The sequence below is a fragment of the Hymenobacter nitidus genome (assembly GCF_020447315.1).
GTDB classification, from domain to species: domain Bacteria; phylum Bacteroidota; class Bacteroidia; order Cytophagales; family Hymenobacteraceae; genus Hymenobacter; species Hymenobacter nitidus.
The window spans coordinates 113802-224658 of the sequence record NZ_JAJADQ010000010.1; the positions used below are offsets into that span (position 1 = coordinate 113802).

96 protein-coding genes and 2 tRNA genes (1 of these 98 running past the window's edge) are annotated in these 110857 nt (G+C 61.9%); 50 read left to right on the top strand and 48 right to left on the bottom strand.

Annotated features, from left to right (window positions below):
• From LGH70_RS18055 to LGH70_RS18075, 5 genes are all read left to right on the top strand, one after another.
• Positions 1-95, top strand: the final stretch of a protein-coding gene (locus tag LGH70_RS18055) for an LLM class flavin-dependent oxidoreductase (protein ID WP_226188503.1). 1072 nt of this gene lie to the left of the window's left edge; only the last 95 of its 1167 coding nucleotides appear in the window; the start codon falls outside the window, past its left edge; it ends in the stop codon at positions 93-95.
• A 50-nt stretch (positions 96-145) separates the two neighbouring features.
• Positions 146-580 carry a hypothetical protein gene (locus LGH70_RS18060; protein WP_226188505.1) on the top strand — a complete coding sequence of 145 codons (435 nt, stop codon included), beginning with the start codon at positions 146-148 and terminating at the stop codon, positions 578-580.
• Entirely contained in the window at positions 577-1263 is a 687-nt protein-coding gene (locus tag LGH70_RS18065) for an SCO family protein (protein ID WP_226188508.1), read from the top strand. The genes LGH70_RS18060 and LGH70_RS18065 overlap by 4 nt, the downstream gene beginning before the upstream one ends.
• Complete coding sequence (locus LGH70_RS18070) at positions 1260-1694, top strand: c-type cytochrome (RefSeq protein WP_226188510.1); 435 nt, start codon at positions 1260-1262, stop codon at positions 1692-1694. The genes LGH70_RS18065 and LGH70_RS18070 overlap by 4 nt, the downstream gene beginning before the upstream one ends.
• Before the next feature lie 117 nt (positions 1695-1811).
• The gene (locus LGH70_RS18075) at positions 1812-2771 is read left to right on the top strand and encodes an enhanced serine sensitivity protein SseB C-terminal domain-containing protein (protein WP_262905401.1); all 960 of its coding nucleotides are present in this window, start codon (positions 1812-1814) and stop codon (positions 2769-2771) included.
• Between the two features lie 70 nt (positions 2772-2841).
• On the opposite strand, the gene LGH70_RS18080 is transcribed toward LGH70_RS18075, so the two are convergent.
• Positions 2842-3363: a DUF2062 domain-containing protein gene (locus LGH70_RS18080; protein WP_226188512.1), complete on the bottom strand. Its 522-nt coding sequence runs from the start codon at positions 3361-3363 to the stop codon at positions 2842-2844.
• A gap of 101 nt (positions 3364-3464) precedes the next feature.
• Between LGH70_RS18080 and LGH70_RS18085 the strand changes: the two genes are divergently transcribed.
• From LGH70_RS18085 to LGH70_RS18125, 9 genes are all read left to right on the top strand, one after another.
• On the top strand, positions 3465-4430 hold the full coding sequence (locus tag LGH70_RS18085; protein ID WP_226188515.1) for a YihY/virulence factor BrkB family protein: 966 nt from the start codon (positions 3465-3467) through the stop codon (positions 4428-4430).
• Positions 4431-4572: 142 nt separating this feature from the next.
• A complete protein-coding gene (locus tag LGH70_RS18090) occupies positions 4573-5715 on the top strand; it encodes an acyltransferase family protein (protein ID WP_226188516.1) in 1143 nt (380 codons plus the stop codon).
• Between the two features lie 356 nt (positions 5716-6071).
• The gene (locus LGH70_RS18095) at positions 6072-7454 is read left to right on the top strand and encodes a DEAD/DEAH box helicase (protein ID WP_226188517.1); all 1383 of its coding nucleotides are present in this window, start codon (positions 6072-6074) and stop codon (positions 7452-7454) included.
• A complete protein-coding gene (locus tag LGH70_RS18100) occupies positions 7447-7806 on the top strand; it encodes a low molecular weight protein tyrosine phosphatase family protein (RefSeq protein WP_226188518.1) in 360 nt (119 codons plus the stop codon). Before LGH70_RS18095 ends, LGH70_RS18100 begins: the two co-directional genes overlap by 8 nt.
• Positions 7807-7826: 20 nt before the next feature.
• Positions 7827-9140 (top strand): hypothetical protein, encoded by a 1314-nt coding sequence (locus LGH70_RS18105; protein ID WP_226188520.1) that lies wholly within the window; start codon positions 7827-7829, stop codon positions 9138-9140.
• 101 nt (positions 9141-9241) lie between these two features.
• Positions 9242-10192 carry a M90 family metallopeptidase gene (locus LGH70_RS18110; protein ID WP_226188522.1) on the top strand — a complete coding sequence of 317 codons (951 nt, stop codon included), beginning with the start codon at positions 9242-9244 and terminating at the stop codon, positions 10190-10192.
• A 340-nt stretch (positions 10193-10532) separates the two neighbouring features.
• Positions 10533-12404 (top strand): M2 family metallopeptidase, encoded by a 1872-nt coding sequence (locus LGH70_RS18115; RefSeq protein ID WP_226188524.1) that lies wholly within the window; start codon positions 10533-10535, stop codon positions 12402-12404.
• Positions 12405-12421: 17 nt separating this feature from the next.
• The gene (locus LGH70_RS18120; protein WP_226188526.1) at positions 12422-12889 is read left to right on the top strand and encodes a hypothetical protein; all 468 of its coding nucleotides are present in this window, start codon (positions 12422-12424) and stop codon (positions 12887-12889) included.
• Positions 12890-12950: 61 nt separating this feature from the next.
• Positions 12951-13805: an alpha/beta hydrolase gene (locus LGH70_RS18125; RefSeq protein ID WP_226188528.1), complete on the top strand. Its 855-nt coding sequence runs from the start codon at positions 12951-12953 to the stop codon at positions 13803-13805.
• Between the two features lie 364 nt (positions 13806-14169).
• Here LGH70_RS18125 and LGH70_RS18130 read toward each other — a convergent pair whose 3' ends face one another.
• The 5 genes from LGH70_RS18130 to LGH70_RS18150 all read right to left on the bottom strand — a co-directional run bounded on the left by LGH70_RS18130 (position 14170) and on the right by LGH70_RS18150 (position 18524).
• On the bottom strand, positions 14170-14889 hold the full coding sequence (locus tag LGH70_RS18130) for a pirin family protein (RefSeq protein WP_226188531.1): 720 nt from the start codon (positions 14887-14889) through the stop codon (positions 14170-14172).
• 164 nt (positions 14890-15053) lie between these two features.
• A complete protein-coding gene (locus LGH70_RS18135; protein WP_226188533.1) occupies positions 15054-15863 on the bottom strand; it encodes a LexA family transcriptional regulator in 810 nt (269 codons plus the stop codon).
• A gap of 142 nt (positions 15864-16005) precedes the next feature.
• Entirely contained in the window at positions 16006-16854 is an 849-nt protein-coding gene (locus LGH70_RS18140; RefSeq protein ID WP_226188535.1) for a hypothetical protein, read from the bottom strand.
• A 52-nt stretch (positions 16855-16906) separates the two neighbouring features.
• On the bottom strand, positions 16907-17644 hold the full coding sequence (locus tag LGH70_RS18145) for a hypothetical protein (protein WP_226188537.1): 738 nt from the start codon (positions 17642-17644) through the stop codon (positions 16907-16909).
• 190 nt (positions 17645-17834) lie between these two features.
• Positions 17835-18524 (bottom strand): DUF2306 domain-containing protein, encoded by a 690-nt coding sequence (locus LGH70_RS18150; protein ID WP_226188539.1) that lies wholly within the window; start codon positions 18522-18524, stop codon positions 17835-17837.
• A 253-nt stretch (positions 18525-18777) separates the two neighbouring features.
• On the opposite strand from LGH70_RS18150, the gene LGH70_RS18155 reads away from it, so the two are divergent.
• Positions 18778-19152 (top strand): hypothetical protein, encoded by a 375-nt coding sequence (locus tag LGH70_RS18155; RefSeq protein ID WP_226188541.1) that lies wholly within the window; start codon positions 18778-18780, stop codon positions 19150-19152.
• Positions 19153-19292: 140 nt separating this feature from the next.
• On the opposite strand, the gene recQ is transcribed toward LGH70_RS18155, so the two are convergent.
• The gene (gene recQ, locus LGH70_RS18160; protein ID WP_226188543.1) at positions 19293-21527 is read right to left on the bottom strand and encodes a DNA helicase RecQ; all 2235 of its coding nucleotides are present in this window, start codon (positions 21525-21527) and stop codon (positions 19293-19295) included.
• Between the two features lie 156 nt (positions 21528-21683).
• Between recQ and LGH70_RS18165 the strand changes: the two genes are divergently transcribed.
• Positions 21684-22043, top strand: coding sequence for a four-helix bundle copper-binding protein (locus tag LGH70_RS18165; protein ID WP_226188545.1), 360 nt, complete (start codon positions 21684-21686; stop codon positions 22041-22043).
• A gap of 2 nt (positions 22044-22045) precedes the next feature.
• Here the strand turns inward: LGH70_RS18165 and LGH70_RS18170 are convergent, their stop codons facing one another.
• Entirely contained in the window at positions 22046-22663 is a 618-nt protein-coding gene (locus LGH70_RS18170) for a hypothetical protein (RefSeq protein ID WP_226188548.1), read from the bottom strand.
• A 253-nt stretch (positions 22664-22916) separates the two neighbouring features.
• Here LGH70_RS18170 and LGH70_RS18175 point away from each other — a divergent pair, with 253 nt between their 5' ends.
• A complete protein-coding gene (locus tag LGH70_RS18175; RefSeq protein ID WP_226188551.1) occupies positions 22917-23648 on the top strand; it encodes a hypothetical protein in 732 nt (243 codons plus the stop codon).
• A 94-nt stretch (positions 23649-23742) separates the two neighbouring features.
• Here LGH70_RS18175 and LGH70_RS18180 read toward each other — a convergent pair whose 3' ends face one another.
• Together LGH70_RS18180 and LGH70_RS18185 are read right to left on the bottom strand one after the other, a co-directional pair.
• A complete protein-coding gene (locus tag LGH70_RS18180; RefSeq protein ID WP_226188553.1) occupies positions 23743-25623 on the bottom strand; it encodes a glycoside hydrolase family 13 protein in 1881 nt (626 codons plus the stop codon).
• A gap of 197 nt (positions 25624-25820) precedes the next feature.
• Positions 25821-27008 (bottom strand): THUMP domain-containing class I SAM-dependent RNA methyltransferase, encoded by a 1188-nt coding sequence (locus tag LGH70_RS18185; protein ID WP_226188556.1) that lies wholly within the window; start codon positions 27006-27008, stop codon positions 25821-25823.
• Between the two features lie 141 nt (positions 27009-27149).
• Here LGH70_RS18185 and LGH70_RS18190 point away from each other — a divergent pair, with 141 nt between their 5' ends.
• The 5 genes from LGH70_RS18190 to LGH70_RS18210 all read left to right on the top strand — a co-directional run bounded on the left by LGH70_RS18190 (position 27150) and on the right by LGH70_RS18210 (position 33744).
• Positions 27150-28553, top strand: a complete 1404-nt coding sequence (locus tag LGH70_RS18190; RefSeq protein ID WP_226188559.1) for a sugar MFS transporter — start codon at positions 27150-27152, stop codon at positions 28551-28553.
• 79 nt (positions 28554-28632) lie between these two features.
• A complete protein-coding gene (locus LGH70_RS18195; RefSeq protein WP_226188561.1) occupies positions 28633-29016 on the top strand; it encodes a hypothetical protein in 384 nt (127 codons plus the stop codon).
• 139 nt (positions 29017-29155) lie between these two features.
• Positions 29156-30190, top strand: coding sequence for a UDP-N-acetylmuramate dehydrogenase (gene murB / locus LGH70_RS18200; protein WP_226188563.1), 1035 nt, complete (start codon positions 29156-29158; stop codon positions 30188-30190).
• Positions 30191-30336: 146 nt separating this feature from the next.
• The gene (locus LGH70_RS18205) at positions 30337-31323 is read left to right on the top strand and encodes a fibronectin type III domain-containing protein (protein WP_226188566.1); all 987 of its coding nucleotides are present in this window, start codon (positions 30337-30339) and stop codon (positions 31321-31323) included.
• 132 nt (positions 31324-31455) lie between these two features.
• Complete coding sequence (locus LGH70_RS18210; RefSeq protein ID WP_226188568.1) at positions 31456-33744, top strand: phospholipase D-like domain-containing protein; 2289 nt, start codon at positions 31456-31458, stop codon at positions 33742-33744.
• A gap of 57 nt (positions 33745-33801) precedes the next feature.
• On the opposite strand, the gene LGH70_RS18215 is transcribed toward LGH70_RS18210, so the two are convergent.
• From LGH70_RS18215 to LGH70_RS18240, 6 genes are all read right to left on the bottom strand, one after another.
• A complete protein-coding gene (locus tag LGH70_RS18215; protein ID WP_226188571.1) occupies positions 33802-34287 on the bottom strand; it encodes a hypothetical protein in 486 nt (161 codons plus the stop codon).
• A 3-nt stretch (positions 34288-34290) separates the two neighbouring features.
• The gene (locus LGH70_RS18220) at positions 34291-36714 is read right to left on the bottom strand and encodes an endonuclease MutS2 (protein ID WP_226188574.1); all 2424 of its coding nucleotides are present in this window, start codon (positions 36712-36714) and stop codon (positions 34291-34293) included.
• 111 nt (positions 36715-36825) lie between these two features.
• Complete coding sequence (locus LGH70_RS18225) at positions 36826-37449, bottom strand: hypothetical protein (RefSeq protein ID WP_226188577.1); 624 nt, start codon at positions 37447-37449, stop codon at positions 36826-36828.
• 60 nt (positions 37450-37509) lie between these two features.
• Complete coding sequence (locus LGH70_RS18230; RefSeq protein ID WP_226188580.1) at positions 37510-38181, bottom strand: hypothetical protein; 672 nt, start codon at positions 38179-38181, stop codon at positions 37510-37512.
• Between the two features lie 23 nt (positions 38182-38204).
• Positions 38205-38981, bottom strand: a complete 777-nt coding sequence (locus LGH70_RS18235; RefSeq protein ID WP_226188582.1) for a TIGR02757 family protein — start codon at positions 38979-38981, stop codon at positions 38205-38207.
• 99 nt (positions 38982-39080) lie between these two features.
• The gene (locus LGH70_RS18240; RefSeq protein ID WP_226188584.1) at positions 39081-40046 is read right to left on the bottom strand and encodes a septal ring lytic transglycosylase RlpA family protein; all 966 of its coding nucleotides are present in this window, start codon (positions 40044-40046) and stop codon (positions 39081-39083) included.
• A 261-nt stretch (positions 40047-40307) separates the two neighbouring features.
• Here LGH70_RS18240 and kdsB point away from each other — a divergent pair, with 261 nt between their 5' ends.
• Complete coding sequence (kdsB, locus tag LGH70_RS18245; protein ID WP_226188710.1) at positions 40308-41066, top strand: 3-deoxy-manno-octulosonate cytidylyltransferase; 759 nt, start codon at positions 40308-40310, stop codon at positions 41064-41066.
• An 11-nt stretch (positions 41067-41077) separates the two neighbouring features.
• Here kdsB and LGH70_RS18250 read toward each other — a convergent pair whose 3' ends face one another.
• From LGH70_RS18250 to gap, 4 genes are all read right to left on the bottom strand, one after another.
• Positions 41078-41497 carry a DUF1622 domain-containing protein gene (locus tag LGH70_RS18250; RefSeq protein ID WP_226188585.1) on the bottom strand — a complete coding sequence of 140 codons (420 nt, stop codon included), beginning with the start codon at positions 41495-41497 and terminating at the stop codon, positions 41078-41080.
• An 86-nt stretch (positions 41498-41583) separates the two neighbouring features.
• Positions 41584-41934: a translation initiation factor gene (locus LGH70_RS18255; RefSeq protein WP_226188586.1), complete on the bottom strand. Its 351-nt coding sequence runs from the start codon at positions 41932-41934 to the stop codon at positions 41584-41586.
• A gap of 120 nt (positions 41935-42054) precedes the next feature.
• Complete coding sequence (locus LGH70_RS18260; RefSeq protein ID WP_226188588.1) at positions 42055-42951, bottom strand: diacylglycerol/lipid kinase family protein; 897 nt, start codon at positions 42949-42951, stop codon at positions 42055-42057.
• A 92-nt stretch (positions 42952-43043) separates the two neighbouring features.
• On the bottom strand, positions 43044-44051 hold the full coding sequence (gap, locus tag LGH70_RS18265; protein ID WP_226188591.1) for a type I glyceraldehyde-3-phosphate dehydrogenase: 1008 nt from the start codon (positions 44049-44051) through the stop codon (positions 43044-43046).
• Positions 44052-44370: 319 nt separating this feature from the next.
• Between gap and LGH70_RS18270 the strand changes: the two genes are divergently transcribed.
• Positions 44371-44442: transfer RNA gene (locus LGH70_RS18270), tRNA-Glu, on the top strand.
• Positions 44443-44463: 21 nt separating this feature from the next.
• Positions 44464-44535: transfer RNA gene (locus tag LGH70_RS18275), tRNA-Glu, on the top strand.
• Positions 44536-44739: 204 nt separating this feature from the next.
• Here LGH70_RS18275 and LGH70_RS18280 read toward each other — a convergent pair.
• The 13 genes from LGH70_RS18280 to kduD all read right to left on the bottom strand — a co-directional run bounded on the left by LGH70_RS18280 (position 44740) and on the right by kduD (position 59261).
• Positions 44740-46284, bottom strand: a complete 1545-nt coding sequence (locus LGH70_RS18280; protein ID WP_226188594.1) for an aldehyde dehydrogenase family protein — start codon at positions 46282-46284, stop codon at positions 44740-44742.
• Positions 46285-46372: 88 nt separating this feature from the next.
• Positions 46373-47413: a class 1 fructose-bisphosphatase gene (gene fbp, locus LGH70_RS18285; protein WP_226188597.1), complete on the bottom strand. Its 1041-nt coding sequence runs from the start codon at positions 47411-47413 to the stop codon at positions 46373-46375.
• 95 nt (positions 47414-47508) lie between these two features.
• On the bottom strand, positions 47509-47985 hold the full coding sequence (locus LGH70_RS18290) for a nuclear transport factor 2 family protein (protein WP_226188600.1): 477 nt from the start codon (positions 47983-47985) through the stop codon (positions 47509-47511).
• Positions 47986-48000: 15 nt separating this feature from the next.
• Positions 48001-49356: an MFS transporter gene (locus tag LGH70_RS18295; RefSeq protein ID WP_431357430.1), complete on the bottom strand. Its 1356-nt coding sequence runs from the start codon at positions 49354-49356 to the stop codon at positions 48001-48003.
• Positions 49356-50012 (bottom strand): beta/alpha barrel domain-containing protein, encoded by a 657-nt coding sequence (locus tag LGH70_RS18300; RefSeq protein ID WP_226188603.1) that lies wholly within the window; start codon positions 50010-50012, stop codon positions 49356-49358. Before LGH70_RS18300 ends, LGH70_RS18295 begins: the two co-directional genes overlap by 1 nt.
• 93 nt (positions 50013-50105) lie before the next feature.
• Entirely contained in the window at positions 50106-51116 is a 1011-nt protein-coding gene (locus LGH70_RS18305) for a sugar kinase (RefSeq protein WP_226188605.1), read from the bottom strand.
• 69 nt (positions 51117-51185) lie between these two features.
• Complete coding sequence (uxaC, locus tag LGH70_RS18310) at positions 51186-52637, bottom strand: glucuronate isomerase (RefSeq protein WP_226188607.1); 1452 nt, start codon at positions 52635-52637, stop codon at positions 51186-51188.
• A gap of 139 nt (positions 52638-52776) precedes the next feature.
• Complete coding sequence (locus tag LGH70_RS18315) at positions 52777-54432, bottom strand: UxaA family hydrolase (protein ID WP_226188609.1); 1656 nt, start codon at positions 54430-54432, stop codon at positions 52777-52779.
• On the bottom strand, positions 54429-55955 hold the full coding sequence (locus LGH70_RS18320; protein ID WP_226188611.1) for a tagaturonate reductase: 1527 nt from the start codon (positions 55953-55955) through the stop codon (positions 54429-54431). Before LGH70_RS18320 ends, LGH70_RS18315 begins: the two co-directional genes overlap by 4 nt.
• 11 nt (positions 55956-55966) lie before the next feature.
• Complete coding sequence (gene pelA / locus LGH70_RS18325; RefSeq protein ID WP_226188613.1) at positions 55967-57109, bottom strand: pectate lyase; 1143 nt, start codon at positions 57107-57109, stop codon at positions 55967-55969.
• Positions 57110-57186: 77 nt separating this feature from the next.
• Positions 57187-57537 carry a cupin domain-containing protein gene (locus LGH70_RS18330; RefSeq protein WP_226188616.1) on the bottom strand — a complete coding sequence of 117 codons (351 nt, stop codon included), beginning with the start codon at positions 57535-57537 and terminating at the stop codon, positions 57187-57189.
• Between the two features lie 27 nt (positions 57538-57564).
• The gene (kduI, locus tag LGH70_RS18335; RefSeq protein WP_226188619.1) at positions 57565-58395 is read right to left on the bottom strand and encodes a 5-dehydro-4-deoxy-D-glucuronate isomerase; all 831 of its coding nucleotides are present in this window, start codon (positions 58393-58395) and stop codon (positions 57565-57567) included.
• A 95-nt stretch (positions 58396-58490) separates the two neighbouring features.
• Positions 58491-59261, bottom strand: a complete 771-nt coding sequence (gene kduD, locus LGH70_RS18340; protein ID WP_226188621.1) for a 2-dehydro-3-deoxy-D-gluconate 5-dehydrogenase KduD — start codon at positions 59259-59261, stop codon at positions 58491-58493.
• Positions 59262-59539: 278 nt separating this feature from the next.
• On the opposite strand from kduD, the gene LGH70_RS18345 reads away from it, so the two are divergent.
• A complete protein-coding gene (locus tag LGH70_RS18345; protein ID WP_226188623.1) occupies positions 59540-60562 on the top strand; it encodes a LacI family DNA-binding transcriptional regulator in 1023 nt (340 codons plus the stop codon).
• An 89-nt stretch (positions 60563-60651) separates the two neighbouring features.
• Here the strand turns inward: LGH70_RS18345 and LGH70_RS18350 are convergent, their stop codons facing one another.
• From LGH70_RS18350 to LGH70_RS18370, 5 genes are all read right to left on the bottom strand, one after another.
• The gene (locus tag LGH70_RS18350; RefSeq protein ID WP_226188625.1) at positions 60652-61845 is read right to left on the bottom strand and encodes an MFS transporter; all 1194 of its coding nucleotides are present in this window, start codon (positions 61843-61845) and stop codon (positions 60652-60654) included.
• Positions 61846-62004: 159 nt separating this feature from the next.
• On the bottom strand, positions 62005-63045 hold the full coding sequence (locus tag LGH70_RS18355) for a T9SS type A sorting domain-containing protein (RefSeq protein WP_226188627.1): 1041 nt from the start codon (positions 63043-63045) through the stop codon (positions 62005-62007).
• Between the two features lie 212 nt (positions 63046-63257).
• The gene (locus LGH70_RS18360) at positions 63258-64394 is read right to left on the bottom strand and encodes a pectate lyase family protein (protein ID WP_226188629.1); all 1137 of its coding nucleotides are present in this window, start codon (positions 64392-64394) and stop codon (positions 63258-63260) included.
• A 178-nt stretch (positions 64395-64572) separates the two neighbouring features.
• Positions 64573-66501, bottom strand: a complete 1929-nt coding sequence (locus LGH70_RS18365) for a glycoside hydrolase family 88 protein (protein WP_431357428.1) — start codon at positions 66499-66501, stop codon at positions 64573-64575.
• A gap of 5 nt (positions 66502-66506) precedes the next feature.
• Positions 66507-68171, bottom strand: coding sequence for a glycoside hydrolase family 28 protein (locus LGH70_RS18370; RefSeq protein ID WP_226188631.1), 1665 nt, complete (start codon positions 68169-68171; stop codon positions 66507-66509).
• Between the two features lie 529 nt (positions 68172-68700).
• On the opposite strand from LGH70_RS18370, the gene LGH70_RS18375 reads away from it, so the two are divergent.
• Together LGH70_RS18375 and LGH70_RS18380 are read left to right on the top strand one after the other, a co-directional pair.
• Complete coding sequence (locus LGH70_RS18375) at positions 68701-69024, top strand: hypothetical protein (protein ID WP_226188633.1); 324 nt, start codon at positions 68701-68703, stop codon at positions 69022-69024.
• Between the two features lie 200 nt (positions 69025-69224).
• Positions 69225-71405 (top strand): bifunctional alpha,alpha-trehalose-phosphate synthase (UDP-forming)/trehalose-phosphatase, encoded by a 2181-nt coding sequence (locus LGH70_RS18380; RefSeq protein WP_226188636.1) that lies wholly within the window; start codon positions 69225-69227, stop codon positions 71403-71405.
• Between the two features lie 94 nt (positions 71406-71499).
• Here the strand turns inward: LGH70_RS18380 and LGH70_RS18385 are convergent, their stop codons facing one another.
• Both LGH70_RS18385 and LGH70_RS18390 read right to left on the bottom strand, forming a co-directional pair.
• Entirely contained in the window at positions 71500-72156 is a 657-nt protein-coding gene (locus LGH70_RS18385; RefSeq protein ID WP_226188638.1) for a beta/alpha barrel domain-containing protein, read from the bottom strand.
• Positions 72157-72218: 62 nt separating this feature from the next.
• Positions 72219-74003, bottom strand: coding sequence for a glycoside hydrolase family 15 protein (locus tag LGH70_RS18390; RefSeq protein ID WP_226188640.1), 1785 nt, complete (start codon positions 74001-74003; stop codon positions 72219-72221).
• Between the two features lie 189 nt (positions 74004-74192).
• Here LGH70_RS18390 and LGH70_RS18395 point away from each other — a divergent pair, with 189 nt between their 5' ends.
• Both LGH70_RS18395 and LGH70_RS18400 read left to right on the top strand, forming a co-directional pair.
• Positions 74193-74933: a TVP38/TMEM64 family protein gene (locus LGH70_RS18395; RefSeq protein WP_226188642.1), complete on the top strand. Its 741-nt coding sequence runs from the start codon at positions 74193-74195 to the stop codon at positions 74931-74933.
• 146 nt (positions 74934-75079) lie between these two features.
• Positions 75080-77203, top strand: coding sequence for a hypothetical protein (locus LGH70_RS18400; protein WP_226188644.1), 2124 nt, complete (start codon positions 75080-75082; stop codon positions 77201-77203).
• A 270-nt stretch (positions 77204-77473) separates the two neighbouring features.
• Here LGH70_RS18400 and LGH70_RS18405 read toward each other — a convergent pair whose 3' ends face one another.
• Both LGH70_RS18405 and LGH70_RS18410 read right to left on the bottom strand, forming a co-directional pair.
• Complete coding sequence (locus LGH70_RS18405; protein WP_226188645.1) at positions 77474-79468, bottom strand: PAS domain S-box protein; 1995 nt, start codon at positions 79466-79468, stop codon at positions 77474-77476.
• Between the two features lie 74 nt (positions 79469-79542).
• Entirely contained in the window at positions 79543-82575 is a 3033-nt protein-coding gene (locus tag LGH70_RS18410; RefSeq protein WP_226188647.1) for a CheR family methyltransferase, read from the bottom strand.
• A gap of 259 nt (positions 82576-82834) precedes the next feature.
• On the opposite strand from LGH70_RS18410, the gene LGH70_RS18415 reads away from it, so the two are divergent.
• The 12 genes from LGH70_RS18415 (at position 82835) to LGH70_RS18470 (ending at position 95268) form a co-directional block, all read left to right on the top strand.
• Entirely contained in the window at positions 82835-83887 is a 1053-nt protein-coding gene (locus LGH70_RS18415; RefSeq protein WP_226188650.1) for a chemotaxis protein CheB, read from the top strand.
• 281 nt (positions 83888-84168) lie between these two features.
• Entirely contained in the window at positions 84169-84684 is a 516-nt protein-coding gene (locus LGH70_RS18420) for a hypothetical protein (RefSeq protein WP_226188653.1), read from the top strand.
• A 239-nt stretch (positions 84685-84923) separates the two neighbouring features.
• Entirely contained in the window at positions 84924-85301 is a 378-nt protein-coding gene (locus tag LGH70_RS18425; RefSeq protein WP_226188656.1) for an STAS domain-containing protein, read from the top strand.
• 186 nt (positions 85302-85487) lie between these two features.
• A complete protein-coding gene (locus LGH70_RS18430) occupies positions 85488-86255 on the top strand; it encodes an OBAP family protein (RefSeq protein ID WP_226188659.1) in 768 nt (255 codons plus the stop codon).
• A 60-nt stretch (positions 86256-86315) separates the two neighbouring features.
• Positions 86316-88010, top strand: coding sequence for an MFS transporter (locus tag LGH70_RS18435; RefSeq protein ID WP_226188662.1), 1695 nt, complete (start codon positions 86316-86318; stop codon positions 88008-88010).
• A gap of 478 nt (positions 88011-88488) precedes the next feature.
• Positions 88489-88716 (top strand): hypothetical protein, encoded by a 228-nt coding sequence (locus LGH70_RS18440; protein ID WP_226188663.1) that lies wholly within the window; start codon positions 88489-88491, stop codon positions 88714-88716.
• 90 nt (positions 88717-88806) lie between these two features.
• Entirely contained in the window at positions 88807-88974 is a 168-nt protein-coding gene (locus tag LGH70_RS18445) for a hypothetical protein (protein WP_226188664.1), read from the top strand.
• 353 nt (positions 88975-89327) lie between these two features.
• Complete coding sequence (locus LGH70_RS18450; protein ID WP_226188666.1) at positions 89328-91118, top strand: ABC transporter ATP-binding protein; 1791 nt, start codon at positions 89328-89330, stop codon at positions 91116-91118.
• A gap of 482 nt (positions 91119-91600) precedes the next feature.
• Positions 91601-92476, top strand: a complete 876-nt coding sequence (locus tag LGH70_RS18455) for a M48 family metalloprotease (RefSeq protein ID WP_226188668.1) — start codon at positions 91601-91603, stop codon at positions 92474-92476.
• A 128-nt stretch (positions 92477-92604) separates the two neighbouring features.
• Entirely contained in the window at positions 92605-93504 is a 900-nt protein-coding gene (locus LGH70_RS18460; RefSeq protein WP_226188670.1) for a PhzF family phenazine biosynthesis protein, read from the top strand.
• 123 nt (positions 93505-93627) lie between these two features.
• Complete coding sequence (mutM, locus tag LGH70_RS18465; RefSeq protein WP_226188672.1) at positions 93628-94458, top strand: DNA-formamidopyrimidine glycosylase; 831 nt, start codon at positions 93628-93630, stop codon at positions 94456-94458.
• A gap of 312 nt (positions 94459-94770) precedes the next feature.
• Positions 94771-95268 (top strand): hypothetical protein, encoded by a 498-nt coding sequence (locus LGH70_RS18470; protein ID WP_226188674.1) that lies wholly within the window; start codon positions 94771-94773, stop codon positions 95266-95268.
• 85 nt (positions 95269-95353) lie between these two features.
• Here the strand turns inward: LGH70_RS18470 and LGH70_RS18475 are convergent, their stop codons facing one another.
• Positions 95354-96391 (bottom strand): SDR family NAD(P)-dependent oxidoreductase, encoded by a 1038-nt coding sequence (locus LGH70_RS18475; RefSeq protein WP_226188677.1) that lies wholly within the window; start codon positions 96389-96391, stop codon positions 95354-95356.
• A 171-nt stretch (positions 96392-96562) separates the two neighbouring features.
• On the opposite strand from LGH70_RS18475, the gene LGH70_RS18480 reads away from it, so the two are divergent.
• A complete protein-coding gene (locus LGH70_RS18480; RefSeq protein ID WP_226188680.1) occupies positions 96563-97078 on the top strand; it encodes a DUF4890 domain-containing protein in 516 nt (171 codons plus the stop codon).
• Positions 97079-97284: 206 nt separating this feature from the next.
• Positions 97285-97914 carry an HAD family hydrolase gene (locus tag LGH70_RS18485; RefSeq protein ID WP_226188682.1) on the top strand — a complete coding sequence of 210 codons (630 nt, stop codon included), beginning with the start codon at positions 97285-97287 and terminating at the stop codon, positions 97912-97914.
• Positions 97915-97995: 81 nt separating this feature from the next.
• Here the strand turns inward: LGH70_RS18485 and LGH70_RS18490 are convergent, their stop codons facing one another.
• Positions 97996-98778: a sulfite exporter TauE/SafE family protein gene (locus LGH70_RS18490; protein ID WP_226188685.1), complete on the bottom strand. Its 783-nt coding sequence runs from the start codon at positions 98776-98778 to the stop codon at positions 97996-97998.
• 134 nt (positions 98779-98912) lie between these two features.
• Between LGH70_RS18490 and LGH70_RS18495 the strand changes: the two genes are divergently transcribed.
• The 5 genes from LGH70_RS18495 (at position 98913) to LGH70_RS18515 (ending at position 103888) form a co-directional block, all read left to right on the top strand.
• Complete coding sequence (locus LGH70_RS18495; RefSeq protein WP_226188688.1) at positions 98913-100511, top strand: MDR family MFS transporter; 1599 nt, start codon at positions 98913-98915, stop codon at positions 100509-100511.
• A 137-nt stretch (positions 100512-100648) separates the two neighbouring features.
• Positions 100649-101689, top strand: coding sequence for an LLM class flavin-dependent oxidoreductase (locus LGH70_RS18500; RefSeq protein ID WP_226188690.1), 1041 nt, complete (start codon positions 100649-100651; stop codon positions 101687-101689).
• Between the two features lie 106 nt (positions 101690-101795).
• Entirely contained in the window at positions 101796-102248 is a 453-nt protein-coding gene (locus LGH70_RS18505) for an ankyrin repeat domain-containing protein (protein WP_226188692.1), read from the top strand.
• 139 nt (positions 102249-102387) lie between these two features.
• Positions 102388-103449, top strand: a complete 1062-nt coding sequence (locus tag LGH70_RS18510; RefSeq protein ID WP_226188694.1) for a bile acid:sodium symporter family protein — start codon at positions 102388-102390, stop codon at positions 103447-103449.
• Positions 103450-103651: 202 nt separating this feature from the next.
• Positions 103652-103888, top strand: coding sequence for a hypothetical protein (locus LGH70_RS18515; protein ID WP_226188696.1), 237 nt, complete (start codon positions 103652-103654; stop codon positions 103886-103888).
• Between the two features lie 231 nt (positions 103889-104119).
• Here the strand turns inward: LGH70_RS18515 and LGH70_RS18520 are convergent, their stop codons facing one another.
• Both LGH70_RS18520 and LGH70_RS18525 read right to left on the bottom strand, forming a co-directional pair.
• Positions 104120-104824 carry a dienelactone hydrolase family protein gene (locus LGH70_RS18520; RefSeq protein WP_226188698.1) on the bottom strand — a complete coding sequence of 235 codons (705 nt, stop codon included), beginning with the start codon at positions 104822-104824 and terminating at the stop codon, positions 104120-104122.
• Between the two features lie 304 nt (positions 104825-105128).
• The gene (locus LGH70_RS18525) at positions 105129-107753 is read right to left on the bottom strand and encodes an MGH1-like glycoside hydrolase domain-containing protein (RefSeq protein ID WP_226188700.1); all 2625 of its coding nucleotides are present in this window, start codon (positions 107751-107753) and stop codon (positions 105129-105131) included.
• A gap of 217 nt (positions 107754-107970) precedes the next feature.
• Here LGH70_RS18525 and LGH70_RS18530 point away from each other — a divergent pair, with 217 nt between their 5' ends.
• Entirely contained in the window at positions 107971-108354 is a 384-nt protein-coding gene (locus tag LGH70_RS18530; RefSeq protein ID WP_226188702.1) for an FEKKY domain-containing protein, read from the top strand.
• Positions 108355-108500: 146 nt separating this feature from the next.
• Here the strand turns inward: LGH70_RS18530 and LGH70_RS18535 are convergent, their stop codons facing one another.
• Positions 108501-109283, bottom strand: a complete 783-nt coding sequence (locus tag LGH70_RS18535) for a S1/P1 nuclease (RefSeq protein ID WP_226188704.1) — start codon at positions 109281-109283, stop codon at positions 108501-108503.
• Positions 109284-109537: 254 nt separating this feature from the next.
• On the bottom strand, positions 109538-110857 hold a 1320-nt coding region (locus tag LGH70_RS18540), incomplete at its 5' end, for a TonB-dependent receptor domain-containing protein (RefSeq protein ID WP_226188706.1).

A 110857-nucleotide genomic window follows, 5' to 3' on the forward strand; every position in this document is an offset into this window, starting at 1 on the left:
TGCCGCGCCTGCCCAACGTGTCGATGCCCCACTTCCAGGGGCGGGTGCCGAGTGAAACACCCGTGACGCCGCTGACGACGGCCCCGCTGCGCTGAGGCCCCCACTCCACCATGCTAGTGCGGGCCGCGTGGCTTACCTTTGCCGCGTGTTTACTTTCCGTCCTTCTCTGCTGCTGGCCGCCGCGTCGGTAGCCCTGCTGGCCGCCTGCAGCCCCGGCCCCGATGAGCAGCAGCAAGTTGCCGCCGCCGAACAGGCCGTGCTGGCCAGCCACGACACGCTCATGGCCCGGATGGGCGAGCTGTACGACCTGCGCCAGAAGCTGCAAAAAGCCGCCCTGCCCGATACGGCCCTGGCCGGCCGGCAGCGCCGCAACCTGCTCACGGCCGACGCAGCCATGATGGGCTGGATGCACCAGTACCGCAAGCCGGCCGACTCGGTAGCCACCCCGACCCAGCTGGCCTACTTTGCCGCCCAGCAGCTGAAAATAGATTCGGTGGGCCGGCTGATGCGCCAGAACCTTGACTCGGCCAAGCTGGTTTTACAGCAGGCTGCTCCCTCTTCTAACACTCCCGCTCAATGATTTCTTCCTCGTTTCGCCATGCCCTGTCCGTTGCCTTGCTGACGGTGGCCGGCGCCCTGGCCTTTTCATCCTGCTCCGACAAACCCGATACGGCCCAGACCCTGCCCTTTATCGGGGAGCGGGACGTGCGGCCCCGCGCCGACGGCGGCCCGGCCGATACCATCTTCGCCGCCATTCCCAGCTTCACGCTAACCAACCAGGACGGGCAGACCATTACCAACCAGACCTTTGCCGGCAAGGTCTACGTGGCCGATTTCTTCTTCGCCACCTGCCCCAGCATCTGCCCCAAGATGCAAAGCGAGCTGCTGCGCGTGTATGAGCAGTTCAAGGGCAACCCGCAGGTGTCGTTTCTGTCGCACACCATCGACCCGGCCCACGACTCAATTCCGGTGCTGCGCGACTACGCCCAGCGCCTGGGCATTCAGGACGCCAGCCGCTGGCACTTCGCTACCGCCCCCCACGACACGATTTTCAGCCTGGCCAGCCGCTACATGACGGCCGCCCAGAAGGACAGCGGCGTGCCCGGCGGCTACGCCCACAGCGGTACCTTTGCCCTGATTGACTCCGACCGTCACATCCGCGGCGTGTACGACGGAATGGTGAAGGAGGAAGTGGACCGCCTGATCAAGGAACTGCCGATTCTGTTGCAGGAGGAGGCCGCCAAACAGAAAAAAGCCCAATGAAGCCGCTGAAGCAGCCCGTATGGTATCTGCGCGGCCTGGCGTTGCTGGGCGTGGCAGTCAGCGTGGGAAGCTGCTTTTCCAACCGGCAGAACGAGGGCGCCACGCTCTACGCCAGCCACTGCTCGAACTGTCACGGCGCCCAGGGCGAAGGCCTCAAGCGCCTGATTCCGCCCCTGGCCGGCGCCGATTACCTGACCAAGAACCGCAACGGGCTGGCCTGCCTGGTGCGCAAAGGCCTGCAAGGGCCCCTCATTGTGAACGGGGTGGACTACAACCAGGTGATGCCCGCGGCCGACTCGCACCTGACCGACTCGCAGATTACCAACATCCTGAACTTTGTGCAAACTTCCTGGGGCAACCAGGGCGAGATATTCACCATCCGGGAAGTGACCGAGCAGCTGCGGGCCTGCGGGGCCAGCGACGGGCAGTAGCCGGCGCAGGAACCCGTTGGGAACCAAATTGCTACCACAAAAGTCATAGCAAGGAGCATTTTTGGCGGCATTCTTCCGCAAACCTCACTAGCTTGCATATCCAATCTACTTCGTCCTATGGGTCTCTTCGACTTTCTGAAATCCAACAAACCGGCGGCACCGCAGACGCCGGCTCCCTCACCGGCACCGGCCACTCCCGGAGCCGCCGCTGACGCGCCGGCTCCCGCCGGGCCGCGCTACAAAGGCGCCAGCTATACTTCGCCTACTCCCGCCGCGCCCACGCCGATTCCGGCCATGCCCGCGCCCCAGCTCCCGATTCCGGAGCTGCCCAGCATGCCCCACTTCGAGCCCAACAACGTGCTGGAGCAGCTGCTGTTCAACGCCGCGACCATGCCCGAGTTCCGCCCCGGCTTCTACCAGGCTCTGCTCAACGAGGAAGTCTTTGTAGTAACCATTCCGAAGGAAGGCCAGCCCATGGGCGAAATAGCGCCGGTGGAAGGCATGGAAATCCAGCTGCAGGTGCTGAACGACGGTAAAATCCCGGTTTTTACCTCCAAGGAACGAATCTTTGAAGCTGAAGGCACCGAAGACACGCTCCCCTTCATGCGCCTGCGCGGCCTCGACTTCTTCCAGATGGTGCAAGGCGCCGACTGCGCCCTGAACCCCTTCTCGACCGTTGGTAAAATGCTGCCCGCCAACGAAATTGCCGAACTGCTGAACAGCGACCTGGCCCAGGCCCCGGCCGGCAACGTGCAGGTGATGCTGGGCGCGCCTACCGAGGAACACAGCAAAATCGTGGCGGCCCTGCGGGAATTTGCCCTCAGCAAGCCCCAGGTAGAAACGGCCCACGTAGCCGTGGTGCACTTCCAGGACAACGCCACCCCCTCGCGCCTGCTGCTGGCCTTCTACACCGACGACAACGACCCGGCTTTCCTCGAAGAAATGGGCCCCGTGATGCAGGGCAACATCCAGGAAAACGACCTGGTCGACGTGATGGTGCTGGACAAGACCTCGGCCGAGCCGCTGAACCAGTACTTCCTGCAGGCCGAACCCGTCTACAAGCGGGCCGAGGCGTAGGCAGACTTTTCTTCCTTAAAAAAAGCCCCGGCCGCTATGGCCGGGGCTTTTTTTGTGGGTGCACACCGGGCTAGGCGGGCGTAGCGGCCTGCCGGGCCAGCAGGCGCCGGAACACCGGCTTCAGCCCGAAATACAGCAGCAACCCCAGGGGTATCGATAGGGCGCCCCAAAGCAGCACGGCCCCGGCCCCGGCCCGCCACAGCAGGCTCAGGGCACTGGACCAATCGTGGGAAAACAGGGTGCGCAGCTGGCCCATCGTCAGCTCGGGGCCCTGGCCGTTGCCGAGCAGACGAGCTCCCCAGCGCAGCAGCGGAATAAGCACCAGCAGCTGTAAGGGGCTCATCAGGTGGCTGATAATGAGCAGGGCCGCCACGTTCAGGCGCAGGCGCACGGCGGCAAATGTGGCCAGCACGGTGGTAATACCCAGAATGGGCACCAGCCCCAGGGGCACGCCCAGGGCGACGGTGAGGGCCAGCTGGGGCGGCGTGAGGCCCTGGCGCAGAATGTTGCGCAGGGGTTCCAGCACGCGGCGCCACCAGCTGGGGCGTTGGGGCGGCGCGGAAGGCAGCGCAGGCGGGGCAGAAAACGACACGGACAAGGCGGAGTAGAAAGAGTCTGGGCAGTACGACGCCGGCACCTTACCTTCGCTCTTCGCACCAAACGGCTTTGCGCTGAACTTCGTACGCGAAACCGATGACAAATGTACGCCAGCCGGGGCAGCCCCGGCGAAAAGTCTGGACAGATTTCTTCCTGCTGCTGCGCCGCGCCGCCAAGGAGTTTGCCCTGAACGACCCGCTCCGGCTGGGGGCCGCCACGGCTTTCTTCACCACGTTTGCCCTGCCGCCCATCCTGATTATCCTGATTCAGCTGCTGGGCTCGGTGTATTCAACCTCCGGCATCAAACAACTCCTGCTCCGCAAGCTGTCGGCCATTCTGGGCACGTCGGCGGCCGAGCTGGTGGAGCAAATTCTGCTGAACGTGAGCAACATTGAGCGCAGCCGCCTGCTGACCTGGCTGGGCTTCGGATTTCTGCTCTTTATTGCCACCACCCTGTTTGTGGTCATCCAGAACTCGCTCAACCAGCTCTGGCAGGTGCGCTCCAACCGCGCCACGGGCCGCTTCAGCAAGATGCTCAAGGAACGCAGCCGCTCCCTGGGCCTGCTCCTGACCACGGCCCTGTTATCATTGGCGGCGTTTCTGAGCGACGCGCTGCTGGCCGTCTTTGCCGACTACATCCGCGACTTCGACCCCAACTTCGGCTACTACCTGATTCAGGGCCTCAGCCAGGCCGTCTCGCTGCTGATTCTGGCCGTCTGGTTTGGCGTCACGTTTCGTAACCTGAGCTATGCCCACGTACCCTGGAAAGCCGTGCTGCGCGGCGCCATCCTGACGGCCGTGCTCATCGACCTGGGGGAGTTTGCCCTGGGCCACCTGCTGGTACCGCGCAACCTGGGCCCGATTTACGGGCAGGCGTCCAGCATTGTGCTGGTGCTGCTGTTCGTGTTCTACTCGGCCATGATCTTCTACTTCGGCGCCTGCTTCACCAAGGTGTATGCGCACTACGTGGGCATGGATATCCGGCCCAAGAAAAACGCCGTGCGCTACCGCCTGGTCGATTTGCCCGAGGAGAAAAAGCGCGGGGCCTCCGGCAGCTGGTAACCGCCGGGGGGCCGTTGCGGCCGGGAGGCGGGGCCAGTATTTATCTAAGCTGTAGTATATAGATAAAGAGAGTTGCTAAGTTTAGTCCGGGCCGGCGCCTTCTGCCCGGTGCCCAGCAGAATATGTATTCCCGTGAATGCCTATGGAAACTCAGTTACGCTCGCCTGCAACCCCTACTACCCCAAGCACCAAGCCGCACTATGCTATTCTGGACGGGCTGCGGGGCGTAGCCGCGCTGATGGTCGTGGCTTTCCACCTGTGCGAGGCCCACGCCACCAGCCACCTCGACCAGGTTATCAACCACGGCTACCTGGCCGTCGACTTTTTCTTTCTGCTCTCGGGCTTCGTCATTGGCTATGCCTACGATGACCGGTGGAGCAGTATGACGCTGCGGGACTTTTTTCGCATCCGCCTTATCCGCCTCCAACCTCTGGTGGTGCTGGGTATGCTTATCGGGGCCGCCCTATTCTACTTCCAGGATTCTCCCGTGTTTCCGGGCATCGGGCAGGTGCCGGGGTGGAAGCTGCTGCTGGTGCTGGCCATCGGCTGCACCCTGCTGCCAGTGCCCCTGTCGATGGACGTTCGGGGCTGGCACGAGATGCACCCGCTCAACGGGCCCGGCTGGTCGTTGTTCTACGAGTACCTGGCCAACCTGCTGTACGCGCTGGGCGTGCGCAAATTCTCCCGCCCTGCCCTCACCGCACTGGTGGTGCTGGCCGGCGCGGCCCTGATTCACTTCGCCGTCAGCAGCCCCGCCGGCGACGTGGTCGGGGGCTGGTCCCTGAACCCTACCCAGCTGCGCGTGGGCTTTACCCGGATGCTATACCCGTTTTTTGCCGGGCTGCTGCTGTGCCGGGTCGCCACGCTGGGCCGCGTGAAGCACGCCTTTTTGTGGTGCAGCCTGCTGCTGATTCTGGTGCTGGCCTTCCCCCGGGTGGGCGGGGCCAATGATCTGTGGCTGAACGGCCTCTACGATTCGCTCAGCATCGTCATCCTGTTTCCTCTGGTGGTCTGGCTGGGTGCTAGTGGGCACATCACCGGGGCCGGCCCCACCCGCCTCTGCCAGTTCTTCGGCGACATCTCCTACCCCATCTACATCACCCACTACCCGCTTATCTACACCTACACGGCCTGGGTCAGTGCCACCAAGCCGAGTTGGCAGCAGGCCCTGCCCGTGGCCCTGCTCACCTTTGGCGCGGCAGTAGTCTTGGCCTACGCCAGCCTCAAACTCTACGATGAGCCCGTGCGACGGTGGCTGCGCGGGCAGCTAGTGGCCACCACATGACCTGGGCTGGCAATGCCGCAACCCGCTTTAAGCCGACCCTTTTCGCGGAACAACTGCCCCGGGGTTCCGGCTCGCTGCGTACCTGCCTACCCCGGCAGCGCCAGCCGCCGTGGTACTGTTACCCCGATCAATTTGTTGTTTATTTTTATGCTCGCTAATAATAAACAACAAATTGCTTTTTGATTTTATTGTTTATTTTCAAATATTTATAAATAAACAACAACTCTTTTCTAACGCCTCTCACCCCGGCCCGCACCCAGCGCCCGGCCCCATGCCTTTGCGGGCACCCGGCCGATGGTCTATTACCACTCCCGCCGAAATCCGCCGTACCTTTGCAGGGTACTATATCGTTTCGCATGCCCTCTTTTGCCGACCTTGGCCTCGCGCCTACCCTGATACAAGCCCTGGAAGAGCTGAATTTCACCGTCCCTACCCCCGTTCAGGAGCAAGTTATTCCGATGGCGCTGGCCGGGCAGGACGTGGTAGGGCAGGCGCCCACCGGCTCGGGCAAAACGGCTGCCTACGGCCTTTCCATCCTGCACCAGGTGGATCTGAAGCTCGACGCGGTGCAGATCATTGTGCTGGTGCCCGCCCGGGAACTGGCCCTGCAGGTGCGCGACGCGCTGAAAAAGCTTGGTAAATACACTGCGAACCTGCGCGTGGCGGCTTTCTACGGCGGCCACGCCTTCCGCGACGAAACCGTGGCCCTGAAGCAGGCCCCCCACATTGTGGTAGCCACCCCCGGCCGCCTGCTCGACCACTTCGAGCGCCGCACCATCATTCCCAACCAGCTCAAAGTGCTGATTCTGGATGAGGCCGACAAGCTGCTGGAGCTGGGCTTCCAGGATGAGCTCGTGGAAATCATCAAGCGCCTGCCGCGCCGCCGCCAGACGCTGCTGTTCTCGGCTACGATGTCGGACAAGGTACTGGACCTGATCCGCAAGAACCTGACCCGCCCGCGCGTGGTGAATGCCGGCGAAGATGAAGGCTCACTGCCCGAAAACCTCACCCTACGCGGCCAAGTAGGCCCCAGTGAGAAAAAGCCCGCCGCCCTGCTGCACCTGCTGCACCTGCCCGAAACCGGCCGCGCCCTGATTTTCTGTAACACCCGCGAAAAGTGCTCCGAGCTGGCCCGCTTCCTGCAGGGCCGCGGCGTAGCGGCCGAGGTGCTGCACGGCAAAATGCCCCAGCCCGAGCGCGACAAAGCCCTGATGAAGCTGCGCAACGGCTCCAGCCAGGTGGTAGTAGCCACCGACGTGGCGGCCCGCGGCCTCGACGTGACGGCCCTCGACACGGTAATTCAGTACGACGCGCCCGACAAGGCCGACTCCTTCCAGCACCGGGCCGGCCGTACGGCCCGCGCCGGCGCCGAGGGTGTAGCCCACATTCTGGCCACGCCCCACGAGCAGAAGCACGTGCAGAAGTGGCCCGTGGCCGAAACCATCCAGTGGACGGATATGCACGCGCCCAAGCTGCCGCCTGCCGCGCCCAAGGCCCCCCGCCCCACCAGCACCACCCTGCACGTATCGGCCGGCCGCCGCGACAAAGTCAGTGCCCACGACCTGGTGGGTACCTTCGTAGCCCACGGCGGCCTGGAGCGCGACGCCGTCGGCCACATCGAAGTGTTCGACCACTACAGCTACGTGGCCGTACCGCGCGAGCAGGCCCAGGAAGTAGCCAACCGCGTGACGGGCGCCAAGATTAAGGGCCGTAAAATCCGCGTTTCGGTCGTTGAGTAAGGAGAATCCCTTGCCCGCTGAGGCCCGCCAGCTGCTGTTTATCTGCAGCCAGAACCGCTGGCGTAGCCTCACGGCCGAGCGGCTTTTCGACGAGCACCCGCACTACGAAGCCCGCTCGGCCGGCACCGAGCCGGGCGCGCGGGTGCGCGTGGCCGCGGGCCATATCGGCTGGGCCGATGTGATTTTCGTGATGGAGCGCCGCCACGCCGATATTCTGCGCGACAAGTTCGGCGAGGCCCTAGCCGGCAAGCCCATTATCAACCTGCGCATTCCCGACAAATTCCAGTTTCTGGCCCCGCTGCTCATTGATTTGCTGCGCGAGCGGCTGCGGGAGCATTTAACCCAATTATAGTACCCTTGGCTTCTTAGCTTATGATTCGACGCTTACTCCTGGCTGCCTGTTTTGCGCTACTTTCCTATGGCACCCAGGCCCAGGCCTTTGAGCCGGGCTACCTGGTGCGCAGCACGGGCGACACCCTGCGGGGTGAAATTGAAAATGGCTTCTGGGTCGAGCCGCCTACGTTCATCCGCTTCCGGTTCTCGCCCAGCAGCCCCAGTCAGGTGTTTCAGCCGCGCCAGCTACGCGTTGTCAGCTTCACCGGGGACCGCTATTTCCGCTACGAGGCGCTGCCCATCGACTACCAGGCCGAAACCCGCATCGAGCGCCTGAGTCACAGTTACAAGCCTAGTTCCCAGATTGATTCGCTACTGGCGGAAGTGCTGCTGGAAGGCGACGTGTCGTTGTTGCGGGTAGCCCAGCCCGGGGCCCAACACTACTTTCTGGTGCAGCAAGGACGCCCAACTCTGGAACTGAGCGAGCGGAAATACCTGCGGGACCTGCCCAAGACCAAAAACGTGATGATGGACGCCAACAATTACAAAGGTCAATTGCTGGTGTATTTCGGAACGTGCGCCGCGGCCAGTGAGGCGGTTCCGACCACGCTGTTTACCCCCAAGAGCCTGGTGAAGCTCGTGGAGCTGTACAACAAGGAATGTGGCGCAGCCCGAGTGCCCGGCCGTCAGTGGCTGCCCCAGGCCAAGCCCCGGCGGCGCCTGTCGCTGCAGGGCGGACTGGTGGCCGGCATGCGCTACAACCGCATCGAGAGCGGCTCCCCCAGGCTGGCTGGCAAGTGCGTCGACTGCGAAACCCACCCGTTCGCCGGGCTCTACGCCGATTTGCTGCAGCCCAGCCGCACAACGGCCATCTACGGCGAACTAACCCTGAGCCGGTTCAAGAGCCAGGGAGCCCACTACGCGTATGACCCGGTAACCAAAGCAGAATCTACCACCGAGTTTAACTACCGAGCCACGATGGGCACGGCCCGGATTGGAGTGCGCTATTTTATGCAGCTCCCGCGCGAGCATCAACTACTGCTTACGGTCGGGTATGAGCTCAATTCAGTATTCGAATCGAGTGCCAGCGTTACGACCACCAGCGGCCGCAACTACAGTGTGCCCAAAGACGACCTGATTTTTGCCAGCACAACTCTTTTTCCCAATGTGGGCCTGGGCTGGCGCTACCAGCGCCTAACTGTTAATTTTGATGGGCAGATGTACATCGCCAGTAAGGAAGATGACCTTTCCGGCATTTTTGTCGGCAGCAACCACGCCCTGCGGCTGAGCCTGGGCTACCGCCTGAGCAAGAATCCCGATGTTACGTTGAAAGCCCCGGCCCCGCTACCCTAAGAAAGACCAAACAGTTGGGCCGCAATCCGGATGAGCTCACCGCTAATGCGGCCCCAAGCCCTAATTCAGAACTAAAACCCGGGCTACCCGTTTAGCGGGCCATGAATTATCTTGTGTACCTGGCCGTGCTGGCCGGGATTATTTTCCTGTTTTACCGCTACGTCACCCGCGACGCCCGCGTGAAGGCCGCCGCCCTGGCCGCAGATTTCCCCGAGAAGTGGCGGCAGATTCTGGCCTCCCGCGTGGCGTTCTACCTCTCGCTCACGGTGGATGAGAAGAAGCGCTTCGAGCGGGAAGTGCAGGTATTTCTGGCCCAGACCCGCATTACCGGCCTGCAAACCGAGGTGGATGACGTGACGCGCATCCTCGTTGCAGCCTCGGCCATCATTCCCATTTTCGGCTTCCGCGACTGGGAGTACGGCAACCTGGGCGAGGTGCTCATCGTGCCCGACGCCTGGAAGGAAGCCCGCGACCCGAACCGGGAAGTAGCCCCGCTGCAAGGACAATTGCTGGGCTCGGTGCGAGGCTTCCAGAACCAGCACTATATGCACCTGTCGAAAGCCTCGCTCGAGCAGGGCTTCAAGGACGGGCTCGATAAGCAGAACGTGGGCATTCACGAGTTTGCCCACATGCTCGACGAGGCCGACGGGGTAATTGACGGCGTGCCCAAGCTGGCCCTGCCGCCCGAGCTGCTGCAGCCCTGGGCCGAGGTGATGGCGCGCGAGATTGAGGCTATCCGGGACGGCAAGTCGGAAATCAACTCCTACGCGGGTACCAACGAGGCCGAGTTTTTCGCCGTCGTGACGGAGTACTTCTTCGAGAAGCCCGAGAAGCTGCAGGAAAACCACCCTGAGTTGTACCAGCTCCTGAGCCGGGCCCTGCGCCAGAACCCGAAGAAACGCTTCCTGCGCTTCGCCATCGACCCGCGCGAGTGGCTGAAGACGCTGCGCTCCAAGCGCAAGTTTGGCCGCAACGACCCCTGCCCCTGCGGCAGCGGCAAGAAGTACAAAGAGTGCCACATGCAGCAGCACGAGTCGACCCAGGCGGCGTAGGTTTTTCCGTATCACGACAGGAAAACACCAGTCATGGTGAGCCCACTTGTCATTGCGAGGCGCAAGCCGAAGCAATCCGTCCTCTGAAATGTGCAGAACGCCTTAAAGTGGAAAGCCCTTTATCGAACCACCGATAAAGGGCTTTCTGGTAAAAGGGCGGTTATCACCAGCAGAGGACGGATTGCTTCGTGCCTCGCAATGACAACGGCTCTTTGTACTTCCTGAGCCAAGGCAGAGCAAATACTCTGGGCAAAGACCGGCTTCGGGACCATTTTGCCGGCAAGTGGCTATTTTAGCCAGCGAAATACCACGTTGCCCTTTCCGGTCTACTTTCCTTCCAATGAAAAAACCACTGATTTCCGGTCTGGCTCTGGCTACGCTGGGCTCGGCGCTCTGGGCCTGCGCGCCCACGGCCAAAACCACCACGGCAACTACGCCGGCGGCCGATGCTGCTCCCGCCCAGGCCGCTACCCCACCCGCCCCGGTCGACTGGGGCCGGCAGGCCGATGAGTTTTTGCAGAACTACTCGGCCGAGTATCAGAAGCTCTACACCCAGTCGGCGGAGGCGGAATGGCGCTCCAACACGCGCATCGTGGCCGGCGACACCACCAACTCGGCCGCTACGGCCCGCGCCAACGAGGCCATGGCCGCCTTCACGGGCAGCAGCCGCAACATTGCCGATCTGCGCCAGCTGCTGGAGCACAAGGACCAGCTCTCGGAAATCCAGATCAAGCAGCTGCAAACGGCGCTGTACAACGCCGCCAACTCGCCCCAGACCATTGCCGAGGTGGTGAAGCGCCGCATCAAGGCCGAAACCCAGCAGACCGAGAAGCTCTACGGCTTCGACTACAAGTACCAAGGCAAGTCGGTGACGACCAACGACCTGGACGAGCTGCTGCGCAAGGAAAAAGACCCCAAAAAGCGCCAGGCCATCTGGGAAGCCAGCAAGGCCATCGGCCCTACGCTTAAGAACGGCCTGCTGAACCTGCGCGGCCTGCGCAACCAGACCGTGCAGGCCCTGGGCTACCCCGACTACTTCACCTACCAGGCCTCCGACTACGGCATGAGCCGGGAGGAAATGATGCAGCTGGTGCGCAAAATCAACGAGGAGCTGCGGCCCCTCTACCGCGAATTGCACACCTACGCCCGCTACGAACTGGCCAAAAAGTACGGCCAGAAGCAGGTGCCCGACTACCTGCCCGCCTCCTGGGTGCCCAACCGCTGGGGCCAGGACTGGAGTGCCATGGTGGACGTGAAAGGTGTGAATCTGGACGCGACGCTGGCTAAGAAAGGCGCGGAGTGGCAGGTGAAGCAGGCCGAGCGGTTTTACCAGAGCCTGGGCTTCCAGGCGCTGCCGCCGGTGTTCTGGGAGAAAAGCAGCCTCTACCCGCTGCCCAAAACCGCCACCTATAAGAAGAACAACCACGCCTCGGCCTGGCACATGGACCTCAACAACGACGTGCGCAGCCTGATGAGCGTGGAGCCCAATACCGAGTGGTACGAAACCACCCACCACGAGCTGGGCCATATCTACTACTACCTCACCTACACTAACCCCGAGGTGCCGATGCTGCTGCGGGGCGGCGCCAACCGCGCCTACCACGAGGCCATGGGCAGTCTGATGGGGTTGGCCGCCACTCAGAAGCCTTTCCTGGTGGGCCTAGGTTTGCAGGATGCTAAAGCCAAGACCGACCAGACCCAGACGCTGCTGAAGGAAGCCCTGAACTACGTGACCTTCATTCCTTTCTCCTCCGGGGTGATGAGCGAGTGGGAAAACAGCTTCTACGCCGACAACCTGCCCGCTGACCAGCTCAACGCCAAGTGGTGGGAGCTGGTGAAAAAGTACCAGGGCATCGTGCCGCCCGCTACCCGCGGGGAGCAGTACCTGGACCCGGCCACCAAAACCCACATCAACGACGACCCGGCCCAGTACTACGACTACGCCCTGAGCTACGTCATCCTGTTCCAGCTCCACGACCATATTGCCAAGAAAATCCTGAAGCAGGACCCGCACGCCACCAACTACTACGGCAGCAAGGAAGTGGGCACGTTCCTGGCCGACATCATGCGGCCGGGGGCCAGCAAAGACTGGCGCGCCGTGCTCAAGGAGAAAACCGGCGAAGACCTCTCGGCCCGCGCCATGGTGGATTACTTCCAGCCCCTGATGGCCTACTTGAAAGAGCAGAACAAGGGCCGCAAGTACACGATGTAACTCTTTGATTATCTGCCATGAGTGATGCACTGGTGTTTGTTGCGGAAGTAGAAAGGGACTTTTTCCTTACGACCCTCTTCCTGGGTTCAGGTATAGCTGATTTGCACCAGGAGGCCCAACACAACCAGCATTCGTTGTCTCTGACTGCCAACCAGGCCCAGCAGCTTACCATTGAGGATCTGCGGCAGCTGATCCTGCGCATTGTGGCCGCGAAGCGGGAGCAGCTGCGGACGCAACGGGGCAACGGCTACCCGATGCAGTTTTACTGTTGGCACGATGAGCTGGCGGCGCAGCTGCGGTTTAGTCTCGTTGCCGCCCAAGCAGCCTTACCTTTTGGCTGTAAGGTTCGGCTCGTTCCTGACCTCAGCACTATTCTAGCATCGTTTCTGAGTGCCCACCACCCCGAAGAAATTGCTTGGGACGGCCTGCCAGCGGTTGATGAGGAAGCCGCCTATTGTCTTGACGTTTGGCAAACGCAGCTGTAGCAGTTAAGCAACAAAGCCCGGTAGCGCCGGGCTTTGTCATTCCCGATTTCACTCGTATTCCATGAATAGCTGTTCTCACTTACTTCGCCCAGGGCTTCTGCTCCTGCTTTTTGTCACCGCTTTTGTTGCTCCAGCCACTGCCCAAAGCAAAGCTACTCCCCTGGCTATTGGCCATACATTTACCCTTGCGTCCAAAGCCCTGGGCGAGACGCGGCGCATCAACGTGTATTTGCCGGCGGGCTACGCCGACTCGAAGACGCTGCGGCTGCCGGTGCTGTATATGCCCGACGGCGGCCTGGCCGAGGATTTTCTGCACGTGGCCGGCCTGGTGCAGGTTTCGGTGGGCAACAACACCATGCGGCCCTTCATCCTGGTGGGCATCGAAAACACCCAGCGCCGCCGCGACCTGACCGGCCCCACCACCAACGAGAAAGACAAGAAGATTGCGCCCAAAGTAGGTGGCTCGGCCGCTTTCCGTCAGTTTATCCGCCAGGAGCTGATGCCGCAAATCCAGCAGCGCTACCGCACCACCAACGAAACCGCCATTGTGGGCGAATCCCTGGCGGGCCTGTTCGTGGTGGAAACCCTGCTGCTGGAGCCCACCCTGTTCGACCACTACCTGGCCTTCGACCCCAGCCTGTGGTGGAACAACGAGCAGCTGGTGAAGCAGGCTGCGGCTACGCTGCAAACGTATAAAGGCCCGGCCAAAACCTTGTATCTGGCGTCGAGCAACGAGTCCGAAATTGTGGCCGGTACGCAGCGGCTCGCCGAAATCCTGAAGGCTTCGGCCCAGCCCACGCTCACTTGGCATTACGAGCCCCTGCCCACCGAAACGCACGGCACCATTTACCACCCGGCAGCGCTCAAGGCCTTCCGGCACGTGTTTAAGCCCGCGGCAGATAGTGCGGCGAAGTAAGCTGTCAAACACCCTGTTTCGGTAACGATTCACTTCAACAGCACTCTAAGCGTGCTACTGGAAAGAAAGAATAGGCTGTCAGGTGCTGCGGACTGTAACCCATCCATTGCCGTTCCCTGCTGCATAAGCCGCCTGCTGAAGGCGGCCCGCCACGTGTAGTATTCGCGGGTGGTGCGAGGCTTTGCCCTGCCCTACCCGGACGGCCGGGACAAAGCGGCGGACTACGCATTTTCCAAGGGCGCATCTGGACTACCCAGGCGCGTATTTTCCGCGTGCTTGCCTGGGGCAGCTCCTGGTGCCCCCAAACGAGAAAGCCGGGCGCGGGCCCGGCTTTCTCGTTTTAGTTACGCATATGAGGCGGCGCCTAGTAGTTGGCTTCGGCGGCCGGCAAGTCAATCAGGATAAATTGCGCATCCTTCTGGGCCCGGATCTGCACCACGTGCTCGTCGGTCATGCGGGCCTGATCGTTAGGGCCCAGCTCGGTACCGTTCACGTAGATGGTTCCTTCCTTGACGTAGATAAAGGTGTTGCGAATCGGGAAGGTCTTGAACTCTATTTCCTTGTCCTCCTTCAGATTGGCCCAGTAGATGGTGGAGTTGGAATTCATGTACACCACGTCTTCCAGCACTTTCTGGCCCGACACGATGGGCATCAGCTCGTTTTTGCTGTCCAGCAGGTCCAGGTCCTTTTGCTCGTAGCTGGGCGCCAGACCTTTCTGGTTAGGCAAAAACCACAGCTGGTAGATGTGCAGGGGCTTATCCGAGCGGTTGAACTCGGAGTGCGCCAGGCCGGTACCGGCCGTCATGCGCTGCACCTCGCCTTTCGGAATGGTGGTTTTGTTGCCCATCGTGTCCTCGTGCGTTACCTCCCCGTCCAGCACGATGGTCACGATTTCCATTTCGGAGTGCGGGTGCTGCGGAAAACCCGAGTTGGGTGCGATGCTGTCGTCGTTGAACACCCGCAGCGGCCCGAAGTGCATATTGTTGGGGTCGTAGTAGTCGGCGAAGGAGAACAGGAAGTAGCTGCTCAGCCAGCTCACGGGCGCGGCATGATGACGGTCGGTAGCAGGGATATACTTCAGCATGGGTTTCAGGGGTGTGGTTATGGGAGCAAACTGCCTACGGCATACGCACCAAAGCCCGGCGAAGTTAGAAACCACCCGCAAACAGCAAGGCTCACCCGTAAGAAGTACGAGTGAGCCTTGCATGAAGTGGCGCCAAGCGGCGCGGCGCTGATCGGCCTGTGAGGCTAGGCCTTTTTCAGGGTGCTCATCTGCTGCTGCAGGTCGAGCACGATGCTGGCCAGGCGCGAGAGCGAGAGGTCGGCAATGGGGAACGTGCTGCTGATGTAGGACTTGGCTTCCCAGATTTCCACTACATCTTCCACCCCGATTTCGTAGGGCGAATACACAGGATTGTCGGAGTGCAGGGAAAGCGTGGCGCCGTCTTTCAGCTTATTGAAGATGCGCTTGAACACGATGCCTTCCTTGCTGCTGACCACGATGCAGGGCGTGCCATCCTTGATGGTCATCCAGTCGTCGACGTAGCGGCCCACGATAACGGTGCCCGAGGCAATGGGCAGCATCGAGTCGCCGGCTATTTCGAAGGCGCGGTAGGTGCCGCCGCTGCCGAGCATGGGCAGGCGAAACTTGGGCAGTTCCTCGATGAACTCGGGGTCGGCGTAGCCGTTGAGGTAGCCGGCGGCGGCCTTCAGCGGCACCAGCTCAATGTTCTCGTTTTGCTCCTTATCAACGGTAAGCGCCAGAATGCGCAGGCCGTTGGCCGGACGGGGTGAGGGGGGCTCGGGCGTAGTAGTGGCAGGCTCCAGTTGGCGCAAAGCCGCTTTTTGGGCGCTCTTCTTGGTGAAGTCGGTGGTCACCAGCGAGTCGAGGCTGATGCCAAACAGGCGGGCCATATTGACCAGCGTGCTGAGCTTGGGCTCGGCTCGGCCTTCTTCGTAAGCGCCTACTAGAGAGCGTTTGATACCTAGTTTTTCGGCCATCTGAGCCTGAGTCAGGGCCAGTTCGCGCCGCCAGAATTTCAGGTTGGTGTTAATCATCGCGGGTAGGGAGCCGGGAAAGGCTTCGACATCAAAGGGTTATCGGCTCGTGAAATTAGCAACAAACCCGCAGCTTTACTAATTCAATTAGCTTTATTTTTTATAAAAAAGTTCCGCCGGTTTTATCCCTGCCGCCCCGCACTTAAAGCGAATCAGAAGCAGCCTCGGCCGTTACTATCTCGGCCTCGTGCCACCACTCGTCGTTTTCCCAAAACTCACCCCAGCCCAGCTTGGCATACTTCGGATTTACCTCTGGGCCCCGCTCTCCGACGTTAAAGTTCTTAAGTACCGATTCGCCGTAGCTCCAGATATAGTACACCCACACGACCGGCTTCTGCCGCTTGGTCGCCAAGCTGGTCCAGGTTCCGTCCAGGGTAATGCCACCGTCCCGGGAGGCGGTGTGCCGGCCTTTGTTATAGATTTCCAGCTGTTGGTCGGCACCTACCAAAAAGTCGATGACCACGGTTCCGGCGTAGCGCCCTGCGCCCCGCACCGTGGAATCTTCCACCAGCTCGAACGTACCCACTGCAGAATAGGTGTTTTCCGGTTCCTGATGCTTGTTCTTGTCCAGCCCGGCCACATTCGCCTGGTCGAAGAGCTGGGTTAGCGTTATCGAGCCCGACAAAGGCGTCATGACGTTTTTGTAACGGCTTTTTCCGCTCACCCGGTATAAGTTGCTCTGGCTGCTGTCCGGTACCACCGCCGTCAGCACGAGCTCGGTGCGGTAGTGTTCGGGGCCGATAAAGCCATTCAGCGGACCATCATCCCGCACCAGGAGCTTGCCCACCGCATACTGCCGCAGAAACGCCAGCATTTCCGGCGTGGGCACCGCAGTGGCCACGGTGGCGGGGGCTGGGGTGGGCAGCGCTGCAGCTTTGGGAGCCGCCGGAACGGTCACGGCAGTAGCCGAAACCTGTACCGGCACCGTTTGTTGCTGGCAGGCAGCGGCAAAAACAAGCACAAAACTGAGCAGGTAGAGCGGCTTTTTCATCAGGTGCTAAAGTTAGAGAAGTAAGGCAATAGGTGCACACGGCAGCAGGTCGCTACAATACTGGCCCCGGCTCCTCCACCCACCACTCGTCGTTTTCCCAGAAGCGTGACCAGCCCACGCGGGCATATTTGCGGTTGATGCCCGGGCCCCGCTCCCCCACGCTGAAGCCGTCCATAATGGAGTCGGCAATATTCATGAAGTTGCTGGCCCACACCAGTTTCAGGGGCTGCGGATGCGTGGGGCTGGTCCAGGTGCTGGTGAAGGTAGTGCCTTCGCCGGCCGGGCCTTCCGCCCACCAATACGTCCGGCCGGGCAGGTAGGCCAGCCCCTGCGGAGTCTGGGAAAAGGTAGCCGTGAACGTACCCGCAAACGTGCCCGCACCCTCTTCCTGCCCGATTTCGGCCAACCGGAACCGGCCGACGGCTCGGTAGTGGACCGGAGCTTTCACCTTGCGCAGAGAGGTGACGGTGATGGTGCCCCGAAACGGCAGGATACGCTCCCGCTCCCGGCTTTTGCCCTGCACGTGGTACAAGGCCGGGTTTTTACCGTCGCGCACCACTTTTTCGTACACTAGGTCGAAGGGGCGGTACTGCGGGCCCATGCACCCGAGCATGGTCTGCGCCTCGGCTTCCCTGGCCGACACCAACCAGAGTGAGGCCAGGTTCAACCTACGCACCAGGGTGGCCGAGCTGGCGGCGGCCGGGGCCTTGCGCGCGGCCGGCTTCAATGTGGGCGTGGGAGGAGTGGCCAGCAGACTGGCCAGTAGCACGGGGAGCAGCAGGAGTTTCATAGGAGCAATAGGTTGAGGAGAATTCTTGCCTGAAGGTGAGGCGGCCGGGGCTGGCCACAGCTCACTTCCGTGGCCGTACTACATTTTTCAGGCGGGCCGCGGCACTGCTCGGGAATGCTGCCCGCAACAGAGGCGCGGGCCGGCCGTCGGCCCCACAATTTCTGGTGAAGATCCGATACCGATAACCCGGTTAGCGGTTTATTACCTGCGCGGGCGGCGCGTGAAAGGAGCGCACCAGCCGCCGGGCCGCGCCGGCCTGAATCAGCACCTCGGCCAGCACCAGGTTGCCCGTCCACGACAGCCACGTTACGGTGAGGTAGGTTTCAATGGGCTTGGTGCCAAACACGTAGTAGAGCAGGTAGCTTTCGGAGCGCAGACTCAGGGCGGCCAGCGTCACGGCGAAGCTGCGCAGCATCCACTCGGTGTGGGCTTCCCAGCGCCGCTGCCGGGCCAGATGGTAGGCCTGCCAGGTGCTGAGCCACCACACCACGCACTGCAACGCAAACCCGACCTTGGCCACCAGTCCGCCGTTGGCAAAGCCGGCCAAAATCAGCCCCGAGGGCGCGGCCAAGGCCAGAACGGAGGCCACGTAGAGCTTGCCCAGGGTGCGGTGCAATGCGGCCCGGCCCGGAAACAGGCGCGGAAAAAACTGCACCAGCCCGGCCGCCAGCACCCACAGGCTACTGGTGATATGCACGTAAAAGCCCAGCCGGAACAGCCCGCTCCCGTTGGTGGCTTCCGACTTGGTGGTCAGGAAGTGAATACCGGGCTCCAGGGTCCGATACGGCCACACCTTGCTGATCATCAGCACCAGAAAGGCGGCTACGGCCGCGCCGGCAAGCCACTGTAGCAGGCGCGGGAAACTGAAGGAAGAAAGCATGGGAAAGCAGGCGAAGCGCTAGGACAATATAACGCGGCAGGTATATTGTTATGATATAGCCCGAAGAATTAAATTTTTGCCTGCTCTCAAAAGCCGGAAGCTAGTGACTTATTCCGCTGGTGTAGCCGGCTTTTAAAATGCAGCAAGGCTGTTGAGCCAGGACTTTTACCAGGCCAGGATCAATCTTTAGGCGTTTGGGAACCTGCCGGGCTGTTACCTTGCATTACTTTTCTCTCGTTTTTCGGCCTTGTATATGTTCAAACCTGGTACTCTGCGCATTTTTGCTATTCTTGCTATGTTGCTATCGGTGGCAGGCTTGCTTCTCAGCCTGCTGCTGGTAAAGCAGTCCGGCAGTTTCCTGCTGCCCATTATTTCATGGGCACTTATGCTGTGGGCTAGCTTCCTGGGCTTCCGGCTCGCAGCCTACAAGCTGTATGCGGAAGAGTACAAAAAAGTAGGCATCCGGATCTATGCCATCAGCCTAGCCTTTATTGCGTTTCTGACCGTGGGCCTCATGTTAGGCTTTGTGTTGTCGCTCGGCATTCTGGGCTCGTTGTGGGGGCTCAAGCGGAATTATGACGAATGGCCCAGCACCTCTGTTGAAGAAGCTGACGCTGATACTGTTTAAGTAGCCAACGCCGCCAAATGAAAAGCCCTTTCCCGTAACAAAGAGAAAGGGCTTTCTGGTAAAAGGACGTGACGACCTGTGCAGAGGACGGGGTGCCACGGCTGCGCCTCGCAAGTTCACAACTTCATCACATTAGCAGATTAATTTCCGCGCAGGCGCTTCTGGTACATCACGGCCAGGCGCAGCTTGAAGTAGTCGTACTGCTCGCGCAGGTGGTCGAACAGGTCGCGCAGGGGCGGGTCGCCGCCGAGCTGGCCGATGGCGGTTTGGATCTTGGCGAATTCGTCCATGCTCAGAAACTCCTCCAGGCGGATGGGCTGGCCCTTGGCGTAGAGCGTTTCAATGTGGGCCCGGATGGTACTGGGGCTCAGCGTGCGACGCTCGGCAATGGCCTCCACGCTCAGGCCGGCGCGGTGCAGCTGCAGGGTCGTTTCGTGGGTGTCGCCGGCCTCGCGGGTGCGGCGCGCGGGCTTGGACGCCGCGCTGGGCAGCTCGTCGTCCTCCTCGTCGTTGGTGGCGTCGGCGGGGTTGGGCGCGCCCCCGTACTCCAGAATAGCCTTGATGAAGACCTCCCCGTAGTTCTCGAACTTCTTCATGCCCACGCCGCCGATGGCCAGCATGGCCGTGCGGGTAACAGGCCGCTCGGCCGCCATTTCCTGCAGCGTAGTATCGGTGAAGATGACGTACGGGGGCACGTTCTGCTCGTCGGCAATGCGCTTGCGCAGCTGCCGCAGCCGGTCGAAGAGCTGGGTGGTGGCATCGGTGGGCGCAGTGGCCGAGCCGGCGGCTTTCTTGCCCCGGGGCTGCTTTTCGGCCTTTTCGGCGGGCTGAAACTTTTTCATCGCGAGCTGGCGCTGGCCCTGCAGCACCTGCTTGCCCAGGTCCGTGATTTTCAGCGCGTAGCCTTCCTCGTAGGCAATGTAGAGGAGCCCGTCGTTGAGCATCTGGTGGATGTAGCTGTACCAGTCCAGATACGGCAGGTCGCGGCCGGCGCCGTAGGTCTTGATCTGCTCGTAGCCGCCCTGGATGATGGCCTGGTTGCGCATGCCGCGCAGCACGTCGATGAGCAGACCGATGGGGGCCCGCTCGCGCATGCGCACCACTGCCGACAGGGCCTTCTGGGCCAGCTCGGTGCCGTCGAAGGTGGTGGGCGGGTTGCGGCAGATGTCGCAGTTGCCGCAGTCGGTAGCCAGGGTTTCGCCGAAGTAGTTGAGCAGGATTTTGCGGCGGCAGGAGGCGGCCTCGGCAAACTGCTGCATGCGCTCCAGCTTGGTGAGGCTGAGCTGGGACAGGCGCGGGTCGGCGTCCTTGGTGAGCATGTCGCGCAGGCTCATCACGTCGGCGAAGCTATAGAACAGCACCGCCGTGGCAGCGGCCCCGTCGCGCCCGGCCCGGCCGATTTCCTGGTAGTAGCCCTCAATGTTCTTGGGCAGGTTGTAGTGAATCACCCAGCGCACGTTGCTCTTGTCGATGCCCATGCCGAAGGCAATAGTAGCCACAATTACCTGCAAATCGTCGCGCAGAAAGGCTTCCTGCACGGCGGCGCGCTGGTTGGGCGTCATGCCGGCGTGGTAGTGGTTGGCGCGTACGCCTTTCTCCTTGAGCTTCTGGGCCAGGGTTTCGCACTGCTTGCGCGAGAGGCAGTACACGATGCCCGCCTCCGAAGGCCGGGCCGTGACAAACTCCACGATGCTGCCCACCCGATTCTGGCCGGGGCGCACAATCAGGTTCAGGTTGGGCCTATCGAAGCTGGAAAGAAACACCTGAGGCTCGTGCATGCGCAGCTGCTGCTGGATGTCGCGCTGGGTGAGGCGGTCGGCGGTGGCGGTGAGGGCAATGATGGGCACCTGCGGAAACTGCTCGCGTAGCACCCGCAGCTGGGTGTATTCGGGCCGGAAGTCGTGGCCCCACGACGAGATGCAGTGGGCCTCGTCGATGGCGAACATGCTGATGCGCAGGCGCTGCAAAAACTGGATAAAGCCCGGCGAGACGAGCTTTTCGGGGCTCACGTAGAGCAGCTTCAGGTAGCCGTTGAGGCAGTCGGAGGCAATGCTATTCTGCTCGCTCTGGCCTACGCTGCTGTTGATGTACTCGGCCGGAATACCGTTGGCCTTCAGGGCTTCCACCTGGTCCTTCATTAGGGCAATCAGGGGCGAGACGACCACGCAGACGCCCTCCTGCACCACGGCCGGCACCTGGAAGCACACCGATTTGCCCCCGCCCGTGGGCATGAGCACCACCGTGTCCTTGCCGCTCATGATGTTGGAGATAATACTCTCCTGCATGGGGCGGAACGTGTCGTAGCCGTAGTACTGCTTCAGGACGCGCCGGGCGGAAGCCAGCGTGGGGGCAAGGGGTTCGGGGGCAAATAACATTCGGTAAAAATACGGCTAAACCAGGACTTGACAGACGTAAATAAACCACGGCCGGGGGGAAATAGTGCACGGCTTCCGCAGAATCCGGCACCGCTCCGCCCCGGTATTCCCCGTAAGCCTTAAGAACGAATTGTTTCCACTTTACACCTCTGCTTCATGCAACATTCTCATGCTTCCGCCGCTTCTCCCACCCCGGTCAACCAGGCCCTGCTCGATGCCCTGAACCGCTGCGTGGCCACCTGCGAAATGTGCGCCACGGCCTGCCTGCTGGAAGCCGACGTGCAGATGATGGTGCCCTGCATCCGGCTCGACCGGGACTGCGCCGACATCTGCGCCCTGACGGCCCGTCTGCTGGCCCGCGGCTCCGACCATGCGCGCCACCTGCTGCGCGAGTGTATCGAGGTGTGTACCAGGTGCGCCGATGAGTGCAGCCAGCACCAGGATGAGCACTGCCAGCAGTGCGCGGCCGCCTGCCGGGCCTGCGCCGAGGCCTGCCGGCAGTACGCGGGCCAATAGCCTCACGCGGCCCTCACCAGCTCCGTCCCGCTTTGCTGCAACGTCAGCGCCAGCGTGTAACGCCGGCGACCATCGGGTGTGTTTCCGGTGCGGCGCAGCGTGGCAGTAGCCTGCCAGCGCGGCACCTGCCCGCCCCGGGGCAGCACGGCCCTCGCCACCGTCCCATTGGCAGTGGATGGGGTGTGGCGGCGGGTAAAGCCCCGGGCATCGGAGTCGCCCACCCACTGGCCGGCGCCGTAGGTATAGTAATCGTTGAAAATCTGATACGCGGGCACTGGACCGCTGCGTTGCACTTCGAAGGAGTAGTAGAGAGGCGACAGCGCGGGAAAGGCCAGCCGCACCGGAAACACGCCCGGCCGGAGCGGGCCCAGGGCGCTGGAGCCAAAGGATTCGGACAGCTCCAGCACCAGATTGCCGGCCGCGTCCGGTTGGTGGGGCCGGGGTCCGGCGCTTCGGTCCCACACCACGATGGGCTGCGGGGACAAGGGCCGGCCGGCCGCGTCGAGCAGCCGCAGGGTGAGCTGGTAGCTGACGCTGCGCTGGCCGAGAGAGAAAATCAGGAGCAGGGTCCCGACGCCGGCCACCGCTATTCCGCCCAGTATATACAGTAGAGTTATCATAGTAGCGGGCGGCATAAACGCCAAAGCAGCCTGTTTCCTTGTCAGGCTCAACCGGCCATTCCACACCCGGCGCCCGACCCGGGCAGCGGAACTGCCGGGGCTGACCTGCCGATTTATTACGGAGCGGAGGCAACTGTCCCGGGTTGGAGCAGTTTCCTTTTACCAGTGCTTCTGGGCATTGAGGCTCCTATTTACTTGAATTACAGGTAAAATACCTAGTTTGGCCAATCGTTCACCTTCACGTACATTTTTTATGAAGCTACATTTACCGTGGTTGTGGGTTGTAGGATTCGTCACGCTGAGTGCGCCGGGCTGCGCCGATAAGCAGGCCGAAACCCAGGAACTGACCGTGCACCCCAAGGCGGCCCCAACGGTGGGAGCCAGTATTTCCTCGGCGCAGGCCGTCACCTGGACCCACCGCTTCCAGCGGACCCACCCCACCGAAACCTGGACCAGCTTTTTCGACCGCAGCATCTACACCCAACTGCTCGACCAGGCGGGGTGCCGGGGCCTGCGCATCTATAACGCGACCAATCAGCAGGGGGCCAATACGTTTGTGCTGACGGGCGTAGACGCCACCGGCGACATGACCAAGGGCAAGCTGGCGAATCTGCCGGCCCCCAATCCGCCGATGCATTACGCCAGCATCCTGCTGGCCAAGCAATCCGGCGAGGTTCACCCGTCTGCAGCATCGTCGGGTGAGCCCGTTGCGCTGGAGCGCGCCCGGGCTATGACGCATCTGTACCAGGCGAACCACCCGGAGCAAGCCAAGTCTTACTACTATAGCGCCGCTGTGCTTCGGAAGCTGCTGGCCCAGGACGGCTGCGTTGGCATTCGCCTCTACCAGGCCCTGGACGACAACAAACAGGAACACCTGGTGTTGGTTGGGGTCGGTGAAGATGGTTCGGACCTTACCAGCGGTGCGCTGGTGGACTACGAGGAGAAATGTCCGCACAACTGCGACGGCAGCGAATTGATACCCTAACAAACCGCCAAAGCACACGAAAAGGCCCGGCCACTACCTTAACCAGTAGTGGCCGGGCCTTTTTTGCGGGTTGCCTGTCAGCTTACCAGCGGCCTTACTTCGCCAGCTCCAGCACGAGGGCCGTTTTGGCCGGCAGCTGCAGCGTGGCCAAGCTACTGAGCGCCTCATTGGTCAGCACGTTGCGGGCTTTCGTGAAGCCGGCCATGCGCTCGGAGAAGCGGGCCGTGGGCAGGGCCGCGGGCTTGTCGGTGGAGTTGGTGGCCACTAGCACGGTGCCCGAGGCATCGTAGCGGAAGTACACGTAGAGGCCGTTTTCGGGCAGGTACTGCATCAGCTTACCCGAATGCAGGGCTGGGTGGGTTTTGCGGTAGGTGGCCAGAGTGCGGATAAAGTTGAAAGCTTCGTTTTCCTTAGTCGAGCGGCCAGCCGCCGTGAATTTATCCTCTTTGTCGCCGGGCCAGCCGCCGGGGAAATCTTTGCGCACCTCGGCGTCGGTGGGGTCCTTGAAGTTCTTCATCAGAATTTCGGTGCCGTAGTACATGCTCGGAATGCCGCGGGTGGTCAGCAGCCAGGTCAGGCCCATCCGGAACTTGTCGATATCCTCCCCCACTTCCGAGAGGAAGCGGTTGTGGTCGTGGTTGTCGATGAAGGTGACCAGCCTGGTGGGGTCCTGGTACACGGCATCCTGGGCCAGGGCTTGGTAGAGGCGCTGCACGCCGTTGTCCCAGCCGGTGGCGGCGGGGGTGCCTACTTCCTTCAGGCCGGCCAGCATGGCGCCTTCCACCACGAAGTCGAGGCCGCCGGGCTGGTTGGACTTGAAGGGAAAGTCAATCTTGTTGCGCACGTAGTAGGCCTGGTCCACGATGCTGCTCACCGACGACTCGCCGAAGATGTGAATCTTGGGATATTCGGCCAGCAGGGCCGCGTTGCAGCGGTTCATGAAGGGCTGGTCGTTGTACATGTAGGTATCGATGCGCCAGGCGTCCACCCCGAAGGTTTCCACCGACCAGATGGCGTGCTGAATCAGGAAGTTGGCCACGTAGGGGTTCTGCTGGTTCAGATCGGGCAGAAAGGGCACAAACCAGCCGTCCAGGGTCACGGCGCGGTCAATCTGGGCGGCGTGGGGGTCGGTAATGGGCTGCTGCCGGTAGCTGGTGTTGGTATACGCCGGCCACTGGTGCAGCCAGCTTTTCATCGGCAGGTCCTTGATAAACCAGTGGCTGTTGCCCACGTGGTTGTAGACGGCATCCTGCACCACTTTCAGGCCGGCGGCGTGGGCCTGCTGCACGTAGCTTTTGTAGGCCGCGTTGCCGCCCAGGCGCCGGTCCACGGCATAATGGTCGGTGAAGCCGTAGCCGTGGTAGGCCGAGCGCATGGTGTTGCCCTCGTTGGTCAGGCCCTGGTTGTTTTCCAGCACGGGCGTAAACCAGACGGCCGTCACGCCCAGATCCTTGAGGTAATTGATGCGCTGGGCGGCGCCCTGCAGGTCGCCGCCGTGGCGGAAGAAAGGGTTGGCCCGGTCGTGGTTGGGGTCGGCCATGTCGGCAAACTTGTCGTTGCCTGGGTCGCCGTTGGCAAACCGGTCGGGCATGGCCAGGTAGATAAAGTCGGCCTGAGTGACGCCCTGGGCTTTCACAGCGTTGGTGCGGGCCAGCAGCTCCCACTTCTGGGTCAGGATCGTCGCGCCCTTTTTGCCCACGATGCTCACTGTACCGGGCTTGGCGGTGCCGGCAATGGTCAGGTCCAGAAAGGCGTAGTTCGGGTTTTCCACCGTACTGGTTTTCACCAGCTTCACCCCCGGATAGGTGATGGTGTAAGCCAAAGTGCCGGCCTGCGGACCGTAAACGAGCAGCTGCACGCTGCTGTTCTTCATACCCACCCACCAGTTGGTCGGGTTTACGCGGGTAATGGACTGGGCCGGGGCCAGCAGCGGCAGCAGCAAAGCCAGCAGCAGGCCGAAAGAGCGTTGTTTCATACGGGGCGGGAATTGGGAGAGAAAAAGCGCAGACAGCCGGCAGCAGCCACCGCTGGCGCCAGGCTACAATACTAGCAATAAATGACGCAACAAAAACCGCCGCTCTGGCGCGTTCCGCTGCGCCGGGTACCGGCCGTAAAACAGCCGCGCCCAGCCCGCCGCTCTGGCAGACTGGGCGCGGCTGGCAAGGCGCGGCCCTACTCCGGCTTCGATACTTTGCGGGTGCCCTGGTAGAGCTCGTACTTGAGCAGGCGGCAGTCGATGGGGCCGTTGAACAGTGGAATGCGGCGCGAGGCTTTCAGGCCCACCCGCTTGGCCGCCTCCAGGTTGCCGGTAAACAGGTAGGCGTCGTAGCCCTGGAAGCCGGTTTTGAGCGTGTCGCCGATGGTTTTGTAGAGCGTCTCCATCTGCTCCTCCTCCCCGATTCGCTCCCCGTAGGGCGGGTTCGACACCACCACGCCGGCCGGCTCGTTCTTGGGGGCCTGGGCCTCTTTCACGTCGCGCACCCCCAGGCGGATGTAGTCTTCGAGGTCGGCCGCCGCCACGTTTTCGCGGGCCAGCTCGATGTACTCTCTGGACAAATCGGAGCCGGCAATATAAGCCTGGGGCTCCTCGATGCGGGCACTGCGGGCGTCCATCAGCACCGAATCCCAGAGGGCCTGGTCGAAGTCGGCCCAGTTCTGGAAGCTGAACTTGCCCTGGTGATACAGGCCCGGCGCGATGCGCTGGGCAATGAGGGCGGCCTCGGTGAGCAACGTGCCCGAGCCGCACATGGGGTCGATAAAGGGCCGTTTGCCGTCCCAGCCGGTGAGCAGGATGATGCCGGCGGCCAGGGCCTCGTTCAAGGGGGCCACGTTGGTTTGCTGGCGGTAGCCGCGGCGGTGCAGCGAGTCGCCCGAGGCGTCGAGGCTGAGCACCACATCGTTCTCAATCATGTGCAGATGCAGCCGGATATCGGGATTTTTTACGTCCACGCTGGGCCGCGAGCCGGTCCGGTTGCGGAACTGGTCCACAATGGCATCCTTGGTGAGCTGGGCCACATAGAGCGAGTGCTCGAAGGTCGACTTATTGACCACGGCCGTGATGGCAAAGGTCTGGTCGGGGCGGATGTAGTCGGGCCACTCGATGCGGCTTACTTCGCGGTAGAGGGCTTTTTCGTCGCGGGCGTAGAAGCCGGCGAAGGGCTTGAGAATGCGCACGGCGGTGCGGCACCACAGGTTGGCCTCGTAGAGCAGCTGCTTGGTGCCGGTAAACTCAATGGCCCGCTGCCCCACCTTCTCGATTTTGGCGCCCAGGCCGCGCAGCTCCTGAGCCAGCACTTCTTCCAGGCCAAACTGGGTGGTGGCAGTCATAAAGAAAGTGGCGTCGCGGCGGTTTTCGGACATGGGGCGGGGTAGCTAAAGAAAGGAGGAGCGGCAAAGGTCGGTTTTTTTGGCCTGTTCTCCTGCCTAGGCTGTCTTCCCCGCTGAAAGTCCTTCGCTTGAATTCCTATCTTTAAGGCCCTCATCCTTTCCATTCCCGCCCGCATGGCCGCACCGGTTTCTTCCTCTTCTGTTTCCACCAGCACCGCCCCGGCCCGCTCCTACGCCGGCCCCATGCTGCTGATGACGACCCTGTTTTTCCTGTTCGGGGCCGTCACCAACTTCAACGACGTGCTCATGCCCTACCTCAAGGACGTGTGCCAGCTCACCGATTTTCAGTCGACGGCCGTGCAGTCGGCCTTTTTCGGGGCTTACTTTCTGATGTCGTTGCCGGCCGGCCGGGTGCTGGAAAAAATCGGGTTCAAGCGGGGCATCGTGCTGGGGCTGCTGGTTATGGCCGTGGGGGCGCTGCTGTTCGTGCCGGCCGCCAATACGCGCCTGTTCGGCTTGTTTCTGCTGGCCCTGGGTCTGCTGGGGGCGGGCGTTACCTTGCTGCAGGTGGCAGCCAACCCCTACGTGTCGGTGCTGGGGCCGGCCCGCACGGCGGCCAGCCGGGTGAGCATCGTGGGCGTGGCTAACGGCCTGGGCGGCACCATCTCCCCGCTTATCGGTGGCCTGATCTTGTTCGGCGGCTCGGCCGTACTTCAGGCTCAGCTAGCGGCCCTGCCCCTGGAGCAGCGCCTCACCCAGGAAGCCACGTTAGTAAAGCCGCTCTACCTGGGCTTGGCGTTATTTCTGGCCCTGCTGGCCGTACTGTTTTTCCTGGTGCGCCTGCCCGAAATCGAGAGTATTCCGGCCGAGGAAGAAGCCGCCCTGGCCGCCGAAGCCGGCACCTCTGGCCGCCGCTCGGCCCTCGACTACCGTCATCTGGTGCTGGGCATCGTCGCCATCTTCACCTACGTGGGCGTGGAAGTGGGCATCGGTTCCTTTCTGATTCGCTACGGTGAGAGTCAGGGCATCAGCCAGCTTAGCGGCTTCACTCAGCAGCTGGTGCGGGGCCTGAGCGTAGCCACGAGCTGGGCCGCGGCTCTGTTTGGCCACTCCCCCGAGCCCATCGACACCAATACGGGCTTCACCAAGGCCGTGGGCGCGGTGCTGGTGTCCTCCTACTGGTTTGGGCTGATGGTGGGCCGTATCATCGGCATTCCCCTGCTTTCCCGCTTCAATGCCCGCAAGCTGCTGGTGGGCGTGTGCGCGGCCGGCACTTTGTTTGTGGTAGCGTCCCTGCTGAGCAGTGGCGAAACGGCCCTGTGGCTGGTGGTGCTCTGCGGCCTGTGCAACTCCATTATCTGGCCCGTGGTGTTCCCCTTGGCTATTACCGGCCTGGGCCGCTTCACCAAGCAGGGCTCGTCCTACCTGATTATGGCCATCGTGGGCGGGGCCATCATTCCGCCCCTCATGGGCTGGATTGCCACCAACGGCGGCGGCCTGCGGGTGGCCTTCGTGCTGCCCGCGCTGTGCTACGCGTACCTGCTGTTCTACAGTGTGCGGGGCTACCAGGTGCGGTAGCAGAACGGCGTTTTAAACTTGATTTCGTTGGAAGTCTCCCGGCTGCCGGGAGCCTTCCACATGTTTATCTATTATCAGAATGAAGCTGTTTGATTATTGGTTTTACTGGATTGCCCGGGCGTATTACAAGCAGGATGGCAAAGGAGCAGCAACGGCATTTGTCGGGCTCAGTGTGCTGCAATCCTTCCTGGTATCGGCCGTAACCCTACCTCTGATTCGGGTCTATTTGCTGGGCCCCGGGGCTCCTTCTCCCAAAACGTTCGGCACTATTGGCGTCGGTATTCTTATCCTGCTCTACCTGGTCAATCTAAAAAGGTACTGGAACAAGTACGACCTGCTGGCCGAGCGGTGGCAAACTGAAACGGCGGCCCAAAAACGAGTCGGCGCCACGCTCGTCGTGCTGGCTGTACCCGTCGTGCTGGCCCTCAACATCTTCCTGCTCTGGCTGACCGCCCGGCGGTAGCTGTCGTTCTACCCTGCCGCGAATCAGTGGACCACGGGTCTTTGCTTCGAAAAACCGGCGGCGGCTTCGTGCCGGGCGGCACCCTGGTTTCGGCAACGGCCAAACGGCTACCTTTGCCCAAAACCACTTCTTTCCGCATATGGCTTCGGCTCCCGTTCTCGAACACCACGTTTCCCTGCTGCCCTACAACACCTTTGGCATTGATGCCAAGGCCCGCCTATTTGCCCGCTTCCGCACGGTGGACGAGCTGCGCGCCCTGCTGGCGTTGCCCGAAGTGCAGCAGGCCGAAAAGCTGGTGCTCGGCGGCGGCTCTAACCTGCTCTTCACCCAGGATTTCGACGGCGTGGTGCTCAAAAACGAAGTAACTGGCCTCGAAATCATTGCCCAGGACGAAACCCAGGATACCGCCCTGGTGCGGGCCGGGGCCGGCGAGTCGTGGCACGGGCTGGTGCAGTACGCGCTAAGCCAGAACCTGAGCGGCATCGAGAACCTGTCGTTGATTCCGGGCACGGTGGGTGCCGCGCCCCTGCAGAACATCGGGGCCTACGGGGCCGAGCTCAAGGACACTTTCGACCACCTCGAAGCCGTGGAAATCAGCTCCGGGCAGCTGCGCACCTTCACCCACGAGCAGTGCGGCTTCGGCTACCGCGAAAGTGTATTCAAAGGCCCGCTGCGCAACCAGTACATCGTCACGGGTGTGGTCTTGCAGCTGCGGCGCAAGCACCAGCTCAACGTCAGCTACGGGGCCATCAGCACTACCCTGGCCGACATGGGCATCGAAGCCGACCCCACGCCCCACGACGTGAGCGAGGCCGTAATTCAGATCCGGCGCAGCAAGCTCCCCGACCCGGCCCAGATCGGCAATGCCGGCAGCTTCTTCAAAAACCCGGAAATCTCCCAGGCCAAGTACGATGAGCTCAAGGCCCAGTACGCGGATATTCCCGGCTACCCCGTGCCCGGCGGCGTGAAGGTGCCCGCTGCCTGGCTGATCGAGCAGTGCGGCTGGAAAGGCCGGCGCTTCGGGTCCCACGGCGTGCACGACCGGCAAGCCTTAGTGTTGGTCAACCACGGCGGGGCCCAGGGCGGGGCCATCCGGGATTTGGCTCACGACATCATTGCCTCCGTGCGGGAGAAGTTTGGCGTGGAGCTGCACCCCGAGGTAAACATTCTGTAACGCCCCGCGCTTTTTGGCGGCGCTAATCAATCTGGCAAGCATACCGGGGTTTTTATGCCGAATCGGTAATACAATTAGGCTGGAAATAAGCATATTTGTGTTTTACAACCTGGTCTGCTCCCAACCACTTATTGCTTTTTAGCTTGATGAAAACCGTTACTCTCCTCGCGCTGCTCGTAGGCGGCGCAACCGTTGCGCATGCCCAAGCCCCCGCTACCATTTCCGCCGCGCGCACGGCGGGCCCCGGGGCCACCGTCACCATTCGCGGCACGGTGAGCAACGGCCCCGAGTTGGGCGGCCTGCGCTACGTGCAGGACAAAGACGCGGGCCTGGCGGCGTACTCCCTCAGCGCCCCCGGCTTTTCTTCCCTGGTGCTCGGCGACAGTGTCGAGCTGCGCGGCACGCTCAAGAACTACAACGGCCTGCTGGAAATGGACCCCATCAGTTCGGTGAAAGTGCTGGCCAAAAACCGCCGCCTGAGCATTGTGGAAGTACCGGCCACGGAGATGACCAAAGTGTTTGCCGAAGCCTACGAAGGCCGCCTCGTGAAGCTCAAGGGCGTTACTTCGCTCACGACCACCAACGGCTCCCCGCTGGCGGCCATGAACGGCAACAGCAACTACCTGATCAATGGGCAGAAAGGCGCCCCGATCCGCATCAACACCGCTTCCAACGGCGACAATGGCCTGGTCGGCAAGCCCGTACCAGCCAGCGAGTTTGACTTGGTGGGCGTCGTCAGCCAGTTTGCTCCTACCGGCACCGGCGGCTACCAGATTCTGCCCCGCCTCTATACCGACTACATCCTCGGCGGCGGCCTGCCCAACGTGATGGGTGAGCCCGTGCCCACGGAAATGAGCCGCACCGGCTTCACCGTCACGTTCCAGACCCAGAACCCCGGCGACACGAAGGTGGAATATGGCAAAACCTCGGCCCTGGGCACGGTAGTGGCCAACGCCACGCCTACCACCAAGCACAACATCTCCCTGACGGACCTGCAGCCCGGCACGGTATACTACGTGAAGGTATCGTCCACTAACGCCGTGGGCACGTCCTCGTCGCCGGCCGTTCCCATGATTACGGACACCAAGAAGCGCGCGGCTCCGCGCACCCGGACCACCGAAGGCGCTGAATAAGCGCAGGCCTGAACTATTCTCCCACCCACTGGCTTTGCTCAGCAAACACATATTAGCTATAAGGTAACCTTTGGCTAACATGTGTTTGTGTTTCTTTGTACGCGTTTTTTCAGTGCCTCCTACCCACTTTTCATGAAAAAATTTACCCTTTTCGCCCTGCTGACTCTCGGGGCAAGCGTACCTTCTGCCCTGGCCCAAACGGTTGAGACCATCGCCTCAGCCCGGGCAAAGGGCGTGGGCGCTACGGTCGCGGTACGCGGCACGGTGTCCAATGGCTCCGAGCTCGGCGCTATTCGCTACCTGCAAGACAAAGAAGCCGGCCTGGCCGCTTATTCCACGGCGGCCAACTTCACCAGCCTGGTGGTGGGCGACAGCATCGAGGTGCGCGGTACGCTCAAGAACTTCAGCGGCATTCTAGAAATTGACCCGGTTACCTCCGTAACAGTACTGGGCCGCAACCGTCCGCTGCAGGTGACGGCGGTGGATGTGGCTAATGCCGCCACGGTGTATGCCGAGGCCTACGAGGGCCGCCTGGTGCGCCTCAACAATGCCACGAGCATTAGCACCGCCTCGGGCGCGCCGGTGAGCGTATTTTCCGGTAACACCAACTACACCGTAAATGCCCCCAGCACCCTGACGGTGCGCACCAACTCGGCCTCGACCGGCGCGGCCGGCCTGGTAGGCAAACCGGCTCCGGCGGGTCCCTTCGACGTGATTGGCATCATGAGCCAGTTCTCGACCACGGGCGCCGGCGGCTACCAGCTGCTGCCCCGCCTCTACGCCGACTTCGTGCAGGAAGGCCCCAAGATCATCAACGGTCCGCTGCCCACGGCCCTGACGCGCACCAGCTTCAACGTTACGTTCCAGACTCAGAACCCCGGCGACACGAAGGTGGAATACGGCACCACGCCCGCCCTGGGCACCGTGCTGACCAGCACCCCGGCCACGACCTCACACCAGATTTCTCTGTCGGGTTTGCAGCCCGCCACGGTGTACTATGTAAAGGTGTCGTCGACCAACGCCAGCGGCACTTCCGCCAGCGGCATCGTGCCCATGATTACCGTGTCGAACTCGACAGGTAAGATGCGCAACTACTTCAACGCCTCGGTAAACACCAGCCTGGCTCTGCCCAACAACGCGGCCCTGTACCTGAACCAGACCGTACCCGACACGCTGGCCCGCTACATCGACCGCGCCCAGGAATCGGTGGACGTAGCCATCTACAACTGGGACAATGCCACCATTGCCGACGCCCTGAACCGGGCCCAGGCCCGCGGCGTGAAAGTGCGCCTGATCTACGAGGCCACCAACACGATGCGCAGCCTGCCGCTGGTGAACCCGGCCATTCCGCGCATCGGCCGCGACTCGGACAACGACGCCAGCAACCGCGGCATCATGCACAACAAGTTTGTGGTTATTGATGCCAACAGCGCCAACGCCAACCGCCCCTGGGTCTGGACCGGCTCGACGAACTGGACCGTGGCTCAGCTCTTCACCGACCCCAACAACGTTATTGCCATTCAGGACCAGAGCCTGGCCCGCACCTACACGATGGAGTTTGACGAAATCTGGGGCTCGAACGGCATGACGCCCGGCACGCCGGCCTACGGCAACCGCAAAACCGACAACACGCCCCACTTCTTCCTGATTGGCGGCTCGCGCGTGGAATCGTGGTTCAGCCCCACCGACAACGTCAACTCGCGCCTGCTGGAAACCATCCGCACGGCCGATAACGACCTGCACTTTGCCACGATGCTCATCACCCAGGCTGAAATCGGCCAGACCATCCGGGACCAGGTGCAGCTGCGCAACATTGCCGGCTGCTCGGAAGGTCTGCTCAACGATACCTCCAACACCGGCACGGGCGCTATTTTCCGCACCATCCGCACGGCTTTGGGCAACCGCATTATGGTGAAGAACACGCCCGGCATCATGCACCACAAAACCATCATCATCGATGCCGGTGCTTCCCAGTCGGATCCGCAGGTGTTTGTGGGCTCGCACAACTGGAGCGCCTCGGCCAACACGACCAACGACGAAAACACCCTGGTGGTGCACGACGCGCTGGTGGTAAACCGCTACTACCAGGAATTTGCCAGCCGCATTGCCAGCCAGAACCGTGGCGTGACGGTGTGTAACCTGGTGCTTTCCAACAAGACGGCCACCGTGCAGCAGTCCTCGGTGCAGGTGTACCCCAACCCCACCAGCGGTAAGTTCCGCCTGCGGGTAGAGGCCAGCAAAGCCCGCACCGCCACCGTTACCCTGCGCGACGTAACCGGCCGCGTAGTTCTGACCCAGACCGAGAATATCGAGGCTGGCGAAGAAGTGAAAGTTGATGCTTCGGCCCTCGGTGCCGGCTTGTACATGGTACAAATCGTTACGCCCGAGTCCACACAGGTTAGCCGCGTGATTGTGGAGTAACTTCCGCAGCTTTCTAAAAGCAGAAAAGGCGGCTCCCAGATTGGGAGTCGCCTTTTTTTATGATACCTGGGTAAGTGAAGTAAGCTGAAAGCTGCGTTCTACATCCCGCCGCAGCAGCCCGGTTGATGCCCGGTGCAGAATCCATAAAGAACCGCTGCTCAGGGCCCAGGAACCGAGGCTGAAGCCGACATGCAGCCAGTGCATTTTCCATAGGCAGGAGAAACCGGCCAGGATGGCAAACAGGGAAATGCCGTAGAACAAGGGCTGCAGCAGCGGGGCCGGGTACACAATCAGCATCACCTGCGCTCCAACGGCTGCGGACTGGATTTCAAGCGTAGCCCGTTGCTTGCCGGAAAAGCGCAGCCTACCCAGGGCCACCTTCGGCGTTACTTCAAGCGCCGCCGCCGACTGCCAGCCGGCTGAGTAGACATTTGGGTGCAGCGGGCCACCCTGCCGGGCAATAAACTCGTCGGCCGAAGCCCGGAAGGCTTCGGCCGATAAGCTGCTCTGGTAGGCAAAGTGCTGGGGCTGGCTGACGAACATCGGCTACTTCAATACCGCTACCGTGGCACCGTCGCCGCCCCGGTCGGCGTGCTCGTCGGCCACGCTGGCGGCGGCCCGCACCCGGTGCAGGTAGTCGCGCACCACCTGGCGCAGAACGCCATTGCCGCGGCCGTGCAGGAACTTGATTTCGGGTATGCCCAGCATCACGGCGTCGTCCACGAAGGCCATTACCTTTTGCAGGGCATCTTCGGCACGCTCCCCGCGCAGGTCGAGCACGGGACTGAAGTTGGCCATGCGCCCGGTCAGGTCCATGCCCATGCTGGCCGAGGCGCTGAAGCTGGCCTTTTCGGCTTTCTTCTCCCGCTCCCGGATTTCGGCCCGGCCCACCTTTTCCAGCTGGCTGGCTTTCAGGATGGTTTTCATCCCCCCAAATAGCACCTCGGCTGTTTTGCCCTTGATGCTGATCAGCTCCCCGTAGCCATCCTGCCCCATCAAGGCCACTTTGTCGCCGGGCTTGAGGGTTTTGGGGTCGGCTACTTCGCGCGAGGCTTTGGGCTTGGGCGGCTCAATCTGGAGCTTCTCGCGCACGAAGGTGTCGAGCTTGTGGCGGGCGTCCTTGGTCTTTTCCTTGTCGGCCTGGTTGGTCCGGATTTCGGCAATGGTGGCCTCTATCTGCTGGTTGGTGTCCTTGAGCAGCAGCTTGGCCTTGGCCTTGGCGTCGCGTAGCACTTCCAGGGTGGTGTCGTCGAGGTGCTTGCGCAGGTCCTGGTATTCCTGGGCGGCCTTTTTCATGCGCTTCTCGGCTTTGGCGGCCTCGGCATTGCGCAGCTCCAGGTCGGCCTTTTCCTTTTCCAGACCTTCCAGCAGCCGGTCGTAGCGGATTTTGTCCTTACCCACCAACTGAGTGGCCCGCTCCACAATCTGCTTGGGCAAGCCGATTTTGCGGGCAATTTCGATGGCGAAGCTGGAGCCAGGCTTGCCGATTTCGAGGCGGTAGAGGGGCTGCAGCCGCTCGGGGTCGTAGCGCATGGCCCCGTTCACGATGCCGGGCGTGCGCTCGGCATAGTTCTTCAGGTTGGTGTAGTGGGTGGTGATGACCCCAAAGGCACGGGCCCGGTTGAGCTGATCGAGCACGGCTTCGGCAATGGCGCCGCCCAGGGCGGGCTCGGTGCCGGTGCCAAATTCGTCGATGAGCACCAGGCTGCGCTTGCCGGCCAGGGTCACAAACTGCTTCATGCTCAGCAGGTGGGACGAGTACGTACTCAGGTCGTTTTCCAGGCTCTGCTCGTCGCCGATGTCGAGGAAAATATCGTCGAACACGCCGGCTTCCGAACCGTCGCCGGCCGGAATCAGCAGGCCGCACTGCAGCATGTACTGCACCAGGCCCACCGTCTTCATGCTCACCGATTTACCCCCGGCGTTGGGACCCGAAATCAGCAGCATCCGCTGGTCGGGGTTCAGCTCCATATCCAGGGGCACCACTTCGCGGGGGTTGTCCTTGAAGTGCTCCTTGAAGGTGAGGTAAAGCAGCGGGTGGCGCACCTTTTTCCACTGCATCAGCGGACGGGGCTGCAACACGGGCATCGTGGCTTCCAGGCGCCCGGCCAGCAGGGCTTTGGCCCGGATGAAGTCGAGCAAGCCCAGGTACTGGTAGGCCTTGCGCAAATCCGGAATATGGGGGCGCAGCTGGTCGGTGAGATGGGTCAGAATGCGGATCAGCTCGCGCTGGTAGGCATTTTCGAGGTCCTTGATGTCGTTGTTCAGCTCGAATACGGCTTCCGGCTCGATAAATACGGTCTGGCCCGAGGCCGACTCGTCATGAATCAGACCTTTGACGCGGCGCTTGTGCTCGGCAATAACGGGCAGCACCAGGCGGCCGCCGCGGATAGTAGGCTCAGCGTCGCCGGGAATCCAGCCTTCGTTTTTGGCGTGGCGCAGAATGCCCGCAATCTGCTTGCGCAGCATGCCCTGGCGGTTAATCAGCTCCTGGCGCAGCTGCGACAACAGCGGTGAGGCATTGTCGCGCACCTGGCCCTCGTCGTCAATCACCTTGTCCATGGCCGCCAGCAGGTTGCGGTCGACCTGCACGCCGATGCCGAGCAGGCGCAGCGTGGGATACAGCGTTTCCTCGGCGTGGGTGAAGAAAGTAAGCGCCTGGCGGATGGTGCGCAGCGACATTTTCACGGCGAAAAACGCCGACACGTCGAGGTAGGCGCCGGGCAGGCTGGCGCGCACCAGGTGCGGGTGCACATCGTGGTAATGCTGGCTGGGGAAGTCGGCGCCCGACTGGAGCAGGACGCGGAACTCGTCGGTTTGCAGCAGCAGCTTTTCCAGCTGGTCGTGCTTGGTCTGGAACTGCATCTTGGCCACAAACTGGCGGCCCAGCGCGCTCAGGCACAAGCTTTCCAGCATCTCGCGCAACTGCGCGAAGCCGATTTTCTGCTCGAAGTTGTTGGGAAGAATCAAACTCGGTAGAGGGTATTTAGGGTATTGGGAAGGAGTGTAAAAGTAAACATCTGCGGCGAGGCGAAAGATTCGCGCAGGTTAATAATTAGCGAAGAAAAGTCTGGCTACGTGCTAGCGGCGCTGGGTGCGGGTGTTGTACCAGCTAACCGCGTAAAGCACAAACCCTACGCTTAGCAGCGCCAGGAAGAACAAGGCCGAGCCACTGCCATCCGCCGAGTGATAGTACCAGCGGGCAAAGTAGCCGAAAGCGCCCAGTAGCAGCGTATACACGACTAGCCAAGCGGTGGCAACCTGGCTGCCCCAATAAGGGTCAGTCCATACCCCAGCTGCAGCGCCGGTATGGGTTTGCTGGTAGCGTTCCGTATTGGCCCTGAGCTGGCGCACCATGGCACTGAACGGGACGTAATCTTTACTGCCCAAAGAAAGCCGGGAGCCATCTCTAAGCTTAAGCTGCAGCCCCAGGCTTCCTTTGCCCACCACGAAACGGCACGTGGCCATAGCCTCAAACGGCAAGTGCAGTTCCTGGCCGGTAGCCCGGTTTTGTATCGACAGCTTCTCCTGCGAAACGGTAATACGAGCGTACTGGCGGATCTGGGCCTGAATAAACCGGAACAACCCGTACAGTGCGCCAACTGCCAGGATCAACAAACCCAGCTGCATAGCTCCGCTGGCGTGGGATAAAGAATAGAACAGGCCCAGCATAGCTCCCAGGGCCAAACCCAGCCAGCCCAACATGAGCCACCCAGCTTTGCGCTAATCGACTAATAGCAACTCGAATTGCGTTTCCACGGGCGGCTATCCAGCAGTATTCTTGCGGCGGGCATTCAGCCAAGCTCCCACATAGGCCAGCCCAAAACCGTAGAGCGTAAAGAGCGAGCCTGATTTTCGGCTGTTGCTGTCGGGCCCAAATGCTTTCCAGCTGAGGTAGAACAGCACGATGGCAAAGCCGATGCCCACTACCGTAGCTATAGGCTTCTCAAAAAACGGGGTTTCCCGCTTCATTGCCGGGCTCAATCGAGTTCCTGAGTCCGGGGCCTGAAATGCCCGGGCTTCCAGATCGGCCACCAGTTTTTCGAGGTCATCGGCCGCGCAGAAATGCTCGTTATGCCGGAAAACAATCTTCTCCCCGGAATGCAGCTGTAGGCGCAGCCGATTGGTTCCGCTAAAGGCATTGTAACCAAAGGAAACAACCTCGCTGAGGGGCACGCGGCGCGCTGGCGCAGTCTCCCCGGCCCGAATCTGCAGCATGTCGTCGGCTACTACAACGTGATACCTGCGCACGGCCAGCTTCTTGGTCAGCACATGAAACAGCACCAGGGCCAGCAGGGCTACAGCTAAAAAGGCGAGTTTGTGGCTGCCCCACCCATAAGGCAGCAACGGGAAAATGCTGATAGTAAGCACCGCCAACACAAGGAGAAGGGCCAGGCAAATGCCGACGTGCAAGGTCTGAATGGTGTAGCTTTTCATGGGATTTAGCTGCTATTGGTTCCCTATAGCTTCTTCTCCTCCACCCCCAGCCCAAACAAGGCAAAGTCGTATTTCACCGGGTCATTCGGGTCTAGCAGGCGCAGGTTGGCGGTCAGCTCCTCTGCGGCCCGCCAATCCACAACGGGACGGGTGAGCAGACCCAGCTGCCGGGCCTGGCGCTCCACGTGCACGTCGATGGGGCACACCAGCTCGGCCATGGGCAGGCGGGTCCAGAGGCCGAAGTCGACGCCGTGCGAGTCCTGGCGCACCATCCAGCGCAGGTACATATTCACGCGCTTGCAGGCCGAGCCGCGGGCGGGCGTGGCCACGTGCTTGCGGGTACGCTGGGGCGCGTCGGCGAGGCTGAAAAACAGGTTGTGGAAGTTTTCGAGCCGCTCGCGCTGGGTAGGGCCGTGCAAAAAGGCGTCTTCCAGCGTGGCGTGGCCCTGTTCCCGGTAAAACCAGCGCAGCCAGTGCACGAAGTACAGCAGGTCGGTGTCGCAGAACGTGCGGTGGCAGAAGCCGAGCAGCTTTTTCAGGTCCTCGTCCTGGTGCTGGGTAATGAACTGATGGGGCGCGTCATCCATGCGGCGCAGCAGCTCCGTCACCTTGCTGATAATGGTGGGCCGCCGGCCCCAGGCCAGCAAGGCCGCAAACAGAGCGCTGATTTCCACGTCGGCCCGCTGGCTGAAGCGGTGCGGAATGCTGATGGGGTCGTGCTCAATAAAAGCCGGCTGGTTGTAGCGCACGTAGCGCTCCTCCAGCACGGCCCGGATGTTTTGGAGTTGGGCGGTTTGCACGGGCGGGCAGGCGTAGATAAAGCAGTAAAAAAAGAAAGGCTATCCTGTCGGTAGCCTTTCCATTGAGGTTTGCAAAAGCAAAATAAGACGGGCGGCCGCTTACGGCACGTACGACGTTTCCACGCGGAAGCGGGCATCGGGAGTCGCCAGCTTCTGCACGGCCCGACGCGAGAGGCGCACCAGCACGTTGCTGTTCTCCCCCGTGTCGGGCAGCTGCCCAATCACACGCACGTACACCGACTGCCCATTCATGATGTTGCGCACCTGCATGATGGTACCCACGGGCGCCGTTTTGTGCAGGGCCAGATACTTGTCGGTGCCGCCGCCCTCGATAATGGCCGCCAGGCCACCTTCGGTCACCTTGCGCACAATCTCACTGGCGCGCTCGGGCACCTTCTCTTCCTCCTTAGCCGGCGTAGCGGGCATGGCGGCAGTGGCTGGGGCAGTTTCCTTCTCCTTTTCCCGGTCGGTGTCCTCGGCCCGCTCCGGCCGGTTGGTGGGCGCCGGGGCTTTCGGGGCCGCCGCCGCTACGGGCTCTGGCGCCGCAGTACCGGCGGCCGGGGTGACAATCAGCACCTGCCCCACGCGCACCCCGGCGTTGTCGGGCAGCTTGTTGAGGCGGGCCAGGGCATCGGGCGTCGTGTTGAAGCGGCGGGCAATAGAAAACAGGGTCTGGCCCTTTTCCACCTTGTAGGTTTTGTTGCCCCGCGCGTCGGTGGTCAGGTCGCGGCTGGCGGCTGCGCTGGGCGCCGGGGCCGCGGCGGGTGTTTTGGCCGCGCCGGCCGTGTTCATCACCACGCGGTTGCGTGGCACAAGCACAATCTGGCCGGTTACGAGCGTGCCTTCCAGCTTGGGGTTGGCTTCCACAATCTGGTCGACGGGCACTTTGTAGCGGCGGCTGAGCCCGTAGAGGGTTTCGCCGGGCGCGACTTTGTGCTTGATCAGGACTTTATTATTCCGGTATTCAACCCCGATGGAATCGGGCAGGATGGTGGGGCCAACGGCTGCCGAAGCAGAGAAGCCACCGAACACACACGCGGCAAACAGCAAGGAAAAGCGGGTCATACGGACAGGGCGCGAAAAACAGGCAACGGGCGAAAAACGAGACGGGTGGCACGCTGCCAGCAGAATAAACGCAGCCGAAAGATAAATAAATAATCCTTGAGCGGACTGGATAAGGCGGGTAATCCGGGCCGAAACCCGGTTATTCCGCCGCTGCAGCGCGTGCCGACAGGCGGTATAGCCAATTTAGCGCCACATTGGGTAGAAGCCTACATTTCGCCTACTTTCGACTCTTCATTCCCGCCCTACCGCCTTTCTGATATGCTGAACGCTATTGGCATTATTCCCGCCCGCTACGCTTCTACCCGCCTGCCCGGCAAGCCGCTCACCGATCTGGGGGGCAAAACCATGATTCAGCGGGTAGTGGAGCAGGCCCGCCTGGCCCGCCTGAGCCGCGTGGTCGTCGCCACCGACGACGAGCGGATTCTGACCCACGTGCTGGACTTCGGGGGCGAAGCTTTTCTCACCTCCCCCGACCACCCCAGCGGCACCGACCGGGTATTCGACGCCTACTGCCAGCTCGACGTGCCGGCCGACTGCATCATCAACATTCAGGGCGACGAGCCATTTATTCAGCCCCAGCAGATCAACGCCCTGATTGCCCTGTTTGAGGCCGATCCGCGCACCCAGCTGGCCACGCTGGTGAAGCCCGTGGAAACCCAGGAAGAGCTGTTCAGTTCGCACATGCCCAAAGTTGTGCTTGATGCGCGCGGGCAGGCGTTGTACTTCAGCCGCCACCCACTGCCCTACCAGCGGCAGTTTCCGCAGGAGCAGTGGCTAACCCAGCACCGCTACCTGCGCCACATCGGGCTCTACGCCTACCGCCCCGATATTCTGGCCGAACTCACCCGCCTGCCGCCTTCCTCCCTGGAGCTGGCCGAGTCGCTGGAGCAGCTGCGCTGGCTGGAAAACGGCTACCACATTCAGACGGCCGAAACCACGGCCGCCACGCTTGGCATCGATACGCCGGAGGACGTGGTGCGGGCCCTGCGGCTGCTGGCGGATTCGAAGCAGCAGGCGTAGCGCGGCCGGGGCTACGTCAGGGGCTTATCGGCTAGCTGGTCGGTTTGCCGGGCTATTTTCTGCTCCCCTTCCGCCCGCTGCTCATCTTTCATCTCCTTGGTCAGAAAGAAGTTGAGGGCCGTCCGAATAATAGCAATTGCGCCCAGCTTACCGATTTGCTCCCAGCTGGGCGCTATGGCCGTCGAGAGAATGTCGGCTCCCAGCTGAAACTCCAGGGCTAGGGCCAGGTAGCGGGCCAGCGTCAGGCGGATGGCCGTGAAATCGGCGGTGCGCCGGTGCCAGAGGGCCAGCAGAAACAAACGCCCGGCCACCAGGATTCCGAGCCCGATAATCACAGCCCCTATCGTTTCGATACCGAGCTTGAGCCACTGCACGGCATCGATTACGCCGTTTTCGGCCAGGCTACGGATGGTTAGAGCTTCAACAGGCATAAGAGCAGACAAAACGGGAGTCAACTGCCCGGCGGGCCGGGATACTGCCTATACGGCACATTTGCCCGGCGGGCAGGGCGGGCCTGTTATCCGCCCGCTTTTTTGGCCTTATACTTCTGCTCCAGCAGCACGGCCAGCACTTTGTCGCGAAAGTCGCCCTGAATCAGGATTTCGCCGTCTTTGGCGTTGCCGCCCACGCCGCACTTGGTTTTGAGCAGCTTGCCCAGGCTTTGCAGGTCGGCATCCTTGCCCACGAAGCCGGTGATGAGCGTGACCTGCTTGCCGCCACGGGACTTTTTATCGAGCTGCACGCGCAGATTCTGCTGCTGGGGCGGCAGGGTTTCCGCTTCCGCGTCAGCGCTATGCTGGTATTCAAAATCGGAGTTGGTCGAATACACCACGCCTTCCCGGCCGCGGCGGTTTTTGTCGTCTTTCATCTGGTGAGGTGGTGAAATGGTGGGAGGGTGAAATGGCAAGATGGAGAGTTGGGGAAATTGCCGTTCTACTGGCGCGAGTATGGGCATATTGAACGACAAACTCACTACAGCACCATCTCCCTACCTTACCTTTTTTGCGGGTACGGCGACTTCCAGGGCCAGGGGTTCGAGGCGAACGTCGAAGTGCTGCGCATCGCCCACGTAGTCGCCATCGACGTGGAAGCCCAGCGCCTGAGCGGCCTGCACGTGCACCTGGCTGCAGGTATGATACACGGCCTGGCCCGAAGCGGGCAGGTTGCCCAGTGCCAGCCCGATACTCACCCGCACGGCCCGCAGCAGCGGCATGGCATCAATCAGGCACAGGTCCAGCAATCCGTCACTTATATCGGCCAGAGGGGCAATGTAGGCGTTGTTGCCGTACTGGGCCGCATTGGCAAAAGCAAGCACGTAGCAGTTGGTTTCCTGCGTGTTGCCCTGCATCGTGAGGCTAATTGGGGTGGGCTGGAAGCGGCGGTATTCGCGCACCGCTACCTGCACGTAGGTACCCAGCCCCCGCGTGCCGGCTAGGGCAAAGCACTTGCTCACGTGGGCATCAAAGCCCAGGCCGGCCGTGCAGAAAAACGGCCGCTCGTTGATGTAGCCCACGTCGATACGCTGAAAATCGGGCCTAACGAGCTGGCGGATGGCGTCGGGCAACGCCAGGGGCACGCGCATGTGCCGGGCCAGCCCGTTGCCCGAGCCGCGGGGCAGAATGCCCAGCGCAGCCTGCGTACCGAGCAGCCCCCGCCCTACTTCGTTCACGGTACCGTCGCCGCCCACGGCCACCACGATGCGGAAGCCGTCGGCGGCGGCCTGCCGGGCCAGCTCCACGGCGTGGCCGGCGTACTGGGTCAGCCGCACTTCATAGTCGACGGGCTCGGCGGCCAGATACTGCGCCAGCAGCGCCGGCACGTCCTGGCGGCGGTTGGTGCCCGAGTTGGGGTTGATCAGAAAGCAAATGCGCAGCTTCTCAGGCATAGACGGCAACAACGCAGCGGGAAAGGAAAAGTTAAAAAAAAGCCCGCCCAACCGGGCAGGCTTTTTTTACGAAGGACGATGAGCAGTCCGAATTACTTGGTCATGGCCTCACCCAGCTTCTGGATCAGGTCGGCCGTGCGGGTGCTGTAGCCGGTTTCGTTGTCATACCAGCCGATAACCTTGGCCAGCGTGCCGCTGGCGGCCGTCAGCTCCGAGTCGAAGATGCAGCTGTGGGGGTTGCCCACGATGTCGATGCTCACCAGCGGATCGGTAGCGTACTCGATGATGCCCTTCATGGCACCATCAGCTGCCGACTTCAGCGCCGCGTTGATTTCTTCCTTCGTGGCTTCGCGCTTCAGGACAACGGTCAGGTCGGTCATCGAGCCATCCGGCACGGGCACGCGCATGGCCAAACCGTCGAGCTTGCCTTTCAGCGTGGGCAGCACCAGACCAACGGCCTTGGCAGCACCAGTGCTGGTGGGGATGATGCTGTAGGCGGCGGCGCGGGCGCGGCGCAGATCTTTGTGGGGCGCGTCCTGCAGGTTCTGGTCGGAAGTGTAGGCGTGCACCGTGGTGATGTAGCCTTTTTCAATGCCGAATACCTCGTCCAGTACCTTCGCCATCGGGGCCAGGCAGTTGGTGGTGCAGCTGGCGTTCGAAATGATAGTTTCGTTGCCGGTCAGGATATCTTCGTTGACGCCCAGTACTACGGTCGGGATGTTGCCGGTAGCGGGAGCCGAAATCACAACTTTCTTAGCGCCAGCGGTGATGTGCTGACCAGCGCCAGCCTCGTCCACGAAGCGGCCGGTCGATTCGAGCACTACGTCAACGCCCATGCTGCCCCAGGGCAACAGCTTGGGGTCGCGCTCAGCCAGGGCAGCAATGCGCTGGCCATTTACCGTCAGGCTTTCCTCGTCGTAGGTCACGGTGCCGTCGAAACGACCGTGCACCGAGTCATACTTCAGCAGGTGCGCCAGAGTCTTGTTGTCCGTCAGGTCGTTGATAGCTACAACTTCCACGTTGTCGCGGCCAAGCAGCGACTTGAACGTCAGGCGGCCAATCCGGCCGAAACCGTTGATGGCGACTTTAATTTTAGCCATAATAAAGGGAGATGGGGTTTAACGGCCCCAACGGGACCGAGTGAAAACGCGGAGCGAAGGTACCGGGTCCGGCCAACTTCGCCAAATCAATATCTACCCCGAAAAAATGCCCTTCCGCTCCTGCTGTTTCCTAACCGCTCCGGCCGGAAAAAGTCCCGCCCCACAGTGACTCCGCCGCCGGCCGGGAGGTTAGCTGCTTTTTTTCAAACTGAATATCAACGAATTTACCCCGGCAGCGCACTTTTTTTTGGTCCGGCTATTGTGCGCAAGGTTCCCTTATCTATCTTTGCAGCATCAAAACGGGATGGGCTGTTTATCTGGTCCGTTCGTCTAGGGGTTAGGACAGTAGATTTTCATTCTACCAACAGGGGTTCGATTCCCCTACGGACTACTACCCGTCCTGTTTTGAAATGGTCCGTTCGTCTAGGGGTTAGGACAGTAGATTTTCATTCTACCAACAGGGGTTCGATTCCCCTACGGACTACGCACTCTTCTGGAGAACCTAAAAACGCCCTTTGCACTACGCAAAGGGCGTTTTTGTTTTCATGCTGTGCCGTGTTCCTGGCTAAAATGCCCGGAACGAGCACTAGTTCAGGTTTGCTGCAATCCGTTAAGCCAACAGCGGCCGGCTCCTTCCTGCTGGAAAGAACCGGCCGCTGTTGTGAGGAGCTGAAACCGCCGCCGAAACCTATATTTTTTCGGGCAGCAGCGTGGCTTCGGGGTAGTTGCCGAGCACGGGCTGGGCGGCGTCGCCTTCCGTCACGGCTTCCACCAGCAGCTTGCCGCCCACGAAAGCCCCTTTCCAGGACTCGCCCAGGCCGCCAAATACTTCTTCCCGGTCGCCGCGGGAGCGGAGCTTGTTCACGCCCACTTTAAAGGCGCGCACCTCCCGCGCGGTGCGGGCGGCCCACTTCGCGTCGTCGGAAGCCACGGCGGCTACCAGGGCCCCGTTGCTGATGTTCATTTCGCCCACCAGCTCCTCTACCCTATCCACCAGCACAATGGAGTCGATGGGGCCGAAGGGCTCCTTGAAGTATAGCTCGCTCTGCCGGGGCAGGTTTACCAGGGCCCGGGGGGCGCGGTAGGCACTCATGTCCTGGCCGGGCAGAAACAGGTTTTCGTCGAGTTTGCCGGCGTAAATGGGCGTGGCGCCGGTTTTCAGCGCATTGTCGTAGAGCCGGTCGAGGTCTTCGGCCTGGGTTCGGTTGATAACCGGGCCAAAAGCCAGGTCGGGCAGGGCGTCGCCGGGGTTGTCGACCAGCGTGGGGTTGCCCACCTTCAGGCTTTTGATGGCCGTGTGGTAGGTTTCCAGGAACTCGGGAAACAGGCTGCGCTGCACCACAAAGCGCACGTAGGCCGTGCAGCGCTGCTTGCCGTAGTCGTAGCCCTTCTTGAGCTGGTCGGCCAGGCTCTGCCAGTCGCTGTAGTCCCAGATGCCGTAGGTGTTCACGCCTTCCATTTCCAGCATGTAGCGCTTGTGCTCCGAGCTCAGGGCGTCGGCAATGTTGCGGCCGTTGTAGCGCCCGCCCACGAAGGAGAGGCAGTCGACGGCGTCGTTTTTCACCAGCACTTCGCTCAGCTCGCCGCCCCCACCGCTCACCAGCGTCACGGGCAGGCCGCAGCGCCGGGCAATGGCAAAGGCGAAGCTCAGGGAAATAAAGCCGCCGTCGGTGGGCGTTTTGGCAATAACGGAGTTGCCGCACAGCACCTGCACCAGCACGGCGTGCAGCAGCACCGAATGCGGGTAGTTCCAGGAGGCAATGTTGGAAACCAGGCCCAGGGGCTTGCGGGTGCCCAGCATCTCCTCGATGTTGTCGACGTACCACTGCACGCCCTCAATGGCGCGGTCAATATCAGTAAAGCCCAGCTTGTAGGTTTTGCCGATTTCCCACATCAGCAGCTTGCCGACCAGCTCCACATGCTCGCGCAGCTGGTTGAGGCAGTCCTGCACTTTCTCGCGGCGGGCGTCCAGGTCGGTGCTGGCCCAGGCGGCGGCTTCCTTTTTGGCCGCCTGCACGGCCTTCAGAGCCGTTTCACGGTCCAGCATCGGCATCCAGCCCAGCTGAGTACCGTCGATGGGCGAGAGAAATTCGCGGGGGGTGCCGGGCTGCTGCCAGCGGCCTTCCATCAGGTTCTGAAACTTGCCGTCGGGCGTGAATATTTCGGGCGTAATCTGCTTAACCTGGTTCAGCAAGGCGCCGAACTCCACCGTGGGCGAAATGATTTTGGGCATGAAGGAAAGGTAAGGGTGTTGGATGAGACCAGGCGGGCGGGAAGAAAACCAGAGCGGCGCGGATGCAATATGCGGTAAGTAAGATATTTTAGCGGGCTTCGCCAACCGCGCTGCTGACGGCCGGCTCGTTTTCCATGCAGGCTACCAAGTCGTCGACCATGGCCGAGGAGCCGATGAAGAGCGGGGCGCGCTGGTGGTAATCAGTGGGCACGATGTCGAGGACGGCCTCGGTGCCGGCCAGGGCTTTGCCACCGGCCTGCTCGATGAGGAAGGCCAGCGGATAGCCTTCGTAGAGCAGGCGCAGCTTGCCGTTGGCATTTTTGGCCGTGGGCGGATATAGGTAGATACCGCCCTTAAACAGGTTGCGGTGGTAATCGGCGACCAACGAGCCGATGTAGCGTCCACTGTAGCGGCGCTCCTTGCACTGGGTGAGGTAGCTGCGCACCCACTCGGGGTAATCAAACCAGTTGCCTTCATTGCAGGAAAACGTGGTGCCCTGCTCGGGAATCTGCACGCCGTCGTGGGACAGGAAAAATTCCCCCAGGGAGTTTTCGTACGTGAAGCAGGCCACGCCATGGCCGGTGCTGTAGACGAGCATCGTGCTGGAGCCGTACAGAATGTAGCCCGCGCCCACCTGCTTGCGCCCGCCCTGCAGAAAGTCTTCCCGCGTGGCCTTGCTGCCGATGGGCGATACGCGGCGGTAGATGCTGAAAATAGTGCCGATGCTCACGTTCACATCGATGTTGCTGGAGCCGTCGAGCGGGTCCATGGCTACCACGTAGCGGCCCTGGTCGTTGCCGGTGTGGATGATTTCGTCGTCTTCCTCCGAGAGAATGGCGCAGGCCTCACCCCCGTTTTTCAGGGCCCGGATAAAGCGGATGTTGGCTACCACGTCGAGCTTCTGCTGCTGCTCGCCCTGCACGTTCTGGGCGCCGTAGTTGCCGGTAATATCCATCAGGCCGGCCCGGTTGATTTCCCGGTTCACGATTTTGGCGGCCAGGGCCATGTCGCGCAGCAGCTGGCTCAGCTCACCGGTGGCGAAAGGAAATTCGGCCTGCTTGCGCATGATATAGCGGTCCAGCGTGGTGCCGACGGGGCTGGCCAGGGTATTTTCTTGGGGTGCGGTCATGGGTGGGAGTCGGAAAGTGTCGGATACGATGAGGCTCAGAAACCAGTTTCCCTCCGCGGAGGGAGGGAAACTGACTTTGGCGCTTGGTTACTCTATTAGCTTTTGGCTTCAGGCTGCTTCTGGCTTTGCCAGAGCACCACCTGCCAGCCTTTCTTGGCGTCTTTCACCTGCACCACCACGTACTTGAGGTGGGCAATGTTGGGCGTGCCGTCGGGCTTATTGGGCTGGGTGATGGTGATGGTACCGTTCACCACGGCGGCTTTGCCGTCGTTGTAGGCCCGCACGTTCAGAGCTTCCACGTCGATTTTGTCGTAGACGCTCTTGCCGTCCCGGATGCTCTGGATGTAGTCGGGCTTGCCGTTCTGCTTGCCGTTGGAGTGAGTGTACACCAGGTCGTCGGCAAAGACTTTCTCCAGAAAGGCATAGTCTTTTTTCACCTGGGCCTCAAAACGCTGGCGCTCCAGGGCTTCCACTTCCTTGACGGCCGCCATATCTTTCTTGTTGGTTTTGGATTGGGCCAGAGCCGCCACGCCGAGCACGAGCAGCAGGGCAAACGTGAGAAGTCGTTTCATGAGTACCGCTAATGCTTAGGCTTCGAGGTCGATTTTCTTCATGCGCGGGGCCAGGAAGTGCATCAGCACCCAGGCCAGCAGGTAGGCGCCCCCGCAAATCCAGAACATGATAAAGTAAGCCTTGTCGAGCTGGCCGATGCTTTCGTAGTAGACGAACATACGTTTCTGCACCAGGGCCGTGAGGGCAATGCCGCCCAAGCCACCGGCCATGCCGCCAATGCCGGTTACCGAAGCCACGGCCCGCTTGGGGAACATGTCCGACACGGTGGTGAAGATGTTGGCGCTCCAGGCCTGGTGAGCCGCGGCGGCAATACCGATAACCAGCACGGCCAGCCACATATCAATCTGCCCCAGACGCTGGGCAAACACAATCGGGAATACGCACAGGGCGATGAGCAGCATGCTGGTTTTGCGGGCTTTGAAAGCGGGCATGCCGTTACGGATAAAGTTCAGCGGAATCCAGCCGCCGCCCACGCTGCCGATGCTCGACAGCACATACACGGCCGCCACGGGCAGGGCCACGGCGGTGCCTTTCAGACCGTACTGCTTGTTGAGGAAGTCGGGCAGCCAGAACAGGTAGAACCACCACACTGGGTCGGTCAGGAACTTGCCCAGCACGAAGGCCCAGGTCTGGCGGTAGGTCAGGAGCTTAAACCAGGATACTTTGGGCTCCGTCTCGATGGACGCCGCGGCCAGGTCGTCCACGTCGGAGTGGATGTAGTCGAACTCGGCCTTGGTGAGCTTGGCGTGGCGGGCGGGCACTTCGTAGAGCCAGAACCACAGCCCCAGCCAGACAAAGCCGATGGCGCCGGTGATGATAAAGGCCCACTGCCAGCCGATGGTTTCGGCAATCAACGGCACCGTCAGTGGGGCAATAATAGCCCCCACGTTGGAGCCCGAGTTGAAGATACCGGTGGCCAAAGCCCGCTCCTTCTGCGGAAACCACTCGGCCGTGGTTTTGATGGCGGCCGGGAAGTTACCGGCCTCCGTCACGCCCAGAAACGCCCGGGCCACGCTGAAACCCAGCGTGCTACTCACGAAGGCGTGGCCGATGGCGGCCAGGCTCCACAGAAACGTCGATAGGGCATAGCCCATCTTGGTGCCGAGCTTGTCGATGATGCGGCCTACGCCCAGCATACCTAGCGAGTAGGCCAGCTTAAAGGCAATTTCGATGTTGGCGTAGTCGCCCGAGTTCCACTTGAACTCGACTTCCAGGTAAGGCTTCAGCAGCGAAATTACCGCCCGGTCGAGGTAGTTGACCGTGGTGGCAAAAAACACCAGGGAGCAGATTGTCCAGCGGTATTTGCCGATGGTAGAGTCCAACGAGGGCGGGTTGGGCACGGTTGGGGGGATAACCGGGGCTGTGTTCATCACGAAGCGCGAGAGGTGAGAAATTGCATAAGTGGCGCAATCCGCGGCGCGAGGACGGCCACGTCGTCGGCGCCTTTAAAGAGCTGGGAGCCAATCCCAACCACATTTACGCCGGCCCCGAACCACTCGGTGAGGCTGGCCTGGGTGGGCTCTACCCCACCGGTTACCATGAGCTTCACCGCGGGCATGGGCCCGCGCAGGCTCTTGATAAAGTCGGGACCGAGCACGTTGCCGGGGAAAATCTTGACTAGGCCCGCCCCGAGCTGGCTGGCGGTGTACACTTCGGTGAGCGTCATGGCGCCGGGCACCCAGGCCACGTCGTGGCGGCGGCAGGCCTCGGCCACGTCAGTGGTCATGATGGGTTGCACCACGAAGTCGGCGCCGGCGGCAATGAACTGCTCGGCCTGGGCCGCGGTGTAGATAGTACCGATGCCCAGCAGCATCTCGGGCAGATGCTCGCGCACGTAGCGCTGCAGCTGGGTAAAGACTTCAAAGGCATTGGCCCCGCGGTTCGTGAATTCAAAGACGCGGACGCCGCCTTCGTAGCAGGCCTTGACCACGCGCTGGGCGTAGGCCGCGTCGGCGTGGAAGAACACCGGCACCAGTGGGGCCTGCAGCACGCGCTCCAGAACTTCGGCGGAAGAGTATCGGGACATGGGTTTTGGTTTTTAGGTACTGGTTGTTGGTTTTTGGCTCCTGGGATTCAGCATTCTGGGCCAAAAACCAACAACCAGCAACCAAAAACCAATTTAGCGGAGCAGGCGCCCCGAGGTGTTGCCTTTCACCACTTCGTCGACTTCGGCCTTGGTGGCCAGGTTGAAGTCGCCGTGAATGGTGTGCTTGAGGGCGGAAGAAGCCACCCCGAAGGTCAGGGCCTGCTGCTGGTCGTGGGTCGTGAGTGAGCCGTAGATAAAGCCCGCAATGAAGGCGTCGCCGCCCCCGATGCGGTCCACGATAGGCACGATGTCGTAGCTGGGGCTTTCCACGAAGCTCTTGCCATCGTAGAGGATGCCTTTGAGCTGGTTGTGCGAGGCGCTCAGGGTTTCGCGCCGCGTGGTGATGACCTGCTTCACGGTGGGAAAGCGCGCCATCAGCTGTTCGGCCATCGAAGTAAAGCTATGCGAAGCACCTTCTTGCGGTACAATGCCGAATAAATCTTCGGAATCGTTTTCGGAAGCCACGATGACGTCGCAGCCTTCGACCAGCCCTGGCATTACATCCTGGGCTTTCTGCCCGTACTGCCATAGGTTGCGGCGGTAGTTCACGTCGCCCGACACGGTGATGCCCAGTCGGCGGGCCGTAGTTATAGCATCCTGGCAAGCCTGGGCGGCGGCGGCGGAAATGGCCGGCGTGATGCCCGTCCAGTGAAACCAGCTGGCGTCTTTCAGGATTTCCTCCCAGTTGAAGTCTGCGGGCCGCAGGTTGGCAAAAGCCGAGTCGAACCGGTCGTACACCACCTTGCTGGGCCGCATGGAGGCCCCGACTTCCAGGAAATACAGCCCCAGCCGCTCCCCGCGAAACACGGTGTGCTGCATGTTCACGCCATAGCGCTGAAAGTGCTGGGTAGCGGCTTGGCCCAGCTCGTTGGCAGGAAAGCAGGTGACGTGGGCCGCGGGCATGCCCAGCTGGGTCAGGGACGCGGCCACGTTGGCCTCGCCGCCGCCGTAGGTGGCTTCGAACGTGGGGGTTTGGGTTAAGCGGTAGTTCAGCGGCGGCGAGAGCCGCAACATGATTTCGCCGAACGTGACTACCTGCTTCATGAAAGGAGTGGTTGTGAGGAAAGAATCAGGAAAAAGAGCGGGCCCGCAAAGCAGCCGGCCCGCCGCAAGCTAGGCTTTCTCGGCTACGCGGGCGGCTTCTACCGGCTCGGCCTGGCTTTCGAAGCCAAAATAGCCCTTGGCGTTGTTGTAGCAAATGTTCTGCACCATGCCGCCTAGCAGCTCCATATCATCGGGCAGCTCGCCGTTTTCCACGTCGTTGCCCAGGATGTTGCACAGGATGCGGCGGAAGTACTCGTGGCGCGGGTACGAGAGGAAGCTGCGCGAATCGGTGAGCATGCCCACGAAGCGGCTCAGCAGGCCCAGGTTCGACAGGGCGTTGATCTGGCGCTCCATGCCGTCTTTCTGGTCGAGAAACCACCAGCCCGAGCCGAACTGCATCTTGCCGGCCACAGTACCGTCCTGGAAGTTGCCGATCATGGTGGCAAACAGCTCGTTGTCGGCCGGATTCAGGTTGTAGAGAATCGTTTTGGCCAGCTTGTCCTGGGTGTCGAGCCGGTCGAGGAACTTCGACAAGGCCTGGCCCTGCGAGAAGTCGCCGATGGAGTCCCAGCCCGTGTCGGGGCCCAGCTGGCGCAGCTGGCGGGCGTTGTTGTTGCGCAAAGCGCCCAAATGGAACTGCTGGGTCCAGCCTTTCTCCCAGTCCAGCTCGGCCAGGAATACCAGCATGGCCGACTTGAATTGCAGCACTTCCTTCGGCTTCAGGCTTTCCCCGCCGCGCACTTTGGCGAAGATGGCGCTGATTTCCGCGTCGGTGTAGTCGTCGGCGTAAATCTGCTCCAGGCCGTGGTCCGACAGGCGGCAGCCCAGGGCGGCGAAGTAGTCGTGGCGCACGCGCAGAGCTGTGAGCAGGTCCGGGTACGAGACAATATCCACGGCGGCGGAGGCACCCAGCTTATCGAGGTAGGCGTTGTAGGCCGAGGCATCTTCGGGGCTCATGGCCTTATCGGGGCGGAAGGTGGGCAGCACCTGTACGGCAAACCCCGAGGCGGCCAGGGCCCGGTGGTGTTCCAGGGAGTCGGCCGGGTCGTCGGTGGTGCACAGCGTCTTCACGTTCATCTTCAGCAGCAGGCCGCGCACCGAGTACTCGGGCGTCTGAAGCAGGGCGTTGCAGTGCTCGTAGATGCGGCGGGCGCTGTCCTTGTTTAGCACCTCGGTCACGCCGAAATAGCGCTGCAGCTCCAGGTGGGTCCAGTGGTAGAGCGGGTTGCGCAGGGTGTAGGGCACGGTTTCGGCCCACTTCTCGAACTTCTCCCAGTCGGAAGCACTGCCCGTGATGTAGCGCTCGTCGATGCCGTTGGTGCGCATGGCCCGCCACTTGTAATGGTCGCCGTAGAGCCAGAGCTGGGTGATACTCTCAAACTGCTTGTCCTCCGCAATCTGGTCGGGCAGCAGGTGGTTGTGGTAGTCGATGATGGGCATCGGGGCGGCATACTCGTGGTAGAGCATGCGCGCGGTTTCCGTCTGCAGCAGGAAATCAGTATCGAGGAAGGGCTTTTTCATAATCGTTAAGTGGGGCCGGGTGGGAAACCGAGTGTTAATAGGAGGTCGGAGGTTACAGGAGCAAGGTAAACGGCAGTAAAAGTATCCGCATCCTGAACTCTCCTGCTAGCGAAGAAATGCGGGATGCGGCCCTGCTACTCTACAAGGATACGCCGCGTTTCCAGGGAATAAAGTCGGTCTGGCCGTGGCGCACGGCGGCCACTTCCTCCCCGCTGGCCACGCGAACCACGTAGTCCAGAATCCGCTCCCCGGCCTGCTCGATGGTTTCCTCGCCGTCGATAACGGTGCCGGTGTTCAGGTCGATGATGTCGGGCATGCGCTGGGCCAAGGCCGTGTTGCTCGAAATCTTCACCACGGGCGCAATCGGGTTGCCGGTAGGCGTGCCCAAGCCGGTGGTGAAGAGCACGATGTTGGCGCCCGAGCCTACTTCAGCCGTCGTCGATTCCACGTCGTTGCCGGGGGTGCAGAGCAGGTTCAAGCCGGGCTTGGTCACCAGCTCGGGGTAGTCGAGCACGGCCACTACCGGCGACGAACCGCCTTTACGCGCGGCCCCGGCCGACTTCATGGCGTCGGTAATCAGCCCGTCCCGGATGTTGCCCGGCGAGGGGTTCATGTCGAAGCCCGAGCCCACGGCCACGGCCGATTCGCCGTAGGCCTTCATCAGGGAGCTGAACCGCTCAGCCGTCGGCTGGTCTACCGAGCGGTCGACCAGCTCCTGCTCCACGCCGCACAGCTCGGGGAATTCGGCCAGAATAACCGAGCCACCGAGGGCGACGAGCATATCCGACACATGGCCCACGGCGGGGTTGGCCGAAATACCGGAAAAGCCGTCCGAGCCGCCGCACTCCAGACCGATGGTGAGCTTGCTCAGGGGCGCGGGCTGGCGGTGCTGGGCGTTGGCCTGCATCAGGCCGGCAAAGGTCTGGCGCAGGGCCGTGCTGATCAGGGCCTCTTCGGTCCCGATTTTCTGCTGCTCCAGAATGTAGAGCGGCTTGTAAAACTGCGGACTGCGCTTGTTTATTTCGTCCTGCAGCATCGAAATCTGGGCGTTCTGGCACCCCAGGCTCAGCACCGTCGCGCCGGCCACGTTGGGGTGGGTAATGTAGCCGGCCAGCAAACCGCAGAGGGTCTGGGCGTCCTGGCGAATACCGCCGCAGCCGCCTTCGTGCTGCAGAAACCGCACGCCGTCCACGTTGGGAAACAGCTTGGGCTTGTGCTGGCTGGTTTCGGTCGAGTGCAGGTCGGTGGCCAGAATTTCCTCCACCGTTTTGCCCGCCTGCATCAGCTGAATCAGCTCCTGGGTCTGGGGCTGGTAGCTCTTCTTGCGGCCGTAGCCCAAATCGTGCACCAGGGCTTCTTCCAGCACCTGAATATTGCGGTTCTCGCAGAATACCAGGGGAATAACTAGCCAGTAGTTGGCCGTGCCCACGCGGCCGTCGGCGCGGTGGAAGCCCATGAAGGTGCGCTCCTGCCACTTGCTCACGTCGGGCACGGGCCAGTTCAGGCGGTGCATACCGGCAGTTTGGTCAAATGAGTCGGTGGCGTGCTGAATGTTGGAAGTAGTGAGCAGGCCGCCGAGCGGAATGCTCTGGCGCACTTTGCCCACCAGCACCCCGTACATGTGTACTAAATCTCCGGGCTCGAAGGCCTGGGGCGCTACTTTATGCTTGGCCGGAATAGCCTGGGTCGTCGTTATCATGCCATCCTTCCACGGCACGGGCGTCCCGATGGGCAGGTCGGTGAGGGCGACCAGCACGTTGTCGTGGGGATGAATTTGGGCTACTAAATGCTTCATGAGGCAAGGGAAACCTTGTGGGTAAAATAGCTGGCCAGCGTGGCCGCCGCGCCGTCCTGCAGCAGCTGGTGCAGGTACTTCTCGACGCGGGCCGCGAAGCCGGGCAGTTGGGCCAGATCGTGGCCCCAGAGGGTTTTATTACGCAAAACAGTGGCCGTTAATTCCGCCGGGCCCTGCTGTTGCCACAGCTCGGCGAAGTAGCCGGCCTTCTCATCCTGAATCGGGTAGGCTTGACCGTTGGCCTCGCCGTACCATATCTGGTCGTGCTGCTGGGTGCCGCGCATAAAGAGCAGGTAGGCGGCAAAGCCCAGGGCCACGTAGTCGGGCGCCACGCTCAGCTTCTGGTAGTAATGCAGCAGCGTGGGCACGTTGCGCATCTGAATTTTCATGGTGTAGTTGAGCGTGATGCCCAGCCAGCGGTGCTCGATGTAGGGGTTGCGGAACCGGTCGAGCACCTGCATGCCAAAGCGCTGGCCTACTTTCTCGTCCACGGCGTACGGGATGCCGGGCAGCAGGTCGGCCAGCATCAGGTTCTGGATAAAGCCGGCCATAGCCGCGTCGTCCATAGCCGCGCGCACCGTGTCGAAACCGCTAAGGAAGGCCAGGCCGCAGCTGAGCGTGTGCGTGCCGTTGAGCAGGCGCAGCTTCAGCTCCCGGAACAAATCGATGTTGGGCTGCACGATTACCCCTGCGTCGACCTGCTCGAAAGACAGCACCGATTTCACGTGCGCATCGCCCTCAATGGCCCAGAGCAGGTAGGCTTCCGACATCGTGAGCAAATCGTCGGAGTAGCCCAGCTCGACTTCCAGGGCGGCCTGGGTGGCGGCGTCGGGGCGGCCGGGCACGATGCGGTCCACGAGCGAGTTACAGAAGTGGTTGGCCGATTCGAGCCACTCGATAAAGTCCGCGTCGAGGCCATTGAGGTGGGCCAGCTCCAGCACGATGCTTTCCAGCTTGGTGCCGTTGCCCGGAATCAGTTCGGTGGGCACAATCACCAGGCCCTTGTCCTGAGCACCCCCAAACGCCTGCCAGCGGGCAAAGAGCACGGCCAGCAGCTTGCCCGGAAACGACACGGGCGGGGCCTGCTGAATCGACTCGGAAACGAGCTGAATGCCCACTTCGGTGGTGTTGGAAATGACTACCTGCAGCTCAGGGCTCTGGGCCACGCGCAGCACCTCGGCCCACTGGCTTTTAGCCGACAGCACCCGGCTGATGGCCGAGCACACCACGTTTTCCTCCACCGTCTGACCATCGGCAATACCCCGGATGCTGAGCGTGTAGAGGCCGTCCTGCCGGTCGAAGGCAGTAGCGTCGCCCCCATCCGTGGACTTCACTACCACCACGCGGCCGTTGAAGACGCCCTGGCGGTTGGCCTTGTCGATGAGGTAGTCGGGCAGGCCGCGCAGCAGCACGCCGGTGCCGAACTGCAGCACCTTTTCGGGCAACTCAAAGTGTGCCGCCTCGGGCATAGCTACGGCCGAGGGCGAGAGGGCAAGTGCCGCTTGTTTGGATAAACTGGCCATAATTCCGAGCCTTAAATTTTGCTTTCTGCTTTCTTCTCCCACTTCTGCTGCCACTTCGGATAGTCCTTGGTCAGCAGCTTCTGCGGCCAGTTGCTGGCGTACACGTAGCCCGCCCGGCGCTCATTCTCAATCTCACTGAGCTTGCTGTGCTTCTGCCCGTCGCGGCCTACGTAGATGGGCTGGTTGGTTTCCAGGTCGTAGAAGCGGGCCCACACCACGCCGCCGGCCTCGGGCACAATCACCCGGTCGCGGCCGCTGGGCTGGCTGGCATCCACGATTTCCTTCATCACGAAGCCGTCCATCTTCACCTGCTGCAGCCAAGCCACGGCCGCTTCTATCGACTTGCGGACTTCCGGCGAAGGATTGTCGAGGCTCATCAGAAACTGCACGATGCCCACGCTTTCCATGCCGCTGAGCGAGGCCAATTCGAAGGCCCGGGCCTTCACCGGCAGCAGGGTTCGGCGGTCGTGCTGGGCGCACCAAGCCGTGAGCTTGCCGCGCTGCACGTACTGGGTTTTCAGGATGCAGCTCACGCCGCGCTCCACGGCCTGCCGGGCGGCGGGGGCCAGACTCTGGTCGAGGGCGGCATAGTCGGCTTTGCCCTCGGCCACGGCCTTGAGCAGGGTCAGCACCCGCACCATGGCGTTGTCGTTGTAGGTAATCTGGGCCCGGTAGCCGCTGCTGTCGGGGTAAAACTGCGGGAAGCCGCCGTTTTTATGCTGCATTTTGAGCAGGTAGCGGATACCCTTTTCGGCGCTCTGGCGGTAAGCCGCGTTACCGGTGGCTTTGTAAGCCTTGGCCAGGTACTCTATTTCCCGGGTCGTGGCGTTGTTGTCGATGGTGGCGTCCTTGCGGTTGCCATCGGCCAGGGTGGCGGCTTTCAGGGCGGCGCTGAGCGGAGCCTTGTAGTCCACCTTTTTCTCCTTCACCGCCTTGGGCCAGCCCCCGATGCTGCGCTGGTAGACCAGCATTTTTTCGGCGGTGGTATCAATGGTTTCGGCCAGCTTTCCGCCCATTTTCAGAGTTTCGGAAGCCGAAGCCGCGTGGCGGATGACGGGCAGGCGGTTGACGGCGGCCTGCATGGCCGGGACGTTGCCCGGGCCACGCAGAGCCACCGTCAAGTGCTGGGCGTCGGCCGGGGAAACCTCTCCCAAAATTGCCCCTGCCAGCACCAGCATTGCCTTTTTATACCCTTTCATCACGTTATGTCGTCAGGTGGGTTGCCCCGGTTCTATACAAAATCTTCGCGCATCGGCGAGAAGGCATCCAGCAGCACGCCAGCCTCCAGGCACACCACGCCGTGCCACACGTCGGAGGGCACGTAAAAGGCGTCGCCGGCGCGCAGCACCTGCTTTTCCTCGCCCAGCGTCACTTCAAACACGCCGCTCTGGATGTAGCTCTGCTGCACGTGCACGTGGTGGTGCAGGGCCCCCACCCCGCCGGTTTCGAAAGTCACCTTCACCAGCATCATCTGCGCGTCGTAGGAGATGATGCGGCGGCGCATGCCGGGCCCAACGTCGGTCCAGACGGCATCCTGCTCGGTAATAAAGCTGGCCGGAGGTTGCTGAGTGGCAGTTGTCATAAGCTGAAATCGTGGCGGGCAAACAGATTAGCGGAGCTGGTCGAGGGCTACGGCGTCCATGTCGGTGTACTCCCGGTTTTCGCCGGCCATACCCCAGATAAAGGCGTAGTTGGAGCTGCCACAGCCGGTGTGAATTGACCACGGCGGCGAGAGGATAGCCTGCTCGTTGCTCACCCACAGCGGACGGGTTTCGTTGGGCTCCCCCATCATGTGCAGCACGCGCTGGCCGGCGGGCATGTTGAAATAGAGGTAAGCCTCCATGCGCCGGTCGTGGGTGTGCGAGGGCATCGTGTTCCATACCGAGCCGGTTTTGAGCTGGGTGAGGCCCATCACCAGCTGGCAGCTCTGAATGCCTTCCGCGTAGATATACTTGTAAATCGTGCGCTGATTGGCCGTTTCCACGGCGCCCATTTCCACGGGCGTGGCGTCGGCCTGGGTTTTGAGCGTGGTCGGGTGCTGGGCGTGGGCCGGGGCCGACAGCAGGTAGTAGCGCGCCGGCTCATCGGCTGAGGAACTCAGAAACTGTACGTCCTGCGCGCCTTTGCCCACGTAGAGGCAGTCCTGGTTGCCCAGCTCGTAGGTCGTGCCATCCACGGTCACCTGCCCGGCGCCGCCCACGTTGAGGATGCCCAGCTCCCGGCGCTCCAGGAAGTAGTCGGCCTTCAGATTCGGGGGACAGGGCAAGGCCAGGGGCTTGTCGGTCGGCACGGCACCGCCCACAATCATCCGGTCGTAGTGCGTATAGACCAGGGTAATATCATCAGCCACAAACAGGCGCTCAATCAGGAAATGCTCCCGCAGTTCGGTGGTGTTCATGCCCGCAGTTTCGCGGGGGCTGACGGCATATCGTTGGGTCATCGGTGAGGTGGTGATGTAGTGAATTGGTGAGTGAATTGGGCTTTGGTGACCTAGAAGAGCGAAGAACTCACTACATCACCAAGTTGCTAATTCACCTATCGGCCCATCCAGCCGCCGTCGACGGTAAGGATGGTGCCGTGGATGTAGTCGGCGGCGGCGGAAGCCAGGAACACCGTGGGGCCTTTAAAGTCGGCGGGGGTGCCCCAGCGGCCGGCCGGAATGCGGCTCAGGATGCTCGTGGAACGGTCCGGGTCGTTGCGCAGGGCCTCAGTGTTGTCGGTGGCAATGTAGCCGGGCGCAATGGCGTTGACGTTGACGCCGCGGCCGGCCCACTCGTTGGCCAGGGCTTTCACCAGGGAGCCAATGGCGCCCTTGCTGGCCGCGTAGCCGGGCACGTTGATACCGCCCTGAAAGGTCAAGAGGGAAGCGGTGAAGATGATTTTGCCACTCCCCTGCTCCAGCATGCGCCCCCCGATGGCCCGGGCCAGGCGGAAGGGCGCGTCCAGATTAATATGGAGCACCTCGTCCCAGAGCTCATCACTGTGCTCGGCGGCCGGGGCACGCTTGATGGTACCGGCGTTGTTGATCAGAATGTCGATGCGGGGAAAATCCTGCTGCACCTTTTCAATGAAAGCATCCAGGGCGGCGCGGCTGCTGAAGTCGGCCTGGTAGGCGTGAAACTGCCGGCCCAGGGCCTGCACCTGCTGCTCGGTTTCCGAGCCGCTCAGGGCCAGCGTGGCCGATACGCCGATGATGTCGGCGCCGGCTTCGGCCAGGCCCAGGGCCATAGCCTGCCCGATACCCCGATTGCAGCCCGTGACGATGGCAAGTTTACCGGCAAGGCTGAAGCTGGGGGCAGTACTCATAGGGCGAAGGTAGTTTGGTAACTTTTTAGAGAATGACTACTGGTTTGGGGCACTAAGTGCTCAGAAACCGGTTTGATAAGTTTACATGACTGCTCAGGCAAAAGGAAGAATAGCACAATGTTTATTTGCGCAAACGTTATCGGGAACGTTGCCGATAGCGCATTTTGCGGGTAAGCAAAACCGGGATGAGAAGAAATTCGGAATAGAACTCTACTTTAGGCCCCGGAATGGCCGCATTCTGAGCATTTCCCACAATTGCACTTTAACAAGCCCATCCCTTGGATAACGTTACCATAAAGGATATTGCCAAGGCCCTGAACCTCTCCACTTCCACGGTATCACGGGCGCTGCGCGGCAGCTATGAGATTAATGCTGAGACCAAACGGCTGGTCATGGAATACGCCGAGCGGCTCAACTACCGGCCCAACCCGATTGCGCTTAGCTTAAAGGAAAACCGCAGCCGCGCCATCGGCGTCATCGTTCCCCAGATTGCCAACTACTTCTTTTCCCAGGCCATCAACGGCATCGAGGCCATTGCCTACAACCGCGGCTACCACGTCATCATTTTCCAGACTCATGAGTCGTACGAGCGGGAGGTGGTCAACATGCAGCAGGCCGTGTCGCGCCGCGTCGATGGGCTGCTAATTTCACTTTCCAGCGAAACCTCCGACGTCACGCACCTGCGCGAGCTGCAGGACCAGGGCATGCCGGTGGTACTCTTCGACCGGGTTTCGTCGGAGCTGAACGCCACGCAGGTCGTCGCCGACAACTTTAAGGGCGCCTTTGAGGCCACCGAGCACCTGATCTGGTCGGGCCGGCGGCGCATTGCCCACCTCACCATTCCACCGTTTCTGTCCATCACCCAGGAGCGGCTGGCCGGCTACCGCGCCGCCCTGGAAAAGCACGGCATTCCCTACGACGAAAACCTGATCCGCTACGGCACTTTTGGGCCCGATGAAGTAGGCCCGATGGTAGACGACCTGCTGGCCCTGGAGCCCCGCCCCGACGCCTTCTTCACGGCCTCCGACCGGCTGGCGGCGGGCTGCCTGGGGGCCCTACAGAAGCGCAACCTGCGCATTCCCGAGGATATAGCCCTCATTGGCTTCACCAATATGAACGTGGCCGAGCTGCTGGCCCCGCCGATGAGCACGGTGGTGCAGCCGGCCCAGGAAATCGGGCAGGTGGCCGTCGAGCGGCTGATTGAGCTGATTGAGCGCAAGCAGAAAGCGGCCCCGCCGAGCGTCATCAAAATCCCGACCACGCTCATTGCCCGCGAATCGACCCGCACGGTGGTGAAGTAGATTCCCTACCCCTAGCGTGGCAAGAAAAAGTGCGCTGGCTACATGTCGGCGCACTTTTTCTTTGGCGGCAGCGCCAAAAAGGCCCGAATTCAATCGGCCGTTTCCAGCGACGAAACCAACCCTATTACCACGATTCCGAGCGTGGCCATCAGGGCAAACGACCAGCGCAAATCGGCAGCCGAGGCAATGAAGCCCACCACGGGCGGCACCAGCAGAAAGCCGATGTAGCCCACCGTGGACACGCCCGCAATGGCCGCCCCCGAGCTGAGCGTACTCACCCGCCCCACCATGCTGAACACCATCGGCACCACGCACGACACGCCCAGGCCCACCAGCGCGAAGCCCACGGCTGCCGGCAGCGGCAGCGGGAACAGCGCGGCCAGCGCCAAACCCAGCGTCATGAGCAGGCCGCTAACCCGCAGCAGGGGCTTCACGCCGTAGCGGTTCACGAGCCAATCACCGACGAAGCGGCCGGTGGTCATGGCCACCATATAGGTAGCAAAGCCGGCGGCGGCCCACTCCCGGGGCGCGTGCACAGCTTTTTCAAAGTATACCCCGCTCCAGTCGTACATCGTACCCTCGCAGGCCATAGAGGCAAAGCAGATCAGTCCAAACTTGAGCAGGTGCTTGTCGGGCAGGGCAAACCGGGGCCGGGCGGGCTTGTCGGGGTCGGCGGGTGTTGGGGCCAGCTCCAGGCTGCGCGGAAAAAAGGCCAGCGCCAGGCCCGTCAGCACTATTCCCACGGCCACGAAGTGGTAGTCGGGTGCAATATTGGCCCCAATCAGGACGGCACCCAGCGCCGCGGCGGCAAAGCCGGCCACGCTCCAAACGCCGTGAAACGTGGCAATAATGGACCGGTCGTAGAGAGCCTGCACGCCCACCGACTGGGCGTTCATGGAGATATTGAGCAGGTTACGCGAGGAGCCGAAGCAAAACAGCAGCGCCACCAGCTGCCAGGTTTGGGCCGCGAAGCCCAGCAGACCCAAAGCCACGTTGTAGAGCACGGCGCCCGTGAGCATAATCTGTCGGCTGCTGAAGCGCTGCAGCAGGTAGCCCGTCACGGGCAGCGTGAGCATCAGGCCCGTGGGCAGGGCCAGCAGCACGCCGCCCAGTTCCGCCTCGCTCAGCCCCAGCTCGTGTTGAATCGTGGGAATGCGCGAGGCCCAGGTGGCGTAGCCGAAGCCCGACACCAGGAAAAATACGGTTATAGCCCAGCGGGCCTCTGCTGCTGCGGGTGTTGCGGTTACCTCCGGCTCTTTATCAACCTGTTGTGCTACTCTCATTGCTCATTATCCAAACCTGACTTTCAGCGGCCGTATACGCTCTTCCTCCCTATCGACTGCCCTATGCTGAGGATTTTTTGTTTACCGACGGCCTTCTACAAAGCAAAGCGCCGCCCGGCTAAGCCGGGCGGCGCTTTGTATTTTACGTGCGGGAGGCTACTACAGCTTTACCACTTTGGACGTGATGCGCTGCTGCCCATCCGAGTACTCGACCATGTACATACCGGCCGCCAGCGTCGACAGCCGCACATCGGTACTGGTGGTGTTGGGCTGGGCCGTGAAGGAAGCTACTTTCTGGCCGTTGAAGGAATATACGGCTACCGTAGCCCCTTTCGCGGCGGCGGGGTGCGCCACCTGCAGGTTGTCCTGCGCAGGGTTCGGATACACATTCAGGCTCTGCTTGGCCACGGCCTGCTTGTTGGACAGAGCCGGCTGCCGGCTTTTCAGCGTCACGTTTTTCAGCAGTACGTAGCGGCCTACGCCGCTGCTGCCGGCGCCGAAGTACAGGCGCATGGTCAGGGTCTGACCGGCCGTCAGGGTTACGCCGTCAGTACCGTTGAGAGCGAAGCGGAACGTGCTGGGTACCCCGCCTGTGGCGTACTGGGGCAGTACGGCGCCGTTCGAGGAGATGCTACCGGTACCGGTGCCAAAGGAGCCGTTGGCGTTGGCGGGCAGCACCCCACCGGGCGTAATAACGGTTGAGTTGTTAATGGCCGGTCCTTTCGAGCCGGTAATACTGGCGGAGTCGGCGGTGAAGTTGCTCAGCGAGTACATCACCACAATCTTCCCGGCAGCCGTGCTGACCATGGCAGCATCCAGAATCACGGAGTCGAGGCGGGTAGCGGCAGTAGCGGTGGCCGTGAACTGCTGGTAGAAGGTGCGGCGCGGATTGGCGCCCGGGCCGGGGGTAGGCGTAGCGTTTGAGCTCCAGCCGCCGCCATTGGCCTGTACGGCGAAAGCCTGCCCGGTAGCGGCCGAATAGGGAGCGTAGGCCGCGGCTCCGGTGGGCACCTGCCCATCGGAAAGGGTCAGGCGGCGGAACGTGGAAGGCGCGCCCGTGAGGCCGGCCCGCACGGCAGGATTATCCTGGTTGTTGGCCGTCAGCGGCCACTGTGCGAAACCAGCGGTTTGGGCGGCAGCCTGCTCCGACACGAACAGAGCGGCTAGGAGAGCAAAGCCAGTGAGTAGATTTTTCTTCATATCGAAGGGTAACTGTTGTGGGAATTAAGGTAATGCCAGCGGCCGCGACAAGCCGCGAGCCAACTCGTAAGTGATTCAATTTGCACCCGCAACGGCGGAATGGGAAGCAGACGCCGGTTTAAATTTCCGCAATCGTTACCGGGAACGTTGCCAGCCCGGCTTTGCAGGAACGACTTAGGCGGGCAGCACCTACGTTTCGGGCGAAGCCAGCCCTAAAGCTTGCCCACTCCGGCGCCCTGCAACACGATTTCCCGCACTTTCGTCGCCTCGTGCAGGGCAGCAGCATACTGGTAAGGCGGCGTAAACGAGCAGGTGCTGGTGGTGGGCTGCGAGCCGGTGCAGTCCTTATACAAATTGCCCGCGGCGTCCCAGTTGCCCGGCACCGTGCTGTTTTTGGTCGTTACCGGGTTCTTGGTGTCCTCGAAGTAGTTTTGCTCGACCCGCAGGCAGGCATCCATGCGGCTGTTGATGCCGGTGCCGTACACGTGCTTGTAGTAGTTGTTGAACGCGTGGCCGGTACCAAAGCGGTAGACCGGTACCCGCTCATGGATGTTATAGTAGTAGTTGTGGTGAAACGTCACTTTCCGGTCACCGGTGTCCTTGTCGGAGTTACCGATTAGGTGGGCCTTGTGGTGGTCGTGGAAGTAGTTCCAGGAAATGGTAATGAAGGCGCTGGCGCCCTTGGCGTCAATCAGGCCGTCGTAGAGGTCCTGATTGGGCTGGGCAATGGGGTCCTGGTTGAAAAACTCGCAGTGGTCAACCCAGATGTTCTGGCTCGTGCCCTGAATCGTGACACAGTCGCCATCATTCACCGCCACCTGTGCCCGTTGCTCATCGTTGATTTTGGTGTTGGTGACCGTGGACATGGTGAACTTCAGGTTCTGCACGATAATGTTGCGCTTGCTGCTGATGTTGAGGCCCACGCCTTCCAGAAAGCCGGCCGTACCCACGCCCAGCAGCGTCTTGTTGGAATTCACATTGATCGAAGCTCCCTGCGTCCCGCCCGAAATCGTGCCGGCAATGGTGATGATGAGCGGCTCACTGCTTTTGGCGTATTCCGTCAGCTCGGCCAGGGTAGTCGCAGCCACCGTGCGCCCGGCGGCCCCACCGGTCGTGCCGCCGTTTTCGGTAGCAAAGCCAATCAGGCCGTAGCCGCTACGTTGGCCGCCGGGGCTGGCGGGCGCAGCACTGCCCACGGGGGCGGCGCTGCTGCCCGCGGGGAGCGGCTTTTTCACGCAGGCCTGCAGGTTCAGCAGCAAGCCAGCCGTAAGGGCCGGCAGCGCGAAGGCCGTAATGCGTTTACGCAGGAAACTACGCCCGGCGGCCGGGCAAATCGGAGACTGTTTCACAAGTGGAATACACAGAAGGGAAGAGGAAATCCGGCTCCGGCATGCCAGAAATGGCAGTGGGGCGGCGTAAAAAACGGGAAAGCGCAAACCGGTCGTTGGCCGCTCCGGCCGCTTCCCGGGCGGGAAGCGGCCCGAACTTTCCTCACCACGAGGCCAACGTCCGATCTGCGCTCTGCGCCTAGCGTTTCGACTGTTGCAGCAGCCAGTTTGCCAGATCTTTTCCCGCCTGGAAATTCTCGTACTCGGCCGGAATCTTGCGCCCGTCGACGTACTCGTTGTACAGCCACGGGTCGCCCACGGCCAGCACGGTGCCCTTGCCCAGCTTGGCTACGGCTACAATATTGTCCGGCCCCTGGATGATGACCGGTTTGGCCGAGCCCTGCAGGCTTAGGGGAGAAAGCTCCTTGATATAGGCCGTGCGGGCCTTGGCAAACACCGGATTGCCGGCCGTCAGGGCCACTTTGCCCTGCTCAAACTGGCTGCCCTTCACCATGTTCACGCTCTTGTCGGTGAACTGAATGCCGAAGTTTTTGGCCAGCTCGTTGAAGCGCTTGATTTCGCAGTTGGCCGTGTCGTTGGCCATCAGCACCAGCACGCCGCCGTCCTTCACCCAGTCGGTCAGCACCTTGCTGTCGGCGGCCGTGACGAAGTTGGGCTTGGCCGTTTCCTTCCTGGTGTCCGGATCGACGATGATGTAGACGTCTACGCCCTTTAGCGCGGCTTTGGTGGGCGCGGTGGGGATGGAAACCGTTTTGGCGCCTAAGTCGCGGAAGGTGTTACCCCAGAGCCAGAAGCCCGAGTGCTGCCGGTCTTCCCAGGTGTAGTGAAACCGCTCCTGCTGGCCGGTAATGGGGCTTTTGCGGTACTCGTTGTTGAAATAGTAGTCGAGGCCGATGGTTTTGTTCTGGCCCACTTTCAGGGTTTCGGCAATTTCCATTTCCAGGCTGGCCAGAATAAACGGGCCCACCCCTTTCAGGTCGTTTTTGCGCAGAGGCTCCGAGAGGTAATACTCGAAGCTCCCGTCGCGGTAGGGGTTGCCGCCCAGGCCACCCACGCTCACCGTGCCGTTGAAAGCCAGGGCGCCGTTTTCCTCAGCCACGAAGGTTTTCACCAGCCCGTCGTAGCCCTTCTTGGCCACGTCGGCGTACTTTTTATCCAAGTAACCCATGCGTACGCCCTTGGCCAGCATGTACACAAACATGCTGCTGCCCGAAGCCTCGGCGTAGTTGCCCTTGCGCGAGGCCTGGTCCACGACCAACGACCAAGTACCGGTTTTGGGGTCTTGGTACTTGGCCAGCACCGGGGCCAAACGCTGCACGTCCTTGATGAGCTGCTGGCGCTGGGGGTGGCTGGCCGGGAAGTAGTCGAGTACGTCGACCAAGGCCATGGCGTACCAGCCCATGCCCCGGTCCCAGAAGTTGGGGCTCTGGCCGGTGGTTTTGTTGGCCCACTTCTGCTCCCGGCTTTCGTCGTAGCCGTGGTACATCAGCCCGGTTTTGGGGTCCACGAGGTGTTTCTCAATCAGGGCAAACTGCTTGGCCACGTCGTCGAAGCCCGCGGGCTGGTTAAACACGGCGCTGTACTCGGCATAGAACGGCTCGGCCATGTACAGGCCATCGAGCCACATCTGGTTGGGATACAGCTTCTTGTGCCAGAAGCCGCCGGCCTTGGTGCGGGGCTGCCCCTCAAGCTGCTTGCGCAGCAGCTGGGCCGCCTTGATGTACTTTTCCTGCTTGGGCACCGAGCTCTGGCTCATCGTGAGCAGGGCGTGGCCGGTAGTCAGGTTGTCGAGGTTGTAGTCCTCCAGCTTATAGGTGCGGATGGTACCGTCCTCGCGCACAAACTGGTCGAGGTCTTTCTGTAGGTAGGTGAAGTACTTCGCGTCGCCGGTACGGTTCCAGACGCGCTCCAGGGCCTTGAGCATCAGCCCCTGCTCGTAGTCCCAGCGGGCCGTTTTGCGGTTGCCAATCAGGATGGAGTCGGGGTGCCAGCCGATAAAGGAATCGGCCATGCGCTGCGACATGGGCTTGGCCGGCACCGGGGTCTGGGCCTCGGCGGCGGCACTCAGAGCCAGCAGGCTCAGCAGCAGGGAAACGGGCTTTTTCACGGGTCTTAGCGCTTGGAAATGGTTACCGTTTTCTTGGAAACTTTGTCGCCAAACTCCAGGTCTTTCTTGGCCCCTTTGGTGTCGGTGTTGGCCAGCTTCACGTTCTTGGCCCGGTCGCCCGTCACGCGCATCAGCAGGGTGGCGCCCGGCGTGTAGCGGATACCGTCGAGGCTGACGTCTTTGCTGTTCTGAATTTCCATTATCGGCATCGTGTCGGTCGAAAGCAGGGTCACGTTTTTCAGCCGGATATTCTCGGCCTCGATGCACACCAGGCCTTTCTTGCTTTGCAGCACCGCGTTTTCAATCACGATGTCGCGCACCGGCATTTCGGGCAGACCGCGCAGCATAATGGCCGTTTCGGCCCCGTTGCAGGTGATGTCCCGAATGTCGATGTGACGGAACTGGGGCGTGCCTTCGCCGAGCGGCTCGGCCTTGATAACGGGCGGGGCCGTCGACTCACCGGCCAGCGGCACCGGGTCTTTGGCCATGTAATACAGGTCGAAAATGATGGCCTGGCCCACGATGTCCTTCATGTCCACGTTGTTGATGAAGATGTTCTCCACCACCCCGCCCCGGCCGCGGGCGGCCTTGAAGCGCAGGCCCACGTCGGTGCCCATAAAGGTCAGGTTGTAGGCGTAGATGTTGCGGGCCCCGCCCGACATCTCCGAGCCAATCACGAAGCCGCCGTGGGCGTGGTAGACTTTCGTGTCGCGGATGATGAAGTTCTCGGTGGGCATGCCGCGCTGCCGGCCCTGCTCGTCGCGGCCGCTCTTGATGCAGATTGCGTCGTCGCCCACATCGAAGGTGCAGCCCTCCACGATGCCGTTCTTGCACGACTCCAAGTCGATGGCATCCGTATTCTGCCCGTACTCGGGGTTGAGCACCGTCACATTGCGCACCGTAATGTCCTCGCTCATCAGCGGGTGCAGCGACCAGGCCGGCGAGTTCTGGAAGGTCACGCCCTCCAGCATCAGGCGCTTGCAGTGGTCGAGCACGAGCATGTCGGGCCGCAGGAAATCCTTGATTTCCTCGTAGTCCTTCACCTCTTTGCCCGGCTTCAGGTAGAAGGCTTCGGGAATGGTGGAGCCCTTCAGCGCCGAGGCCGAGGGGTACCAGGTATCTTTCTTTTCATTGAGCACCCCACCGCCTTCCACCAGGCGTTTCCACTGGGTTTCGGTCAGCTTGCTTTTCTTCACCGAGCGCCAGGTGCCGCCGTCACCGTCGAAGGTACCTTGGCCGGTAATGGCAATGTTTTCCAGGTCTTTGCCGTAGATCTGGGCCTGGTTGCGCACGGCTGCCACGCCTTCCCAGCTGGTCTTGATCAGGTGGTAGTCGGCGCGCTGCTTGCTGAACTGCACGAAGGCACCCTTGGCCAGGTGCAGGTTCACGTTGCTGCGCATCTCAATGGGAGCCGTCAGCCAGTGGCCGCGGGGCACCAGCACCACGCCGCCGCCGGCTTTGCTGCTGGCGTCAATGGCCTGCTGAATGGCCGTGTTCTTGGTCAGGCCATCGGCTACAGCCCCGAACTTGAGAATGGACAGCGTATCGGCCCGAAACGAGGGAGTCTTGACGGCCGGCAGGTTGGGCTTGGGCTGGTCGGCTGCCGCCGAGGCGCTCAGACTGGTGAGCAGCAGGCCAAAGGCGGCCGTCGAAGCAAAGGGAAATTTCATACGGGGTGGTTAACGTCTACCGGAAAGTGGGAAAGCAGACTACGAAAGGAGAGAATCGGCGGTGAAGCCTGTTATACAAGCTTAGCCCCAGATTACATTATTCCAAGAATAGGGCCAGACCAGAGCCTTCCCTATCCTTTCGTTAAGATTGGAGGAAATTCAGGATTGTCCGCAGAATCCCCTTTATTTTCTATGCAAACGTTACCGGGAACGTTCTCATTGGCCCGGGTTTGCTTGCATTTTCCCTTTCCTGACTTCCCCTTTTTCCCCTCAACTCACCTAAAGCCATAATTTCCCCAGCGCGGTACAGCTTCCGCAATTGGCTTTTCACGCCCTGGCTCAGCAAAGCCACCCGATTCAGCACACACGGATCAGATAGATATTCTATTTAAACTAATTCTAAATAAAGTTTGCAAAGCTGACTCCACCTCTTACATTTGGAAACTATTTAGATAAATTCTAAATAAAAGACTGCGCCGCCACTTCTGCTTGGCGGAGTGACTTCTTATTTACTACACGACTACTTTTTATGAGCCAGTACCTTCACCACAACGATTTTGGCTGCATTTCCCGCTGCCCGAGTGGCTGCTGCCTGCACCTGTATTTTGGCAACGTAGCACTGTGCCTACAAGCGGATGAGCTAGCCGACTGGCGGCAGGTGGCTGCTGAGCTGTACCAAAAGCACGCACCCCACCTGGCCGACCCTACCCGCCGGTGCATCACGCTGCCGGGGCCGGTGGCGTATCAGGCCTTCGTGTTCACGCTGGAGGAAGTTTTCCTGCTCCACGACCTGCTGATGGGGGCGGGCCTGTTGCTGGAGGCTGAGCAGATTCTGGCGGGTCAGACGACCTGACAACGGGCTTCGGCGGCGGGGCCGGGGCCGGGAATTTCGCGGGGCATATTGTTTACTATATATTGCTACCAGACAATGGTTTACACCTTACTACGGGTAGGCTTTGTCGGTGAGCCTCGGCCCCGAAATGCGGCTTTTTTTAAGCAGTATCCGGGTTTCTTGCGTAAGCACAGGGCACTAGAATACGAATCCTTCTACTCATGTCCCGCACGATTATCGTTTCCAACCGCCTTCCAACCAAAGCCCAACGCACCGAGGAAGGCCTGCATTTTACCCCGAGTGAGGGCGGCCTGGCAACCGGCCTGGGCTCGATTTACCGGGCCGACGGCAACGTCTGGGTGGGCTGGCCCGGCGTCGAAATAGAAGACCCCACCGAGCAACAGCTCGTAACCGAGGAGCTGCGCAATGACAGCATGGCCCCGGTGTTTCTGACCCAGGAGGAAATCCGGGACTACTACGAAGGCTTCAGCAACGAGCTGCTGTGGCCGACCTTCCACTACTTCAGCCAGCACGCCGTGTACGAGCAGGCGTACTGGGACGCGTATGTAACGGTAAACCGCAAGTTCTGCGACGCCGTGCTGGCGCTGGCTGGCCCCGAAGACACTATTTGGGTGCACGACTACCAGCTGCTGCTGCTGCCCCAGATGCTGCGGGCCGAGCGGCCCGACGCCAGCATCGGCTTCTTCCTGCACATTCCTTTCCCGTCGCAGGAGCTGATACGGGTGCTGCCCTGGCGGCGCGAGCTGCTGGAAGGCATGCTGGGCGCTGATTTGCTGGGCTTTCATACCTACGGCTACATGCGCCACTTTCTCAGTTCGGTGTCGCAGCTGCTGGGCTACCCCAGCCAGAACGGCCTGATTGAGGCCGGGCAGCGCAGCGTGCTGGTCGATGCCTTCCCGATGGGCGTCGACTACGACAAATACGCACAGGTAGCCGAATCGGAAGAGGCACGAGCCAGTGAGCTGCTCTACCGCGACGCGCTGGGCGACACCCGCGTAATTCTGTCCATCGACCGGCTCGACTACACCAAGGGCATAGCCGAGCGCCTGCGGGCCTACGAGCGGATGCTGCAGCTCTACCCCGAATGGCGGGGCCGCGTAACGCTGCTGATGCTGGTGGTGCCCTCGCGCGACCAGGTGGAAAAGTACCGGGCCCTGAAGGTGGAAATCGACGAGCTGGTGGGCCGCATCAACGCCGACTACCGCACCATCACCTGGACGCCGATTCAATATTTCTACCGCTCGTTTCCCCTGGAGCAGCTCTCGGGCCTGTACCGGCTGGCCGAAGTGGCCCTCGTAACGCCCATGCGCGACGGGATGAACCTGGTAGCCAAGGAGTTTATTGCCAGTAAGGGGGAACGGCCCGGGGTGCTGATTCTGAGTGAGCGGGCCGGCGCGGCCCGGGAGCTGTCGGATGCGCTGATTATCAACCCCACCGATACGCGGCAGCTGGCCGAAGCCATGCACGAGGCCCTGGTGATGCCCGAGGACGAGCAGCTGCTGCGCCTGAGCAACATGCAGTCGGTAGTGAGCACCTACAACGTGTACCACTGGGTGCGCCTGTTCATGGACCGCCTCACTTACATCAAGCTCAAGCAGCAAACTCTGGCCACCGATACGCTGGGCCCCAACGAGCTACAGCAGATGCGTACCGACTTTGACCGGGCCCCGCAGCGCCTGCTGTTTCTCGACTACGACGGCACGCTGGTGCCCTTCACCAAGAACCCGCAGCACGCCCGGCCCGACGAGGAGCTGCGCCTGCTGCTGAGCGCCCTGAGCGCCGACCCGCGCAACCGCGTCGTCATCATCAGCGGCCGGGACCGGGACACGTTATTCCGCTGGCTCGGCGACCTGCCCCTGGACTTTATTACGGAGCACGGCGTGTGGCTGCGGGCCGCGGGCGAAGACCAGGACTGGGCCATGCTGCAACCCATGTCGGACAGCTGGAAAACCGAAATCCGGCCCGTTATGGACCTGATTGTGAGCCGCACGGCTGGCTCGTTTCTGGAGGAAAAGGAGTATTCGCTGGTATGGCACTACCGCCGCGCCGACGCCGACCTGGGCGACGTGCGGGCCCGGGAGCTGGTGAGTCACCTCAACTTCCTGGCGTCCAACACCGACTTGCAGGTGATGGAAGGCAACAAGGTGGTCGAAATCAAGAATGCCGGCGTCAATAAAGGCGCGGCGGCGGCCCGGTGGCTGGCCACGTACCCGGCCGACTTCATCCTGGCCTTCGGCGACGACCGCACCGACGAGGATACCTTCCAGGCCATGCCCGAGGATGCCTACACCATTAAGGTGGGTGAAACCGGCCGCTCCTTTGCCCGCTTCCACATCAAGTCGCACCAGGACGTGCGGCGCATCCTGCGGACGCTGCTATAGCCGCTGCGTATCTTGATACAGCAAAGAGCCCAAAGCCGATTCGCGACTTTGGGCTCTTTGCTTGCCAGGAATTTCAGCCTTCTTGCCGCTGGCTTTATTGTCCGACTGTAGGCTGCATGGCGGCCAGCAGGCTTTGCACCTGGGCCGTGAGGCCGGCCGGGTCTTCAGTTTGCAGCAGGCGCGAGTCGATGCCGACGCAGGTGGCCCCGGCCTGCATCCAGGCCGCTACGGCCTCGGCGGTAGGCTCGATGCCGCCGGTGGCCATAAAGCGCACCTTCGGCAACGGCGCCTTCACCGTTGTCAGGTACTTGGGCCCCAGCATAGCGGCCGGAAACAGCTTGGCAAAAGCAGCCCCGAGCTGGTTGGCCTGGTAGATTTCATTGAGCGTGGAAACGCCCGGCAGCCACGCCAGGTCGTGCCGCTGACACAGGGCCGCCACCTCCGCGCTGATAATGGGCTGCACGATGTAGTCGGCGCCAACGGCAATAAACCGCTCGGCTTCCTCCACGGTGTAGATGGTGCCGACGCCGAGCAGCAGATCCGGGTAATCGGCCTCCACAAACTGCTGCAGGTCGGTGAATATCTCGAAGGCGTTGGGGCCGCGGTTGGTAAACTCGAAGAGCCGCACGCCGCCTTCGTAGCAGGCTTGCAGCACACGCCGGGCGTAGGGTTCCTCGGCGTGGTAAAACACCGGAATCAGAGGGCTTTGCTGCGCCTGGTTGACGGCATCTGCAGTGGTGAAACGAGCCATATAAATGGAAAAGCGGGCAAGAAGCGGCCAGCGCGGCCGATACTACAAGGTAAGGTCTGGGCCTACAGGAAATTGGGCCGGTCGAGCTTTTTGGAAATGCGGTAGGCCGCGTTGACCAGCCCTACGTGGCTGTAAGCCTGGGGGAAGTTGCCCCACTGCGAGCCGGTGCGCGCGTCCACGTCCTCGCTGAGCAGGCCCAGATGATTGGTGTAGCCCAGCAGCTTCTCAAACTCGCGGGCGGCATCGTCGAGGCGGCCTACGCAGGCCAGGGCCTCCACGTACCAGAAAGAGCAGATCAGGAAGGTAGTTTCGGGGGTGCCGAAGTCGTCGGGGTGGCGGTAGCGGTAAAACAGGCCCTCGGGCGTTTTCAGCTCTTTTTCCAGCTCCCGCAGGTGGGTGCGGGCCCGCTCGGAGCTCGGGTCGAGGTAGCCCATCAAAATCAATTGCAGGCCGCTGGCGTCGAGGTGGGGCGAGCCAATGGCGTTGGTATAGACGCCCCGCTCGGCATCGTAGCACTCCTCGATTTTCTGGGCCGCCACCCGGGCCAGCTCCTCGGCCATGTCCTCAATATCCTGGTTGCCCAGGTAGCGGGCCACCTTGCGGGCGGCGTGGGCGCCGGCCCAGTGAAACAGGTAGGTATAGCAGTGGTACTGGGCAATGTGGCGGAACTCCCAAAGGCCGGCATCGGGCATTTCCATGGTTTCCTTGATCAGGCGCAGGGCCTCGTACATCATCCGCTCGGAGTCGGCCCGCTCGGCCCCTACGAAGCGCCGGTCCACATACAGCGGCAGCAAAGCCACCAGTACCTGCCCGTACACGTCGTTCTGAATATGGGTGTAGGCGTCGTTGCCGATGCGCACGGGCTGGTTGCCCAGGTAGCCTTCCAGCGGCAGCTCCTGCTCGATGAGTTGCGCGGCCCCGCTGATGCTGTAGAGCGGCTGGTACTTGTCACGCACTTTGGTCGAGATATTGGCGATGTAGTGGAAATAGCGCTCCATCTCCTCGAAGTGACCGATGTTGTTGAAGGCCGTCAGGATGTAATAGGTGTCGCGCATCCAACAGAAGCGGTAGTCCCAGTTGCGGGTGCTGCCGGGCGCTTCGGGCAGGGAGGTGGTGGTGGCGGCAATGATGGCGCCGGTGTCTTCGTACTGGTGCAGCTTCAGGGCCAGGGCCGAGCGAATCACCTGGGTCTGGTAGAAGTTGCCGATGCTGGTGCTTTTCACCCAGCGCTGCCAGTACTGCACGGTTTTGCGCAGAAACTCCTCGGCCGTGCTGTGAATGGCTGCCTCCAGCGGGGCCCCGTAGGTGAGCACCAGGTAGCGGGTTTCATTCAGCACAAAGCCTTCCCCGTCCAGTATATAGGTCAGGGGAATATCGGTGGTCAGGCGCACTTCCTCCTCCATGCCCAGGAAGGCAATGTGGTTGGAGCTGCGCCGGCGCGTGAGCTGTTGCTGCCCGTACTCGGCCACGGGGTTGCAGATTACCTTCACCCGCGGCAAGCCGGCCAGGGGCTCAATCTTGCGGATAAACATCAGGGGCTTGTAATTCCGGTCGTACTGGGCAAAGCGCGGGGCAAAGTCGGTGACGCGGTAGCGGCCCTCGGCGTTTTCAATTTCGGTGCACAGCACGTTGGTATTTTCCAGGTAGTACTGGCGGGTGCGGTAGTCGGCGGCCTCGGCGGGCTTGATGCTGAACTCACCACCCTTTTTGCTGTCGAGCAGGGGGCCAAAGACAAAGCTGCTGTCGAAACGGGGCCAGCAGAGCCAGGAAACAGAGGTGTCTTGCTTAATCAGGGCGAGGTAGGCGCAGTTGCCGACCAGGCCCATGTCATAGGTATGTTTGCTCATTGCCGAGGAATCAGGTGAGGCCCAGCCGGGCGCTTTTCGCGGAGTTTGGAGCTCCTTAGTACCCCATTGCGGCCGGCCGGGTTGCCGCCAACTACCGCCGCCGCCCTGCGTACAGACCAAACAGCCCCCGCGCCGAAGCCCGGCAGCCGGCCGTTGCACGCTTTTCTTCCACCTTTTGCTCCTCGTCTTTTGGCTGATTCCGCTGCTGACTCCCGCCCCAAAAAATCCAGCCGCCTGCCGCTCTACCTGGCCGGCGGCCTGCTGGCCGTGCTGGTGGCCTGCTACTTTCTGTGGCCCGCCTTCCAGACCGGGGCCAAGGAGGCGTTTACCGTACTCAAAAGCGGGGAGCAGGACAAGGTATCGGCCTGGGTGAAGCAGTTTGGCTACTGGGGCCCGGTGGTGATTGTAGGCGGCATGGTGGCCCAGATGTTTCTGGTGGTCATCAACGTGGTGCTGCTGATTCTGGTGGCTATTCTGGCCTATGGTCCCATCTGGGGCTCCTTGCTGGCGCTGCTGGGCGTGGTGGTGGCCTCGTCGGTGGGCTACTGGCTGGGGCACTCGGCCGGCGAAACGTTTATCAGCCGGCTTATCGGGGAGAAAAACGAGAAGAAGATGGTGGAGGAAGTGCAGCGCTACGGCACCTGGGCCGTGGTTATTGCCCGCCTCTCCCCCGCCCTCTCCGACGACGCGGTGAGCTTCGTGGCCGGTGTGGCCCGGCTGGGCTACTGGCGCTTTATGCTGGCGACCGTGGCCGGGGTGGTGCCCCTTATTGTCCTGCTGGCCTGGCTGGGCGAAAACAGTGACCGGCTCAAAACCGGCCTGTGGTGGGTGTCGGGCATCAGCCTGCTGCTGTTTGGGGCCTACGTATGGTGGGACAAGCGCCGAAGCAAGACCCAACCCGAACCGGCACTGGCCAACAAAAACGGATAAAAATTGGACGGAAACCGGTGAAATAGGATTCGGTAGCTGCTACCTTTGCGCGCTACACCGGGAAACGAATTGCCGTTTTCCCGCTCCCCTCACTTCTGATGCAGTGCCCCGTGCGTTTTTCTCCGGGTTTTAGCTGGCTTGCCAGCTTGGCCGTCCTCCTGTGCCTTTCCTTCCCGGCCCACGCCCAGCTGGCTCCCGCTGCGGCGCCCCTGCTGCGCGACCTGGTGCTGCGCACCGATACGACGCGCTACTCGCTCAGCCGCCACACCATAGCGGTGCAGGGCGAGCCGAACCTGTATTTTTACTACCGCCAGGACGACGAAACGGCCGAGCTACAGCTCTATCCCCAGCAGTGGCAGAGCAAGGCCCCGCTGCGCCTGCGCCGCTCCGCCGACTTCGTGCTGCTCGACTCGGTGACGGCCGTGGGCACGCAGTACTACCGCACCAAAATCCGCTTTAAGGACTTGCCGGCGGCGCGGTTTCTGCAACTCACCTTCACCCAGGCCAACGACAGCGCCGGCCGCCCCCCGCTGACCCAGACGGTGAACCTGCTGCCCGTGACGCGCACCACCCTGGAGTTCAAGCCCACCGACACGGAGCTGTTCGTGGGCGAGGAGAAGGTGTTTGACCTGAGCAGCAACAACCCCAAGAACATCCGCGTCTCCACCGAGTGGACCAAGGGCCAGGACATCGACTACCGCATCGTGCAGGAGAAGGGCCAGCTGCGCCTGCGCGTGGTGCCCAACGAGCTGGGCACGCGCCTGCTTACGGTGCGGCCCCAGACCGAGCGGCCGTTTCTCACCGACAACAACCGCCGCCTAACCTACGCCCTGGCCCCGCTGCGCCAGGAATTCACGGTGAAGGCTTCGCGCCTGCGCTTTCTGAGCGTCGATAAAAAGGAAATTACCCTGGACGACGTGTCGCGGCGGCGCGGGGTGGAAATCATTCTCGACAACGGCCGCACCTTCGATTTGAAGCGCACCTACCGCATTGAGGACCAGGAGGAAGCCGGGGGCGCGCTGATGGCCGAGCTGTTTACCCGCCAGTACCTGACCAACGACCGGGTGCTGTGCTGGCTGCGCGTGTATAACACCCACCGGCAAACCGACAGCTACCTCTACATCAAGGAAAACGACCTGCCCAAGTACATTACCAACTTCAACATCTCGCCCAAAACGGCCATCAGCAGCGTGCAGGTGCGGCACCGGGGCGGCGACTGGAGCGGCAGCCTGAACGTGAATCCGGGGGAAACGGTGGACGTGCGCCTCGAAGGCGAATCGTTGCAGAAGGCGCGCTTCCACTTCGAGGATCTGGCCGTTATTCCCTCCGATTCCTCTATTCGCTCGGATGCGGCCGTGGTGTACCGCGTGCAGGTGCCCCTGACCATCGACAAGCGCCGCATCACCATTTTCAACGCCGGGCAGCCCACGGGCTATGCGCTGGCCGTGAAGGAGTTCCAGCGGCCCCACCCGCTCGATTTCGTGGCCGTCAATTTCGGGGAAAGCCCGCGGGTGATTAACCGCCTGAACGGGCCCGTGCTCTACGACCGCACCATCTCCGACGTAGTGTTCAGCTTCAACCCCAACGGCATCGATACCGAGAGCCAGCTCTACGGCAAGCAGTACCTCACCTTCGACATCCGGACCCAGAACGCCAAAGGCGAGCTGATTGAGATGCGCACCCTGGACAACGTAGTGGTGTGCCCCGGCGACAACTCGGTGCGGGCCGCCTTCTACCAGGACAAACAGTGCCAGGTGGGCAACATCAGCCTCAACAACCTGCTTAGCTCGCGCAAAACCTACGACCTGGACGACTGGAGCACGATTATCATCACCATCCGGCACAACCAGGCCCAGTACCAGGAAGCGGGCTTCACCCAGAAGCTGGAGCTGGTGCTCAAGCGCCGCCTCAAGTTCGACATCGACGTGAGCTTTCCCGGCGGCCTGCTCACTAAGTACAAGGGCGAATCGAGCTACACGTCGTTTGGCGGTATTTCCCTGGCCATGCTGGGCCAATTGAGCTTCTACCACCCCGAGAAAATCAACCGCCTGCGGCCCTACAAAGTCGGGGCCGGCTTCGTGGCCCTCAACGCCTTCGACCTAAGCAAAAACGGCGGCAACCGTGACCTGGGCGTGGTTATTCTGGGCTCCATCTACCCCACCCGCCGCGACGCCAAGCTCACCTTCCCGCTCTACCTGGGCGGCGGCTACCTGCTCTCCGCCGGCCGGCCCTTCTTCCTGCTGGGCCCCGGCATCGGCGTACGCCTATAGTTTTTTTGTGCTGATGTGCTAATCGTTTGTCCTTGCGAGGAGGCACGACATTCCGCGCATCAGGCGGCGTCAATCCGTCCGCTGCGCAGTACGGCCCGCCCTTTACCCAGAAAGCCCTTTGCTACACGCAGTAGTAAGGGGCTTTTCGCATTAGAAGGCTCAGCACATTTCAGCGGACGGATTGCCGCGTCTCTGCTTCATGCGCAGAATGCTTGCAAGGACACATTCAACCACATTCCGCACATTCAAAACACATTCTCCACATTAACCTCACTGCTTCACCGTTATTTCGATAGTGATGATGGAGCCTTTGCCGGGGCGGGAATCGACTTTGAGGGTGCCGCCGAGCAGGTCGAGGCGGTTGCGGATGCCGGCCAGGCCGATGCCTTTGGTGGGCGAGTCGGTGGTGTGCTGCTGAAAGCCCACGCCATCGTCTTCGGCCGAGATGTGCAGGTGGCTGTCTTCGTGCACCACATGGATAAAGGCTTCCTGGGCCTGGGCGTGCTTGATGATGTTGGTCAGCAGCTCCTGCACGATGCGGTAGGTGGCCACGTCGTAGAGACGGGGGCGGGGCTGCTCGAGGCCCAGCAAGTGGAGCTGCACGTGCAGCTGCTGCTTCGGGATGCGTTTCACCAGCTCTTCCAGGGCTATTTTCAGGCCGAAGTCTTCCAGAATGCCGGGGGTCAGCTCGTGGGAGATGTTGCGGGTGGTGCGGATGCTCTCGTCAATCAGGCTGAGGGCGGCTTCGCGGTAGGTCGGGCCGCTGGAGCGGTTTTCCAGGTTAAGCTTGGCCGCGTACAGGAGCTGGCCCACGCCATTGTGCAGGGCCTCGGCAATGCGCTTGCGCTCCTCTTCCTGGGTGGTGAGAATGGCGGCCAGCACTTCCTGCTGCTGGCGCAGCTTCAGGCGGGTGGCCTCCTCGGCCATACGCACCCGCTCGGTCACGTCCCGGATGTGAATCAGGCCGCCGCTGATGTCGCCGGTGGGCGAGGCCAGGGGCACCAGGTAGGATTCGAAGTGGCCCCTGCCCTGGTGAAACGGCAGGTCGTGGCGCATCAGGCGCTGGCCCCGCAGCACCTCGTGCAGGCTTTGTTCAGCTTCGGTGCCGCGGTACTCGGGGAATACGTCGAGCAGGAGCTGGCCGATGATGTCGGCGGCGGGGCGGCCCGAAAGCTGCTGCAGCACCTTGTTCCAGGCCGTCACGCGCAGGTCCTGGTCAAAGGCCAGAATCCCGTCCACGCTGTTGTCGAGCAGGCTTTCGGAAAACTCCTTCTGCCGCAGCAGCTCGGCCCGGGCGGTGCGGGCCGCGGTAATATCGCGCCACACGATATGAAGCAGCTCGGTCTTGCCCTCACTGGCAAAGGGCGTAATGACGGCTTCCACCCAAACATCTTCGCCAGTGAGGCGCCGCATCAGCACCTCCAGCTTGCCCGAGCCGGCCCGCACGGCCTGCCGCACCACGCTGCCAATGAGCTGCAGGGTGTTCTGCCCGTCGGGCTGGGTTTCGGGGAAGAACTCGGTTACGGGGTGGCCCACTACCTCGTCGCTGTCGAGGGCCGCCAGCAGCGTCAGGGCCGAGCTGTTGCAGTCCAGGTAGTGCTGGTTCTGCACCAGCACCACCGCGTCGTGGCTTTGCTCGAAGAGCTGCCGGAACCGGGCCTCACTGGCTTCGAGCGCCTTTTTCACCTCATACTGCCGGGTGATATCGACAACGACCAGCCGCAGCTGGGTGGGCACCTCCTCAGGTTCATGCGTTACGGCCAGCCCTTCGAGCAGACCATAAAAGGTAGTGCCGTCGTCGCGCTGCAGCAGGGCCTCCAGGGTCTGGCGCTGCCCGCTGGCCGCCAGCGTGCGGCTCACGAACTGCTGGAAGTTGGCGCGGTGCTGCGGGGCCACGTACCAGGCGAAGCGCCGCCCCACCAGGCGCTGGCGCACCGAGCCCAGCTGCTGGCTGGCTTTCAGGTTGAGCTGCACGATGTTGCCCACAGCATTGAGAGTGAAGTAGCCGATGGGCGCAAAATCGTAGAGGTCGACATACCGGGTGCGCATGGCTTCGAGCTCGACCTGGGCCAGCAGCAGCTCCTCGTACTGCATTTCCAGCTCTATCTGGTGCACCTGCAGCTCCTGCACCAGCCGGTGCGCCTCATCGGGCACGCCCTCGCCCAGGCTCTGCGTCACGAGGCTTTTGCGCTTCTCGGCCCGCGCCCGCAGCTCCTGCAGAGCGGCGTGCACCGAGCCAGCCGATGAGAAAGGGGGCGTGTCCATGGGGGAAAGCTAGAGAAAATAGGCCGAACCGGGAAGCTGAGCCGTGGTAGCTGATTTTCCCTCAGCCACTTAGACTACACCGCTTCTATACGCTCGATGCCCAGCAACAGCTGACTGGTTTCGTGCCCGTCGCTCATGATGCGGCGGCCGTAGACGTGGGCCACCTGCCCGGGGCGGCCCGGCAGCTGCAGCGCCAGGCGCAGGCCGTCAAATTCGGCCTCCTGGTTTTCGAGCAGGCTTTGCAGCTGGTGGCGTAGCTCGGGCTGGTTCCAGGCCCCGTCGTTGAGCTTGGCCAGTGACAGGTTGCGCACGGCTTCCACCTTCACCTCAAACGCCTGGGCAAACGAGCGGCTGATGGTGATGACGTGCAGGTGCTGATCGAGCACCACCAGCGGCTCGCGCACGGTTTCGATGATGCTCTCCACGAAGCGGGAGGTTTCCTGGAGCCGGGCTTCCAGCTTTTTGAGCCCGGTAATGTCGGTGAAGGTGATAACCGTGCCGCTGATGTAGTTGTCGAGGGTGCGGTAGGGCAGAATGCGCATGGCGTACCACTCGCCCGTGGTGGTCTGGATGTTGGACTCGATGCCCACCAGGCGCTGGAGCACCTGCTGAATGTCGGCGGCCAGGTTTTCGTGGCGCAGGGTGCTGGCAAAGTGCGTGATGGGCCGGCCCGCGTCGGAGGGCAGCAGCTTGATGATGCGGCCGACCGAGGGCGTGAACCGCTTGATGACCATGTCGTTGTCGAGAAAGATGGTGGCAATTTCGGTGGCGTCGAGCAGGTTCTTCATGTCGTTGGCGGCCATCGACAGCTCCTCCGTCTTGCTCAGGTACTGCATGTTCAGGGTCATCAGCTCCTCGTTCAGGCTCTGCATTTCCTCCTTGTTGGTCATGGCCTCCTCGTTGGTGCTCTGCAGCTCCTCGTTGGCGCTCTGCAGCTCCTCGTTGGTGCTCTTGAGCTCCTCCACGCTGCTTTCCATTTCCTCGATGGTGGTCTGAAGGCGGCGCTTGGTGTACTGCAGCTCTTTTTCCAGGGAAGCCACCACGGCATCCTTGCTCAGCCCGGCCCCGCTGCTGGCCTTGCTCAGGCGCACCCGGCGGGGCGTGGGCTGGTCCTCAAACACGACCAGCAGCAGGCCCGAGAGCGTGTCGGTTTCCTCCAGGTACTTCACCGTGATGCGCAGCAGCTGGTAGCCAGTTTCGGTTTTCACCCGCACGTTGTCGGCCACGGCATCCTGCCGGGTGCTGTTGGCCTTGTGCACCAGGCTGCTCAGCTCGAAGTTGAGGTCTTCGCGGGCCATTTCGAAGAGGTTCATGCCGCCCAGGCCCGGGGCCGGCTCCAGGTAGCGCCCCGTGCGGCCATTCACGTACAGAATTTCGCCGCGGGCGTTGATGACGACGGCCGGGGGCGTGTAGGTGCGCAAGAGCATCTTTTGCACCAGGGAGGCAAAAGGACCGTCTTTGCGGGGCGAGGCAGGGTGCATAGTACTGGCAGCGGAGAAGCTGGCGGCCGTCTGGCGCGTCAGGGAAAAAGGAAAGTTGACGATGCGCGACAAAGGCGCCGACGTCTCGGAGCGGCGCGAAATCTTCCACTTCACGTCCAGGGGCTGAAACAACTCCTGAAACCCGGTCAGGTTTTCGGACGGCCCCAGAAATAAGATGCCGCCGGGATTGAGGGCGTAGTGGAAAACGGGAATGATGTTTTTCTGCAGCTCCGCCGACAGGTAGATCAGCAGGTTGCGGCAGCACACCACATCGAGCTTGGTAAAGGGCGCGTCCTTGTTGAGGTTGTGCAGGGCAAAGATGACCGTGTCGCGCACTTCCTTGCGAATCTGGTAGTGGCCATCAATCTTCTGGAAAAACCGCTCCAGCCGGGCCGGGCTCACATCGGCCTCAATGTTGGCCGCATACAGGCCCGCGCGGGCAAAGTCGATGCCCTCGGCGTTGATGTCGGTGGCAAAGATCTGGATGCTGAGGTGGCGGCCCGGGTCCACGCCGTCCAGGGCTTCGAGCAGGGTCATGGCCAGGGAGTAGGCCTCCTCCCCCGTCGAGCAGCCCGGCGCCCACACCCGGATGGTGCTGTCGACGGGCTTGGTGCGCAGCACCGGCAGCAGGCGCAGCTTGAGGTGGTCGAAGGCTTCCTTGTCGCGGAAAAACTTGGTAACTCCAATCAGCAGCTCCCGAAACAGAGCTTCCACTTCCATCGGGTTTTCCTGCAAGTAGCGCACGTAGTGGGTAAACTCACTGATCTGGTGGGAGTTCATGCGCCGCTCGATGCGCCGGAACACGGTATTGCGCTTGTAGAAGCTGAAGTCGTGGCCGGTCTGAGCCCGGATCAGGATAAAGATTTTCTGTAGGGCGTGGGCCGGCTTGGAGGCCGACTCGGCCACCTCGCGGCGGGGGCGCTCCATCAGGGGCTTGTGCACGTATTCGAGCAGCTTGGCGGGCAGCTGCTCGGCGGGCAGCACGTAGTCCACAAACTCGGTGGCAACGGCCGAGCGGGGCATGCTGTCGTACTCGGCCGTGTCGGGCGCCTGCACCATCACCATCCCGAAGTTTTCCATCACCATCTTCAGCCCGATGGTGCCGTCGGTGCCCAGGCCCGATAAGATAACGCAGATAGCCCGCTCCCGGGCGTCCTTGGCCAGACTCTGGAAAAAGAAGTCGATGGGCAGGCGCTTGCCCCGCGGCTGGGTGGGCGCAAACAGCAGCAGCGTGCCGTGCAGAATGCTCATGTCGCGGTCGGGCGGAATGATGTAGACATGGTTGGGCCGCACCTTTACGCCGTCGGCAGCTTCGGCCACCGGCATGGGCGTAATCTGCTGCAGCACCTGGGCCATATTGCTGGGCTGGTCGGGCACCAGGTGCATCACTACCACGAAGGCAATGCCGCTGTCGAGGGACATGTTCCGGAAAAACTTCTCCAGGGCCACCACCGAGCCGGCCGAGCCGCCCAGGCCCACGATGGGAAATTTTTCCTGGCTGTTGTCGTGGTGCTGCATATCGCGCAGCTGCTGGGCCGTGGGCACGGGGTCCGGGGGCAGCTCATCGGGCTCAATGGGGCTGATGACCTCTTCGTCGGCGGAAATTGGCTGTAGGGGAGTCTTCATGGCAACGCGGAACCGTAGGGCCGGGCGGAAAAATTCTTACCGGATGCCCTACGGGCAACACCACCGGCTTCCTCCTACGGCAATTCTCCAAAAGTACGCACAAAAAGCCGCCTTTACAGGCCCCTGGCGGACGCCAGCGCCGAAAAAGCCCAAGCTCAACCCTGGCCAAAATTCCGCACCCTGCGTACATTCTTCTGTTCAGAGCGCCTTTTTTCCGGCCCGGCGCAGGCCCCGTGTTTCACCTTCTAGCTTCCCCCCTGTGGCGCACCCTAACTACGTAATTGTAATAGGCGCTTCGGCCGGTGGCATGCCGGCCCTCTGCCAGCTCGTGGCCCAGCTGCCCGCCGACCTGCCGGCCGCCGTGCTCGTCGTGCAGCACTTCGCCCCCGACTCCTCGGGCCAGCACCTGATTGAGCGCCTGGCCCGCCACACCGACCTGCGCTGCAAGCTGCCCGCGAACAACGAGCCGCTGGCCCCCAATACGTTGTATCTGGCTTCCCCCGACCGCCACCTGCTGGTCAAGGAAGGCCAGGTGCTGGTGACCAAGGGGCCCCACGAAAACCACTACCGCCCCGCCGCCGACGCCCTGTTTCGGTCGGCCGCGGCCTATTATGGTCCCAACGTCATCGGGGTGGTGCTCACCGGCATGCTCCACGACGGCACCGCCGGCCTGGAGCTGGTGAAGCGCGCCGGCGGCCAAACCGTGGTGCAGGACCCGGCCGAGGCCGAGTTTCCGAGCATGCCGGAGAGTGCCCTCAGCAACGTGCCCATCGACTACGTGGTGCCCCTGCGCGAAATGGGCTTTCTGCTGAATCGCCTGGCCCGCATGCCCGTTGGCAGCGTCAGTAATATTCCGGAAGACATAAAAATGGAGGCCGCCATTGCGGAAAGAATCGTGGGAAGCATCGAAGAAGTAAGTCAGCTGGGCCGCACCGTGCCCATGACCTGCCCCGACTGCGGCGGCTCGCTCTGGGAAATGAAGCACGGCAAGCTGCTGCGCTACCGCTGTCATACCGGCCACGCCTTCTCGGCCGACGCGCTGCTGCAACGCTCCCAGCACGGCCTGGAGGAAAGCTTGTGGGTGGCGCTGCGCATGATGGAGGAGCGCAAAAACCTGCTTACCAACATGGCCAGCCGCGGCGAAGGTGCCTACAGCGTGCAGCAGGAAGAGCGTATCGAGGAAATGAAGATGCATATCAACCGCCTGCGCGAGTTCCTGCTCAACGGTATTAAAAGTCAAAACGGCAGTACCGATACGGACAGTACGCAGAACATGCCCACGGGCAGCCGCAGGGCGACGCCCCACAACTAGGGCCGGCGTCGTTTGCGCGGCCACCCATGGCCGCAATATAAAAAGCCTCGGAGCCCGTGCTTCGGGGCTTTTGCGTGCCTGGCCCCGCCGCTCTGCGCCTTGTACGCAGGTGAATATCAGTGTTTACCGTCCAGTTTTTCAGTAGCTACCCGCGAGTAAGAAGCAGGCGTTTCCCGTTTCTTTGACCTAAAAGCTCCCACGCTCTGCCCTTCGGAGGCTCTGTTCCTGTTGCCGGACCGCCCGCTGCTCCGCTCCAACTACCCAACCTGCTTTTCTGCGCTATGAATCAGTCCGTACCTTCTTCACCTTCCTGCCTGGGGCGGGTCTGCATCCTGGACCTGGCCGCCAATGGGTACCAAGCCGCCGCCGCTACTTCCGGCATGCGGCAGCAGCCTTCCACGCTGGTCGGCGCGGTGCGGTTTGTGCTCCGCCAGGTGCCGGGTAGCATTTCCTGCCTGCACCTGTCCTTGTACTGCCACGACCAGCAGCTGGCGCACTGGATGCTGCTGGGCTCGTCGGCGCGGGAGCTGGCGCTGCGGCCCCCGGCCCAGCTGGTGGAGACCTCACTGGCAGTACCCGTCCCCGGCCGCATCATCGATGCGGGCACCTGCCAGCTGCGCCGCTGCGCCACCGACAAGGCCACCCTGGAGCACGACCTGCGTGCCGGCTCCCTGCAGCTGATGCTGGGCGGCACTAGCCTGCGCGGCTGGTTTTTTCTGGAGCGCAGCCACTACCGCAGCCAGACCTGGGAGCTGGGCCGCATGCGGCAGCCTTACGCGTTGCGGGCCGACGCCTGAGGGCCACCCCGCCCCGAGGCCAATTCGGGCACTGTTCAGCTACAACTACGGACAGCTAACCCGTAGTAGCCGCCCGGCAAAATGCGTGCAAATACGCTGGCAACTTTGTAACTCATTGACTAAATTCACTTTCCAGTAGCTGACTACTGCGGAGCAGCGGCGGCGGCGGCTGTGCTTACCACCCGCCCGGCGCCAATCAGAAGGCCTGCCCCCGTTCTTTTACCACTAACGCCACGACCATGAACAGCCTACCTACTTCCGGAACCGATGACTTGACGCCCTACCTGATTCGGGTAAACCTCGACGAAATAAAGCCCATGGAGCTGGCCCGCATGCTGATGCGCTACAGCAAGCTGCGCCGCCCCCGCCTGCTCATCGACTGCCAGAGCCTGCGCTGCCTGCGCACCCGCGGCGTGGCCTACTTCGCCTCCCAGCTGCTGACCCTGCAGGCGGCCGGCGCCAAGGTGCTGCTGCGCAACGTGGACCCGTTCCTGCTCCGCACCCTACGGCTGCTGCAGCTGGATAAAGTGTTGCAGATCGACTCGCCTGCGGACATTGAAGCCACCCGGTCGGGCCAGTCTGACTCTTTGTCGCTGCGGGCCGTGCAGGCTCAGTAAGCCGCAACCCAACCTTTCTTTTCCACAACCTACACCCCACCCGGCGCGGCTGTTGCCGGCCGCTTGCCGCTGGTTCCGATTACTCATTTTGGTAGCCCGCCTGCTGCTCCGATGGAGACAAGCCTCCGTGAAGTTTGTTCCGGGGGCTTGTTCGTTTTCCTGTCTTCCCGGCCTGATTTTCTGCCCATGCGCCTTTTCCAATCCCTGTGCCGTGCCAGCCTGCTGGCGGGCTTGCTGCCCCTGCTCCCGGCCTGCGGCGACCAGAACACCAGCTCGCCGGTGGAGGCGCCCGGGGCCGGGAAGTCGGCCAAGACGCGGGTGCTGGAAGCCGGGGCCGACGTGCTGCAGGGCAAGGCGCCCCTGCAAAAGCTGAACCTGTACCTCGACGGCTTTCACTTTTACAACGGGGCCCTGGGCCAGCAGATGGAGGCCCATCACTTCTGCGCCAAGCTGAACGAGGACGTAACCCAGTGCGTGATTTACGACGGCAACGGCGCCGACGCCAAGATTATGGGCATCGAGTACATCGTCACCAAAAAGCTATTTAAACAGCTGCCCACCGAGGAAAAGAAGCTCTGGCACAGCCACGTGCACGAGGTGAAGTCGGGGACGCTGGTGGCACCCGGCCTGCCCGCCGTGGCCGAGCACGAGCTGATGGAAGAGCTGGTATCGACCTACGGCAAAACCTTCCACACCTGGCACACCGACCGGGACAAAACCCTGCCCCTGGGCACGCCCCTGCTCATGATGGGCTTCACCCGGGACGGGCAGATTGACACCACGATGGTGGCCCGGCGCGACCAGCGCCTGGGAATTTCCTCGCGGGAAAAGCGGCGGCAGCGCGCCGACATTGCGGCACCGCCCGTAGCGCCCGGCGCCGATGCCTGGGAGCAGGGCGAGGTGCGCCAACTGGGTATCGTGCCCGACGCCAAAGCGGCTCTGCATCAGCACTAGCGCCAGCCGCTGAAGGCATACGCAGGCAACTCAGATCCGCCGTCCTGAGTATTTCTTTCTATGCCTGCTTCTGCCCCCACGGCTTCGGCCGCCCCCGTCAGCTCCTCCCCATTTTCGCCCCTGCGGATTCCCTTTTTCCGCATGCTCTGGATTGCCTCTTTCGTGTCGAACATCGGTACCTGGATGCAGAACGTGGGCGCCGTGGGGTTGATGACCGAGCTGACGCCCTCGCCCATTCTGGTGTCGCTGCTGCAAACGGCTTCGGCCCTGCCGGTTTTCCTGCTCAGCCTACCCGCCGGCGCCCTGGCCGACCTGGTAGACCGGCGCCGGATGCTGCTGCTCACCCAAACCTGGATGGCGGCCACGGCCTTGGTACTGGCTACCGTCACGCTGCTGGGCTTCACCACGCCCTGGCTGCTGCTGCTGCTCACCTTTATGCTGGGCCTGGGCGGGGCCCTGAACAACCCGGTGTGGCAAACCGTGACGCCGGAGCTGGTGCCGCGCCCCGAGCTGCCCCAGGCCATAGCCCTGAACAGCGTGAGCTTCAACCTGGCCCGCGCCTTCGGGCCCGCCCTGGGTGGGCTGGTTATCGGCTACTTCTCGGCCGGAGCCGCGTTTCTGCTCAACGGTATTTCCTTCGTGGCCACAATGTATATGGTCTGGAGCTGGAAGCGGGAGCCCCAGGCTACTTCGCCGCTGGCCACCGAGCGGGTTGTGGCCGCCATCCGGGGCGGCATCCGGTACGCGCGGTTTGCCCCGCCGGTGCAGAACATTCTGATGCGCGGCGTGTGCTTCACCTTCGGGGCCAGCGCCCTGTTTGCCCTGATGCCGGCCGTGGTAGTGCGTCGCCTGCACGAACCCACCTCGTTCTACTCCATGCTGCTCTCATGCATGGGCCTGGGCGCGGTGCTGGGCGCCGTCATTCTGCCCCGCCTGAACAAGTACCTGAGCATCAACTGGCGCGTAACGGCGGCTACCGTGGCCTTTGCCGCGGGCCTGACCGGGCTGGCTTTTGCCGACAACCACTGGCTGCTCTACGGTTTGCTCACGCTCGTGGGCCTGGCCTGGATGCTGGTACTCAACTCCTTTAGCGTGGGCGTGCAAACGGTGGTGCCGCGCTGGGTGCAGGCCCGTACCATCAGCCTGTACTTGCTTACCATTCAGGGCGGCATGGCCCTGGGCAGCATTGTGTGGGGCGCCGTGGCCGAGCGGCTCGATACCACCTGGGCCCTGGCGGCGGCGGCCATCTGGCTCATGCTCAGCACCCTGCTGGTGTTCCGCTTTGCCCTGCGCAGCGGCGAGGCCCTCGACTTTACGCCCGCCCGGCCCCGCCTGGAGCCCGTGCTGGCCCAGGAGCCCGTGCCCACCGAAGGCCCGGTTATCATCACGACTACCTACCACGTGCTGCCTGAGCACCGCCAGGCCTTCGTGTTTATCATGGATCAGCTGGCCGACATCCGCCGCCGCGAGGGCGCCATCCGGGTGGGCACCTACGCCGACCTAGCTGACCCCACCCGCCTGGTAGAGTACTTCATGGTGGAAACCTGGGAAGAACACGAGCAGCAGCACGAGCGGGGCGTGAGTCGCGAAGAAGCCGAGCTGAAGCTTCGGGCCCGGCAGTTCCACGTGGGTCCCGAGCCGCCCGTTATTGCCCACCTGCTGGCCCAGCACGCCCTGCCCCTGCCCCCCGAGCAGCCCATGGTGCCCGGCAGCACCCGCCTGGTAGCCAGCACCGCCGGCGAGGCCACATCGTAATGTGCTGATGTGAGGAATGTGGAGAATGTGGGAATGAACAAGAAAGTGTCATTGTGATGACGCAGGACATTCTGCGCCTCAAGCGGCGTCAATCCGTCCGCTGCGCAGGTAGTCACCCTCTTTTGTTACAAAGCCCTAACGCCTGAGCAGACGTTAGGGCTTTTCACTGAAGGAACCTCGGCACATGTCAGCGGACGGATTGCTTCGTGTCTCGCAAGGACACATTCCGCCTTTTCTCTACATTCCCCACATTCAGAACACATTCCCCACATTAAACATATGGTTTCTGTCCCCAAGCCCTGCGCTCAGCCTTGGGCAGCTATGTTGCCCACCGCAGCGGGCCGCCACTGCGCCGCTTGTGCTACCGAGGTGGTCGACTTCACCCGTCTCAGCGAGGCCGAGATTCTGGCGTTTCTGGCGCGGCAGGGCGGCAAGCCGGTGCGCCAAGGCCTACGCATCGCAGCTGGCCCCGCCGCCCGTGAGTTGGTGGCGGCGCTGGGCGCTGGCGGGTCTGGCACTGCTGGGCTGGCAGGCAGTTTCCTCGTGCGCCACCCAGGCTCCCCAGCCGCCTCCCACTACGGCAGCCGTACCGCCCCCTACCGCTTCCGGGCAGCAACAGCAGTCGGTCATGATTCGAGGACAGGTGCTCGATGGCAACAAAGGGCCGGGTGTAGCCAGGGACTTTTTGTTTATCAACGACACCTAATATGGCACCGTAACCGACGAAAACGGCCGCTTCGAGCTGGTGCTGACTTCCGGCTGGGCTCCCGTACGTGCGGGCCTGCTTACGCTGCGAGTGCAGAGCAGCCCTTTCGCGTTCAAAGTCAAGGAAGTATCGGTGAAAGTGGCCGGGGGCGGGCCGCCCGTTGAGCTGCTCATTCCAATGGAGCCGGTAGAGGGCCGGGGGCAGATTATCGGCAAAGCCGTCCTGACCAAGCCGCCGCTGGCTCCACCAAAGAGGTAAGCGGCAAACATTCTGGCCGCAGATTATGGTGCAACCGAAGATGCCAGCACAGGCGGTAAGTATCCTGACTTGCCGGCCCGACGCATGGCGGAGCTCATTGCAGATGGGTACAACCCTTTCCGCTGCGCGGCGGAGGCCATTGCAGATAGTACAGGGCCACGGGGCGCGTGGCGCAGGTCACTGTAAACTTCTACAAGGCCCTCTGCCACGCGCCCCGTGGGCTTGTAAATGGTGATGCTAGTATCTTACAGTCGGCTTCGGCAACCCGCCCGCCGACGTTGCGAGGCTCAATCGTTAAAACTTATAGCCCCGCTTGCCGCTTTGCATCTGAATATTCTCTCTCTGCTCCACACATGAAACTTCTCTACAGCTACCTGCGCCACTATTGGGGCCTGTTGGCCCTGGCTCTGGGCCTGGCGGCCATCAACCAGGTTTTCTCCTTGCTCGACCCCTATATCTTCCGCCAGATCATCGACCGGCACGTGGTAAAAGCCGGCGAATCATCGTTGCAGAACGGTTTCTGGGGCTTTCTGCAAGGCGGTGCCGGCCTGCTGATTCTGCAGGCCATGGGCGTAGCCATGGTGTCGCGCATCGCCAAGAACTTCCAGGACTATTACACCAACGTCATTACCCAGCGCCTCGGGGCCGAGCTGTATTCCGACGGCCTGCGCCACTCCCTGGAGCTGCCCTACCAGGTGTTTGAGGACCAACGCTCGGGCGAAACCCTGGGCAAGCTGCAAAAGGTGCGCACCGACGTGGAGCGCCTGATTCTGAGCTTCGTCAACGTGCTCTTTATTTCCCTGGTGGGCATCGTTTTCGTGATGTGGTACGCCATCAGCGTGTACTGGCCCATTGCGGCAGTTTACTTCCTGACTATTCCCATTCTGGGCTCCCTAAGCTTGTTTCTGAGCCGCCGCATCAAGGTCATTCAGAAAACCATCGTGGCCGAAACCACGGCTCTGGCCGGCTCGACTACCGAAAGTCTGCGCAACATCGAGCTGATAAAAAGCCTAGGGCTGGCCCAGCAGGAAACCAAGCGCCTGAACGCCACCACCGAGAAAATTCTCAAGCTGGAGCTGAAAAAGGTGCGCTACCTACGCTCCTTGTCCTTCGTGCAGGGCACCTTCGTGAACCTGATGCGCAACGTGATTCTGCTCATGCTGCTGTTTCTGGTGGTGCAGAAGATTATTTCGGTCGGCGAGTTCTTCTCCTTCTTCATCTACTCCTTCGCCATTTTCGGGCCGCTGCAGGAAATGGGCAGCATCATCAACGTGTACCGCGAAACGGAGGCTTCGTTGGCCAACTTCCAGCTCATTCTGGATACGCCCAAGGAAGTCAAGCCCACCCACCCGCAGGTTATCGACCAGATTCAGACCCTGACCTTCGCCGACGTGCGGTTCAAGCACCTGTCGGCCGCCAACTCGGCCCTGGATGGCATATCGTTTGAAACCAAGCTGGGCGAAACCATTGCCTTCGTGGGGCCCTCGGGCTCGGGCAAAACCACGCTGGTGAAGCTGCTAGTGGGCCTTTACCCACCCCTGGCCGGCGAGATTCGCTACAATGGCATTGCCGGCTCTCACCTCGACCTGGACCGGCTGCGTGAGCAAATCGGCTTCGTCACCCAGGACACGCAGCTGTTTGCCGGCACCATCCGCGAAAACCTGCTCTTCGTGGCTCCCCACGCTACCGACGAGGAATGTTTGCGCGCCCTGCGCCAGGCTGCTGCCGACGGCCTGCTAGCCCGCGCCCCACAGGGCCTCGACACCGTTATCGGGGAAGGCGGCGTGAAGGTATCGGGTGGCGAAAAGCAGCGCCTGAGCATCGCTAGGGCCTTATTGCGCCACCCCACCCTGCTGGTATTCGACGAAGCCACGTCTTCCCTGGACTCGCTCACGGAAGAGGAAATCAGCACCACGGTGCGGGAGCTGTCGGGCTCCCGTCAGCACATCACCATTCTCATTGCCCACCGCCTGAGCACCGTGTTGCACGCCGACAAGATTTTCGTGCTGGAGCGGGGCCACATTGCCGAGCAGGGCCGCCACGACGAGCTGCTGGCCCAGAAAGGCCTGTACTACGCCATGTGGCGCCAGCAAATCGGGGAGCGGCCAGCTCCGGCCGTGGCCAAGCAGCTGCAGAAAGCATAGCAAGGCCACTGTCCCGGCTGTCAGCGGGCTGATATTTTGTCAGCTACGACGGGGCCAGTGCATAGCTACCCTGTCAGCCTTCCCCCTGGCGTCTGCCGACGAAGAACCGTGTCGCCCGGCCCCGCTGAATCTTACTCCAAGCAGCCAAGCCCTTTACCGATAGTGCGGTAGAGGGCTTTGTTGTGTTGAGTCAACCTAGTTATTCCGATGTGAGAAGATTCTTCGCGGGATATGAGCAAATGAGCCGGGCCATAACCGGGGTCGAAGCTTGCCACCAGCTCTAATAATGCCTTCACGCAACCTTCCGCGCCGCCTACGGCTCTTTTCTTGGCAACGGCGCCGGGCACCCAGATTTCTGGTTGAGCTAAGCACCAAAACCGATGCATTTTCGTTGTTCTCATAGCCCCGCCCGGCACGCGCCGCAGCCCGTTTTTCGGCAGGGTTCTTGAATTAGTGTTTCTATCAGCCAAAAGGATTTTTTCATGACCCACTTCCGCATTTTCCGCCGCTTCGCAGGTTTGATGCTTGCCGGGTGGTTACTGGTAAATAATTCGGCTACAGCCCAATCGGGCAGCCGCGACGTACTGCGCGACATCACCGATGTGGTCGGCCTCAAGCCCCGCTTCGAGCTCCAGGCCACTTCGCAGGTGCAGAACGCAGCGGCCGTTGTGTATAACGGCAAACGCTTTCTGCTCTACAACCCGCAGTTTGTGGCTTCCGTGAACCGTGCGGGCCGCACCGACTGGGCCGGCACCAGCATTCTGGCCCACGAAATGGGCCATCACCTGAACGGCCACACCCTGCGCGCCGGCGGCAGCCAGCCCACCGACGAGCTGGAAGCCGACGAGTTTTCGGGCTTTGTACTACGTAAAATGGGTGCCAGCATGGCGGAGGCCCAGGCCGCTATGGCCGTCGTGTCGGATGAGGAAGCCTCGCCCACGCACCCTGGCCGTGCCACCCGCCTGGCGGCTATCGGCAAAGGCTGGCAGCAGGCCAACACCCAGATTCTGGCCAGCAGCCGCACCGCCGCTCCTTCGTCGGCTCCGGTAGCTATAGCCAGCGCGCCTACCCCGGTGCGCCCCGTTGCCAACACTGCGGCGCCCATGAGCGTAGTGGGCCAGATTGTCTTCCGCGACAACCCCGACCAGCGCTACTACCTCACTAGCAAGCTGAACGTGGTGCGGATGCAGCACAACTCCAGCACCGGGCAGGTAGTGGGTCGCGTAACCCGCTCCAACAGCGCCAGCTTCCCCTATATCTTGGTCGATGGCCAGGACCGTCGCCTCTACATCAGCTCCAGCGGGGGCGTGTTCAACAACCGCGGCCAGCAGGTCGGCCTCCTCTCGGATCCTTCCTAGCCTTAACATGTATCAGACATCATCAAGGCCTGCTCTATTGAGCAGGTCTTTTTTGTGACCAATAAACGAAGGCAGAGCCAGCGTCCAAGTCAATTCTTAGCTTTACGCCTTCCCTACTTCTTTTCCTCATGCCTACTTATCCGTTTCTGCTGGTTGATGCGTTTACCACCACCGCCCTGGGCGGCAACCCCTGCGCCGTAGTGCTGGACGCCGACGACCTCTCTGCTGACACCATGCAGCGTCTGGCCCGGGAGTTCAACCAGTCGGAAACGGCTTTCGTGCGCCGCTCAACCGTGGCCGAGTTTGGGGTGCGCTACTTCACCCCGGCCGAGGAAATTCCCCTGGCCGGCCACCCCACCATTGCCACCATCACGGCCCTGGCGCACACCGGGCAGCTGGCCCTGCCCTCACAACGCACGGAGCTGCTGCTGGAGCTGCTGCACGGCCCCATTGCCATTGCCGTGGAGAAGTCTGCTACTGCCGGCCAGCCGCCGCAGGTGCGCATGACGCAGCGCAAGCCCGTGTTTGGCGCCGTGCACGACCCGGCCGTGGTCTTGCCCCTGTTCGGCCTCTCGCCGGATGACCTGGTGCCTGGTTCCCTGGTGCAAACCGTCAGCACCGGTACGCCCCAGCTTATGCTGCTGCTGCGCGACCAGGAAGCTTTGCGCCGCGCCCACATTTCCGATGCGGCGGCCTTTGCCCGCTACCGCGCCGGCAGCGACTTTTTCAGTCCGCACCTGTTTTGCCTGGGCGGCGCTACGGCGGCGGGTCACACGTTTGCCCGCCACTTCGGCACCCCACCCGATATTGGGGAAGACCCCGTGACGGGCTCCGCGACCGGGGGCATGGCGGCCTACCTCTGGCACCACGGCTACCTGCAACAGCCGGAATTTGTGGCCGAACAGGGCCATTGGATGGGCCGGGTGGGCACCGTGCACGTTAGCATAGCTGGCCCGAGGGAAGACATCGAATCGGTTACCATTGCGGGCCAGGGCGTGGTAGTGGTTGAGGGGCAGCTGACGCTGTAGCCAGCCGGGGTCAGCTGAGCCGTAGTGCAACTCCCGGGGGCTATTTGGTGTTACCCAAAGCCCCCGGTATCCTCCCGGCAGCCGGGGCATCAAGTTGCACTATCTGTCCATAATCTACCCGCTGTGCCTGAATTACCCGAAGTAGAAACCTACCGTCGTTTCCTCGACGAGCTCATTTTAGACCAACCCATTACGGCCCTGGAGGTGCGCGACGCCCACGTGCTTGGCACCGATGAGGACACCTTGCGCCAGCGCCTGGCGGGCCAGCACGTAACGGCCACCCGGCGCATCGGTAAGAACTGCTTTCTGGAGCTGAGCGACGGCTCGGCTTTGGCGTTGCACTTTGGCATGACCGGCGACGTGGGCGCCTACCGCGACGACCACGACGCGCCGCGCTTCACCCGCGTAGCTCTGCACTTGGCCAACGGGCTGCGCATTGCGTTCATCGACCCGCGCAAGTTTGGCCGCATCCGGCACGCCGAGAGCGTAAGCCAGTACCAGATAGCCAAAAAGCTGGGCCCCGATGCGTTGGATGTGACGGCGGCCCACCTGCAGCAGAAGCTGGGCCCCAAGAAGATGTTCATCAAGCCGCTGCTGCTCGACCAGGGCGTGACGGCGGGCCTGGGCAACTGGATAGTGGACGAGGTGCTGTTTCAGGCCCGCATTCATCCCGAGCGGCGGGCCAATACCCTGACCACGAAGGAATTCAAGGCTATACAGGAAGCTATTCAGCTGGTCCTGCACACCGCTATTGGTCACGAGGCCACTTACCGCCACTTCCCGGCCTCCTTTCTGATTCATGCCCGCGAGTGGGACAATTCGGCCACTCCGGGCACTGAGCAGCATTTATTCTGCCCGCGTCACCCGAAAGTACATATAGCAAAAAGCTATGTTGGCGGCCGCGCCACATATATCTGTCCGCGCTGCCAACCGATTTTGAAGGGGCAAGAATAATACTATTCAACTTATTAAAAACCCTGCTTATGGTGTCACAGGCAGGGTTTTTACGTTTACCAACTACATGAAGCACAAAATCTTATGTTTGATTTGTCGAGTTGAACTTTGTCTATATAATGTTTGAATAATTGTCTTTTTCCGCGAAAGTTCGAACTAAGTGTATTACCTTTGAGTTAGGTCCACATCTTCAAGGCGGGAGCGGAGAAGAGATTGTGAAGTTGGAAGTAGAAAAAGAAGAAAATCATTGCCTATGCCTTACGGCTACTACGCGTTTTTGCGTGTTGTTTCACTCACCAAATTGTCGTTTTCATGAAGAAACTGCCCATTTTCCTGAGCCTGGCGGCTGCCACCCTGTCGTTGGTAGCTTGTAATAAAGAGTTGGATGAAGTAGCGGAGCCTGTTCAGGAAGTTGCAGCTGTTAAATCCCAATCGGCTACCGAGCTGCTCTCGACCGGCAGCTGGCACCTGACGGACATGACCTCGCGCACGGTTACGGCCGGCCAGCCCGAGACGGCAACTGTGAGCATGCTGGCTCGTTTGAAGCCCTCGCTGCGCGACAACATCATCGACTACAAAAGCGGTGGCTCCTATAGCGTGAGTGAAGGCTCGCTGAAAGCCACAGCCGAAAGTCCCCAGCTGCTTAGCGGTGCCTGGCAGCTCAGCGCCAAAGGCGACTCGCTCATCATTCGCCAGGACAACGCGGTGCGCCGCTTTGCCATTGCCGAGCTGACGCCCTCGACCCTGCGCCTGAACTACTCGGAAGGCACCAACCCGGTAACGACCTACACGTCGGTATTCGGCCACTAAGCACGAGTTTCCACCGTTCACAGTACCAGACAAGCCTCACTTCCGGCCGGAAGTGAGGCTTGTTTTTTGGCAGCGGCGCAAGTTATTACCGGTTGCTGCTCAGCTCGTTGTTTTCCCGCTCGGCTTTGCGCGTCAGCGTCGTCAGCCACGACTTTGACACCTCCGACTCGCTCTCATAGCCGCGGCGGCGCTCGTTGCCCAGCTCGCCGGTGCGGCTCGGCAGGGCCCGGTTTACCCAGCTGAGCATGTCGCTGGTGGTGCCGGGCAGCAGGCCGTGCAGGCCCGAGAGCAGCTTAGCCGGCAGCCCCAGAATGATTTCGGCGTCGCCGCGGCGGCAGGCATTCCAGATCTGGCGGGCGGCTTTTTCGGCGTCGAGGGTGAAGGCCGGCAGCGAATCGGCAATGATAAAGGTGGCAAACTCCTTTTTGTGCTGACCTTTTACCAACGCGTGGCGGGCGCTGCCGGTGCGCATCAGGCCCGGGCATACCGTCGTTACCACGATGTTGTGCTGGTTCAGCTCGGCCCGAAAAGCTTCGGACAAGCCTACCAGGGCAAACTTACTGGCGCAGTAGGGCGCCAGATGCGGTACGGCCACTTTGCCGCCCACGGAAGCAATATTGACGATGCGACCTTCCCCGCGCTGCCGCATACCGGGCAGCACGGCCTGCATGGCGTGCAGCGGGGCCCAAAAGTGGGTATCCATTGAGTCCTGGTAGTCGCGCAGGTCGGTGTGGTCGAGCGGGCCGGCCGTGATAATGCCCGCGTTGTTGACGAGCACATCGATGGAGCCGAGCTTCTGCTGTACCTCCTCAACCAAGGAATGTACTTCGGCAGCGTCGGTCAGGTCGCGGGCCAAGGCCAGTACCTCGGCCCCACCGGCCGTGAGTTCCTGGCGGGCCCGCTCCAGTTCCTCGGCGTCGCGGGCGCAGATGGCCACGCGGGCCCCTTCGGCCACGGCCTGCCGGGCCAGGATCAGGCCCAGGCCCCGGGAACCGCCAGTGATAAGCACCACGCGGCCTTCCAGATCGTAAAAGCCGCGGCGGTTGGTCCACAAAGAGGCGGCTGCCATCAGGGCGCCTACGCCGACTGCTGTCAGCCAGTTGTTTCGGGTTTCTCGCTTCATATACTCTTGTAAGCAAAGCGGCGGGAAAGGTTACGTAGAACCGGTCCGCAGACAAGAAAACCGGCTGCCGCAACGTTCACAGGGCCAGTTGCGTCTTTTTTGGCACCATCTTTACGTGGGGAAGGTTCTCAGTCCACCTGTTCCCGCCTTTTTGCCCCGCTTACCCTGACGATGATGAAGAACTATTTGCTGGCCTCGCTCGTGCTTTTCCCGGCCGCTCTCTACGCCCAAACGGCCCCGGTTAAAACAAAAACCAAGACGGAAGTAGCGGGTACCACGGTGAAAACCAAGGCCAAAACCACCGCGCCGGCTCCTGGCAAGCCCGCTGCCACCAAGCCGGTGCCGGTGCCGCCGGCCGAAAAAGTAGAAGCCAAGGCCACGGCCCTCACCGACAACATGCGCCAGGCCCTGAACCTGACGCCCGCCCAGACCGAGAAAGTGCGCCAGATAAACCTGACCAGCGTGCGCAACGTGGAAACGGCCCGCCTGCAGTACCGCAGCGACGTGCGCAAGCTCAACGCGGTGGTCGACGACATCGGCCAGTCGCGCCTGGCGATGCTGAAAGACGTGCTGGCTCCCGACCAGTTTGCCAAGTACCAGCGCAAGCGCGAGGAAAAAATGGGCGTGCCCACGGCCACCGGCAGCCAGGGCAACGGCGTACCCGGCCTGCCCAGCCGCGACGAATAACGCGTGAAGCTACTAGTGGAGCGGGGCGGTCTGCAAAGGCGGCCCCGCTTTGTTTTCGGGCTATAGGACGAGTCCTTGTGCCAGCAACCGTCCACTCGCTGCTACGTTTGCCCCGGCCAGCTCGCCAACAAAATGTGTCAAGCCGGGGTTAGTCGGCCGGTAAGCGCGCTTTGGTGGCGCCCGTTTTTTCACTTACTCCTAGTTGCATGCCGCTTTCAGTAGACAGCCTGATTTTTGACCTCGACGGCACCCTGTGGGATGCCACTGCCACCGTGACAGAAGGTTTCCGGCGGGCCCGGCAGCGCGTCAGCTACGTGCCAACCGATATTACCCTGGAGGCCGTGCGGGCCGTAACCGGGCAGCCTTACCCGGTGGTGTACGAGCGGCTGTTTCCTTACCTGACGGCCGAGCAGCGCGAAGAATTCCGCCTGATCTGTGCCGAGGAGGAGCTGGCCAGCGCCCGGCAGCACGGCGGCCAGCCCTACCCGCTGCTGCGCGAAACGCTGACGTACCTGGCCGCCAAGTACCGGCTCTTTATCGTCAGCAACTGCCAGACAGGCTACATCGAAGCCTTCTTAGAGCACAGCGGAACGGGTTCCTATTTCGAAGGCCACCAGTGCTTTGGTACCAAAAACCTGCCCAAGGCCGACAACGTCCGGGAAATCATTGAGCGGTTTGGCTTGCAAGCCCCGGCCTACGTGGGCGACACCGACGGCGACTACCAGGCCAGCCGGGCCAATGGCATTCCGTTCGTTTTTGCCGCCTACGGCTTTGGAGAAGTGCCCGAATTTGAGGCCCGGCTAGAGCAGTTCAGCGACCTACGGAGTATTCTGTAAACGAGGCTTGCGTTTACTAAGAAGTCCGGCCGACTCGTTGCAACGGATCGGCCGGACTTCTCTATATCCAGGTTGTATGACTTACACCGACTTAAAGGTTTCCCAGCCCAGCTTAAGGATAAGTCCGCACACGACCACCAGGAACAGCACCCGCACGAAGCCGACGCCTTTGCGCACCGCCAGGCGGGCACCCAGCGTGGAGCCCAGCATGTTGCAGGCGGCCATGGGCAGGGCAATGTGCCAGACGATGTGGCCCGTAGCGGCGAAATAAGCCAGGCTGGTCAGGTTGGTAGCCACATTCACCAGCTTGGAAGAAGCCGAGGCGCTCAGGAAGTCGTAGCCAAACAAACCCACGAAGGCAAACAGCAAAAAGCTGCCGGTGCCGGGCCCGAAAAAGCCGTCGTAGAAGCCGATAATGAGGCCGATGAGGGCTCCGTAGTACGGTTCCTTACGCTCGGGCAGGCGCGGGGCGTGAATCGTCCCGAAATCCTTGCGCCAAAAGGTGTAGATGGCAATAACGACCAGCAAACCCAGCACCAGGGGCCGTAGCAATTCGGAGGGCAGCAAACTCACCAGGCGGGCCCCGATAAAGGAAAACACCCCGGCCGTAACGGCCGCCACGCCCACGGCCCGCCAGCGGATGGGCACCTGCCCCATGTAGCGCCGCAGGGCCGCCGCCGTACCCGCCGCCGACGATACTTTGCCCGTGCCCAGCACCGTGGGCAAGGGCACGCCCGGCAGCAGCAGCAGCATGGCCGGCAGCTGAATCAGGCCGCCACCGCCCACAATTGAATCGATAAAGCCAGCCAGAAGAGCAAAAGCGCAGAGCAGCGCCAGGGTTGCGTCGAGAAATTCCAAGTTCATAAGAGGCGGCAAAGATAGCCGCACCGGCCACTTCCCGTGGCGGCAAGCAGCATTTTTCGCGCTGTTTCAGGATCTTAGCCCCGAGCCGGCCTGGAATGGTCACCCTGCGGCCAAATCTGCCGTACATTCGGCTCATGACCGAAAATCTTACCCAGCGCAGCCGGATGCTGACGCTGGCGGGCGTGCTGCTGGCGCTCTTCCTGAGCTCCCTCGACCAAACTATCGTGGCCACGGCCCTGCCGCGCATTGTGGCCGAGCTGCACGGCTTCGACCGGTTTGCTTGGGTGGCCACGGCCTACCTGGCCGCCAGCACGGCCCTGGTACCGGTGTATGGCAAGCTGGCCGACATGTACTCGCGCCGCAACATTGAAGTCACCGCCATCCTGATTTTCCTGACCGGCTCGGCCCTGTGCGGCCTGGCCGGCGAGTTTGGCCCCCTGCCCGTGCTGGGCGACGGCATGAGCCAGCTTATTATTTTCCGGGCTGTGCAGGGCCTGGGCGGAGCCGGACTGCTGGCTATGGCCTTCATCATCATTGCCGACCTGTTTTCGCCCGCTGAGCGGGGCAAGTACCAGGGCTTTGTGGGTGCGACGTTCGGGCTGGCCTCGGTGCTGGGCCCGTTTCTGGGCGGCCTGCTCACCGACCACGGTTCGGGCCTGCTGCCGGGCGTGGCGGGCTGGCGCCTGGTGTTCTACGTCAACCTGCCGCTGGGCCTGCTGGCGCTGTGGTTTATTCTGGGCCGCATGCCGCGCCTCAAGCCCCGGGGCGAGAAAAAGCCGCTCGACTACCTCTCGGCCCTGCTGCTGATGGCCGGCCTGGTGCCCCTGGTGCTGGGTTTGCAGCTCAACAAAGCCCAGTATGGCTGGACGGCTCCCCTGACCCTGGGCTTGTTTGCCGCCGCGGCGGGCCTGCTGCTGCTGTTCGTGTTTCGGTCGTTGCGCTCCGACAATCCTATTCTGGACCTGACGCTCTTTCAGAACCCGGTGTTCCGGACGGCCAATATTGCCACTTTCCTGCTCGGGGGCGCTTTTCTAAGTATCGTCATTTTCGAACCCCTGTTCATGGTGCACGTGCTGGGCGTATCGGCCACCAAGGCGGGCTTGAGCCTGATTCCGCTGTCGTTGGGTGTGGTGGGGGGCTCGATGCTGGCCGGACAGATGGTAGCGCGCTTCGGGCACTACAAGCACTGGATGCTGGCCGGTGGGCTGCTGCTGCTGCTGGGCCAGGGTCTGCTGGCTACCATGCCGCCCACGGTAGCCTACGAGCAGGTGCTCCTCTACGTGATGATCTGCGGGCTGGGCCTGGGCCCCTGCATGCCGCTGTATACCTTGGCCATTCAGAATGCCATTGACCCACGCCTTACCGGCCAAGCCACCTCAGCCAGTCAGTTCTTTCGGCAGATTGGCGGCGTAATGGCCGCTGCCTTGCTCGGCACCGTGCTGACAATGAGCCTGGCCCAGACGCTGCCGCCTACTGCTACTCCGGCTCCGGAAGTCGCCGCGCAAACCACGGTAGCCGAAGGCATTCCGTTTCCGACGACGGCCGCCGCCTTGAGCGGGCCCACGCCCGAAGCGCGGGCAGCCTTCAGCCACGCTATTTCGCGCGTCTACCTCTGCACACTGTGCCTGGTGCTTTGCGGCTGGCTGGCCACGCTGTTCATTCCCGACTTGCCGCTGCGCACTTCCAACGCCGTAAAGCCCGTGCCGGTGCTGGCCACGCACGCGGCCAAGTAGCAGCCGGTTCTGAAACCGGCGTCATGGCCGCCGTTGAGCCCCTGGGGAAACTACTGGGTGCGGAATCGGTTTTACAGGTAGAACTGTAAGCAAGCCGGGCCCGACACACCCGCCCGCCGGCCTACGCGCCCCTGACTATGACCAACAAACCTCTTCGCCTGAGCATCCTCGACCAGTCGCCGGTGCGGCAGGGCGGCACGGCTCGCCAAGCCATTCTGGAAACCATTGAGTTGGCCCAACTGGCTGACCGGCTGGGCTATACCCGCTACTGGGTTTCGGAGCACCACAACACGCCTACCCTGGCCGGCTCGACGCCTGAAGTGCTGATAGCGCATCTGGCGGGCGTCACCGAGCACATCCGCGTGGGCTCGGGCGGCGTGATGCTGCCCCACTACAGTGCCCTGAAGGTGGCCGAAAATTTCCGCATGCTCGAAACCCTGTTTCCGGGTCGTATCGACTTGGGTATCGGCCGGGCCCCCGGCTCCGACCGGCTCACGGCCTCGGTGCTGAACCCCTCAAACACCTTCACCGAGTCCGACTTCATCGAGCAGCTCATGGACCTGAGCCGCTACCTGACCGACACCGTGGAGCCCGATGCCATTCAGGCCAAAGTGAAGGCTACGCCCCTAGCGGCCACCGTGCCCGAGCCCTGGATACTGAGTTCCAGTGGCCAGAGCGGCCTGTTTGCGGCCTATCTGGGCATGGCCTTTTCGTTTGCCCACTTCATCAACCCGGTGGGCGGGCCTCAGATGGTGAAGATGTACCAGGACCGTTTTAAGCCCTCAGTGCATTTGCAGGAGCCGCTGGCCAACGTGGCTATTTTTGTACTCTGCGCCGAAACCGAGGAAAAAGCCCACCAGCTGCACCAGTCCTTGGCCGTGCAAATGCTACGCCTGGAACGAGGCGAGCGGACCCCGATGCCGCCCTACGAAGAAATTAAAGATTACCAATATTCGGAAGCTGAGCAGGAGCGCCTGGCCTACAACTGGCAGCGCATTATTAGCGGCACGCCCAGCCAGCTGAAGGCGCAGATAACTGAGTTGGCTCAGCAATACGGGGTTGAGGAGGTCGTGGCCGTTACCATCACCTACGATTTTGCCGACCGCCGCCGCTCCTACGAGCTGTTGGCTGAAGCATTTGCACTTACCCCGGCTCCTACTGCCATGGCTATGCGCTGATACATTTTTATATAGCCCGGCAAATTTATACGAAGCTTCGGATGGTTACATCCGGAGCTTTTTGTATTTTTGCCACCCTCCCTTTACCCTGATTTCTCCTAACTCGATGAAAAAGAGTTTTTTCCTGCTGGCTTTTCTCGTCAGCCTGGCTTCCGTGGCCTGCGCCCAGACGGCCAGCAAAGAGTTGTACACGGCCGTGGTAAAAAATAAGCCCGCGGATGCCGAAAACCTGCTGAAAGCCGGTGCCGACGCCAACGCTTCCATCGAGCTGGTACCCGGCTTTCCGACCACCTACCTCATCACGGCGGCTGGTAACGGCAACCTGGATCTGGTGAAAGCCCTGGTGAAATACAAGGCCCAGGTCAACAAGGCCGACGCTTTTAAGGGTACGGCCCTGATGGCGGCCGCCACAAAAGGCAACAAAGCCATTGTGGAGTTCCTGCTGGCCAGCGGCGCCGACACCAAAGCCAAAGACGACGACGGCAAAGACGCTCTGGCCCACGCCAAGGAAGGCGGCAACAAAGAAGTTATTGCCCTGATTGAGCAAAAGATGATTTAGATTCTGGCCCAAGCGGCTGTGCTTACCGGCAATTCGCCCCGCCCCGGCACCCGAAAATTCGGGGCCGGGGCGGGGCGAATTGCGTTTCCGGACGCTTTCTTTGCCCGACCACAACCCCGCTAGCCCCGTACAAGCGCCTATGTCTGCCCCTCAGCCCACTTCCGCTCCCACTGCTCTCACCCCGCCGCCCAGCCTGTTGGCCCGCCTCGGCATCGACTGGTTTCTGGGGGCCCTGCTGCTCGTGGTGAGCTTGGCATACCTGGCCCCCGGCATCGGCAGCAAGAGCAGCCCCGTGCCGTGGTCGGCCCTGACGACGGGCGGCGTCGCGGTTATCTTCTTTTTCTACGGGCTGCGCCTGAGCCTGGACAAGCTGCGGGCTGGCATGCGCAACTGGCGCCTGCACCTGGTTACGCAAAGCGCCACGTTTGTGCTGTTTCCGCTGCTGGCCCTGGCGGTGCGGCCGTTTTTTCAGGGAGCTAAGGCCGAGGCGCTCTGGGCCAGCATCTTCTTCCTGGCCACGTTGCCGTCCACGGTTTCGACGTCGGTGGTCATGGTGTCTATTGCGCAGGGCAATATGCCGGCCGCTATCTTCAACGCCAGTATTTCCAGCCTGCTGGGCATCGTGCTTACGCCGTTGTGGGTGAATCTGGTGCTGCACACCGGTGCGGCGCAGGTAGGCCTGGGTGGCATGGCCGCCAGCCTGGGTGGACAGGTGCTGCTGCCCGTGGCCCTGGGCATAGCCCTCAACTCCCGCTTCGGGGCCTGGGCCGAGGCGCACCGCCAGCAGCTGCGCATCTTCGACCAGCTCATTATCCTGACCCTGGTGTACACCTCCTTCTGCGAGTCGTTTGCCGAAAACCTGTTCCAGGATTACCGCGCCGCCGATTTGCTGGGACTGGCAGCCGGCATGGTAGCCCTGTTTCTGCTGATTTTCGGCCTGATTACCGTTATCAGCCGCCTGCTGGGCTTTTCCGACGAAGACCGGATTACGGCCGTATTCTGCGGTTCCAAAAAGTCATTGGTGCACGGCACGGTGCTGGCCAAGGTGCTTTTTGCCAACACCATTGCCTTGGGCACTCTGCTCCTGCCCCTGATGCTCTACCACGCCCTGCAAATCATGATGGCCAGCGTCATGGCTCAGGCGGTGGGCCGGCGCATGAAGACCCGGGAGTTGGCGGCTGCAGCCCCGGCGGCTCGTTAAGCTCGACAGCACGCATTTTTACCGCCTTGACGCTGAGGCCCAAATCTTTTGCGGACCCTAAACTTCGCGGTTAGGGCCGTTTAAATGCCCTTTTCTACCGTATACAAGCCTATCAAATCTACCAATCGGAATATTTTATCGTGTGATATGAACTATCAAATGATAAATATGATTGTGACCCTGAAAACATAAAACATCTACTATGCTTACGGTGCAGTTGGAAAATGCGGGTTTCTACAAAATCTCCTGGCCTACTCAGGTTGAAGCGGGCACTACCTTTATCCGGCCCGGCATGCGGGAATCGGTGCGCGTGTTCGTTCCCCAGGATTCCTCGGAAGTAGAGGTGTACGCCGGTGCCCTGCGTGAGGGTCGTCTGGTGTACCAGGGTCCCGCCAGCGCAGCTTCCCAGCTGGCTTTGCTGGCCCTGCCCAACAACTAGCCTGCTACCTGATTGCTCCACAAAAGTCCGTCGTGCCGCACACCGTGAGGCCTTTCACGTGCTGACGTTGAGCTGCTGATCAAACCAAGCCATACGGGACACTTCGTTTCTGCCGGACGCCCGGCAGGCCCCGAACGAATTTGCACTTGTCAGCCGCCCCAATAAAAAAACAGCGCCGGAGGTTAGCCTTCGGCGCTGCTTTCGTGAATACGCTGTACTTAAAACACTGCTTTAGCGCAGCTTATCCTGAAAGAAGGCCAGCGTAAGAGCCCAGGCTTCCTGAGCCGCGGCGGCGTGGTAGCTAGGCCGCTCGTCGCAGTGGAAACCGTGGTCGGCGTAGGAAATGACAGTGTTGATGTAGGGTTTGCCGGTCGCATCCAGGGCCGCGGTTACGGTATCAATCTGCTCCTTGGGAATGTGCTTGTCCTGCCCACCCCAGAAAAACAGGTGGGGCGCGTGCAGCTCACTAGCCCGGCTGGCCAGGTGGTGGGTGCCCCCGCCGTAGTACGACACGCCCGCCGCCAGCGGCACCACCATGTTAGCCAGAAACGACACCCGCCCACCCAGGCAAAATCCGATACTGCCGATTTTTTCGGTCACGTTATCCTGAGCCCGGAACCAGTCGTAGCTGGCCTGCACATCGGCGGCCAGGCCCTCGGGCGTAATCACCTGATAGTGCGGCAGGGCGCTGGCAAAATCGGAATACGGAATTTCCAGCCCCGGCGCGGCCGTGCGGTGAAACAGCTCGGGGGCAATAACCACGTAGCCCGCCTGGGCCAGCCGGTCGGCGACGCTGCGAATGTGGCCGTTTACGCCGAAGGCTTCCTGCAGCAGAATAATGCCGGGGTGCGGGCCTGCGGTGGTGGGAAACGCGGTGTAGGCGTTGAGCTGGGTGGTATCGGGGGCAGTGAGGGTAACGGCGTTGGGGTAGCTCATGCGGGTTGTGGGGTTGGTAGTTGAGTTGCTAAAGCCCGCTCGGGCGTCTTTTGTTGCAGCCAGCAACTACTCCCGCTTCCTTGTTCTTAAGGCCAGTTGCTGGTCAATGTCCAACGCTGCGGCTATGCACCATGCGCGCATAGATTCGAGGCTGGTACCGGTTATTTCCACCACCGGCCCGTGCTCAGAAGTCAGCGTTGCCCGCAAGCAGCCGTTCGATGCTTCCTCTACCCTCCAGCTCCAACCCGGCGGAATCGGCTTATGGTCTTGGCCTGTTATCTTATCGGTTCCGTGGTTTTCCATCTTATCCCCGCATCTGCAGGAGCCGCACTACCAAGCCAGTCCAGCCGGTTTGGTGGTTGGCGCCCATGCCGCGGCCGTTGTCGCCGTGGAAGTACTCGTGGAAGAGCAGGTTGTCCTTGAAGTGGGGGTCAGTTTGCAGCTTCTCGTCGGTACCGAAGGCGGGGCGGCGGCCGTCTTTGTCGCGCAGCAGCAGCCGGGTGAGGCGCCCGGCCAGGGCGGCGGCTACTTCCTGCAGGTTCAGGTACGTACCCGAGCCGGTGGGGTATTCCACCTTAAACTTGTCGCCGTAGTAGAAGTAAAACCGCTGCAACGACTCGATAATGAGGTAGTTAATCGGAAACCAGATGGGCCCGCGCCAGTTCGAGTTGCCCCCGAACATGCCCGATTCGGCCTCGCCCGGCACGTACTCCACCGTGAAGTCGGCCTCCTCGGTGCTGAACACGTAGGGGTGCTCCAGGTGGTGGCGCGACATGGCCCGGATGCCGTATTCCGACAGGAACTCCGTTTCGTCGAGCATGCGGGCCAGCAGACGCTTGAGGCGGGAGCGGCGCAGCAGCCCCAGCAGGTGGCGCGCGCCCCGGCCCGGCTCTTCCCAGCGGCTCACCAGCTGGGCCAGGTGGGGCCGGTTGTCGAGCAGCCAGCGGGCCCGGGCCGTGAACTCGGGCATGGCATCCAGCAAATCCTGCTCCACCACTTCTACGGCAAACAGCGGAATCAAACCCACGATGGAGCGCACTTTGAGCTTGGTGCGCTCCTCGTCGGGGGTGTGCAGCACGTCGTAGTAGAAGCCGTCTTCCTCGTCCCAGAGGTTGAAGAGCCCGTCGCCGCCGCGGGTCATGGCGTCGGCAATGTAGAGGAAGTGCTCGAAGAACTTGCCGGCCATTTCCTGGTACACAGGGTTGGTTTTGGCTAGCTCCAGGGCAATGCGCATCATGTTCAGGGCAAACATGGCCATCCAGCTCGTGCCGTCGCTCTGCTCGATGAAGCCGCCCGTAGGCAGCGGCGCGCTGCGGTCGAACACGCCGATGTTGTCGAGCCCCAGGAAGCCGCCCTCGAAGATATTCCGCTCGCTCTTGTCCTTGCGGTTTACCCACCAGGTGAAGTTCAGGGCCAGCTTGTGGAACACCGCCTCCAGAAACACCGTGTCGCCGCGGCCCTCGTTGAGCTTCTTATCCATCTTGTACACCCGCCACGTGGCCCAGGCATGCACCGGCGGGTTCACATCCGAGAGGTTCCACTCGTAAGCCGGCAGCTGCCCATTGGGGTGCATGTACCGGTCGCGGGTGAGCAGGCGCAGCTGTTCCTTGGCAAAGCCCGCATCGACCATAGCCAGCGGCACGCAGTGGAAAGCCAAATCCCAGGCCGCGTACCAGGGGTACTCCCACTTGTCGGGCATGGAGATGATGTCGGCGTTGTAGAGGTGGCGCCAGTGACGGTTGCGGCCCCGGGCGCGCTCGGCAGGCGGCGTGAGCACCGCCGGGTCGCCGGCCAGCCACTGAGTCACGTCGTAGTGGTAGAACTGCTTGCTCCAGAGCATTCCCGCAAACGCCTGCCGCTGCACGTTGCGGGCGTCGGCGTCGGGCAGGTTCTCCTGAATGCAGTTATAAAACTCGTCGGCATCCTGCTTGCGGGCCGCAAAGACGGCGTCGAAATCCTGGAACGGTGCCACCTGGACGGCCTGGCTCAGCCGCAGCCGCACCGTGCCCGATTGCCCCGGCTGCAGCAGCAGCTCGTACTGGGCCGCTACTTTGGTACCCTGCTGCTCCTCGTTGATGGCCGCCCGGTCACCATCCACCACGTAGTCGTTGATGCCGTCCTTGAAGTGGCGCCCTTCGGCGGGCAGGTCGTAGAGGCGCGGGCCGTTGGTTTCGTTCTCGCAAAACAGCAGCTCCGGCGCCTGGTCGCAGTAGAAGTGGTAGCGTCCCAGCAGCGGGTGCTCGGCCGCTACCACGCCGGGCGCGGTTTGGCGCAGCCCGGGCCGGGCCTCGTCGTAGCCCCAGCTCCAGGTGTTGCGAAACCAGAGCTGGGGCAGCACCTGCACCGGAGCCTTTTTGGAGCCGCGGTTGTGCACCGTTATCTGCACCAGAATGTCGTCGGGACCCGCCTTGGCATATTCCACGAACACGTCGAAGTAACGGTCCTTATTAAAGATACCCGTGTCGAGCAGCTCGTATTCGGGCTGCTGCCGGGTACGGCGGGCATTTTCCTTCACCAGCTTGCGGTACGGAAACTCCCGCTGCGGATACTTGTAGAGCATGCGCATGTAGGAGTGCGTGGGCGTGCTGTCGAGGTAGTAGTACAGCTCCTTCACGTCCTCACCGTGGTTGCCCTGCCCGTTGGTGAGGCCAAAGAGCCGCTCCTTTAGAATACCGTCCTGCCCGTTCCAGAGGGCCACCGAAAAGCACAGCAGCTGCTGGTCGTCGGAAATGCCGCCGATGCCTTCCTCCCCCCAGCGGTAGGCTTTGCTGCGGGCCATATCGTGGCTGATGTAGTCCCAGGCGTTGCCGTCGGCGCTGTAGTCTTCGCGCACCGTGCCCCACTGCCGCTCGGTGAGGTAGGGGCCGAACTTCTTCCAGGAAGCCTGTTGCGCGTTATGTTCCGCTAAGCGTAGTTGTTCCTGCGTCATAGTAACTAGTGAGTCCCCTGAATATACCATGCCGCCGCCACATTGGGGAGCTGGGTCTTGGGGCCGGTAGTGGGCCCGGAAAGCGGGCCGAACACCCGGGCCACACGAATCGGGCCGAATGAAGTTCTCGCCTACTCCTTTTTCGCCGGTGGGGTTGCTACGGAGGAGGTACGAGGCGCGGGCAGTGGCTATCTTGGGAACCCGCTTCTCCCCTGTTATGAAAATTGCCCCTGCTGCTTTCCTTTTTTCTCTGCTGGCCTTGCTCGGCGCCTGCGAATCGAAAAGCCACGTGCCTGCCACCCCTACGACCCCGACCTTACCTCCCGCCTCAGCCCGGGAGCAGGAGCTGCTGCGGCAACAACGCACCTGCCGGCAAGGCCTCGCCCAGGCGCGGGCCGACGGCCAACAGGGCACGATGAAGTACTACTTCTGGGGCATTGGCATTCCTGGCAGTGTCGACAGCCTGAAACCAAAATATGGCATCATTCCCCACATTGCCGGCTGCTCCGTGGACCCCGAGGAAACGGCGCGCTGGGAGTGCTATAACAAAGTAATGGACAGCGTAATCGTGGCCCGATTCGGCACCAATGTCATTCCCTAAAAGCAAATGAAGCCTATAAAGCGCCGGCAACTGGAAACGTTGATGCAGGACTTTATAAGCCGATAACCGAAATTTGGTCTACTCCCCAACAACAACGAAGCCGCCCCTTCCGGGAGCGGCTTCGTGCGTAAAAGCACCGCGGCAGTTTAGATAAATACGGCGTTCAGCACGCCCGCCAGCCGGATACCGGCCTGCAGAAGGCGGTCTTCCACAGTGGGCAGGTGGCCCGGCACGTACTTATAGTCGAAAGTGGCATTCTCGGCCGTTTCGGCGTAGAGCTGCTGGCTGATGGAGTAGGACTCCCAGAGCCACTTGGTGATGTCGTCTTTCTGCCACTGCTGCACCTGCATGGGCGTGGGCTTATCCAGCACCAGGGTCAGCTCCGAGTAAGTCATGCCCTCGTAGTCGAGCAGGCCGCTGTCCCAGAGGCTGTGCAGGTTGGTGTCTTTGCCCTGGTATTTCACCGTAATGGCGTTGCCGCCCTTGTCCTCGGCCCGGCTCACATGCATGGGCTGGTGCACGTCGCCCACGATGTGGGCCACGAACTTCAGGGCCACCCGCTTCTGCTCCTTCGTCGATTTGGGGTCCTTCAGCTCCTTCAGGTTCTGGGTCAGGGCCAGGTAGGCGTTGGGCTCCTGCATGGCCGTCACCACGCCCGCGTACTCGGCGAAAGGCAGGCCCAGGGCGGTATTGATGAAGTGCCAGGGCGCCGTAGAGCTGTACTCGGGCGAGTAGCGCACCTCGTCGGCCCAGGTCGTAATCAGCGGGAAACGCTCGGTGCCCAGCAGCAGGGCAATCTGGTCCTTGGCTTTTTTGGTCAGGTGGTTTTCGGCAATCTTGCCCACTACCCGGTGCCCCTGCACCCCCCAGGCCATCAGGCTGAAGGGCAGAACACTAAAGCACACCAGGGCAACACACTTTTTCAACATAGAGGAAGAAGAGAAAGACGACAACGTCGTCGGACGGGAAATAGGCGGCAAGCGGAGTAAACCACAAAAGTAGCACGAAAGCCAGAACTTGCCCCAGCTGAGCCGTGCTCATTTCGGGCATTTACGTGGCATGCGTGCTGTATTGCGGCTTTCGGGGCCCGCGCCGCGCTTTTGCACGCCAGCCCTACCCCGAAAAGCCACCGGGCGCCAATAACCCGGAAGTAGCGCCCGGGTTGCACGCGCCGGGCCGGTACTTACTTCACCGAGCAGGTCACGGCCAGATAATAGAGGCCGCCCACGCCGGGCCCGCCCAGAAAGGAGGTGTAGTAGCGGTTCAGCACGTTGGTAGCCCCCAGCTTGAAGCGCAGCGCGGGCCGGGCCACGGTGTAGCTCAGCTGGGCGTCGAGGCTATGGTAGGCCGGCACCCGGCCGCTTACCAGAAAAGTTTGGGAGTAGTAGCCCTGCTGCCAGTGGTAGCCCAGGCTGCCGCCCAGCTGGCGGTAGAGCTTTTCGTGGCCCAGGCTCAGGTTCAGCAGCCAGCGCGGGGTATTGAAGCCGTCCTCCAGCCCGTCGCCCGACTCGGTGCGGGCCAGACGGGCGTAGGTGGCATTGGCCCCGGCCAGCAGCCCGCCGGGCAGCTCGTAGCGCAGCCCCACCGAACCCCCGAAGTTGTAGACGCGCGTCTGGGCGTTGGTCCAGAGGCGGTAGCGGCTCTGGGTAGCGCGGCTGCTCAGGTAGATGGCGGCCGAATCGGGGTTTAGGGTTTTGGGCACGTAGGCTTCTACCTGGGCAATAAAGTCGCGGTAGGCGTTGTAGTAGAAATCCAGGTCGAGCAGCAGGCGGCCCCCGGGCAGCAGGGCCGCCTTGTAGCCCAGCTCCAGGGAGCCGATCTGCTCGGGCCGCAGGTAGGTGTAGGGGTTGCGGCGCAGCAGCCCCTGGCTTTCAGTTATGGCCTGGCTCTGCTTCTGGGCCGGCGTGAGGGTGGTCGACGAGTTGGCATTCACACTGGCCGTCACGGCCGCGTTGAAAGCGTCGATGCTGCTGCGCAGGTAGCTGTTCTCAAACACGCCCTGCGACATCACCCGCAGCCCGCCGATGCGCTTCACCTGCCCGCTGTTCACGTTGGAGAAGCCCTCAAACAAGCTCGGAAACCGATAGCCGCGCTGGTAGCTCACCCGAAAGTTGTGCCGCTGGGTGGGCGAGTACACCGCCGTAAACCGCGGACTGAAGCGCACATCGAAGTAGTCGTTCTTGTCGGCGCGCACGGTGGCCGTAAGGTGCAGCTTCTGCGCCAGTAGCCGCACGCCACCCTGCACGAAGCCGCCGGTCTTGCCGTAGGTCAGTGGACTGAAGGGGTCGTTGCCGTTGCCGGGGTTAATGAAATAGTTGCCGTCGGGCACGATAATGTAGGTGCGGTGGTCGGCGCCGGCCAGCACATCCACGGTGGCGGGCAGCCAGCGGTGGCCGGTGCGGCGCAGGGCCTCGGCCAGGTTCACCTGGGTTTCGGCATGCACCAGGTTGGCCTGCACGCGCAGGGCTGCACCCTGGTCCCAGTTGTTGATGTTTTGCAGCTC

Bases quoted from the DNA above. Each gene is read 5' to 3' on its own strand.
- LGH70_RS18470 (WP_226188674.1), top strand. From the start codon at position 94,771: ATGAAGAAACTGCCCATTTTCCTGAGCCTGGCGGCTGCCACCCTGTCG.
- LGH70_RS18250 (WP_226188585.1), bottom strand. From the start codon at position 41,497: ATGCCTGTTGAAGCTCTAACCATCCGTAGCCTGGCCGAAAACGGCGTA.
- LGH70_RS18075 (WP_262905401.1), top strand. From the start codon at position 1,812: ATGGGTCTCTTCGACTTTCTGAAATCCAACAAACCGGCGGCACCGCAG.
- LGH70_RS18375 (WP_226188633.1), top strand. From the start codon at position 68,701: ATGAGCCAGTACCTTCACCACAACGATTTTGGCTGCATTTCCCGCTGC.
- LGH70_RS18475 (WP_226188677.1), bottom strand. From the start codon at position 96,391: ATGAAGCGAGAAACCCGAAACAACTGGCTGACAGCAGTCGGCGTAGGC.
- LGH70_RS18095 (WP_226188517.1), top strand. From the start codon at position 6,072: ATGCCCTCTTTTGCCGACCTTGGCCTCGCGCCTACCCTGATACAAGCC.
- LGH70_RS18390 (WP_226188640.1), bottom strand. From the start codon at position 74,003: ATGAGCAAACATACCTATGACATGGGCCTGGTCGGCAACTGCGCCTAC.
- LGH70_RS18120 (WP_226188526.1), top strand. From the start codon at position 12,422: ATGAGTGATGCACTGGTGTTTGTTGCGGAAGTAGAAAGGGACTTTTTC.
- LGH70_RS18180 (WP_226188553.1), bottom strand. From the start codon at position 25,623: ATGAAACAACGCTCTTTCGGCCTGCTGCTGGCTTTGCTGCTGCCGCTG.
- LGH70_RS18450 (WP_226188666.1), top strand. From the start codon at position 89,328: ATGAAACTTCTCTACAGCTACCTGCGCCACTATTGGGGCCTGTTGGCC.
- LGH70_RS18070 (WP_226188510.1), top strand. From the start codon at position 1,260: ATGAAGCCGCTGAAGCAGCCCGTATGGTATCTGCGCGGCCTGGCGTTG.
- LGH70_RS18530 (WP_226188702.1), top strand. From the start codon at position 107,971: ATGAAAATTGCCCCTGCTGCTTTCCTTTTTTCTCTGCTGGCCTTGCTC.
- LGH70_RS18425 (WP_226188656.1), top strand. From the start codon at position 84,924: ATGAACAGCCTACCTACTTCCGGAACCGATGACTTGACGCCCTACCTG.
- LGH70_RS18485 (WP_226188682.1), top strand. From the start codon at position 97,285: ATGCCGCTTTCAGTAGACAGCCTGATTTTTGACCTCGACGGCACCCTG.
- LGH70_RS18110 (WP_226188522.1), top strand. From the start codon at position 9,242: ATGAATTATCTTGTGTACCTGGCCGTGCTGGCCGGGATTATTTTCCTG.
- LGH70_RS18500 (WP_226188690.1), top strand. From the start codon at position 100,649: ATGACCAACAAACCTCTTCGCCTGAGCATCCTCGACCAGTCGCCGGTG.
- LGH70_RS18505 (WP_226188692.1), top strand. From the start codon at position 101,796: ATGAAAAAGAGTTTTTTCCTGCTGGCTTTTCTCGTCAGCCTGGCTTCC.
- LGH70_RS18085 (WP_226188515.1), top strand. From the start codon at position 3,465: ATGACAAATGTACGCCAGCCGGGGCAGCCCCGGCGAAAAGTCTGGACA.
- LGH70_RS18240 (WP_226188584.1), bottom strand. From the start codon at position 40,046: ATGACCCGCTTTTCCTTGCTGTTTGCCGCGTGTGTGTTCGGTGGCTTC.
- LGH70_RS18295 (WP_431357430.1), bottom strand. From the start codon at position 49,356: ATGAACACAGCCCCGGTTATCCCCCCAACCGTGCCCAACCCGCCCTCG.
- LGH70_RS18115 (WP_226188524.1), top strand. From the start codon at position 10,533: ATGAAAAAACCACTGATTTCCGGTCTGGCTCTGGCTACGCTGGGCTCG.
- LGH70_RS18255 (WP_226188586.1), bottom strand. From the start codon at position 41,934: ATGAAAGACGACAAAAACCGCCGCGGCCGGGAAGGCGTGGTGTATTCG.
- LGH70_RS18105 (WP_226188520.1), top strand. From the start codon at position 7,827: ATGATTCGACGCTTACTCCTGGCTGCCTGTTTTGCGCTACTTTCCTAT.
- recQ (WP_226188543.1), bottom strand. From the start codon at position 21,527: ATGTTATTTGCCCCCGAACCCCTTGCCCCCACGCTGGCTTCCGCCCGG.
- LGH70_RS18155 (WP_226188541.1), top strand. From the start codon at position 18,778: ATGTTCAAACCTGGTACTCTGCGCATTTTTGCTATTCTTGCTATGTTG.
- LGH70_RS18520 (WP_226188698.1), bottom strand. From the start codon at position 104,824: ATGAGCTACCCCAACGCCGTTACCCTCACTGCCCCCGATACCACCCAG.
- LGH70_RS18065 (WP_226188508.1), top strand. From the start codon at position 577: ATGATTTCTTCCTCGTTTCGCCATGCCCTGTCCGTTGCCTTGCTGACG.
- LGH70_RS18420 (WP_226188653.1), top strand. From the start codon at position 84,169: ATGAATCAGTCCGTACCTTCTTCACCTTCCTGCCTGGGGCGGGTCTGC.
- LGH70_RS18330 (WP_226188616.1), bottom strand. From the start codon at position 57,537: ATGACAACTGCCACTCAGCAACCTCCGGCCAGCTTTATTACCGAGCAG.
- LGH70_RS18355 (WP_226188627.1), bottom strand. From the start codon at position 63,045: ATGAAGAAAAATCTACTCACTGGCTTTGCTCTCCTAGCCGCTCTGTTC.
- LGH70_RS18130 (WP_226188531.1), bottom strand. From the start codon at position 14,889: ATGCTGAAGTATATCCCTGCTACCGACCGTCATCATGCCGCGCCCGTG.
- LGH70_RS18165 (WP_226188545.1), top strand. From the start codon at position 21,684: ATGCAACATTCTCATGCTTCCGCCGCTTCTCCCACCCCGGTCAACCAG.
- murB (WP_226188563.1), top strand. From the start codon at position 29,156: ATGGCTTCGGCTCCCGTTCTCGAACACCACGTTTCCCTGCTGCCCTAC.
- LGH70_RS18370 (WP_226188631.1), bottom strand. From the start codon at position 68,171: ATGAAATTTCCCTTTGCTTCGACGGCCGCCTTTGGCCTGCTGCTCACC.
- LGH70_RS18405 (WP_226188645.1), bottom strand. From the start codon at position 79,468: ATGGACACGCCCCCTTTCTCATCGGCTGGCTCGGTGCACGCCGCTCTG.
- LGH70_RS18260 (WP_226188588.1), bottom strand. From the start codon at position 42,951: ATGCCTGAGAAGCTGCGCATTTGCTTTCTGATCAACCCCAACTCGGGC.
- LGH70_RS18305 (WP_226188605.1), bottom strand. From the start codon at position 51,116: ATGAAGCAGGTAGTCACGTTCGGCGAAATCATGTTGCGGCTCTCGCCG.
- LGH70_RS18320 (WP_226188611.1), bottom strand. From the start codon at position 55,955: ATGGCCAGTTTATCCAAACAAGCGGCACTTGCCCTCTCGCCCTCGGCC.
- kduI (WP_226188619.1), bottom strand. From the start codon at position 58,395: ATGACCCAACGATATGCCGTCAGCCCCCGCGAAACTGCGGGCATGAAC.
- LGH70_RS18170 (WP_226188548.1), bottom strand. From the start codon at position 22,663: ATGATAACTCTACTGTATATACTGGGCGGAATAGCGGTGGCCGGCGTC.
- LGH70_RS18380 (WP_226188636.1), top strand. From the start codon at position 69,225: ATGTCCCGCACGATTATCGTTTCCAACCGCCTTCCAACCAAAGCCCAA.
- LGH70_RS18230 (WP_226188580.1), bottom strand. From the start codon at position 38,181: ATGAAAAGCTACACCATTCAGACCTTGCACGTCGGCATTTGCCTGGCC.
- LGH70_RS18535 (WP_226188704.1), bottom strand. From the start codon at position 109,283: ATGTTGAAAAAGTGTGTTGCCCTGGTGTGCTTTAGTGTTCTGCCCTTC.
- LGH70_RS18315 (WP_226188609.1), bottom strand. From the start codon at position 54,432: ATGAAGCATTTAGTAGCCCAAATTCATCCCCACGACAACGTGCTGGTC.
- LGH70_RS18385 (WP_226188638.1), bottom strand. From the start codon at position 72,156: ATGGCTCGTTTCACCACTGCAGATGCCGTCAACCAGGCGCAGCAAAGC.
- LGH70_RS18205 (WP_226188566.1), top strand. From the start codon at position 30,337: ATGAAAACCGTTACTCTCCTCGCGCTGCTCGTAGGCGGCGCAACCGTT.
- LGH70_RS18290 (WP_226188600.1), bottom strand. From the start codon at position 47,985: ATGAAACGACTTCTCACGTTTGCCCTGCTGCTCGTGCTCGGCGTGGCG.
- LGH70_RS18460 (WP_226188670.1), top strand. From the start codon at position 92,605: ATGCCTACTTATCCGTTTCTGCTGGTTGATGCGTTTACCACCACCGCC.
- LGH70_RS18515 (WP_226188696.1), top strand. From the start codon at position 103,652: ATGCTTACGGTGCAGTTGGAAAATGCGGGTTTCTACAAAATCTCCTGG.
- LGH70_RS18215 (WP_226188571.1), bottom strand. From the start codon at position 34,287: ATGTTCGTCAGCCAGCCCCAGCACTTTGCCTACCAGAGCAGCTTATCG.
- LGH70_RS18435 (WP_226188662.1), top strand. From the start codon at position 86,316: ATGCCTGCTTCTGCCCCCACGGCTTCGGCCGCCCCCGTCAGCTCCTCC.
- LGH70_RS18455 (WP_226188668.1), top strand. From the start codon at position 91,601: ATGACCCACTTCCGCATTTTCCGCCGCTTCGCAGGTTTGATGCTTGCC.
- LGH70_RS18280 (WP_226188594.1), bottom strand. From the start codon at position 46,284: ATGCCCAAAATCATTTCGCCCACGGTGGAGTTCGGCGCCTTGCTGAAC.
- LGH70_RS18185 (WP_226188556.1), bottom strand. From the start codon at position 27,008: ATGTCCGAAAACCGCCGCGACGCCACTTTCTTTATGACTGCCACCACC.
- uxaC (WP_226188607.1), bottom strand. From the start codon at position 52,637: ATGAAAAAGCCCTTCCTCGATACTGATTTCCTGCTGCAGACGGAAACC.
- LGH70_RS18525 (WP_226188700.1), bottom strand. From the start codon at position 107,753: ATGACGCAGGAACAACTACGCTTAGCGGAACATAACGCGCAACAGGCT.
- LGH70_RS18430 (WP_226188659.1), top strand. From the start codon at position 85,488: ATGCGCCTTTTCCAATCCCTGTGCCGTGCCAGCCTGCTGGCGGGCTTG.
- kduD (WP_226188621.1), bottom strand. From the start codon at position 59,261: ATGAGTACTGCCCCCAGCTTCAGCCTTGCCGGTAAACTTGCCATCGTC.
- LGH70_RS18510 (WP_226188694.1), top strand. From the start codon at position 102,388: ATGTCTGCCCCTCAGCCCACTTCCGCTCCCACTGCTCTCACCCCGCCG.
- LGH70_RS18150 (WP_226188539.1), bottom strand. From the start codon at position 18,524: ATGCTTTCTTCCTTCAGTTTCCCGCGCCTGCTACAGTGGCTTGCCGGC.
- LGH70_RS18350 (WP_226188625.1), bottom strand. From the start codon at position 61,845: ATGAGAGTAGCACAACAGGTTGATAAAGAGCCGGAGGTAACCGCAACA.
- LGH70_RS18480 (WP_226188680.1), top strand. From the start codon at position 96,563: ATGATGAAGAACTATTTGCTGGCCTCGCTCGTGCTTTTCCCGGCCGCT.
- LGH70_RS18145 (WP_226188537.1), bottom strand. From the start codon at position 17,644: ATGAAACTCCTGCTGCTCCCCGTGCTACTGGCCAGTCTGCTGGCCACT.
- gap (WP_226188591.1), bottom strand. From the start codon at position 44,051: ATGGCTAAAATTAAAGTCGCCATCAACGGTTTCGGCCGGATTGGCCGC.
- LGH70_RS18135 (WP_226188533.1), bottom strand. From the start codon at position 15,863: ATGATTAACACCAACCTGAAATTCTGGCGGCGCGAACTGGCCCTGACT.
- fbp (WP_226188597.1), bottom strand. From the start codon at position 47,413: ATGACCGCACCCCAAGAAAATACCCTGGCCAGCCCCGTCGGCACCACG.
- LGH70_RS18195 (WP_226188561.1), top strand. From the start codon at position 28,633: ATGAAGCTGTTTGATTATTGGTTTTACTGGATTGCCCGGGCGTATTAC.
- LGH70_RS18495 (WP_226188688.1), top strand. From the start codon at position 98,913: ATGACCGAAAATCTTACCCAGCGCAGCCGGATGCTGACGCTGGCGGGC.
- LGH70_RS18410 (WP_226188647.1), bottom strand. From the start codon at position 82,575: ATGAAGACTCCCCTACAGCCAATTTCCGCCGACGAAGAGGTCATCAGC.
- LGH70_RS18300 (WP_226188603.1), bottom strand. From the start codon at position 50,012: ATGTCCCGATACTCTTCCGCCGAAGTTCTGGAGCGCGTGCTGCAGGCC.
- LGH70_RS18210 (WP_226188568.1), top strand. From the start codon at position 31,456: ATGAAAAAATTTACCCTTTTCGCCCTGCTGACTCTCGGGGCAAGCGTA.
- LGH70_RS18190 (WP_226188559.1), top strand. From the start codon at position 27,150: ATGGCCGCACCGGTTTCTTCCTCTTCTGTTTCCACCAGCACCGCCCCG.
- LGH70_RS18225 (WP_226188577.1), bottom strand. From the start codon at position 37,449: ATGTTGGGCTGGCTGGGTTTGGCCCTGGGAGCTATGCTGGGCCTGTTC.
- LGH70_RS18090 (WP_226188516.1), top strand. From the start codon at position 4,573: ATGGAAACTCAGTTACGCTCGCCTGCAACCCCTACTACCCCAAGCACC.
- LGH70_RS18490 (WP_226188685.1), bottom strand. From the start codon at position 98,778: ATGAACTTGGAATTTCTCGACGCAACCCTGGCGCTGCTCTGCGCTTTT.
- LGH70_RS18175 (WP_226188551.1), top strand. From the start codon at position 22,917: ATGAAGCTACATTTACCGTGGTTGTGGGTTGTAGGATTCGTCACGCTG.
- LGH70_RS18125 (WP_226188528.1), top strand. From the start codon at position 12,951: ATGAATAGCTGTTCTCACTTACTTCGCCCAGGGCTTCTGCTCCTGCTT.
- LGH70_RS18140 (WP_226188535.1), bottom strand. From the start codon at position 16,854: ATGAAAAAGCCGCTCTACCTGCTCAGTTTTGTGCTTGTTTTTGCCGCT.